Below are 115,343 nucleotides of genomic sequence, written 5' to 3'. Positions count from 1 at the left end.
GGGTAATCCATTAACAAACAAAGTTATATCTGGGCGAAATTCATCCTGCCCATTTTTACATGTAAACTCTGCAGTGCAGTGATAAACATTATTATTAGGATTATCATAATCCACAAGTCTCACAGGAGATACGCTCGTTAATCGGGAATAAAAACTACGACCAAGGTCGTCATTGTCCAACTCCCGATGAATTTCTTTTAACACCCAAGAAGCTTCTCCTGCACGATCGGGATTTAATTTTGCAAACTGCTGTTTGAATATATCAATTAAAATATTTGTATCAGGGTCATACACCTTTTTATCAGCCTGCTCTTCAGGTAATTTTCCATAGTATGTGTATCCAAGTTTAGTAAGATGCACAAGGGCGGGCATCTGAACACGAGTAGCCTCATTAAATAAACTTTTTTTACCGCTACCAATCGCCATAACCATTGCCTCCATTCTTTGACTCAGCATAAAATTCATATGAATTTGCGATGTTTAACATTTTTACAACACTATCATATCAAATAACTTATCCGATAAACTTAAATTATTCTTATTTGTTATTGTTGCATAGTTTCATCTTTTGATATCTTTATTACCGATGTCTAGCTGATAGCTGCTAAACCCCAACTCACAGAAATCCCTATATTTTCAAGCTATTTTTACACCCTACTTTTGTATCCTTTTCATCAATACTATGCACTCCAAATGATGGGTGTATGGGAATTGGTCAAAGAACGCACAATGCTCGATATAGTGGGTTTTCAGCAGTGTGTTGAGGTCTTGGGCGAGTGTGAGGGGGTTGCAAGAAATATAAATAATATGCCTAAATCCCCCGATAAACTGCAGCATACCAACATCACCAATCCCGCTCCTTGGGGGGTCTATCAATACATGCGAAAAGTCAAATGCACGCAAATCAATCCCCTTTAAGCGAAAAAATTCTCGCTCAAAATTTAAAGCTGCAATCGTTTCTGCCCCGCTGAGTCTTGCTGGGGTGATATGAGTGATTTGGTTGTGCATAGCGTTGCTACAAAGGGTCTGTATGGAGGATTTGACAATTTCTGTGGCAAAGACTTTGCGGAAGTGCTTGGCTAGCGGGATTGTGAAATTCCCACTACCACAATACATTTCTAAGAGGTCTTTGGTAGAGGTGGTTTCAAGATAAGAGAGGATAAATCCAATCATTTGGATATTGATATAGGGATTGGGCTGGGAAAATGCCCCCTCTTTTTGGATATAAAAATACTCTTTTTGATGGATTTTTAATGTTTCACAGATAAAATCTTGTGTGAGGGTGTATTTTTGCCCTTTGGAGCGCCCAATAATATGGCATGAAAGTTCTTGGGCTTGCTTGAAAGCGATCTCTGCCCATCTCTCATCAAGCCGATGGCGATAGATGAGTGTAATCAGAGACTCCCCAGAAAGAGAACCGAGTATCTTGATACCATAGAGTTTGTGTTTGAGTATGTCTTGTGCGTTGATGGATTCTAAGAGCAAGGAGAGTTTTTGCATGAGATGTGGGAGGATAATGGGGCAAGAAGTGATTTTGACACGATTGTTTTTGCCATAGGTATTCATCGATAGATAGACTCTGTCTGCTTGGGTGTGTAAGCGAAATTCTGCTCTGGCTCTAAAAGCCTCTGGAGGGGAAGAAAAAACAGAAATATCATCAACAAGCCCTGCAAAAAGCTGCTTGTATGTAGCGACCTTTTGTTCTAACTGCAAAGAATAGCTCGCATTGATTTGACAGCCCCCGCATTGACCAAAATGCTCACAGACCATTGACCCTCCAAGCATTGCCCCTTGTTTGGGGAGAGATAGCAAGGGGTGAGGAAATCGATAGAGTTTTGGTTGGTTTCATTTGTTTCATAGGCAAAATGATATAAAATAAAATCTTATAATAGAATTTTAAAGGCATATAATGGCTTTAGCTTTGGCATTGAAATATCGTCCCACGCATTTTGGCGATCTCATCGGACAAGAAAGTGTTTCACAGACTCTCTCTTTAGCCCTCGATCACGGCCGTATCTCTCACGCATATCTTTTCAGCGGTCTTAGAGGGAGTGGCAAGACAAGCTCTGCGCGGATATTTTCTCGCGCACTCCAATGCGATAATGGTCCTACAAGCACGCCCTGTGGGCAATGCAGTAATTGCAAATCTGCACTAGAGGGGCGCCATCTTGATATCATTGAAATGGACGCTGCTTCAAGCAGAAAGATCGATGACATCAGAGATTTGATCGAACAGACCAAATACTACCCCAGCTATGGGCGATATAAAATCTTTATTATCGATGAGGTGCATATGCTCACAAAAGAGGCTTTCAACGCACTTTTAAAGACGCTTGAAGAGCCCCCTAATTATGTGAAATTTATCCTAGCGACCACAGACCCCCTCAAACTCCCTGCTACGATTTTATCCCGCACACAACACTTTCGCTTCAAGAAAATCCCCCATAAAGCCATCGTTGCGCATATTGCTTCGATTTTAGATCAAGAAAATGTAGGCTATGAACCTCCTGCCCTAGAAGTCATTGCCAGAAGTGGCGCAGGGAGCTTGCGAGATGCTATCACAATCACCGATCAAGCCATCAGCTTTTGTAACCAACATATCACCACAACCAAAATCACTGAAATGCTAGGCGTTGTAGATCCCCATATCATTAGGGGATTTTTTGATGCGATTTTAAAGCACGATGAGAGCAAGCTCCAAGAGCTGTTAGGCTTGCTTGAAGAGTATGAATGCGAGATGATTATCGATGAGATGATGTTATTTTTAAAAGAAGTTTTGTGCCTTAAGGACAAGGATTTTCCTGTTGTCTTGATCGATAGATTTTTGCGTATCTTGAGTGAGAGCAAGCATTTGCTCAATATCAATTCTGATGGTAGTTTTGTGTTGTTATTATTGAGCTTGAAAATGCAAGAAGCCATGAAAGTAAAAGATATTGATGCAATGATTTATGAGCTAGAATCCCATCTTACTCCCTTGAATTCTACTCCCCCCTCCACTGCCACATCACATACCCCTATTTCTCACCCCGCCACCTCTTGCCCTCCCACATCTGTGCCCTCCCCTAGTGCTCCACTCGCTAGCACAAGCCCTGCTCCCATCAAAGAAGACCTATTCAGCACTTTGATTGCAAAAATCTATGATCGCAGTCAAGATTTGGGCGGGGTATTTGAGAAAAATATTATTTTTGTGTCCTTTAGCGATGGAGTCTTGAGCTGGAAAAATCTCGCCCAAGACAAAGAACGTACAATGCTTGTGCAAAACTATCCATACATCAAAATGATGGTCCAAGAAGTCTATGGGATTTATACAAAAATCAATCTGATCCCCACCCCAACCCACAACGACCCACAAACATCGCAAACCTCGCAAGCCCCAAATGCTGTCACTACTACAACTCATGATTCTGTGCCTTCTGAGCCCTCTATACCCTCTATGCCCTCTAGACCATCTGAGCCATCTATAGCAGGCACGCAAGCTTTTGAACCCGCTCTTGAATCCACCCCCAAACCTCTATCTACCCCATCTCAAACCCTAGAAAATCCAGAGTCTCACGAAATCCCTAAAGACTCTCAAGCTCCTCAAACACCCCAAGCCCCAGAGAGATCCCCTCAAGATATTTTTTTGCAAGAGCATTCTGAGCTTGTCCAAAATATCAAAACCCATTTGGGCGCTACACACATGAGCGTGCTAGCCAATCACGATACTAACGACACTAAAAAGAGGGATTTGTGAGAGAGTTTTGCACAAATCTGCAAAATATCGGTGGAGTCATCGAATATCTTAAAAAAATCGCTATGGATAAACACATGATTTTCTTGCTCCAAGGCGATCTTGCAAGCGGCAAAACAAGCCTTGTGCAAGCCTATGTTGCGTCATTTTATCCCTCAGAACTTGTCACCTCCCCAACCTTTAGCTTGATGCACCAATACAGAGATATTTATCATTATGACCTCTATAATCGCTCTTTAGAGGAATTGCTCGCATTGGGGTTTTTGGAGTGGCTAGAAAATGAGGGCACGCATTTTGTCGAGTGGGGCGATGGGCGCGCTATGGCTTTATTGCGCGAAAATGGCTACAATACTTGTGTGGTGACATTAAGCAAACATAGAGATGAACGAATTTATAGGATTTTTGATGAATAAGCTCCAAGCACAAAATCTCAGCAAACAAATCAAGAAAACAAAAATTGTCTATGATGTTTCCATCGAAGTATCAAGTGGTGAAGTTGTCGGGCTTTTAGGGCCTAATGGTGCGGGCAAAACGACAACATTTTATATGATATGTGGGCTTTTGCAGCCCAGTGGAGGCAAGGTCTTTTTAAACAATGTCGATCTCTCTGGCTATCCCTTGCATAAGCGCTCGAATATGGGGATTGGGTATTTGCCCCAAGAATCGAGTATTTTCAAAGATCTCAGCGTTGAAGACAATCTGTCTTTGGCTGCTGAAACTTCGTTCCATAATACCAAAGAAGCGCAAAACAAAATCGAGCAAATGCTTGAAGCCTTTAACATTGCTCCCATCAGACACCGCAAAGGCCTGTCTTTGAGCGGGGGCGAAAGGCGCAGGGTCGAGATTGCTAGGGCTTTGATCAAAGACCCTAAGTTTATCTTGCTGGATGAGCCTTTTGCCGGAGTAGATCCTATCGCTGTGATCGATATCCAAAAGATTATCCAACAACTTGTATCTTTAAATATCGGTGTCCTCATCACAGACCACAATGTCCGAGAAACGCTCTCTGTCTGCCATAGGGCATATGTCATCAAAAGCGGGGCATTGCTAGCGAGTGGGAATAGTGAGCAGATCTATCAAAACCCACTGGTGAGAAAATATTATTTGGGTGAAAATTTCAAGGTGTGATGATGGCGCAAGGGGCAAGGCTGCGGCAAAATGTAGGTGTCAAAAATAAGCTTTCTACCACACTCAAAAGTTGGCTCCCTATCTTGCAAAGCAATGTCTTTGAGATGGAAGAAACCATCAACGAATATGCTAAAGAAAATCCCTTTATCAGCCTACAAAGCTCGATTGTGCAAGATTTTAGCTCCAAACTCAAAAAGCCCTATCCCAACGCCCCACTCAAAAGCTCAATCAGCGATAAAATCGAATCTTTGAGTATTTATGAAAAAAGCCTTTATGAAGTTCTCACCGACCAAATCCTCCCCCCACTTTTCCCCACACAAATTTCTGTGCGTATTGCTTTGGATATTATCGATAATATCAACGAAGAGGGATATTTTGATGGGGATATTCATGAATGTGCGCAACAACTCTCTATCAGCCCAGAAGAATATGAAAAAATCAGACAAAGATTTGCTTATCTCGATCCACGGGGCGTGGGGGCAAAAGATGTGCGGGAGTCGTTTTTGTTCCAGCTTGAAGAATACACACAAATTTCAGATGCAGTTTATACTCTTTGTATCCAGATCATCAACAATCTATCCAACCACAAAAGCTACAGCACCCAAGAGGGATATTATGAGGCCATGAAAGTCATCAGAGGGTTCAAAAACCCCCCTGCATTGGCGTTCTCACAGCAAGAGGCTTTCATCATACCAGATATTTTAGTCATCGAAGAAGATGGACAGATACAAGTTTCACTCAATGATGCCTATTATCCAAGCGTTATCATCGAAGACCTCAAGGTCAAAACTTCTGAACAATACCTAAAAAACAAGCTCAAAGAAGCCAGAGATCTCATTGATGCACTCGATATGCGCAAACAAACAATCCAAAAAATCGGCCTGATGATCGTCGAATATCAATATGACTTTTTCAAAGGTGGAGAGATAAAGCCCATGCGCTTAAAAGATATTGCTGATGAGTTTGGTCACGCGCCCAGCACGATTTCGCGTGCGATTTCAAACAAATATCTTGAGTGCTCTAGGGGGATTTTACCTATCAAGAGCTTTTTTACCACAGCAATTGAGGGCGATATTTCTAATGCGTCTATCAAAGATTATATATTTGAACTCATCAAAGGCGAAAATCAGAAAAAACCCTTGAGTGATCTGAAAATCTTAGAGCTTATCGAGGAGAGATTCCAGCTCAAGATGGTGCGGCGCACGATTACAAAATATCGCAAACAGCTCAATATCGGGAGTTCTAGCGAACGAAAAAAGACCTATGAAATGCGCGTAGGATAGCTATCCTTGCTCCCTTGCCCTTGATACTTTCTTGATACCAAATGCGTATCACCATAGCCCATAGCTTTGGCTATTTTGCCCATTACCCATTTGGGTATGTTTTAGGCATATCTTTTGGGTAGTTGTGGGACTTTTGAGAGGCTAAGGCCAGTTATTTTCTGCTTTTACCAGCGATGATAAAACGCAAGGCATTGAGCTTGATGAATCCCGCAGCATCTTTTTGATTATAAACACTATCAGCTTCAAAAGTGCTATAAGCTTGGTTGAATAGGGAGTTTTTAGACTCTCTGCCTGTGATGATGACATTGCCTTTATAAAGCTTGAGATAGACTCTGCCTTCTACTTTTTCTTGTGTTTTGTCTATCAGGGCTTGGAGCGCTTCTCTCTCAGGAGAAAACCAATAGCCATTATAAATCATTGCAGCATATTTAGGCATTAGCTCATCTTTGAGATGGGCTTGTTCGCGGTCTAAACAGAGCGATTCGATAGCGCGATGGGCTTTAAGCAAGATACTCCCCCCAGGGGTTTCATAGCAACCTCGAGATTTCATACCCACATAGCGATTTTCTACCAAGTCCAAGCGACCAATGCCGTGCTTGCCCCCTAGCTTATTGAGCTCACTGAGGAGATTAGCAGGGCTTAAGGGGATCTGATTGATGCTAATGGGGTCGCCATTTTTGAATTCAATGCTAATAGATTCTGGTGTATTGGGGGCTAAAAGTGGTGAGGTGCTCCATCGCCACATATCTTCTTCAGGCTCAATCGCAGGATCTTCTAAAATTTGCCCCTCATAAGAGATATGCAGCAAATTAGCGTCCATAGAATAGGGAGATTTTTTGCCCTTTTTTTCGATAGGGATTCCTGACTTCTGCGCATAATCTAGCAATTTTTCCCTTGAATTCAGATCCCACTCACGCCAAGGAGCGATGACTTGAATATCAGGATTGAGTGCATAAGCCCCTAGCTCAAAGCGCACTTGATCGTTGCCTTTCCCTGTAGCACCATGAGAGATCGCATCGGCCTTGACTTTTTGGGCGATTTCTACAAGTCTTTTAGCGATCAATGGGCGTGCGATACTTGTGCCAAGCAAGTATTCACCCTCATAGATCGTATTAGCACGAAACATAGGGAACACATAATCGCGCACAAACTCTTCTTTGAGATCTTCAATAAAAATATTTTCAGGCTTGATACCAAGCTGCATAGCCTTTTTCCTCGCAGGCTCCACCTCCTCGCCTTGCCCAATATCAGCCGTAAAGGTCACAACCTCGCATTGATACTGGTCTTGGAGCCATTTGAGAATCACACTTGTATCAAGCCCACCTGAATAGGCTAAAACCACTTTTTTGATTTCTTTTTTTGCCATTTATGCCTCACTTGAAGTTTTGATTTTGCAAATTTTACCCTAAATTTGGTATGGCTTTTTGATTTTTTGTTTGCTCACTGATGGAGGTTTTGGGATTATCTAAAAAATGATACACTCCTAAAACTTGAACACAAAGGGGCTTGTATGCAAGCAATTGATTGGGTAGGCGTGGTATTAGCATTGGGTGTGGGGGCGTATGGTGTGTATAAAATCATTGGTATCAAAAACTCCTCTAAAGGCTGTGGTTGCGGGGGCGAGGGGAAATGCTCTAGACCTAAGCATTATCAAACCAAAGATAAAAAATAAGCCCATCAAGACCCTTTTATCGTTTCATCTTCAAATCAAAATGAAAAATCAATAAAAGCTTAGAAGTGCCTAGAAAGTATTGATTGAAGCGTATGGAAGAAAGCAAAGCTGGCAAAAAGTCCCAAATAGAAACAATATGCAAAAAACCTGTGTATTTTCCTTGCATAAAAATTATTTTTGTTGCTAAAATGTAAATTCTATTGAACCCAAATCCCATAAAAGGAATAAAAATGAAAAATCTTTTTGCTCGACTCCTCGGGCTTGTATTCTTAATGGCTTTGACCCAAGCACTCAACGCAGCTGCCTATCCACCCATCAAAGACACTTCAAGTGGGCTTGCGATGACAAGCAATGCGCTTGCAAACAAGGTTGGTAAAGAAGTCTTAGACAAAGGGGGCAATGCTATTGACGCAGCTGTCGCTGTAGGGTATGCCCTCGCTGTTGTCCATCCTGCAGCAGGCAACATAGGTGGTGGGGGCTTTGCTGTGATCCATCTGGCTAATGGTGAAAATATCACACTCGATTTTAGAGAAAAAGCTCCCCTCAAAGCCACAAGAAATATGTATCTGGATAAAAATGGCAATGTCATTGCTGATGCAAGCACAATTGGCTATCTAGCAGCTGGCGTGCCTGGGACGGTGGCTGGAATGAGTGCAATGCTTGAAAAATACGGCACCAAAAAGCTCTCTGAACTCATCACACCTGCTATCGCACTTGCCAAAAACGGCTTTGTCATCACACAAAGGCAAGCAGAAACAATGGCCCAAGCCAAAAAAGATTTTGCTAAATTTGCCTCTTCAAAAAAATATTTCCTCAAAAAAGATGGCAGCAGCTATGAAGAGGGGGATTTGTTTGTCCAAAAAGACTTAGCAAAAACACTAGAACTGATCCAAAAAGAAGGGGCAAAGGCTTTCTATCAAGGCAAAATAGCTGACCTCATCGCTAAAGATATGGAAAAAAATGGCGGGATCATCACTAAAGAAGACTTAGCCCATTATAATGTTGTTTGGAGAAAGCCTGTTATAGGCAATTATCGGGGCTATGAAATCGTATCGATGGCCCCTCCTAGCTCAGGAGGCACTCATATCATTGAAATCCTCAATGTGATGGAAAATGCCAATATTGGCCAACTCGGCTTTGGCTCTAGCAAAACAATCCACATTATGGCTGAAGCAATGCGACAAGCCTATGCTGATAGATCACTTTTGATGGGCGATCCTGACTTCATCAAAGTCCCTGTAGATAAGCTCATCGATAAAGCCTATGCCAAAAAAATATATCAAAATATCCAACCCAACAAGGCCACACCCAGCACACAAATCAAACCCGGGCTTGGGCAAATCCACGAGGGCGAAAACACCACACACTATTCTGTCGCCGATAAATGGGGGAACGCTGTGAGTGTGACTTATACCATCAATGCATCTTATGGTAGTGCAGCTGCTGTAGATGGTGCGGGCTTTTTGCTCAATGATGAAATGGACGATTTTTCTATCAAGCCAGGTGTGCCCAATCTCTATGGTCTAGTGGGTGGCGATGCCAATGCGATTGAACCCAACAAAAGACCTTTGAGCTCGATGTCGCCGACTATTGTCCTCAAAGATGGCAAACTCTTTATGGTCGTAGGCAGCCCTGGGGGAGCTAGGATTATCACAACGGTCTTACAAGTCATCAGCAATGTCATTGACCATCAGATGAATATTTCTGAAGCTATCCAAGCCCCAAGATTCCATATGCAGTGGCTTCCTGATGAAATCAGGATTGAAAAATATGGCATGCCCGAAGATGTCAAAGACAACCTCAAAAAAATGGGCTATAAAATCATTACTAAGCCTGTTATGGGCGATGTCAATGCAATCCTCATCGACCCAAATTCTAAAATTATGTATGGCTCTGGCGATCCTAGAAAAGAATTCTAAGCCCGCAATACCCCTCTCTCCAAAAAAAGGGGAGGGCTTGAAAAAAGAGGAAGAGGGCTTGAATCACCCAAAACCACCTCCCCACAAGACAACCCCTCCAAAGCTAGCAAACCACTATACTAGCAAACTGCTATGCCCCTCTTAAAAATTGCAATCAGCACACAAACAATGCACGCAATACTCACAAACGCATGGATTTAGTGGATTCAATCGACCCAATGGACTCAATAGATTCAATCGATTGCGAGCAAATCAAAAGGTATAAAAATATCCGATATAAAATGAAGAATTGTAGCTGATGTTGGTTTGAAGCTCTTTTGTGATATTTGCCTCAGAGCTTTTTGAAGTCTTATAATCCTCGCTCTGCCAAAAAGGCACTTTCGCTCCGACTTCAAAGCCGTGGTGCTGATAAATATTCGTGCGTAGTCCCACATCAATAGTGGTCTGGAAATGGTGATAAAAATCGCGCTCTTTCCAGCTATCAGCGCCTATGCCTATGCCGCAGAAAAATCCAAAGCTAAGATTAGGCAAATCAAACACTTGATACAACACATCAGATCCGATACCATAATCAAGCATATGTGCGTGGTAAGGCTTGCCTTGGAATCTCCCAAAATCAACATAGCCATAATTCAAAAACGCATAATAACGCAAGCCAAACCACCTCCCATCACCAAAAAACTGCTTATATCCGAGCTTGAGCCCCACGCCATCTTCTGGTCTGGTTGAGCTGATTTGATTGGAGGTTGATTGAGAGTTTTCTTGCAAAAGAGTTTTTTGAGTGAAGCTCGCTGACCCCATATGGTAGCTTGCTCCGATGAAATATCCACTTTTTTCTGCGCCCAAAGGCAAGGTCAAAGCGACCAAAGCCAGAGAATAAAAAGAGATTTTTCGCATCATTACCTCAAATTACAAAAATATTTGTATTGTAACAAATTTTGCCCTACTTTTTATTCTGACTCACCTATGGCAATAAGAGTCCTTGAGTCTAAAATGTATAAAGATAGCTTACATAGACAGAATAATCGCGTTTGATTCTAGTCTGATTATGCATTGTCATCATCGCAACTGGCTCAGGCTGGACATTATCATCTTTATCGCTAAAAATATTATCTTGTAAAAGCGGGACTTTCACACCGATTTCAAAGCCGTGGTGCTGATAAATATTCGTGCGCAACCCTGCATCGATAGTGGTCTGGAAATTCACCATACTCACTTTGCCATTAGGAAAAAACTGCTTTTGGAAATCCTTGCCACTAGCAATCCAAGTATCTGCTCCCACGCCCACGCCCACAAACACTCCAAAGCTCGCATTGTCTTTCTCGATCAAATTCAAAAGCGCATCCACGCCCACGCCATAGCTTAGCATATGTGTATAATAATCATCATAGGCCGTTGTGCCATCTTTGCCTTTTTTGGGGATAATCGCACCAAAATTTGCATAGCCATAGTCTAAAAACGCATAATAACGCAAGCCAAAATGTTTAGACTCCCCAAAAAACTGCTTGTATCCGAGCTTCAGCCCTGCGCCATTGATCATAGGATTTTTATTATAGTTTTCATCAAAATCACTATTGGGGATATGTGTCCCACGCATTGAGGCAAACCCACCATAATTCTCCCTGAGATGCACCTGCCCGCCTTGATAGCTCACGCCTGCAAACACGCCACTCTCTTCTGCTACTCCCACACTGATTGAAGCCAATGCACATAAAGTCCCAAATATAACCTTTTTCACTTGTTTCCTTTAAATGAGGATTAAAATTAGAACAAGCCAAGATTATATAACAATATATAGAAAATAAAACTAAAATAATTCTAAATTCTCAATCATTGCACAAATGATAAAAAATATTATCTTTTACAATGTTTGTATCGGAACTCTGTCTGCCCTGTGGCAACGATAGAATCTGTCGCACTGAGCGTCGTGTAATAACATAGCTCATCTTTTTTGTCTTTGACATACATTTCTTTGATAATATGCCCCCGCATTGCATCGTGGAGGTCGTTGATGAAAAACGGCTTGGGGAGTTTGAGAGAAGACACATCGAGCGCATAAACATTGACTTTATAGTAATGGTCTTTATCAGGGGGCATGGGCCCTACATATTTGCTGCAAGCAAGATTGTGTGCTTCTTTTTGCTTCAAATCGCCCTCTGCTCTCCAAAATCCCTGAGTCATGCTATTGACCCCTTGCAAAATATCTTTATTTTCTTGTGAGGCGTTTTCTTTGAGCTCACAAGAGTGGATATTAGCCACAACCCAATGCACAAATATCTTCCCACTCACTCTGCACGCATCATAATCAATGATTTCTAACGCATAGCTCCTCGCGCCCTCTATGGGATCCCACATAATCTTAGGGGAATAAAAGGGCAATCCATCTGCGTCCAAAAACTCTTTTGAAGCCCTCCCACCATATTTATCGTCTAAAAACTTATCTGCACCTAATTCCATTCCGACTACCATATCGTTATCCTTGTAATGATTTTCTTAAAATTTTTAAGGTAGGCTGATTGTAGCACATTTTAGCCCAAGCCCATTAGTTGATTTTTTCCCATACACAGCCAGAGGGTGTATCCATTAGGGCAATCCCTATATCCATCAGTTCCTCTCTGATCGCATCGCTTCGGGCAAAATCTTTGTTTTGCTTTGCTTGCGTTCGTTGGAGGATTTGTGATTCTATCCAAGCTTTTTGCTCCTGACTGACCCCTAGCTGGAAATATGCACTCGCTTCTTTGCCCCCGATACCCAAAAGCTGCTCGATGAAATCAAGATTCCCTTTTATGCTCTCTTTGATGGCTTTGAGTGCAGATTTGTCTTTGGTCTTATCAAGCCTTTCATTGCAATGGCTAATCATTTCTTCTAGCACACTCAAAGCCTTAGAAATATTCAGATCATCGCCCATCGCCTCAAGCATTGCTGCACAAAAGCTAGCTTCTGGTGTGCCTGTGCTGTCCCCAACTCGTTTTTTGAGTCGATAAAGCTTATCAAGGCGCTTTTTGCTCACAAGCAAATCTGCTTCATTGAAATGTAAAATCGCTCGATAATGTGTCCCTAAAAGATAATTACGCAAAATCTCTCCATCATAAGCCCTCAAAGCGTCTTTGACAAAAAAACTATTACCCAAGCTTTTACTCATCTTTTCACCATCGATATTGACAAAACCATTATGCATCCAATACTTAGCGATCTCTTGACCCATCGCGCAGCGCGTTTGGGAGGCTTCGTTTTCGTGGTGGGGGAAGATAAGGTCTGCCCCACCCCCGTGTATATCGATCTGATAGGGCTTGTCTGTATAGGCCAGATTTTTTTCTATCATGGCCGAACATTCGATATGCCACCCTGGGCGCCCTAGCCCTAATGGGCTTTCATAGCCAATATCTCCATCGCCTTTATAAGCTTTCCATAAAACAAAGTCTTTTTCGTTTCTTTTTTCTTCATTTTCTTGCACACGGCTGATACTGCCCTCATCATCGCTCCCTCGGTGGCTGATTGTGCCATAAGATTTATCTTTGGTGGTATCAAGATAAATATCTCCTTGAGAGGTTTTATAAGCAAAGCCCTTTTCTAAAAGCTTTGTGATGATTGCTACCATCGCAGGGATATTTTCTGTGGCCTTAGGCTCTGCGTGTGGCCTATGCACAAGCAAGGCTTGCATATCAGCAAGATAGGACTCGATATAATGCGCACTCAATGCTTGGATACTCATTTGAGTTTGGTGGGCTTTTTTAATGATTTTATCATCAATATCTGTGAAATTTTTGACACAAGTGACCTGATAGCCCAATAACTCTAGTGTGCGAGCGAGCAAGTCAAAGACTATCGAACTTCTAGCGTGCCCTAAATGGGCATCATCATAAACCGTGGGGCCGCAGACATAAATCCGCACAGCATTGGGCGTGATGGGGATAAAATCGACTTTTTGTTTTTCTCTGGTGTCATAGATTTTCATTACCAACCTTTTTGATATTCAAGCAACTTGTGACTCAAGCAATATGAAAAAAATGCAAAAACCCTCCCAACACCACCACTTCAGCCACGCCAAGAACAAGCAGTGCCAGCCAGCCTTTTGGAAAAGCCATTATACCCCAAAACTTCCTTAGCCCAAACTCCCGCACACTCAACACAAAAAGCATGACCCCGCTCAAACTCGAAGCAATCGCTAACCCCACAGCCCCAAAATCCCACATCAACGCCAAAGAACACACCACCCCAAAGACAAGAGAAATCGCTGAAATTTTAGCTGCCTTACCTTGGAGTTTGTGCGCATACAGCCATAGAGAAAAAATCCGTGATAGCCCAAAGGGGAGCAATCCAATCATATACATTGCAAAGACATTGGCTGTCATGAGCGTATCGCTCCGATGGAAACTCCCCCCTTCAAACAAAAGCCATATGATCTCATTTTTAAGCATTATCCCCCCAATCAAGCAACCCCAAAGCATGACAAACAAAAACCAGAAAGATTTTTTCATACTCTTGAGGGCTTGATGGGTCTGAGCGTTTTTGATAGCTTTAGCGACCATCGGAAATAACGCAGTTGCAATCGCAATCGCAAACAAAGCTAAGGGGAGCTGGAATATGCGATTGGCATAATACAAATATGAAATGCTCCCACTGGCTAAAAACGAAGCAAGCATTGTGTCGATAAATGAAGCAATCTGTGCTGTAGAGCTGCCTAAAACAGCGGGAAAAAACTGCTTGAAAAAAGATTTCAAATCATTTTGGGTCTGTTTGCGTAAATGTATGGGCGCGCTTGAGGGAGAAAGCAGTCTTTTGAGGTGCCCAAATCCCACGCAAAAAAGCTTAAAAAACCCCCAGCGATACAGAGGATAAATATGTATCAAAATCTGCGCAACCCCGCCGCACAAAACCCCATAACTCAAAAAATACACAATTTGTAACAAGTCCCTATCTCTGCCTATATACAACGCCCCTATCATACAGATATTCAGCAAGGCTGTGTTGTATGCCCCTACCCAAAAGCTATGCTTGTATTGCAAAAGTGTGCTCAAAAATGTCACGATAAACACGAGCTCTAAATACCAAAAATTAATCACTACAATTGGCTGGGCTAAAGCAATCAACTCTCTATCAAAACCAAAGGCCAAAAGTTGAGTGACCTCCTCTGAAAACGCCCATACCAAAAGCCCCAAAACAAGCAGCACACAAGCAAATATACCCAACACGCTCAAGGCAAAAGCCCCTTTTTTCTGGCTGGAAATAAAACTAGGCAAAAAACTCTGTGCAAAAGCCCCTTCACCAAATATACGCCTGAATAAATTAGGGAATTTAAAAGCGATAAAAAAAATATCACTATACATACCTGCCCCAAGTATATGGGCTGTATAAAGATCGCGCAAAAATCCAAAAACTCTCGAACACATGATCCCACTGCTATTAGTCAAAAACGCTTTTTTCAACAAACTGCTTCCTTTGGTGATAAATCAATGCAATACCCAATAAATATTATAAACATATTGTAAAATAATCATTACAGCATAATTATTGTAGAATCAAGCAAGTATTCTACCAAATAACTAGACACTAGGAAAATGTATGGAAGCCCCAAGCTTTATCCCGCAAGTCATCAGAAATTGTGAAGATGTCAATAAGGAACTCCAAAAGTTTTCACTTGCCTCTAAAATCCATCAAGACTACCTCTGGTTTGATGTGTTGAATTTCCAAACGCTCATTAAAACCAATGAAAAAGATGGCTATCAGCCCCTATCAGGGAACGCGCTCGCCCAATTTGAAAAAGATGATTTTTATATCAAAGATAATTTTAGCCTGCTGCAAACCTATGACATCAGAATCTACCCCAAAACCAAGGACTACAAACTCAAACTCGAGCTCACGCCCCAAGCGGACAAGCTTTATTTAGTCTTTGATGAACATTTTATCATCATCAATGACGATCAGTTTTTTGAAGAGATTTTTAGCGTGATCGATTCTTTGATGGCACAAAACAAAGTCATATTCAGACAGCAATATGAACAACGCGAAAATCTCAAAGCCGCACTCAAAAACTTCCAAGCCCAAGGCGCCCAACCCCAAAAACTGCTCCTCAAAACAGCCCCTGATTTTATCCCGCACACGCCATCAGAATTTCGCTTCCTCCTCAAAAATGCGTGGGAAAAAGACAAGGGGACAAAAGCCCCAAAAAACTCTCTTTTTGGCACAAGCCCTGATGTATCCATCGCTGAATATATCAAACCCATCAAAGGCAAAAATGGCCGCAATCTCAAAGGTCTTTATATCAAAATCGATATCAAAGACATCGATCAAATGCCCCCTTTGAGCTATAACAAAAACTTTATTCAAAGAGAAGAAACTAGCGAAAAAATCGTATTCAAATCCCTCATCAATGGCTATGTCAAAATCGAAAATGACACGATTATTTTCAACACCGATTATGAATTCACCTCAATGAAAACTACCAATGCTCCTATGCTCCTTGGCGGGGTAGAAAGCGGGATCACATTAGTGATCAAGTCTGAAGATGAATTCAGCGACGCTGTAGGCAGCAATATGATCTTAGAAGCAAGCAAAATCCAAATTATCGGGAGCGTGGGCGAAAATGTCACATTGAGCGCACAAGAAATCTCGATCCAAGGGCAAACCCATCAAAGCACCACCATCAAAGCCCAAGAAGCTAAGGTCACCACACACAAGGGGCGATTTTTAGGCGAGCATTTTTCTGTCAGAAATCTTGACACAGGCTTTATCCAAGCAAGTGATTGTTCTATCGAAGTTGCCAGTGGTGCGACTATCTATGCAAAAAAAATCGCTATCAAAACGCTCAAGTCCAACAACAAACTCCATTTCAGTCAAGAATGCGAACTCCAAGAAATCCAAGGGGGTGAGAATCGGTTTGTCATCTCATCAGGGGCAGATATCAAGACCAAGCAAGTGATGGAATTTATCCACAAAAAAATCGCTCTACTCAAATCCAAAATGCACACCATCGCCCAAGAATACCAGCTTTTTGTCACCAAAGCTAAAAAAAACAAGCCCATCATCGATAAAATCAAATCAGCTGATAAGACCACACAAATTGCAATGCTCGCTGAAAACGATATCAAAAGGACTTATGATCAGTTTATCGCACACATCAAAAAGCTAAAAGTCCTCAAAAGAGAATTGATAGGATTTCAAAACAATATCAAAGACCTCAACGCAAGTCTATTAGAGATAGAAAACGAAACATTAGGAGCTAGGATCTTAGCCAAATCAGAGTGGCGATTTGAAAATGAAGTCATCTACCATCAAGACTACCCCAAGCCCAATGATGAAATACTGATTTTAGCTGATGGAGAAAATATCGATATTCGTATCGATCCCTTGAAAAGAAAAATGATAAAAACCCACTAAGGAATTCAATGATTACAGGTATGATTGGCAATCTTTATCGATTAGAGCCCACTTTTGCAGAGCTTGAAATCGGTGGTATAATCTATGGTATCCATATCTCTACAAACACAAGCTATGCCCTCAATGAAAAAAAGGAACAAAAAGAGCAAAAAGTCAAGCTCTTTATCACACAAATCATCAGAGAAGACGCGCATTTGCTCTTTGGCTTTGCGCAAGAAATCGAAAAAATCACTTTTGAGCGCCTCATCAAAATCAATGGCGTAGGCCCTAAAGTCGCGCTTGCAATCCTCTCAACCTACACGCCCAAAACCTTTGGGCTCATTATTCAAGACAAAGACATCAAAGCCCTCCAAAGAGTCCCTGGTATCGGGGCTAAAGGCGCAGGCAAAATCATGGTCGATCTCGCAGGCTTCTTCTCAGAGCTCATCACCCCCAAAGAGCCACAAAAGCCCGATGAACGCAATGAAGCGTTCATGGCCTTAGAGAGCTTGGGATTTAAGAGCACAGAAATATCCAAAGTCCTCAAATCAATCCCCCACACCAACACACAAGAAATCATCAAAGAAGCACTCAAGCAACTCCGTTAGGCTATTGCTTAGGCTATCTTTCTAGCAGACCCATCTTTAAACCTTAGGCTATTTTTTAGCTTTGGTCTATTTTTATGCTATTCTTTGGCCTTGGCTTTTTCTGATAGAGCTATTTTCTGATAGCCCTAATCTTTTAGCCCCCCCCATTTATCCCTCTTTAGCCCCTCCCCCATTAGCTCCTTTTGCACTCCACACTCCATACTCCACACACGCAAAATCTCTAGCCACACTCTCTGATCTCTCCTAAAGCCCCCTACTTTTTGAGCCCTCTTTAATCCCTTTTGAGCCCCTTTTTTGAGCTTTTTTAAGCCCTCAAGTGTGGTCTAAAATCCAACCATAGCCATTGCTAAGACTTGGTTAAGCTTAGCTAAAATTTATATTTCAAGCCCAAAGCCCCATTATAATACTGCTCGTTGTTAGCGATTTTGACCCCCAAAGACCCAAAGCCATATGTATTTGTGCTGAATTTAAACTCTGCGCCTGCAAAGCCTGTGTAATAAAGCTTGGTCTTTTTCTCTAGATCATTGATAATCTCTACCCCTCCGATACTATAGCCGATACGATCTTGCGTGCTAAGCACCTGATATTCCACACCCGGTATTACATAAAAATACCCTCCATCTGTGAAATATTTCCTAAACTCTAAGCCCACATTGGCATTGAGATTGAAATAATCACTCCCTTTCTGACCGATATTGAGTCCTGTTTCTTCATACGCACCTTGTATGCTATAAAGCCCGCTCAAGCCCACTAATGGCTTGATATAAAAATGATTTTCAGGGGCAGTGATGGCAAATAAATAGCCATAATTCACACCGATTCTGCCTTGCTGGGAAGTGTAGTCTGCGCTTTGCTCTGAAGCAGTATCTAGGATACGCATTTGCCTGTTTTGATTGACAAAGCCGATATTATATGAAAGTGAGATATCGAGCTCATTTTGATAGGCAAAATACCTTGAATACGCCGCTGCTTGGATATTATGAGAGTGGTTAGAAATCCCACCATCGCTTTTATTTTTCGCATAAGCATAAGTCGCTTGAATCCCTGCGATGAAATGCTCGCCAACCATCGCATCATACCCCACAGAACCACCATAAATCACAGAATTCCCCCCTGCTTGCGCATAACCCCCTACGACACTCCCCCAGAGTGCCATTGTTTGCTCTTCTTTGAAAGCTTGAGGCTCTATGAGTGCGTTGAAGGCGTCTGATTGGATATTTTCATCAGCTGCAAAATGCTGCTTGGAGAGCTTTTGGATCACAGCGCTCAGTGTCGCTGGTGTTGCAAACGGATTACTCAGCATTGTCAAGCGATTTTGCACCAAAGATGACGCAATCAAATCCACGCTTTTACTCACAGAATTATGCTGGGTCTGCTTGGCAAGAGATTCGAGATTATCATCAACATCAGAAGCGAGCTTTTGGAGGACTTCAGGGTCAGAAGCGTGCGCGATGATAGAAACTGCATAGGCATCCGAGAGATTACGGATCCCCTCTAAAATTGAGCTTTGTCTTTGGGTGAGGGTCTTTTTTTCGACAAAATCATAGGTTTCGATTTTTTTCATCGCTGCTAGGAGGTCATTGATTGCTTGAAATGTCTGCAAATCCGATTCCTTGAGCTTTTCTTCAAGCTCAGCGCGCACTTTTGCATAAGCTGATGGGATATGCTTGTCATCATCGCCCTCAAATGCTAGCTTGGCTTCTACTAGCTTTTTTTGTGCTGCTTGGAGCTCAGGGGCATTGGCTAGCTCTGTTTTGGCTTGTTCATCGAGATATTTTTTTTGTGCTGTTTTGATGGCATAATCCAGATTTGATTTGAGATAGTCTAAATTGTTCTTTTTAGACACTGCATCATAATAGGCTTCTTCTGCAGCGTCATAGTCTGTATTCCACTGCTTTTTTTCTTCTTCTGTTTTTTTGTTGTATGCTTCTGTTCCATATTCATTATCTAATGTGTTATATTTCTCTTTAGCTGCTTGATACTTTTTAATCTCTTCATCATAAGTTTTGAGGTCTTTGTATGCTTCTTTTTCTTTTTCAGTGCTTTCAATGGTCTTATACCCCTCGCTTTCTTTGATCTTATCAGCCACGCCTGCTTCTAGGCGCGTTTGGACAGATTTGAGGTCTTCTTGGGCTTCTTTATAAAGCTTGTTGTAGGCATTGACCTTTTCTTGATAGAGCTCACTGCTTCCGGGCTTATAATGTGTCCTGTCATCGCGAAATTTTGTGATAACAGCTAGGGCATCTTCAGAGGTCTTTTTTGCAAAGCTTTCATATGCGCTTTTGAACTTGCTGAATTCTTCAGGGCTTAGCTCAGGGAAACTTTTTGCGTCCATATCTCTGTTTTTATACTCTCTAAATAGCGTATCAATGAGATCATAAGCCCTAGAATTATAATGTGCCATGATTCCATAACTATCATTATTCCCCATGGTAATGGAGCGTTGGGCAGTTTGATAAGTGGGCGTAGCCTTGATGTCTGCAACAAGTGTTTTGAGCTCTTGGAGGTTTTGTTCTAGCTTGGTTTTTTCCTCCTTAGTGCTAGCGTGTGCGATAGAAGCCTCATAAGCTTGGACTTTTTCATCAAGGATTTTTAGCTTTTGGATCTGTTCTAAGAGGACATATCGATTGGCTTGGAGATCGCTGATTTTTTCATAAAGATCTTTTCGAGCAGAGATGTCATCATTAGCTTGCTTGATGAGTGTATCGATACTTTTAGCCCTTGAGCTTTCAGAGGGCTTGATGATGACATAGAGATTTTGCTTGCTCGCGTCAGTTTGTGTTTCAAAAGTGAGATTATCTTGGAGATATTTTTCCTTCACTTCAGTGAGCGCTCCATCTTTTTTAGACGCTGTGAATAGATGGATATGGTCTTTGGGGATATTGATAGGAGCGCTTGGGGTTTGGGGCGGTGTTTGCTTGGGCGTTTCGTTTTTCTCTGAAGTTTCAGATGGACTCACTTCAGATGGGCTTGAGGGAGGGACAGCAGCCATTGTGAGCGCTGCTAAGGTATTGCCTTGGAGCTCACTTGTTTTGCTCGAATCCACCAAAGGAGTGCTCGCCGGAGGACTTGCGAGCTCAGAGGGATTTGAAGACTCAGAGGGATTTGAGGGTGCAGCCGGAGCAGTGGGCGCAGAGCTAGTGAGCTCAGCAGAGCTCAGAGGCGTAGAGGGATTATCAACACTCGCAGTCTTAGAGATTTCAGCAGGGCTAGGGGGTGTTGGAGGATTGTTTGTATCGCCCTCGAGTGTGATCCCTCCCTTTGCTTGGAGGAGGAGATAAGCGCGATTACCTAGCACAGGGCTATCAGGACGCGAAATGATCCCATAGTTTGCACTCGCAGCTAAAGTCGCCTTGCCACTAACTTCCATATAACCATATCGATTGGTGTCAATCGCCCCACTGAGTAGCCACCCAGAGTTTTTAAAATCTCCATTAACTTTCAAAAACCCGCCATCAACAAGCAAAATCGTGCCATTTGCGTGGTTAGTGAGATTACCCTGAATATCCACAGAACCCCAATCATACACAGAAATCCTGCCCTCTTGCCAACTAGGAGTGTCTGTGAAATGCGTATTACCTACCAATGGATTATTGAGCGCTTTTGTGATATTAGCTGCTGTGTGCTCCAGAGAGGGACTTGAAAGATTCTTTGAATCATTTAAAGGCTTTGAATCTGCTAAAGCGCTACTTAAGACCTTGTTTGTAGTTTCAGTAGTTTCAGTGGCTTCAGCAGCTTGATTTGTATCTGTATTCAAGGCCTCGTTTGAATCTTTAGGCTTGCTTGCAGTTTTTGAGGCTTGGATAGTGCTTGCTTGGATACCATTATGCAAGCCCTCGCCCTCTTTGCTGAGCGCAATGCTTGCTGCCATCGGAGAAGAAAAATATAACTCGCCTGTATTATAAAGCGAATGCCCGATAAAGCCCACAAAAAGATCTTGCGCTATGGGAGTGGTTATATCGCTAGGATTTTGCTGATAGGCTGTGGCACGAAAACTCCCTTTGTTGTATTGATCCCCTGCATAAAAATAGCTTTTTGGATAAGAGATCGTATGGCGCATTTTAGCACTATAGTGGATCTCTCCCTCATTGACAATCAAAAGAGATGAGCCATTACTCAAGTAAATATCGCCCTCTAGCGTGAGAGTTTTGGCACTAGCAGAGGTGATACGAGTGAGCTCGGCTTTTGTTCTTTGAGATTTTTCACCGATATTTGTGCTTTGTGTGAAACGGAATTCAGAATACTGCCCGTATTGGTTAGAAAGGTCAGTTGCGAGTGATTGCAATGTGGGCGCGCCAATACCCACTTGGATACCTGAGATCACACTGGGCGTTTCCCCTGTAGCTTGGAAAGTTAGGTCAGAATGGGGCGCAACGATAATTTGACTCCCCTTGCTCATGTGGTCGCCCATGAGCGTGATTTTTCTTGTATTGTCTAAATCAAGGAATCGATCCAAGACTTCAGAGCTTGTTTTTGTATCTGCTTGAAACTCCTCTTTGATCGGAGGGAGCGTGTAGTAATAAAATCCATCACTCAAATCAGAGCTTTTCAAATCAATCTTAGGCAATTTATCCTCTGTCAATGTAGCTTGTGATGATGTGTCTTTGGATGCATTGGTTACAGAGCTTTTGAGAATAGGTTTCATAAAAATAACTTCTCTGCCCCCTGCCTTTTTGTCCTCCTTGTCCCCTTGTTTGCTGCTTGGAATTAAATAGCTATAGCCATAGCTATTTAAACTCGCACAAACACTATCATCACTCACGCACGCAGGGAAGTCCCTCGTAAAATGGGGCTTTGCCTTTGAAGAGTCTTGAGAATTCTCAACACTATTTTTAGGATCTGCACCCTCTGGGCTATCAGCTAGCAACACACTCAACCCCACAAAAGAACCGATAACAAACAAATTTTTAATCATCGTTTAATCCTAATAATAATTTTCATTATTAAAACATAATATATATTAATACTAGTTTAAAGCTACAATATTTTTTCTTTTTCTATCGGTAAAGTTTTAATATTATTAAAATTTATTTTTATCAATAAAACGACCCAATTCATTTCCAAAAATGAATTTTTTGAATACATTTAAAAATTCATCAATATTTTCTACAACTTCTGCGTGCCCCTCCCCTGCGCAAGCCTTCCACTGCCGCAAGGTTTCTTGAGAGTCGCTCTTTTTGGCAATATTGATAAAAAATATCTCTGCTTCCACGCCTTTTGTGCGCATACCATCGCGTATCCTCTGACACAAGCCCATCGCATAAAGACGCTCTTCCATATCCACAAGTGGGTTTCTTGATGGATCGCCCACTGCAAGCCCCTCTGCATCGACACCATCTGTCACAACAATCATGGCTCTTTTTTTATGCCTACCTTGATTGAGCATTGCAGCGCCTCTGAGTAAAGCAGTACTTACAAGTGTCAGCCCCCCGCCTTCTGTCTTGGTATCAAAGGGCTTTTCATTGAGGATTTTTAAGCTCTCAGGGTGGGGGATAGGCTTGAAATTTTCTTCATAAAATTTAATACGCAGTCCATACATGGAGTGGTCAATGATGGATTCGATATTGCTAGAACGGCTATAATAATCATAGGCCACGCCATTGATTCTAGCGCCCTCGTTTAAGGGGTTGCTATCCATCGTGCTGTAAAATCGAAAGCTAAAGGCCTTTTGGGGGTCAAACATATTTTGCAATGTGGCTTCATAATCAATCACTTTAGGCAAGCCCTCTTTGAGATTATAAAAAATAATATTGCTTTGCTCTTGAGTAAAAGCTCTAAAAAATTTCAGTGCACGATCGCGTTCGGGGTGATCGGCATAAGGTGGGGCGTCAAAATTCATCTTACTAGAATCAATCCTTGCATAGCGATTGGTCACCACACCTGACCAAAAATCATAATCTGTAAGGATAAATTCGGGCTTAAAAGTCGCTTGCAAGACATAGTAGCTAGCTTGTTGGGTTTCTTTAGAGGCGCTGCTAGAAGTGTGGTTGCCCCTGATGAGTGCATAGGTGTGTTCTTTTTGGATCTGAGAGCCAGCATAAAAGGGCAAAAAGGCAAATTCGGAGCGATTATTTTGCGTGGCATTGATGGTTTTGATGATTTTTAAGATAATGGCTTGCATGACTTCAGCGCGATTGCCCCCGCTATTGAGTTTGGAGCAGATTTGAGGGTCATAATCGGGATTTTGGGGTTGGCAAAAGCTGATTTCAGAAGACTTGACAAGAAAATTCGCGCGCATTGATGAAGAAAAATCCAACACAAATAAATAATCCCTATCCCCTCCTTGGCTTGTTGGCTCTAATGACACCATGGCTTGGAGCTTGCCTTGTGAGATACCATCAAGCTGAGTCCTAAACCAAGCAGGCAAAAGCAAATCTGCTGAAGTTGTGAGGATTTCTTGCGTGTTAGCGCCTTGCTGAGTAGAGGTCGCGATGGTTTCAGTGATACTTTTGATGTTTGAGAATTTCAAGTTTTTATTATAAAAATAGCTTTTCAGATAGTTTTGGATCAATAATCTTTTTTCCCCCTCACTCTGCAGAGCATACGCCCCTAAAGTCGCTTCTCTGAGTGCGTCTTGGAGTCTTGCTTGATACACAAACATACTCGCCCCATCAAATGCAAGCGCTAAAAGCCCGATAATCAAAGGAGCTAAAATCGCTACAATAATCGCAATCGCCCCTCTTTGCTCTCTGAAAAATGCCGATACAAATATCCTTGCCATCTATCGCCCCATTGCAATGCTTGAAGATGAGAGCGGAATGAATCGCGTGATGAGATTTTGTAAAGAAAATTTGCTCGTTTGCTGCATGCATACCGACACTCTATAAAGTGGCGCATATCGCTGCTGTGCTGTCATCACACTCAAATTTGCATTGTCTTGGAGGTTGTTTGGAGTCTGGCAAGCAAAAGGGCCAAAATCATAGCTCTGCACACTCTGCGTGCTGCGAGAAATCCCATCAGAGCTGAAATGCAGCACTTCGATTTTCAAAGCAAGATCTGTATGCAAGGGCATCATATCTTTAGACAAAGTATTGAGTATCCTATAGAGCCCAGTGGCGTCATTACTGCTAAATGGGGCGTTAGCATACAAAGAGCTCTCGCGTGCTAAAGAAAGCAGAGAATAGCTCAAGCGATCGAGCCTGCTTTGATTGATGAGGGCTTGACCTGTTTGAGCAAGCAAGACAATGAGTAAAATCAAGAGTCCAAATATCAGCGAAGCTTCAATACTCACAGAACCTTGAGTGTGTGCCATCAATCGCTTAAAAAGTGGCTTGTTGGGTAGTTTGGGGGGTTGGGAAGAGTGAGTGAATAGGGGGTCTTGATGGTCTGCAAATGAGCGTTTGGAGGGGAGTGAGCGTTCAGAGGGGGTGGATAATGGGGTGAATCGTGGGCTTAAAAACAACATCAAGATCCTATAGTTGGGGGATTTTGGGTATTTGGCGTGGGGGTGTATGCATTGCGCTCGCTATAATAAATCGCCTTAGCTGCGATCTCTTCAAGACCAACTGCTATGCGAATCAGTCTAAAGATTGGGTGGAGCTTGTAGCGTGATGTATATACAATCAGCACATTTTCAAGATCATTGCCCGTGCAACTGCTATTTTCAAGCTCTTGGAGAGAGCGGCAAAACTGCAAGGTCGTTTGCAAAGAATTTTTAGTATCCATAAACAAAAGCAGCTTATTTTTGTGCGTATCGATATAGCGCTCAAATCGCGTTCTATAGCCATCTTTAGGCAAGCCTATAGAGGCATATTGGGCTGCAGCTGCGTTGATATAATCAATCGTGGCAATCTGAAAAATCAAAATCGCTGTTTCAAACAAAATCATCAATAGCAAGAAAAAAGGCAGAAACAATAAAGCAAATTCCAGAGTCGCTACAGCGCTTTTTTCAGTCATGAATTTTAAAGGCTTATGCAATCTGATAAAGCCCATAGAGCCCATTGCCTTGATTTTCAAAAGCCATCTTGAGCGTAAGTTGAGATATATCAGAGCTTTGAATAGAGCTTTGGTAGTTTGTATCAAGATTTTTAAGATTTTCAAGATTTTCATAAGGCATCGCGCTTGATTTTAGAAATATTACGGATAAAGTTCCGCGGGGAGTCTGAGAGATTTTCTTTTTGGACAATTTGGAGCGCCATCTCAGGTTTATTGGCCTTAATCAGAGCAAAAATGAGATTATTCAACAGCTTAGTGTCCTTGTATCCACGCATATAGAGTGGATAGAGATAATCGATCGCCTCAGGGTATTTTTGCTCTAAAATACTCACCATTGCAAGATTGTTATTGATGATTTCATCACTCAAAAACAGCCTTTTTGCCTCCAAAAAATTCTCTTTAGCTAAAGGAAAGTTTTTTTGCATGGCAAAAATAATCCCTTTGAGATTATAAGCTTGGGCGATATTTTTATCTTTTGCAATGAGCTTTTCTAAAATATCTAGGGCTTCTTGATACTTAGAAGTGGCTTCAAGCGACTTTGCCCATAACAGCATTGCTTGATTAGACTCTGTCTGCAACAATGGCGTGAGATAATAAAACACTGAATTATAATCTTTGGATTCAAAATAATATTGGGCCAATTTAAGCCTTATTGTCGGTGTGTCTTGCTTTTCAAGCTTTTCTTTATAGATACCAATGAGATCTTTATAATTCTCAGCTGCAAGCAACACCTTCTCTCGATGCACTTCATTGCCAAAAAGGTCATTTGTATCGCCCCTAGAAGCACAGCCTGCGATGATAAGTGCTAAAAGCCCCACTGCAATCATGTGTATATTTTTCATCAAAATCCCTCCAAAACTTTCATCACACCCGGTGCTGCGATGATAATAATCACTGGAAACATAAAAAACAAAATCAAAGGCACACTCATCTTTGCAGAGAGCTTGCCGATCGCTTCTTCTGTTTTCAAAAGTTCAAGCTCCCTAATCTCCATAGACAAATGCATCAAGGTTTCATAGATCGCACTCCCATACTTAAGGCTTTGGCGCAAGGTCGCACACATCATACCAATCTCTGTGCCAGGGAGCTCCTTTTGCAAATCAATAATCGCGCTCTCTAGCCCAGAGATTTCGCTTTTGAGCACGATACGATTCAAAAAGGGTGCAAAACCTTTATTGACCTGCTTCATATTTTCGTTCAAAAACTTGATTGCCCCCTCGATATTCATACCTGATTGCACGCATATTGCGAGCAAATCCACAAACATCGGTATATCTCGGCTGATCTTTTGGATACGCGTATCAACGATAAATTTCTGCAAATACTGCGGCAATAAAAATGCCACCAAAACAGCCATGATTCCAACAATCCCCAAAAGGGCTTGAGAAAGATGGAGATTCAAGGCCATATCTAGCATATACACAAACAAAAACACTCCAAAAGCACTCAAAATCTTCCAAGCAATATTTTCATCAAAAAGCCTGATATTCCGCAATAAAGTATCCGATTTTTCTAAAATATGCTGGGCTTTATGCGATTTTTCGCCCAAAGGATTCTTATCAATATCTTGCGTGTTTGCCTCGATAAAAATAGTGGCCTTTTTGACTTGGGCGTGGTGCTTGTAAGTCGCCCATAACACCACAAACCCAAAGACCAAACAAGCGCCATAAAAAATAGCCATTATATTTTCCTCATCAAAAACAAAATAATCCCCATACCAATCCCCTCACTGATTAAAAAATAATACAAAATATACCGACCATTGGGCTCATACATAATGTAATCAAAATTATCAGGGCTGATAAATTTCATCAAAATCAAAAACACAAAGGGGATAGCTGCAGTGATTTTTGAACTCATACGCACTTCTGAAGTCATCGCATTTTTCTTTTTTTCCATAGCCTTAGCTTTAGTCACAGCCCCAGAGAGTTTTGAGAGCACCTCTTTGATCCGCGCACCACTTTTAATACTCACTAAAAGCGAGGTCAAGAAAAAATAATAATGGTCAAATGGAAGACGCGCATAAGATTGGATAAAAATCTTTTCGGGATCTTCGCCCACATTTAAGCTACGCACGATAGTTTTAAACTCATCAGCCAAAACTCCACTCATTGTATCAGCACAGCTTTGGAGGGCTTGAGTGATATTATTCCCTGAAGAGATTGCCCCTGAGATGATGACTAAAGCTTCTGGAAAGCTATTTTCAAATTCATTTCTGAGTCTTTTTTCTTGCAAACTATTAGCGATATAGCCGCCAAAAAGCACAGCCACGCATAAAATCAGCAAAAAATTAAACTGCAAAAACAGCGCATTAGCACCCACAAACACCCCCACACTCACAAGCACAGCCAAAACGCCTGTAAGCTTCAATCCCTTTTCTTGGGTATATACATTTCTGAAATGCCATTGGAGCCTTTGGGAAAGGGAGGTCAAAAGAGGTTTTTTGCGCTGGTTTGAATCAAGACTGGGATAAGTCAAATCAATGTATTCAACGAGCTTTTGGATTTTTTGCATTTTTTTACCCAGATAAATAGCCCATAACAAGCCCATCACACCAAAAATCAACATCACAACAAAAAACCCCCACATCAAATCTCCTTTTTCCCATCTTGTTGCGCGTCTTGGGGCATATCTTGCCTTGCCCTCATATCTTGACTTTCCTGCATATCTTGACTTGCGTTTTGGAGCACGCGCTCTAAAACAGGATAAATATCAAAGAGCATTGTATTTTTTATCAAAACTGAATCTTGGGGTATCCCGCCAAAGACATAGCGACCTTGGATTTTGCCATTTACATCGCGATTGGGGTCGATTTTAAATGTAAAAATATCGTGGAGATGGATCTGCCCTTCATATATCCCTGTAATCTCTGAAATCGCTACGACCTTACGACTCCCATCATTGAGCCGCGCAATCTGCACGATGATATTGACTGCTGAGGCGATATTGCGGCGGATCGCTTCGATAGGGAGGTTAAACCCTGCCATCATCACAAGATTTTCTAACCTTGAAATCGCATCAAATGGGCTATTAGCGTGGATAGTAGTCATCGAGCCATCGTGCCCTGTATTCATTGCTTGGAGCATTTCAAAAGCCTCTCCACCCCGACACTCCCCGACAATAATCCGATCAGGCCGCATACGCAAGGCATTGATAACAAGCATACGCATTGTAACTTGACCGCTATTTTCTACCCCTGCCATACGCGTTTCAAGCCTCACGATATGGGGCTGCTGGAGCTTGAGCTCTGCGGCGTCTTCTAAGGTGATGATACGCTCATCATTAGAAATATGCTGAGAGAGGGCGTTTAAAAGCGTGGTTTTACCTGAGCCTGTGCCACCGGATACAATGATATTGCACCTTGATTTAGAAGCAAGTGCCAAAATCTCTGAGATTGCTAGGCTCATTGAGCCATATTGACGCAATTCATCGAGGCTTTTAGAATTTTTATTAAATTTTCTGATAGAAATAGAAGTCCCATCTAGGGCTATGGGGTTGATAACGACATTGAGCCTGCTGCCATCTGATAGCCTTGCATCCACCAAAGGCTGCGCGTCATCAATACGCCTCCCCATCTTAGCGACCAAACGTTTGGCAATATCAGTGAGTTGAGAATTATCGATAAAATATTGATCGGTTTTTTCAAGCTTGCCATTTCTTTCAATATAAATGCTATTGGGTCCATTGACTAAAATATCGCTCACAGATTCATCTTCCATCAATACGCGTATGGGCCCTAGCCCCATGATTTCATCAGCAATGACTTCACCGATTAAATGGAGTTCATATTTGGAGAGATATTTTTGATGGGAAAGCGCGACTTTTTGGATAGCTTTTAAAATCTCTTTTAAAAACACTTCACGATTGTCAATGAGCTGCTCGATTTGCTCGATATCTATTTCAGAAAAGACCCTTTCTCTGATGAATCGCACAGAGGCATTTTGCTTTTCTCTGAGTGTTTGATTCAAATCCATCTGCGTTTCCTTTTGGCAGGCACGCCTGTGAGTTTGTCGGCTAAAAGTTCTAGGGATTTTTTTGTATTGCCCTTTGTGACTAGCCCCACACAAGAGCGATCTAGCGACTGATTGGGGATACAAATATCGATTTTAGCCCCCATGATCTCTTCCATATCTGCAATATCCAAAGATGATTTAGCCCCTAGCCTTGCTTGATTGCAGCAAACAAATACCTTTTTAGCCCCTTGATGGACACTTCTCAAAAACTCATTGATACGCAAAATCTCTTTTGTCTTACGCAAAGAATCTAGCTCAGAATTCATCACAAGCACGATCGTGTCTGATTCGTTCAAAATCATCTCAATGGTGTCTTTGGAGTGGCTTTGGACAGAGTGGTCATAGAGGATAAAATTGAAACGTTTGTGCTTGGGGTGGTGGTAGTCATAGGCATCTTCTGCTTGCTCTTTAAACAAGCACACTCCATCAGGAATATCTAGCTCTTTTTCAAAGGATTTTCCTGCGATAAAATCCAAATTAAAAGAGCTATCAGCCCCTTGGACATTTAAGACCAAAGATAAAAATCTCTGCTTTATCACTTGTGCAAGCCCATAAGTTACAAATGAATTCCCCACGCCTCCTTTTGTCCCTAAACAAGTGATTTTGACAGATTTTTTATTTGGAATATTAACCTCAAAATTAAAAATCTTCTCATAAATCTGATCGATTTGGCTCTCCCAATCAAGATAAAAAATCCCTTGGGATAAAAACTGCTGACAAATCTTGATCGAATCATTGCGAGATAAGATAATACAAGGAATATCTTTAGGGAAAATCTTTGGGATCAAAGCACAATAATCATAAGAGTTTTCTATCTGCTGGATATCTAAAATCACAGCTTGGAGCTTAGAGGTCAAATCCTCTGGAGATACCTCTAGCGGATTTTTCTGCAGTCTTTTAAACACAGAAAGTCCTTGCAAAGAGAGCTGAGAGCAAATGCGTTCGATATTTTCTAAACTTTGTGAAACAATCAAGATAGCGCCCTCTAAATGGCTATTAGAACTAGGATTCAAAAAAGGTATTTTCATCACATCTCCTTAGTGCATGAAGCCGATATTCTGCACAAATGCACGCAACTCTAGCCCATCATCTCGTGTGTTCTTGTATGGCAAGTCAAAAAATGATTCCATCAAAGTCCGAGGCTGGTATGCGGGCGCAAAAACATCTTTAGTAACAGGCTTTGCTAAACTCACCGTAGCAATCACAATCAGCTCCATCTTAGAGCGAGTGATATTGGTCTTTCTAAATAATGCTCCCAAGATGGGAATATCACCCAAAAACGGGACAGAACGCACATTTTCATTATCGCGTTCATCTAAAAGCCCTCCAACCACAAAACTCTCCCCATCAGCAACTTGTATCACGCTCTCAGCACGTCTTTTCTTGAGATTGGCTGCACTCGCACCATTGCGTTCGATGATACTTTGGATATTGCTCACTTCTTGAGAAATCCGCACGGTAATTTTCCCACTACTCTCTACTTTAGGCTGGATTGTCAGAGATATTCCATAATCTTTTGCTGTCCCTGGAGAGCTCACTGCGCGACCTCCAAAGGTCACGGTGTTGGTGATGGGCGTGTATTGCCCTGTCACACTAAAATGCGCATCTTCTCCACTCAAAACCGAAAGATTAGGTTCGGCCAAGATTTTTGCAATCTGATTGTCTTTGAGCGCATCAATCACGGCTGCAAAATTGAATTGTGAAAGTCCAAAGCCGCCAGAATTTACCAAAGGCAAGGCGATAGAACCACCATTAAAATCAAATCCGAGCTTGCCAATGAGATTTTTCTCAACATCAACAACAAGCAGCTTGACATTAACTAATGATGATAACGCCACGTTCATTTTATCCACCAAAAAATCACTCTCATATCGGGTCAAAAAAAGCAATGGATTATCTTGCTGCTCGCCCTCTCCTCCGATTCTCTGAGAAGTCCTGTCTGCTGAAGCAGGATTTTTCTCTTTCTTTTCAAGCTCTGCTCCAAGGGCTAGGGCTGCCATACGATAAGCACTATCTCTACTGCCCTCATCAGGCACAATTCCACTGATAACATAGCCCTGCTCTCCGGGCAAGCCAAGTTTTGTGAGCTTGATTTTTGCCCCTGCAATCTGGCCCTCAATGAGCTCTTCGATTTTTTTAAGATTGGGCGCTAGGGGGTCGATGGTGATACTAGCAGAAAAGAGCAAAATATCTTTATTTGCCTTACTCCCAAAAATCCTAATATCTGCATAGCCATTATCATTAGCATAAACCACCACTTGATGGGAATCGATAATTTTATAATCGAGCGCTTTAGGGTCTGAAGCAAAGACTGCAGAAATCGGCATTGTGGTCTTAAACACTCTTGAATCGCCCTTTTTCATCAAAATCTCACCACCCCATAAAGCCACCCCGCACAAACAAAACAACAGACCACTAATTAATCTGTGCATTTTCACCCCCTCTGAATTCTTTGATAAATTCTTTGGTTAAGATGTTGTTTGTCCCAATCATCGAACGCGCACTCACAGATGTGGGGAATATATAAAAATACCCTAGATTTTCGATTGCATAGATTTTTTTGATTTCTTCAGAATCAAGCTCGATATTCAAAACACCTTGTGGAGGGCTTATGTCATTAGATTTTGTGTCTTGAGGGGGCGTGGGAGATTTTTGCAAGAAAAGCACGCGCTTATTGGCAAACACCAAGAAAAGATTAGAGCTATTGCCCGTATCTTCAGAGGCATATGGCTGTTTTTTGTCTTTTTTAGCCAAAATATTGACAGATTTTTTGTTTTTTGTTTCATATTTGAAATAAATATCGACATATTCGTTGGGCTTGAGCTTTGAGAGGATCTGATATTCCCTCTCTTCAAGCGCAAACCCAAAAGGAAACAACCCCTCTTTAGGATCTGCACGCATTTTATCATAAGCTTCACTGCCAGGGCGAGCGAGCTGAGAATAGGAGAGCTTCTGGCCTTTGGAGATATTTGAGAGCAAAATAGAATCTGTAATCAAATCTTTTGGCCCATCAACAACCACATCTCCCCACTCCTTGCCTTGTATATCTGTAAGTGTTTCTATCGCAATATCTGCCCCATCAAGCACCTCGCCTTGCTTTAAATCCCTTGCAGCGACCAAAAAACTATATGTTTGCTCTATGGGCTTGGACTCTGCTTGCTCTTTGGGAGCAGGGGCGCTTTGGGTCAAAAACAATCCAAATACAGCAACAATCAAAATCAAACTCGATAAAACAATCATTATTTTTCTATTCATAAAAAACCTTTGATATTTATGGTAAGTTTTATACTTTTATTTACTCTTTCAGCCTTTGTAGGGCGATTTGATAGCTGTTATTGAGGCAACTGGGGCAAGAAAAACAAAAAACTAGCACAAAAGCCCACCCCATAAGGGACTGATGGCTCTAACTTGCGATAAAAAGACAACCCCCAAATCACAATCCCAATCACTGCCCCCACCACAGAGGTCACAAACAAAAAAGACATAAGCAAATCAGTGTTGATAAAAAGACTCAATGCCCCCATCAACTTGACATCTCCTGCCCCTAAAAGCCCCCGATACCAGAGCACAAGCCCCACTAAAAACAAAAGAGCAGGGAAGAAAAAATGCACCCCAATTCCATAGATCCAACAACTGATTGCCCCCATAGATATTACTATGATGATTTGAGTATTACTGATGGTGCGATAAAAAATATCTGTCAGCGCAATCCATAAAAGGATCGCACCCCACCCGACAAATAAAATCATAAAAGCCATTGATTTTAGCGGCCACCTTGAGATTTAGAGATACTCAAGCCATCTTGGATTGAGCGAAAAGAATCCTTGATTCTAGAGATCAGCCCATCTTCACCCCCACTGCCTAAAACGATAAATAACATTGAAGAAATTGCCACAGCAATCAAAGCATATTCAATCGCTGTTACCCCTCTTTGGCATTTGAGAAAATCCATCGCCTTTAGCATCATGAATATTTGAAATCTTTTGAAGCCATCTCGCATTATTTTGCTCCTTAACTGAGTTATTTTCAAGCTCGCACATATTAACTATTTACTCTTAAGAAATAATAAAAATCATTATTAATAGTAAAATATACAAAAAATATTACCATCAAATACAATCTTAATATTTGGGTCAAGTTTTTGGAGATAAAATTACTCGATTCTCTCTATTAATTCAATTATTTTTATCTTAATAAATATAAACTTTAACTATACTCTGTTATATCTCGATAATTTTATTTGCTATAAGTTACCTTAAACAAGATAAAAATACTTTCTTGGTTTCATACCAAATCAAGAAAATTCAATGCCACAAACAAAAGGATACAAAGTGCTGTGCAACAAAAATTTAGAAAAGCTCGCTCGTTTGCGATATGGTGGGGTCGTGGTGGCGCATATTGCCATTTTTGTTATTTTTATCTGGATAGGGGGTTTGAAGTTTATTAACTATGAAGCAGAGGGGATCACGCCATTTGTAGCTAATTCGCCTTTGAGTAGCTTTTTATACAAAGACGCTAAAGACTACAAACTACACAAAATCCCTGAGGGCACTGCTAATGAACAAAACGCCCATTGGCAGCAAGAAAACAGAACCTACCTTGTTTCCTATGGTTTGGGTGTTCTCATCATTGCGTTTGGCACATTAGTGCTTTTGGGGATTTTTTATCCTTATTTAGGGCTCATCGGTGGAGGTCTTGTCTTTTTGATGACGCTCATCACTCTATCATTTTTGATCACCACTCCTGAAGTCTGGGTGCCTAATATGGGTGGGGCTGATTATGGTTTCCCTTATCTCTCAGGGGCTGGGCGGCTAGTGATTAAAGATTTAGCAATTTTAGCCTGTGCTTTGATCATCACAGGAAGCTGTGCACAGAGGATTTTACGCACTAAAACTCGCCTTTAGTCCAAAGCCTTTGACCCCCTTGAAATGGGGGTATCCAAACTCCCCCTCAAATCCCATCACGCAATCTTTTATTTTGATGTATAATTCCAAACTTGCAAGGAGTGCAATTTGTTAGATAAAATTCAAATTATTGGTGCAAAAGAAAATAATCTTAAAAATATCCATCTTGAGATTCCAAAAAATAAATTGATTGTCTTTACTGGGTTGAGTGGCTCAGGGAAATCAACTTTAGCCTTTGATACTCTCTATGCAGAGGGACAGCGGCGGTATATCGAGTCGCTATCAAGCTATGCACGGCAGTTTCTTGATAAAGTCGGCAAGCCCAATGTAGATAAAATCGAGGGGCTCACTCCAGCAATCGCTATCGATCAAAAAACAACGAGTAAAAATCCGCGCTCCACGGTGGGGACAATCACAGAAATTTATGATTATCTAAGACTGCTTTATGCACGAGTGGGCACGCAACACTGCCATTTATGCGGTAAGCCCATCTCTCAAATGAGTCAAACTGATATCATCGATCAAATCCTCTCCCTCCCTCAAGACAGCAAAATCATCTTACTTGCCCCTATCATCAAAGAAAAAAAGGGAAGTTTTCAAGACAAAATCCAGTCCTTGCGCCAAAAGGGCTATGTCCGCGCTTATATTGATGGGGTGATGGTGCGCTTAGATGAAGAGATCCAGTTGAGCAAAACCAAAAAACACACGATAAAAATTGTCATCGATCGTGTGAATATCCATCAAGACAATCACTCAAGAATCGCACAAGGCATAGAAAAAGCACTCAAAGAAACTTATGGTGAGATTGAAGTAGAAATCATCGACCCAACCCAAGAGCACAATCAGCTCATACACTACAGCGAGCATTTAGCGTGTTTTGATTGCAAAATCAGTTTTGAACCCCTAGAGCCTTTGAGCTTTTCGTTCAACTCACCTAAGGGAGCGTGCGAGGATTGCGGGGGCTTGGGGAGCAAATATAGCATTGACATCAAAAAAATCCTGAATAAATCCCTCCCGCTCAACAAAGGAGGGATCAAGGTCATCTTTGGCTTCAATCGCAATTATTATGCTGAGCTATTCAATGGCTTTTGCAAAAGCAATGGCATTGATATGGACAAATCCTTTGAAGACCTAGAGAGCCATAAACAAAATGCCCTGCTTTATGGCAATGGCTCTGAAATCGAATTTTTCTGGAAAAATTCAAGCTTGAAACGCCCTTGGAAAGGTATTATTCAGATTGCTTATGATATGTTTAAAGATGAACGCGATTTGGGTGATTATATGAGCGAAAAGCCCTGCAGTGTCTGCAATGGCCATCGACTCAAGGCCTCATCTTTGAGCGTGAAAGTCGCTGGATTGGGGATTGGTGAAGTGATTGACAAGCCCATTGAAGAGGCTTATGCGTTTTTTAATGAAGAAAAAAACTTTGCTTATCTCAACAAACAACAGCAATTCATCGCTAGCTCTATCCTCAAAGAAATCCGTGAAAGACTATTTTTTCTCTATGATGTGGGGCTAGGGTATCTGAGCTTGGGGCGGGATGCGCGGACTATCAGCGGGGGAGAGAGCCAGAGGATACGCATTGCAAGCCAAATTGGGAGTGGCCTTACAGGGGTGATGTATGTCCTTGATGAGCCCAGTATCGGGCTGCACGAACGCGATACACTCAAACTCATCAAAACACTACGTAGTCTTCAAGAAAAGGGCAATACCGTTATTGTCGTCGAACACGACAAAGAAACAATCAAGCACGCCGATTTTATCGTAGATATCGGTCCTGGTGCGGGCAAAAATGGTGGAGAGGTCGTATTTGCAGGCACTATTGGTGCAATGCTTGAGTCCAATACCCAAACTGCCCAATATATCAGTGGCGCTAAGACTATCACCTATCCCCATAACAGAGAGCAAAAAAAATGGCTGCAGATCAAAAATGTCACCATCAATAATATCAAAAATCTAAGCCTAAAAATCCCTCTTGCAAATTTTGTATGTATCACAGGGGTGAGTGGGAGCGGGAAAAGCTCTTTAATTCTCCAAACCCTCCTGCCCGTAGCCCAAGAGCTACTCAACAACGCCAAAAAAGTCAAAAAATGCGATGGTGTAGAAATCAATGGGCTAGAAATGCTCGATAAAGTGATTTATTTAGATCAAACGCCCATAGGCAGAACCCCCCGAAGCAATCCAGCTACCTATACAGGCGTGATGGACGATATTAGAGTGCTGTTTTCAGAGGTCAAAGAAGCTAAGATTCTAGGCTATGGCGTGGGGCGTTTTAGCTTCAATGTCAAAGGTGGGCGTTGCGAAAAATGCCAAGGTGAGGGCGAGATTAAGATTGAAATGCACTTTTTGCCTGATGTGATGGTCAAATGCGATGCGTGCAATGGGGCAAAATACAATCCCCAAACACTTGAAATCAAATACAAAGGCAAATCCATTGCTGATGTGCTGCATATGAGCGTCGATGATGCTTGTGAGTTTTTTGATAAAATCCCTAAAATCTTCTCTCGGCTCAAAACGCTCCAAGATGTGGGGCTAGGGTATATCACATTGGGTCAAAACGCCACAACGCTCTCTGGTGGGGAAGCCCAAAGAATCAAGCTCGCCAAAGAACTCAGCCGCAAAGACACAGGCAAGACACTTTATATCCTTGATGAGCCAACTACAGGCTTGCATTTTGCTGATGTGGATAGACTCACAAAAGTCCTCCACCATCTCGTGGAGCTGGGGAATTCAATGATTGTTATCGAACACAATCTGGATATGATTAAAAATGCTGATTATATCATCGATATTGGCCCTGAGGGCGGGGATAAAGGCGGGAAAATTGTCGATATAGGCACGCCTTCTCAAGTTGCCAAAAACCACACAAAAACAGGCAGCTACACAGGCAAATTTTTAAGCAAAGAATTGAAAGAATCAGGAGAAAAATAATCCCTCTCTGCACCGACTTGAACCCACAGCAATTGGGGCAATTTTTTACCCCGACTTTTATTGTCGATACAATGTTAGGATTGATGGAAAATTATGGGAGCATACTTGAGCCCAGTTGTGGCAATGGCTCTTTTTTGGATCATCTCCCAAATCACGCAATCGGTATTGAGATCGACCCTTCAGTCATCAAAAACAAAAATGTAAAAAATATTGACTTTTTTGCTTATGGGGCTGAAAACAAATTCGATACTATCATCGGAAATCCCCCTTATATCGCTCATAAAAATATCCCTCCAAACACTAAAAATCTTTTAATGCCTTATAAAAATATTTTCGATCACCGCAGCAACTTGTATTTATTTTTCATTTTTAAATCCATTTTGCATTTAAAGCAAAAGGGCGAATTGATTTTCATCACTCCAAGAGATTTTTTAAAGCTCACTGCAGCCACCAAACTGAATCATTTTTTGTATCAAAATGGAACAATCACAGATTTTATCGACTTAGGGGACAAAAAAATATTTGATAACGCACAGCCCAATTGCGCTATCTGGAGGTTTGAAAAAAATAATTTCACAAGAAAAACAAATATTTTAAAAAATTTCAACTGCCATCAAGGGCAAATAACCTTTACCAATGCGTCTTACCCGATTTTATTCAAGGATTTATTTTTTGTAAAAGTCGGTGCAGTCAGTGGCAATGACAAGCTCTTCACGCATTCTGTGTTTGGAAATGAGGATTTTGTTTGCTCCCATACTTGCAAAACAAACAAAACAAAAAAGATGATCTACAATCAATACCACCCATTTTTAGAAGCACACAAACAAGCCCTTATCAACAGAAAAATAAGAAAATTTACCCAATCAAACTGGTGGCAATGGGGGAGGGATTATTTCAAAAGCGACTGCCCAAGGATTTATGTCAATACAAAGACAAGAAACAAGCAGCCATTTTTTATCCACCCCACAAAGGCTTATGATGGCTCGATTCTTGCGATTTTTCCAAGATTTCAAACAGATAGCTCTTTACTCAAAGAAATTTGTGATTTATTCAACCACACAAACTGGGAAGAATTGGGCTTTGTCTGTGATGGGAGGTTTTTATTCTCACAAAAAAGTCTAGAAAATTGCTCGCTAGGAGAAAACTTTGCTCGGTTTTATTCTTTAAAAAAATTATAAATATGATCAAATGCCCTCAAGCTACTTCTGTGCTGCGATCAAAAACATCGGCGTTGAGGCAAACATCAGCTTTTCATCACAATCCCACACCTCTTGATAAAATTCCTTATCAAAGCCCAAAATCTCAAAACCAATCGATTCTAAAGCCTCAATATCCCAACCAGGGCGATGGATCTTACTCAATGGGAGGGATTTGGCGATTTCTTCCATCTTTTTAGCGTTAGGATAGCTCTGGGTCATATGATCTAAAATCCCTGCTTGAGCGACCTTTTCTCTGTCTTGCTCATAGCGCTCTTTATGTTTGGGATCAAAAAGATGTAAATACCAATTTGCATCAAAATTCAATAACCTACCACCCTTTTTTAGGACACGATACCACTCTTGATAAGCCCTGTAAGGGTCTTTGAGATTCCAAGTAAGATTTCTTGAAACAACCCAATCAAACACCCCATCTCCAAACTCTAAATTTTGCGCATCGCCTTGATAGAACGCAACCCGCGCACCTGCTTTTTGAGCATTTTCTTTAGCCCTTTCTAACATCTTAGGGGTATAATCCAGTGCGCTCACGCACGCACCGAGTTCAGAAAATATGATAGAAAATATCCCTGGCCCACAGCCAATATCAAGCAAATGGATATTTTCAAAGCCATTGGGTGCGTATTTCAAAAACACCTTTTGCCATTTTTGCTTTTTTTCACTCCCTAGCTCATCGAGATTGAGTTGTGCATAGCTCTGTGATCGATGGTTCCAATACCCTTGTATTTCTTCTAGCATTTCTGCTCCTTGTCATATCTTTTAAAATTTTGCACTTGCTTGGGCAAAAAATGACGCCCCTGCGACTTGATAATAGTCATAATACCGATTGTTGGTAAAGTTCAAGAAACTCACACTCACATCAAAGCCATTTTGGAGCACATAGCCCAACTTGGCGTTGAAATAAAGCTGATTGTCATAATAACCAAATGTGTGTTTGTAGATCTTGGTGTTGGTATCATCGCTATAAGAAGCTGATTGAAAATTCCCCGATAAAGAGCCATAAAATCCATACCTCGCCCCATAAAGCAAGGCTATATGTGCCATATGTTCAGGGGTATTGGGGATAAATTTCCCCTCTGTAGCAGGATTGGCAGTATTTTTAATGATTTTTGCACGCGTATAAGTGTAGCTTGTATTCAAGCTAAGATTAGAAGCCAAAGGCTGAATATACCCAAACTCAATACCATTGATCCGTCCGTGCCCTGCGTTTTTGTTTTGATAAGGATTTGCCTCTTTTCCCGCACCTGCACGATAGATCATATTATCAAGTTCTGTTTGGAAATAATACAACTTCAACAGCCCACCCCAAAAGGTATTGACATCACCACCCACATCAAAAGAAAAGCCCTGCTCTGGTTTTAAGTTGGGATTATTGAGCCATTTTTGCGTCGTTGTCGAAATCCTAAAAATCTCCCTAAGCGTAGGCACACGAAACGCACTCCCCATAGAAGCTTTAAATACAACAATATCTAAGAGATTATAATTGATAGAAGCCTTGGGCGAAAGACTATTTTGCGTGATATTTGCAACAGAATTTTTCTGAGAGCTTGATTGGGTATAGTTATCAAAATTCTGCCAATAATCATAACGCAATCCCAAAGTCGTGCTCAAACGACTTGTCCAATGGCTATCAAGCTGCACAAATCCTGCGGCCAAAAACGCCCTACCTCCAAAAGCCCCTTGCAAGCCCAAATCATATTTACGCACTTTCCAATCGCTCAAGCCATAATTGAGCTGGTCTAGCTGCATATATCGCCCTTGCAGCGCTGTAGTGAGGGTGTGGTTATCAAATGCTTTGGTATAGATAATATCCAGATAATTGCTCGAAGTATAAATATCTTGCGAATAGCCCTGCCCTCCTGCTAGGGTGGGTGCGGGATTGGCTGCATTTTGCGCATCCAACCAATAACTATAAAGATTCACACTCGATAAGCTCACTCTTAAATTTGATTCATCACTGAAAGTATGGGTATGATAGACTGAGGCGATATAATGTGTATAGCTCCCAATCCCCTCATAACCACTCCCGATAAATGGATTATAGCTGTCATTGCCATATACTGGGCGCCCTTGATTATCTCTGAGGTAAGTTTTAGGATCGACAAAATCATAATGATGGTTAGAGATCGAGCCCATCGCGCCTGTCGTGTCATTATCCCCCCAATCATATTCGACTTTTATCCTGCCATCATTTAAGACATATTCCCTCCGTCCTGTATCCCCTGCGATATAAGTGCCTGCTGGATCGATATGATAGCCTGTGATATTGGTGAGCTTATTAAAATCAGTCTGTGAGCCAAAAGCTGGGACACTCGGATACCCCCCTGAGCTTGTGAAGCCATAGCTAGCTTTCAAACGCAACCTTTTGTCAAAAAACGCATCTCCAAAGCTAGCATACCCACGCACCAAATTCATATCAGCTTGGCGCGACTTAAAAGCGTTTCCATAGCCCAAAAGCACCATACTTTCAAGCTTAGTAGGCATTTCTGTGATGAAATTCACCACCCCGCCAATCGCCCCTGTCCCATACAAACTCGAAAACGGCCCTCGCACGACCTCTACGCGTTTGATATCATACAAAGAGAGTTCATCAAGGATCCGATTCTCCCCCTCCAAATCACTCAATATCACCCCATCAAGCATAACAAGTGTCCCCCGACTGATACCTCGGATCGTGATTGCTGGGCGCGGATTGAGCCCTGCGTCATTGAGTATATGGATCCCCTCATAATTTTTGATAAAATCATTGACCTTTTGAGGACTGCGCTCTTTCATTTCTTTAGTAGTGATCACGCTGATATTGCCCGGGGCTTTATCTGTAGTCGTTTCCATGCGCGTTGCTGTTGTTACCTGTCTTTCGAGCATATAGTCTTTAGCCCCCTCGCCATAGCCCAGCCCCACCACTGCCCCCATCAAAACCACGCTCCAACTCCCCCATCTATGCAATGCCACCATATCAAACCCCCTTGTGTTATTTTTTATCAAAAAATATTATAGAACAACTCTGATTATACATAAGTGATTGACAAAACCATAACACTCCAAGCAGTTTTAAGATTATTTAACCATCACTTGCTTTTTGTGTATGCCCCACTCCAAAAATCCCAATGCCTAAAAGATACTATAAAGGGCAGCTGCGATTGTCAATAGACCAAAAATCAAGATAAAAAGATTTTCAAGGGGGTTTTTATATTTTTTGAGTGCATCAAAACGATAAATAGCATACAAAGGCATGATAAAAAGTATGAGCGCTAGCACAGGCCCTACGATTTGGTCGATAATATCTAAAATCTGTGGATTGGCATAAGCAACGAGCCAAGACACTAAAAATGTAAAAATAATCGTGATTTTCTTAGCCGTTTTCAGACTGATTTTATCTCTTGAGATTTTGAATAAAATCCGATTGAAGCCCTCTTGAGCGCCCAAATAATGCCCGAAAAATGACTTACCCATCGCCACAAATGCAATGAGTGGTGCTACATAGACCAAAATCGGTGCAATGGCCTTGACAATGGGGTTTTCAAACCTATCAGCAATATTAGCAAGCAAAGAAAGTATCGATATATTCTGCTCTTGTGCGTGGATAAAATCATCTTGATGTAAGCTCATCATAAAAGAAAAAACAAAAAACATCACGCTCACAATCATCAAAATATTGCTTGTAGCGATGATTTTAGAGCTTTTTTCATCGGCCTTTTTGCCATATTGACTTTTAGCATACACAGCCAAAGAAGAGATAATGGGCGAGTGATTGAAGGCAAAGACCATCACAGGGAGCATCAACCAAAGCTTTTTTGTATCTTCTTGCCACGAAAAGCTGATATTTTTAAACAACTCCAGATTCCACTCAGGGACTAAAGCAAGTGCAATCAACATCAAAACGATGATAAAAGGGAACACCAAAGTGCTCATCACCCGCACAATCATCTCTTGCCCAAAGCTCACAATCAAAACCAAAATCCCCACCAAAATAAACGCCAACAACAAACGATTTGGGGCTTGTAAGTGCATTTGATGGACAATAAAGCTATCAAGAGTGTTCGTAATCCCCACGCTATAAATAAGCAAAATAGGAAAAATCGCACAAAAATATAGCAAAGTGATCACAATCCCCCCTGCCTTGCCAAAAAACTCCTGCGCTACAATCGTAATATCATCAGAACGCATGGAAGAAGACAAAACAAAGCGACACAAAGCCCGATGTGCTAAAAAAGTAATCGGAAATGACAACACAATCATCATCACCAAAGGAACAAGCCCTCCCACACCCGTCTTAATAGGCAAGAACAAAACGCCCGCTCCAATTGCTGTCCCATACAAGCTCAGCACCCATAAAAAATCTCTTTTATTCATCAAAATCCTTCGTTGTTTGATTGTGTTACCTAAAGAATACTTATCTGCGAGATTATATACAAAATAATATTTTGAATCCGAAATATAAACTTAAAATATTTTAATGATGTAACAAAAAGAAACAAATAACCATTTTCTGAGGGAAGAAATAACACAATTAACATACTATTTTATTAAAAATTCATTATATAATTTACCCGATTGATTGAAAAGGAAGAAATATGAGCAATCTGAGTATTTTCAAAATTGGGGTTGGCCCCTCCTCCTCGCACACGATGGGACCTATGCTAGCAGGGAATTTATTCTGTCAAAAATTAATGCCCAAACTCGCAGAAATTACCAAAATAAAAATCTGTTTTTATGGGTCTTTGTCCCTCACAGGCAAGGGGCACTTAAGCGATAGGGCTATTATCTGGGGCTTGAGCGCTTTAGAAGCCAAAAATCTCGATACCTCCACACAAGAATCTGTCATCAACAAAGCCCTTAATGACAAAAAACTCTGCTTATGTGGCCAGAAAGATATTGACTTTGATTATGAAAATGACTTGATTTTTTCTAAGCAATTTTTGCTCCTACACGAAAATGGCTTGACACTCCAAGCACTCAATGCAAATGGAGAAGTGCTCGAGGAAGAAACTTATTATTCCATTGGCGGGGGATTTGTCAAGACCCAAAAAGAACTCCAAAAAATCAAAGAAACAGGGATTGAAGACCCCCAAGATACACATCTTGCTCTGAGTTTCAACCACGCTAAAGACATACTCGATTATTGCCACCAACAAGGCAAAAATCTGATCCAAGCCTCTCTTGCATATGAATTGCAATTCAATACATTAGAATATATCCAAAAATATTGCCTAGAAATCTGGGCAACAATGCAAGAAGCATACAACAATGGTATCCACCCCCAAGCTGATGTTTTGCCCGGCAAGCTCAAGCTCCATAGACGCGCCCCTGGGCTTGCAAGCAGATTACAGGCCACGACCGATCCATTGGGGATTATTGATTTTATCTCCCTTTATGCTATCGCAGTCGCTGAAGAAAATGCCAGTGGTGCGAAAGTCGTTACTGCACCTACAAACGGGGCTTGTGCGGTCAATCCTGCTGTCTTGTTGTATCTGAAAAATCACACCGTGGGCTTCAATGACCAAAAAGCAATCGATTATCTGTTAGTCGCAATGCTGATCGGCTCACTTTATAAGAAAAATGCAAGTATCTCTGGGGCTGAAGCAGGCTGTCAAGCTGAGATTGGTGTAGCGAGTTCGATGGCGGGGGCTGCTATGGCGTCTGTGCTGGGGGCTGATGCCTTTTGTGCGTCTAATGCAGCTGAAATCGCTATGGAACACCATTTGGGTCTGACTTGTGACCCTGTGGGGGGGCTTGTGCAGATACCGTGTATTGAGAGAAATGCCTTTGGCGCAATCAAAGCGATTATGGCAGCGCGTATGGCAATGAGTCGTAAAAGCACACCTAAGGTCACTTTAGATGAAGTGATTTTGACAATGTATAACACAGGCAAAGATATGAATCTCAAATACAAAGAAACTTCACTCGGAGGTCTAGCAACCACGCTCTCAAGTATCTGCTAGACCTTGCTTGAATCCGTGTCAGATTTTCTTTAATTTTAGAAAAAACGGGGGGGGGCTAGGGTCTTATTGGCGGCGTTGGTGTGTGATTGTATAGACTTGATTGCGGAATTCAAAAACAGGATCGATAGGGGCTTTGACCCCAAGAGGCAGCACTTTTGGCAAAAATACATCTCCCTCACACCCCTGCCCCTCAAACCGATCCAACACCAAAGTCCCCAAAAAGATTTTTCGATTATCACTCCCCCAAAACACGCTAATATCATCAATAACATCATCTGGTTTTGCTACGATTAGATACATATGATAACGCACACTGCCCTTTTTGAGATCTTCTTGGAATCGTTTTTCTAAAAAATTATCGCCACTTTTTTGGGCTTCTTGACTTGAACGCTCGATCACACCTGCTTGAGGAGCAAAGACTATTTTTGCATGCATCACACTGCCATCATTTTGTGTGATACCATAGACGTGCTGGGTATGAAATGCGACATTTGCTAAGCTCAAAGGCACGCCAAGACTGCGGCTATAATCCATAAAATGTTGCACACTTTTGTGCTGGTGTGCAAGCTCTTTTAGCTTATCTTTTTTGCTAGGATCAGCAGCCAAAGACAAAAACTCAAGAATCAACTCAGGCGTCTTCCCCGCATTGATTTGGGTATTTAACATCGCAAAATCCCACTCTTCTTTGCCATCAGTGATTTTAAGAGCTAGCCCATGGGGGTTTGTGCGATCGCTCACATATGGATTGCCCCCACCAATGGAATATCGAGCCAATACCTTGCTTTTAGCTTCAAGCAAAGGAATTTTGACAAACGATCGGATATCTTTTCTAGGTTCAAAATACCCACTAGCACAAAACCCTTTTGTGTGGTTGATCTTTTTGTGTGGTTGGTTCTTATCTCCAAATCTCTGGTAGAAAAAATCTGCTCCATCTGTGGGCGTGAGTGCCTCCTTTGCCCCAAGGCCTAAGGCCAAAACTCCTAGCAACGCCCATATATATGCGTATTTGATTCCCATCATATCCCTTCATGAGAGCAAGCCAATGCCCAAATCTGCTCTTCTATCATAACCAAAGAAAATAACAACGCACACAAATCCATCAAAAACACTACTCCAAAAGAGCGTGTTAGAAAAATTTGCTAGAAATTTGGACATAAAATGACGCCCCCATCGCCTTGTAATAATCATAATATTGCGCATTGGTGAAATTCAAAAAACTCAGTGAAAGCGAGGTTTTATTATGGAATTCATAGCCAACTTTAGCATCAAAAGTCACGCGCGGATCGATAGAACCAAAAGTATGGCTGGGAGCTTTGGTGTTTTTGATACTCGTATATGCCCCTGATTGCGTATTCATCTGCAATGAGCCAAAGACCCCCTCCCTATCATCGCCCCCATACAGCAAAGCCAAATGCCCCATATGCTTGGGAATATTAGCGATATAATGCCCATTGTAGCTAGGATTTGCCGTGCTATTGATGACTCTAGCATTGGTAAAGGTATAATTTGCCATCAAAGACAGCTGCCCATAAATTTTTTGATCCAACTCAAGCTCAACGCCATTGATCCGTTCATGCCCGCCATTGATATTCTGATAAGGATCGCTCTCCTGCCCTGCTCCTGTCTGATAGATAGCATTATACATTTCAGTCTGATAGTAATATGCCTTGAAAAGCCCTCCATACGGATTCCCCTGCTCAACACCAATATCAAACTCTAATCCATATTCTGGGGAGAGCAATGGATTACTGATCTGATAGCTCCCTGCCATTGAGTGTGCATACATCTCCCTTGTATTGGGCGCACGAAATGCCAAGCCTATAGAGCCCTTAAAAACCGTATATGTGAAAGGCTGATAATTGAGGGCAAACTTTGGTGATGGGAAAAATTTCTTAGTATCTGGCAAGGTCAGTTTATTGGGGTTTAGCGCGAGTGTATCTAAGGTTGTCATATCATAAGTCTGCCAATAATCAAGCCTCAAGCCAAGATTTGTGCTCAAAGTATCTGTCCATTTGCTTGTCAGCTGACTCCACGCTGCAATCGTCCAAGCATTGCTTTTATCCTGCCCATACATACCTGTATAAGTGTTCCAAAAATCACTCTGTGTCCAATTCCCAATATAATGCCGTTCATTAGACACACTCATCATTCTGCCTTGAAATCCCACCATCAAAGTCTGCTTATCAGAAAATTTATTTTGATAGACAATGTCTAAATAATTACTGCTCGCATTATTATCTAGCGACTTGCCCGGACCTCCAAAAATGCTCGCATTGCTCTTAGAACCATCTCCATCAGCAAAATGCGAGATCAAATCCACACTTGAAATTGTCGTAGTGAGGGAAGAATCATCATTGAAATAATGCTTATGCGAGATCGAGGCGATATAGTTTTGTTCAAAGCGAAACCCCGACCACCCAATCCCATAAAAAGGGCTATAAAACCCTGATGTTGAGCCATTTGTCTGCCCGCCATAAACAGGCTGGCCATTGCTTGTGCGTAAATTTGTCTTGACAGAATTTTGATTTTCATTGATAGTCGATAGATTGAAAGTCAAGCTCGTAGTATCTTTATCGCTCCAATCATATTCAGCCTTGATATGCGCATTGTTGGTTAAATACCCCGTTCTCCCCACATTACCCACAATATCGCCCTTCACAGGCGCCCTACCATCAAAAGTGATACCACTTGAAGAATTAAAGGTCTGTTTCATTGTCGCTGGCACGCGTGCATAGCCATCGCTTTTTGTAAAACCATAGCTTGCCTTGACCCGCAATCTTTTATCAAAAAACGCATCTCCAATGCTAAAATATCCGCGCGTCCTATTGGCCTCAGCACCCCCTCTTAAAATCTCATTGCCATACCCTAGCTCAGCATTGGATTCAAGCTGAGTAGGCATTGAGGTGATAAAATTAATCACCCCGCCAATCCCCCCTGTCCCATACAAACTCGAAAACGGCCCCCGCACCACCTCGATTTTTTCAATATCCATACTTGAAATAGACTGGATAATACGCATTTCCCCCTCTAAGTCATTTAAAATCACTCCATCAAGCATGACAAGTGTCCCATAAGGTATCCCGCGCATGAAAACATTAGGACGCCCATTATAGCCCGCATCTTTATCGACTTTCACCCCTGCCATCACACTCATCATATTGCTGAGTTGTTGGGAAGTCCTATCTTTGATTTCTTTATGATCCATCAGTGTAACATTTCCTGGTGCTTCTGAAATCATCGTAGGAGTTCTTGTAGAAGTTGTAACGATTTTATTGAGTTCATAATCCTTGCTCTCTTCTCCCATAGCCAACCCTCCACTCAAAACCACCAAAGCACCAAAAATAAAGCATTTTCTCCCTAAAACCATCACACTGCCTTCCTCAACATAAATTTATTACTATATATCATAAAGTAATATTGTAAGGTCATTTTATTCATAAAAACTTAATACTTTCTTAACACTAAATCTTAAGGGCAAGCACAATCCATCAAAGCTCCTCCCCCTAAAACCCATGACAAAATAAAGCCGATAATACAAATAAATCTAGGCTCAAGACCCTATAGTGAGTGTCTGCAGATATTGTTTGAAGCTATCTTTTCCCAAGCCATTACCCAAAATCGCCCATAAAAGAATCCTTGCTTTTCTCGCACTCAAATACCCTCCCATACACACCCCTCTAGCGATGAGATCTATCTCTGCGCCTTTGTAACCATAAGTATGATAGGCCGTAGGTCCATCTGTAGTGCGTGTGCATACAATAACAGGGATTTTTTGTATGACCTTATCAAGCAAATCACTAGCCCTCAAGCTGATATGCCCTGCTCCAAAACCACTGATCACTAAGCCATCACAATCCCTTTCTACCCACTCCAAAATACCCACATCGCCATCTAAAACCTGCTCCCATAAAAATACCTTTTTATTCAAATCATATGGAAAGGGCAAGACCATCTTAGGAGGTGGCGGGTAGAAATATACCACCTTACCCTCAGCAATCACCCCATAGCTTTTGCCATCAGAACAAAAGCTATCGACCATCAAGCTATGCGACTTCCGTGCCCATCTTGCTAAATGGATTGTATCGTTCATCACCACCATCACCCCTCTATGGGCGCTATGAGGACTCAAGGCGCAAAGAATCGCACTGCGTAAATTACGCAATCCATCTGCGCCAATCTCTTCAGGAGCTCGCATTGCACCTGTAATTATCAGGGGCTCTGGCAGATCCCAAAATAAATCACACAAAAAAGCACTTTCTTCCAAAGTATCTGTGCCTTGCGTGAATATCACGCCACTAGCACCTTGCTTGACTTGCTCTTTTGCCCATTGCAAGGCTTCTATCAACATCTCAAAGCTCAAATACCCACTAGGCAGGCTAAAAAGGCTCTTTGCTTCAATCTGTGCTAAGCCTTTTATATCGGGCAATACGTTGATTAAATCCTCTGCAGATAGCTTGGGAGTGATCCCTTGGGCTTTTTGGCTTGGGGTCATAGAAATCGTCCCACCCAAAGAAGCGATTGATATTTTTGGATCCATCTGTGTCCTTTTGTGTGTCTTTTGTGGTTGGGCTATGATTTTGCCATCATTTTTATCCATTTATCCATCAAACCACTAAAACCACCTCAACAAGCCCCACCTCTCATCACAACCCCTTTGGGGGCAAGGGAGTGAGGGGAGTGAGGGATCAGAGAGTTTTTAAAATTGTTTGGTTGAGTCTATGGGCAAAGTCTTTTGCATCTTCTATCGTGCCAGATTCTAAGAGCTTAGCAGAAGCATAGAGCAAATGTGCTGTATTGCTGATAAGCTCCTTGTCTTCTTTGTCTTTGAGTTGTTCTAAAATTGGGTGAGTCGAGTTGAGTTCCATGGTCTTTTTAGCAATTGGAGGCTCTTGTCCCATCTGGCGCATTAGATTTGCCATCATCGCATTTTGCTCATCACCCACAAGGGCTACAGGCGAATCCAAAGACGCCGACAATACCACATCTTTGACCTGATCGCCTAAAGCTTCTTTAAAAGTGGCTATGAGCTTTTCAAAGGATTTTTGCACCTCTTGGCTCACTGAATCTTCGCCTAGCTCTTTTAGTGTTTCTGCAGCGCTAGCGTCTTTAAGAGGTAGCTTGTCATACTCGCCCACACTAGGGATAACAAAGCCATCAACTTCATCGCTCATGAGCAAGACTTCATAGCCCTTTTTAGCGTATTTTTCTAGCACAGGAGAGGCTTTGAGAAGTTCTAAATTTTCCCCTATCATATAATAAATGCTTTTTTGGTCTGTAGGCATATTTTCTTTATAAGTTTTCAAAGAAATGCTTTGGCTGTGCTTGGAAGTAGGGAATCGCAAGAGGTTCAAAAGTCTTTCTTTGTTTTCATAATCGCCATAAAGCCCCTCTTTGAGCACTTTGCCAAATTGGGTATAAAACTTCTGATAAGCCCCATCATCTTGGGCGATACTCTCAATCTCAGAAAGTATCTTTTTGACAGAGGCTGCGCGGATATTTGCTAGCACTTTATTTTGCTGCAAAATCTCCCGACTCACATTTAAAGGCAAATCTTCACTATCAATCACCCCACGCACAAACCGCAAGTATTGGGGCAATAGCTCTTTGTCATCATCTGTGATAAACACCCGCTTGACATAGAGTTTTACCCCCGATTTGTAATCAACACGATAGAGATCAAAAGGCGCAACACTCGGGATAAAAAACAAAGTCGTATACTCCAAAGTCCCCTCGACTTTTGTATGCACCCATCGCATTGGCTCGGTATTATCGTGTGCAAAGCTTTTATAAAACTCTTTATAATCCTCATCCTTGAGTTCATTTTTACTCATTTTCCAAATCGCTTTGGCATTATTGATTTGTTCGACCTTATCCTCTTTGATCTCCTTTTTCTCCTCGCCCTCGCCCTCAAACTTGCTCTGGGTATAGCTCAGATAAATGGGAAATGGAATATGTTCAGAATATTTTTTGACAATATTTTCTATCTCCCAACGACTCGCAAAATTCGCGTCTTCATCTTTGAGATATAGTGTGATTTGTGTCCCTTGAGAGTCTTTGAGGCACTCAGAGATTTCATACTCCCCTTTCCCATCACTCACCCAAGTGTGCGCTTGTTTTTCTCCTGCCTTTTTGGTCTGGACAACAACCTTATCTGCAACCATAAAAGCTGAATAAAATCCCACACCAAACTGCCCGATGAGCGCAGAATCCTTTTTCTTATCCCCACTCAAAGAAGACAAAAAGCTCTTTGTCCCTGACTTCGCAATTGTCCCAAGATGAGAAATCAGCTCTTCTTGAGTCATACCAATACCATTGTCCTGGATTGTGAGAGTCTTTTTCTTTTCATCAAAGCTCAAATCAATGCGGGGCTGGAATTGCAAATCTTTGAGTTTGCTATCTGTCAAAGCAAGATAATTCAGCTTGTCAAGGGCATCAGAAGCATTAGAAATCAATTCACGCAAAAATATTTCTTTATTAGAATAAAGCGAGTGGATCATCAAATCAAGTAGTTGATTGATCTCAGTCTGGAAAGTATGCTTTTTACTCATAAATAACTCCTTTGATTTTAGTTTTGGCAATTATACCACACAAATGATAAATTATACAAATACTTATATGAAATATATAAATATTATTTAGTCTATATCTATAAATCTTTATGAGCTACTTGATGTATAACTCAGCGATGGATTGTATGTTACTTTTGCTCCCATCAGCACTCAATGCCCTCAAAAAAATATCAATATTCTGTCAAGTCTTTAACAACTATTAACGAAAGAGTTTTAAAATCAACACCGATCTAGCAAGAAAGCTACTTCAGAAAATTCACACAAGGAGAAAAAATGAAACTCAACCCAAAAGAGTTAGACAAGCTGATGCTCCATTACGCTGGAGAACTAGCTAAAAAGCGTAAGGCAAAAGGGATCAAACTCAACTATGTCGAAGCAATCGCTTTGATCAGTAGTGAGATTATGGAGCTCGCACGAGAAGGCAAAAAGAGCGTGGCTGACTTGATGCAAGAGGGCAAAAAGATCCTCAAAGCAGATGATGTGATGGATGGCGTCGCAGCGATGATCCATGAAGTGGGCGTAGAAGTGGGCTTCCCTGATGGCACAAAGCTTGTCACAATCCACACTCCCATCGAAGACAATGGCAAACTCACTCCAGGTGAATTGATCCTCAAAAATGAAGACATTGAAATCAATCAAGGCAAACAAGCCATTGAAATCAAAGTTACCAACAAAGGAGATAGAGCAATCCAAGTCGGATCCCATTTCCATTTCTTTGAAACCAACAAATTACTAGAATTTGACAGAGAAAAAGCTTATGGAAGACGATTGGATATCCCCTCTGGCACTTCAGTCAGATTCGAACCTGGCGAAACAAAGACAATCGCCCTCATCGAAATCGGTGGCAGCAAGCGAGTGTTTGGATTCAACAACTTAGCCGATGCTCAAGTCAATCAAGACAACAAGCATATAGCAATGCAAAACGCTAAAGCCAAGGGCTTTTCTAAATAAGGAGTTACAATGACAAAAATATCAAGAAAACAATATGCTTCAATGTTTGGTCCAACCGTAGGAGATAAGGTGCGTTTGGCCGATACTGAATTATTTGCAGAAATCGAAAAAGACTACACTATCTATGGTGAAGAACTGAAATTTGGTGGGGGGAAAACTCTCCGTGATGGTATGGCACAAAGTGTCAGCTCTGATACAAGGGAGCTTGATCTTGTTATCACAAATGCAATGATTATCGATTATAACGGCATTTACAAAGCCGATATTGGTATCAAAGATGGCAAAATCGCAGGGATTGGCAAAGCAGGCAACAAAGATATGCAAGATGGCGTGTGCGGCAATATGGCAGTAGGTGCAGGGACAGAAGCACTCGCTGGTGAGGGTATGATCGTGACTGCAGGTGGGATTGATACCCATATCCACTTCATCTCTCCCCAACAAATCCCTACAGCGCTATACAGCGGTATCACTACAATGATAGGTGGGGGAACAGGCCCTGCTGATGGGACAAACGCAACAACTTGCACCCCTGGTAGATGGAATCTCAAAGAAATGATCCGCGCTGCTGAAGAATACACTATGAATCTCGGATTTTTTGGCAAGGGCAATAGTTCTAATGAAAATGCTCTAGCTGAGCAAGTCAAAGCCGGTGCTTTAGGGCTTAAGATCCACGAAGATTGGGGCGCTACACCATCAGTCATCAACCACGCTTTAAATGTAGCAGAAGCTTATGATGTCCAAGTCGCTATCCATACAGATACACTCAATGAAGCAGGCTGTGTCGAAGACACAATCAAGGCAATTGCAGGGCGCACAATCCATACATTTCACACCGAAGGTGCTGGTGGGGGACACGCTCCTGATATTATCAAAATCGCTGGTGAGCCCAATATCCTCCCTGCTTCTACCAATCCTACGATTCCTTTTACCAAAAATACAGCCGATGAGCATTTAGATATGCTGATGGTTTGCCACCATTTGGATAAAAAAATCAAAGAAGATGTGGCTTTTGCTGATTCACGCATTCGACCTGAAACAATTGCTGCTGAAGACACACTCCACGATATGGGAATATTCTCTATCACAAGCTCAGACTCTCAAGCAATGGGGCGCGTAGGCGAGGTGATTACAAGGACTTGGCAAACTGCTGATAAAAACAAAAAAGAATTCGGACGCCTCAAAGAAGAAAAAGGCGATAATGACAACTTCAGAATCAAGCGCTATGTCGCTAAATACACTATCAATCCTGCTATCGCACACGGTATTTCAGAATATGTCGGGAGCGTTGAAGTAGGGAAATATGCTGATCTTGTACTTTGGAATCCTGCGTTTTTTGGTATCAAGCCAGAGATGATTATCAAATGCGGTATGATAGCAGGAGCAAGAATGGGCGATGCCAATGCCTCTATCCCTACTCCAGAGCCTGTTATCTATCGTGAAATGTTTGCCCACCACGGCAAGGCAAAGTTTGATACCAATATCACTTTTGTTTCTCAAGCAGCCTATGCAGATGGTATCAAAGAAAAATTAGGGCTCGATCGGATTGTTTTGCCAGTGAAAAACTGCCGCAATATCACCAAAAAAGATATGAAAAATAACGATGTTACTGCCCATATCGAGGTCAATCCAGAAACCTATGAAGTCAAGGTCGGAGGCAAAAAAATCTCCTCCAAACCAGCAGATAAGCTCAGCTTAGCGCAGCTTTATAATCTGTTCTGATACAAATCCCTCTTTGATTTAGAGGGGAGAATACAAATAAAAAGGATCAATAAATGTTGGGATTAGTATTAATGTATGTGGCCATTGTTTTGATGAATAATGGTCTTTGCCGTTTGATGAAAACTGATGGCAAAAGCACGGCTGTTATGAATGTATTTGCTGGTTTGCTCTCTGTAGTTGCCAATGTGATTGTGATTGTACACGGAGATTTTGAAAACAGTATCACTGACCTATATGCTGCTGCTACAGGCTTGCTATTTGGTTTCACCTATCTATTTGTCGCAGTCAATAATATCTGGAATCTCGATTGGCGACCTTATGGCTGGTATAGCCTATTTGTTGCTATCAATGCGATCCCTGCAGCCTATCTCAGCTACCAATCAGGCACTCAAGAGGGCTTTTGGTTTGCTGTGATTTGGATTTTGTGGGGTATTTTGTGGCTTACAGGTTGGATTGAAACAGTTTTGAAAAAAGAATTGCCTTGGGTGCCTTACCTTGCGATATTTGAGGGTATTTTCACTGCGTGGATACCTGCGTGGCTCATCATCACAAATATTTGGTATTGATGGAGAGTGTGTATGCCTATAGAGATACTCAAGGGGAATCTTAGCGATAGAGATGTATCCAAACTTTGGGTTGATTATATCGATCTGCAATGGTATGATACAAGAAAGAAAATCGCTAGATGGAAAACTCGCAGTGGCGAAGAAATCGCAATGCGACTTATCCAAGCTCCAAAAATGGGGCTCTCTCAAGGCGATATCCTCTTTGAAGAAGGCAACAAGGTCATTGCTATTAATATCTTGCCCACAGAAGTGTTATGCGCTTATGCGTGTAGCACTTCAGAAGTGGCAAAGATTTGCTATGAAATTGGCAATCGCCATATGGCACTTTTTTTTGGCTCTAATGAATTTGAATTTCAGACACCATTTGAAAAGCCCATCAAAGTCTTGCTAGATAAATTGGGTATCAAAAATGCTGTCTTAAGTTCAAGGCTGGATTCTTCTAAACGCATTTCAGTGAGTATGGCACACACAGAGCCAAATTTCAAAATCCAAGAAAGCCCCAATCTTAAAATTGCTATCCGTGGGGAAAGTGGGGAAAAATAAAGCGAAAATGGAGAAAAACTTGAAAACCAATAAAGATTTTTTGCTGCTACAAATCAATGACGCACTCTTCCCCATAGGCAGCTATACGCACTCCTTTGGATTAGAGAGCTATATCCAAATGCGCCGTGTCTATCATCAAGCAAGTGCTTTAGAATACCTCCGTGCCAATCTCCAAACGCAATTTCTCTATACAGAGCTTTTAAGCCTCAAACTCGCTTACTCCTATGCAAAAGAGCAGGATTTACAGAAAATACTTGAGCTCGAAGAGCTTGTCTGCATTGCAAGCTCGCCCATGGAACTGCGTCTTGCAAACCAAAAGCTAGGCAATCGATTTTTAAAAACCATCAAACTCCTCTCTTTAGCTCCCAAAGAAATGTTCCATCAATACCTCCAAAGCACCCTTGTCCCCACGCACGCAACTGCTTATGGGGTCTTTTGCGCGTGTATGGAACTAGATTTAAATGCAAGCATACAGCACTATCTGTATGCCCAAAGCTCTAATATGGTCACCAATTGTGTCAAAACAATCCCTCTCTCTCAAAACGATGGTCAAAAGATACTTTTAGCGCTCCAAGATACATTTGAAACAATCCTCCAAAAGCTCTCCACGCTCACTCTAGAACATCTGTGTGCCTCCAGTATCCATAATGACATCAAAGCAATGCAGCACGAAAGTCTGTATTCAAGACTCTATATGTCTTAATCTCAAACTAAAGGATCAAAATGGTAAAAATTGGTGTATGTGGCCCTGTAGGCAGTGGTAAAACAGCCCTGATTGAGGCTCTCACAAGACTCATGTCCCAAGACTATAGTATGGGTGTCATCACAAATGATATCTATACCAAAGAAGATGCAGAATTCATGAGTAAAAACTCGATCATGCCAAAAGAAAGGATTATAGGCGTAGAAACAGGCGGGTGTCCGCATACTGCTATCCGTGAAGATGCCTCGATGAACCTAGAAGCTGTTGAAGAAATGCACACAAGATTCCCCGATATTGAAATCATGCTCATTGAAAGTGGCGGGGATAATCTCGCAGCGACCTTTAGTCCGGAATTAGCTGATTTTACTATCTTTGTGATTGATGTTGCTGAGGGCGATAAAATCCCCCGAAAAGGCGGGCCTGGTATCACAAGATCTGATCTCTTATTGATCAACAAAATTGACCTTGCTCCTTATGTGGGCGCTGATTTGGGCGTGATGGAGCGGGACGCTAAAAAAATGCGCGGGGAAAAGCCCTTTATTTTTACAAATATCCGAACAAAAGAAGGACTCAAAGAAGTCATTGCTTGGATCAAAAGAAACGCCCTTTTAGAGGACTAAAATGACAAACTACGCCCAAGAGAGCAAATTAACCCTTAAGACCAAAATAGGGCAAAATGGCAAATGTATCATTGAAGATAGCTTTTTCACGCCCCCACTCAAGCTGATGGCACCCTTTTATGACACAGACAATAAAGCTGAGATTATGCTAATTTCTGTGAGTGCAGGAATGATGGAGGGCGATAGGCAAGAGCTAGACTTGCATATTGGCAAAGACTGCCAAGTCAGGCTCACCTCGCAGAGTTTTGAAAAAATCCACGACACGCAAAATGGCTTTGCCTCAAGAAACACGCAAATCACCCTTGATACAAATGCTTACTTTGATTTCTCTCCTCTGCCGATTATCCCTTTTAGAAATTCCCATTTCAAGGGAGCGACCACTATTTGTATGCATAAAACCTCTCAGTTACTCTATGGAGAGATTATCTGTGCGGGCAGGATCAGCAGAGAAGAGATTTTTGCGTTCGATCACTTCGCAACAACGCTCAAAATCTATCAAGACAATAAGCCCATATTTTTTGATAATACGATTTTAGACCCCAAAGAGAGCGATTTATCCAATATGTGTATGTTTGATGGCTATACCCATTACCTCAACCTCATCATCATCGCCCCACATATTTCTTTAGAATCACTCAAAGAAATGATAACATCTTTTGGGCTTAATGGCGGAGTCAGTGCGATCTCTGGAGGTGGATTGTGCTTAAAGGCTCTATCTAATGGCTCTGAAGCACTCATTAAATTGCGAGAAAAAATCTCAACCCTCCCAATACTCTCTGATTAAAAAGACAGATTTTAAAGGCACAAGTGCATACAGAGCAGATACAGACTTGATTGATGGGAGTAGATTATATTTTATTTTAAGAGTTACTTTTTGTATCATTTTTACTGAAATATCCTATTTATCGGTATTTTAGATAGTCAAGATAAGTTTTCTTTTTAGCCAAAAAAGAAATGATAGTCTGTATCTCTATAAAAATTTTCGATAATTTATCAAAACACAATATGTATATGATAATATTCCTAAATCAAAACCATACAAAGGAAAAATAATGAGCATTATTATAGGATTCCCAAGAATCGGCGAGCACAGAGAGCTCAAAAAGGCATTGGAGAGCTATTGGTCTAAGCAATCCACACAATCAGAGCTTCAAAACACAGCCCTTGAGCTACGCACCAAACATTGGGGCTATCAAAAAGACCTTGATTGTGTGAGTGTCAATGACTTCAGTCTTTATGACAATATGCTAGACCTTGCCTATGCCCTTGGTGCTATCCCTGAGAGATTCAGACAATACAAAGGCTTGGAACTATATTTTGGTATGGCAAGAGGTCTTAAAGATAGCGTGGCTTGTGAAATGACTAAATGGTTCAACACCAACTACCACTATGTAGTCCCTGAGCTAAGCAAAACAGATACCTATAAAATCGATGCGAGCAAAATCGAGAGCGAATATGCGCAAGCCAAGTCACTAGGATTCAAGCCCAAAATCAATCTGATTGGGCTTTTTACTTTCGCTGCCCTCTCAAAAATCACAGACAATGCGAGCTTTGAAGAAATCTTTGCAAAACTGCAAGTTGCCTACTTTGAACTACTTGACACACTCAAAAAGCTTGATACCCAGCCTCTAATCCAATTTGAAGAGCCGATTTTTTGCAAAGGCAAAGATGAACGATTCTATGGCAAAATCAAAGATGTCTATAACCAAATCGCTGCTAAGGGCTTCAAAACCATCGTGACTACCTACTTTGAACACAGCACTGAAGCCACTGAAATCCTATGCCAAACCAATATCGATGGGCTGGGGCTAGATTTTGTGTATGGAGAAAAAAACTTCTCTTCACTCAACACAATAGCCAAAAGTGGCAAAACTCTCTATGCAGGGCTGATTGATGGGCGCAATATCTGGGTGGCAGACTTGAGCAAAAAGCTAGAAACTTTAGAGAAAATCGCTCAGACACTACCCAAGGACAAAATCATACCAAGCACGAGCTGTTCGCTCTTACACACACCTTTTAGCAAGGATTCTGAAGTCAAAATGGATAAAGAAATCCTCTCTTGGCTGAGCTTTGCGAGAGAAAAAATCGATGAACTCAAGCTCTTAGAAGCTGCATTTAAAGGCAAATTGAACGCGGCCGAGCAGCAAAAATGGGAAGAAAATATCGCCACCAATGCCAACAGAAAAACCTCTGATAAAATCAATGACAAAGCCACTCAAGACCGCTTCAAGCAACCTCTCAAAACCCAAAGGGATAGCACATTTAAAGAGAGAATCAAGCTCCAACACAAAACCCTTGGCTATCCCATCTTGCCAACAACTACAATCGGCTCTTTCCCTCAAACGCCCGAACTTCGCGCACTCCGCTTGCGTTTCAAAAAGGGTGAAATCGATACCAACACTTATGAAAAAGGTATCCAAGACTATATCAAAGACTGCGTTGCCTTCCAAGAAGAAGTGGGGCTAGATGTGCTTGTGCACGGCGAACCTGAGCGCAATGATATGGTCGAGTATTTTGGCGAGCAACTCAAAGGCTTTGTTTTCAGTCAAAATGGCTGGGTCCAAAGCTATGGCAGCCGCTGCGTGAAGCCTCCTATTATCTTTGGTGATGTGAGCCGCCCTAAGCCCATGACACTCAAATGGATCACCTATGCCCAAAGCCTGACTTCAAAAATTCTCAAAGGTATGCTCACAGGCCCTGTGACTATCTTGAATTGGTCTTTTGTGCGCGATGATCTCCCTAGAAGTGAAGTATGCAAACAAATTGCTCTTGGTATCTCTGATGAAATCGATGACCTCCAAAAAGCAGGGATTCATGTGATCCAAGTCGATGAGGCTGCGTTCAAAGAGGGCTATCCCTTGCGTCAAGAAAATATCAAAGATTATGAAAAATGGGCTTTGTGCTGCTTTAAGATCTCTACAAGCCTAGCAGCCTCCACAACGCAAATCCATACCCATATGTGCTATAGTGAATTCAATGATATTATTAAAACTATCGAAGATATGGACGCTGATGTGATCAGTATCGAAACAGCCCGAAGCGGGAATGAACTACTCAAGATTTTTGCTAAAGTGGGCTATTCTAACGAAGTTGGGCCAGGCGTGTATGATATCCATAGCCCAAGAGTCCCTAGCAAAGAAGAAATCAAAGCACAAATCAAGCGATTACTCGAAGTCCTCCCTAAAGAGCAGCTTTGGATCAACCCTGATTGTGGTCTGAAAACCCGAAAATGGGAAGAGGTAAAACCTAGCTTGAAAAACCTCGTAGAAGCCACTAAAGAAATCAGAGGCTAGCAAGTTGCTTGCATAGGAAAAGAAACAGAAATGATTGAAAGATGTGTGCAGAAGCTTTTAAATGCTGATTTTCTAAGCTATGAAATCTCTCCCCCAAAAGCCCCATCTATCGGAGAGGGATTGCTTAAAGAATTGCAAGGGTGGGATCAGTTTGATGCGCTTGTATGCACAGATGCTCCATTAGCAAAATTCAAGCAATCTGCCATACTCACAAGCCTCAAACTCCAAAACGCACTCCAAAAGCCCGTTATTTGCACGCTCAATATGAGAGATCGCAACACAATCGCACTCCAAGGCGACATACTCGGGGCTAATGAACTAGATATCCGATTATTTTTGACCCTTACAGGCGATCCCATCAAGCTAGGCGATCGCCCTAGCGCTAAAGGCGTCTTTGAGGGCAATAGTCTATTGCTCGCTGAACTGATCCATAGTTTCAACCAAAACAAAGACCTCGATGGATACCCTATCAAAGGGCAAATAAAGCCCATCTATCCTTTTGGAGTTATCAATTCTTATTCCAACAATCCCTTGAGTCTTAAAAACAAAATGCGCCGCAAAATCGCCTCAGGAATGCTCGCGCTATTCACCCAACCTGTCTATGACACAGAAGTTGCTAAGCTGATTTTGCAATGGTGCGCAGAAATCAATCAAGAGCTTGGAAGCCACGCACAAGTCGTATTTGGATATTTCCCTATCCTCAGATACAAAACAGCGCATTTCCTCTACTCCAAACTCCCGGGCGTTTTTGTCCCTAAAATATGGCTTGATGAGCTAGAAAAAGCCCAAAAACTCGGCGAAAAAGAAGAAGAAAAAGTGGGCTTTGCCTTGAGTCAAAAACTCTTTGAAGACATTAAAAATATCCATAACAAAATCCATTTCATGAATTCTAATAAAATCGCACTTGCCAAACAAATCCTCCAATAACCCATAACAACCCATCTAGCAAGCAATCTATCCAAATACTATTTGAGGTTTCTTGATGGTAAATGGCAGATGGTAAATGCGTGCAAAATATCAAAATATCAGAATATCAAGCCATCTTTTAATTGAAAGCCTTATTGTCTGGGGATCCAAATGGTTTGTTCAGAAATCTTGCGGGCTTTTGCATAGCTTGAATCTTTTAAATCCAGCGCTGTTGTAGAATGTGTGCTCGCACACCCACTCAAGAAGTAGATACCTAAAACACTTGTTACTAAAGTTTTCATTGTTTATCCTTTATCTTTGATTGTTACAATGATAAAGGATAGTGATTAATAATTATTAAATGATAATTATTATCTCCTAGATTTCTCTCGCACCATCTGCACCAATGCCCTAGCGTGCTCTCTAGGCAAATCAGGGAGCATTCCATGCCCTAGATTGAAGATATGCCCTGCTTTTTTACCCATCACAGATAAAATCCTATCCACGCCCTCTTCCATGGCTTGCATATCATAAAGTCTTGCAGGCTCTAAATTGCCCTGTAAGACATACTTACTCCCCAAATGATATTGTGCACTCTCTATGGGCGTGCTCCAATCCACGCCAAAAACATCAAACTCCCCATCGATCCGATCCAAATAGCCCGCAATCCCTTTAGGAAAGAGCATTACAGGGGTATGGGGAAAATTCTTTTTGATATATGCAGCAATTTCCTTCATATATTTCCAGCTAAACTCTAAATACGCCTCTCTCTCTAATGCCCCTGCCCACGAGTCAAACACCATCACAGCATCTGCCCCTGCCTTGATTTGCAAAGACAAATACCCCTTGAGCTCTTCGGTGAGTTTTTGGAGCACACTCTTTAAAAGCTCGGGATTGCTATAGAGCATTTTTTTGCTATAGGTATAAGTCTTGCTCCCCGCACCTTCAATCATATAAGTCGCCAAAGTCCAAGGAGAACCACAAAATCCTATCAAAGCCTTATCTTGAGGGAGTTTAGAACGCGTCATAGAAAGCGTATCATAGACATATGTGAGATGTTTATACGCATCTTTTTTGAGTTCGAGGGCGTCTTTTGAAGTGCGAATTGTTCGCTTGAATTGTGGCCCCTCCCCGCTGATAAATTCCAAAGGAAGCCCCATCTCTAAAGGCACAACCAATATATCGCTAAAAATAATGGCCGCATCCACATCTAAAATATCCACAGGTTGGAGCGTTACCTCAGTAGCAAGCTTGGAGTCAAAACACAGATCCAAAAAGCTCCCTGCCTTTTTTCTCACTGCTTGATACTCGCTCAGATACCGCCCTGCCTGCCTCATCAACCAAATCGGAGTATAAGGGGTTTCTTCTCTCTTGCACGCATCGATAAAAATCATAACAATCCTTCAGATAAAAATAGGTCAAAAGTATATAGCCTTAGTGTAAATTCAAGCCCCCTTTGACTACACAACTCTAAACTCATCGGGGTGGTCTAGGGCATAGCGGAATTTATCCATATCGATTTTTTTATCCCAAATCGATACAATCATACACGCCACCGAATTCCCACACAAATTACCCACTGCACGCATTTCACTCATAAACTTATCCACTCCCAAAAGTGCAGCCACGCTCACAGCCGGTATTGTCCCTGGCCCTGTGCCCATTGCTTGGAGTGTGCCTGCTAGGACAATAAACCCCGATCCAGTAACTCCCACTGCGCCCTTAGAAGCTACCATCAAAATAACAATCACAGCAATGGTCTGCTCCAAACTCAAGGGGATATTGAACGCTTGGGAGAGAAAAATCACACTCAAAGACAAATAAATATTCGTGCAATCTAAATTAAAAGAATATCCCGTGGGGATCACAAGCCCCACAGAACCTCGATGGATCCCCGCACGCTCTAGCTTACGCATTAAAGGTGCGAGCGCTGTTTCAGAAGAGCTTGTAGCAAAGACTATCAACACCTCTCTGGCAATAAAACGCATGAATTTAAAAATATTGACCTTGGCTAAAGCACAAATAATGCCTAAAACAACAAAGATAAAAAACAAGCACGCTATGAGCATTACAAAAAGCAAATAAGCCATATTGAATAAAGCCCCAAATCCAAACTTCCCAATCAAAAACGCCATCGCGCCAAAAGTAGCAATCGGGCTATAATACATCAAGATAGTCAAAATCTTAAAAAAGAAATTCTGCGCTTTCTCAAGAGGGACAATGACTTTGCTTTTATGGTTTGACTTAAAAAATGAAAGCACAATAGCAATCACAATCGCCATGAACAAAACCTGCAAAGTATTTCCTGTCAAAAAAGGCGTGATAGGGTCATTAGGGATCGCACTCAAAAGGATTTCTTTAAAAGAACCTGTGCCCTCAGAAACATGCGAAGTATATTTAGCCACAGAATTACTATCGAGTGCATTGATATCAAGATCCATCCCATGTCCTGGTCTGAAAGCCTCTCCAAAAACCACGCCCACGACTAACGCCAATGTGCTAACCACTTCAAAATAAATAATCGTCTTCACTCCCAAGCTCCCTAGGGCTTTGAGATTTTCTAGCCCCACAATCCCACAAATAATCGTAGTAAAAATAATCGGGCCTATGAGCCATTTGAGGACTTTGATAAAAGGATCGATTGTCCATTGCTTTGTCGCAATCCCCATTTCAGGGGCAAAATACCCCAACACCACACCTCCAATAATCCCCACAATCACCCAAAAAGCCAGACTTTTAGCAAGTTTTCTTGCAATAGTAGGCTTCTTGTTTATCGATAAATCTTGCGGCATATATCCTCCTAGTTAAAAAGAATATCTTAGCACATCAATAATTTTTAGCCTTGAAAAATTCTATAAATTTTATTCTGAGTGTATCTATCGGTAACGCGTTATTTTTGAGGGAGGAGTGGCGAGGGGGCTTGATGTAAAAAGATACTTTTTTCTAAAATCTGTGGGCGAGATTCCAAGCTTTGATGGCAAGCAATGCACTGCTTGATGACTTGATGAGCGCTAGCTAGCTTAGGAGAATTGAGCTTTTGGACACTATGGCAAGCAAAGCAATCTTGCCCGCAAGTATCGCCCATATCAATCTGAGACATCTTCTTATCTGTATGGCAAGTCTTGCACTCTAACATTGGGGCGTGCCTAGTGTCGTGCTGATAATCAAGCCGATAATGACAACTCGCGCAATCCCCACTGCACGCAAAAGCCAAACTAAAAACTGCTCCGAGCCATAAAATAATTTTTATCATATTCAAATCCCAAAGTCATAAAAAGTAAAGCTTACCATCACAGCATACATATCAAATTTAGGCCCTCTGTAGATACTTGCATCGGCCTTTCTTGCCATGGTAAAAGGAAGCCCCCATCTGCCCTCAAGACTCACTCCAAAGCCTTGGGCAATATGGGCAAACACACCGATTGTTCCCACGCCTGATTGGATATTATGCTGTTGGGAGTCTTGGGGAAGTCCTAGGTGCTGGAGTTGATAGCCTATAGCAATCCTAGGGATAAGCCAGCCATCTAAAAGCCTAAGCGCAAAGACCCCGCCAGCTGAAAGATAATAAGTTTCTCCCGCCCCTGCATCAAGATACCCACCAAACATCAGCATTTTATAAGGTCCCCCGACCCACCCTCTCTCAAGTCCAAAATAAGCATTATTTGAAGCAAGACGATAAGTATTGGCTCCATTTTTGAGTGGGATATTCTTTGAGCTAAGATTTTGATACACATAGCCGATTTTAAACGCTCCATAAGAATGCCCCACAGGCGCTATGGGCTTAAAAATTGATGGCTTTGTGGGCTCTTGCTTTTCTTGGGGCTTTAAAGAGAGTTGCGTATTTTGCTGCGTATTTGGCGTGCTGATAGCCCCCTCTTGGCCCTTAGGGCTCTGATTCATGGGGCTTGCTTGATTGATTTGTTCTGAGTCTGTCGTATCTAAAGAGGGCGCAGGACTTGTTGTGGGAGTTAGAGGGCTTTGAGTGCTTGGGTCTTTTTGCACTGCTTGTGTCATTGGCATTTGCCCAATCACAGAGCTCTCCTCAACTCCATACAAACACCCCCCTACCAATAAAAACCACAAAACAACCCTTTTCATTATCTCACCCCTAATCAAAACTATATTTTATAATTTTCTACCAAATGCTCCAACACTCTAAAAAACTTTTTAAAATCCTCCAAATCCAAACGCTCACCCAAAGAATGTGGAGCAATAATCGTAGGACCAATGGAGAGTATTTTGAGATTTTTGACCCCCAAACACGCAAGCCTTTCTTGCAATATCCCGCACTCAAGCCCTGCGTGGATCTGACATATCTGCACAGCATAAGGCGCAAAAGATTTTTTGACCTGCTCTAACAATAAATCCCCCTCGCTGATACTGCACTCCCAAGGTGGATAAAAATCCTCGATAGAAATCTTCGCATTTGCTTGGAGGGATAAAGCTAACTTTTTTGTATCAGAAAGATTTGTATCTAGCAAGGCTTGAGTATTCGCACGCCCCATCAAAGAAACCTTGACTTGAGCGTTTGTTTGCTTGAGTAAAGAAATATTTATAGAATCAAGCACGCCTGTGCTATTCTGATAACGCACGCCATTGCCTAAGCCTAAAACAAATTTTACCAAAATATCTTTTTGATACACCTCCCCACAAACTGCCAACTCTTCTATCAAAAATTCTTCACAATCTAGCTTGCTATAAAGCGTTTGGAGCGTTTCGTGCGTATGCAAGACCACACTCGCCCCCACAGGGATAGCGTTCATCTTCTCTCCAGCACTCAAAGCGCAAATCCCCCCATCAATCCCTCTAATCCCCTCCATGAGTGCGACAATAGCATTTTTGATATTTTTATCGATATCAATGCCGCTATGCCCGCCTTTAAAGCCCTTTGTGCTGATAGCATAGCTATGTGGATAAGAGGTCATATCTTGGGGCAAATCAAAGACAATATGCATATCATAGCCCCCTGCGCAACCAAGCACAATCTGCCCAAAAGTTTCACTATCTAAATTGATAATCTGCTCACTTCTAATCGCTAGCTCCAAACCCCTAGCGCCCAAAAGTCCAACCTCTTCGTTGTTGGTAAATAAAAATTCTAGATCGTGATATTTTTGCATCATATAAAGCTGCAACGCAACCCCTATGCCATTATCTGCACCCAAAGAAGAGTTTTTAGCCCTCAAAAATCCATTTTCTTCATACAACTCCAAAGGCTTATGCGCTTGCCCCACCCCGACCATATCATAATGGGACTGGAAACAGAGCTTGGGCTTGTGCGCTGTGTATGCGTGGATATTTTTAGCCCCATCACTCTGGACTGCATAGCCACATTTTTTAGCAAACGCGCAAATATAATCAAACATCTCTTCTGTCTGGAAGCTTGAGTGGGGGATATGGGCGATTTGGGTAAAAATCTCTAAAGGTTCTGCAATCATCACAACTCCAATTTGAGTTTCTTTTTAGAAAATTCTACTATTTTGCCGTGAAATCGTGCATAAATTTGTGCCAAAGGCATTTTTTTGCCATAGAGCACAAAGACTTCTGAGAGATTTTGCTCAATGCCCCTTTGAAACCACATCTGCAATTCATCATAATCAGGGATCTCTATCCCCAACGCACAAAGAAATTTATAAGTATATTTATCCACTACCATCACTTCCCTAGCGCAAGCATAGTTCAAGATAGAATCTGCGCTTTCTTTTCCGATACCCTTTTGAGCAAGCAACCACTCCCTATCCACTCCCAAAACAAAAGATTCAAACCCCCCAAAATCCCGCAAAATATTCTGACACAACACAATAAGCCGCATACTTTTTTGGTTATAAAACCCACTAGATACGATATGAGAACCTAGCACCTCACAAGAAAGCCCTGCGATATGCTCCAAACTCTGATGGCCAGATAAAATCCCTGCTTGGCGCAAAGACTGCAAAGACTTTTCTACATTTTCCCATTTAGTATTTTGAGTCAGCACTGCCCCAACCACGACCTCAAAAGTCCCCGCACCTGGCCAATACCACTCGGGGTGATTTTTGAGTAAATCAAGCTTTTTTAAAGCCACTAAAATTTCATAACTCTCAAACATACCCATCACTCTCCAAAATTTTTACTCAAATTTTAGCATTTTCGCACCCACTCCTGACTTTGATAACAAATCAAAACCACAACTTTAAAAAATAAAAAAAATGGGGGGGCATAAAAAGAGGTATAAAATAAGGAGGGCAATATAAAAAATTAAATAATAGAGAATTAAATAATAGAAAATCAAAAGCTTGACTCCCTCGCCCCTTTTGGGCTTAGACTTTCTGAGCTAAGACCAAAGGGACAAAGAAGCCAAAAGAAGAAACTAGCCTAGCTTGAAACTAGCTAAGTAGTCTTAGAATATTTTGTTGCACAGCGTTTGCTTGCGACATTGCATAGCTTCCTGACTGCGCTAAGATACTATATTTATTGAAATCAGCAGACTCTTGAGCAAAATCCACTTCACGGATTTGAGATTCAGCAGCTTTGACATTGACTTGTGTGATCGTGATATTATTCACGGTGCTAATCATTTGCCCTTGGACAGAACCCAAATCAGCACGGATTTTATCAAGCATTTTTTGCGCTGATTCAGCAATATCCATAACCACCATCGCACCTTTGAGTGTTGTAACCCCTGCGCCAAGGCTTGTATTCCCGCTTGCAATGACTGCATTGTAGTTTGCGCCTGAAGCTGATTTGACATTAGCGTTGAAATTCCCTGTAACATCTCTTAGGTTAACTGTGGTCTGTGCGACTTGCGCGCTACCAAAGCCAATGGCTGAAAAGCCCCCTGCTGTGGATTCTGCAGATGAAAGCACCACAATATCCCTCGCGTCCAATCGGCTCAAAGACAAGCGACCGAAGTTAGTAGAGCCTGTATTGACATCTTGACCGCCATTGACAGAAGTGATAGCTGCTGGAGGAGTCGTGCCATTTGCACCTGCTGTAGGAGCAACTGTCTTGAAGTTGATCCCTCGCCCATCGACACTTCTTAGATTCAAACGACCATTAATATCTGTATAAGCTTCAACGCCTGTTTCTGAAGTGATCGCATTGAAAGCTGCGACCAACCTACCATCGCTGTCATTGCGCTTGATACCCACAATATCGCCCAAAGCAATCCCATTGATAACAACACCTGAAAGATTCCCTGACATGATAGCCTGATCAGAAGTTGTGATAACATTTGCTTGTGCTCTGATCCCTGTGGCATTGGTGTTTTTATTGATGACCTCAGCGAGGACTCCTAGACCTGTGCCTGCTGAAGTAGAGATTTTGACTGCCTCAAGCTTGACATTATTCACGCCATCTACTTGTTTGAAGGTAATACTCACATCGCCTGAAGCTGTAATCAATGCCCCTGTGCTGATTCTTACTTGACCGATTTTATCAGAAGTTGCCGACCCAATAGTGGCCTTGATACTTTGATTCGAATACGCCCCAACTTGGAATTCTTTATTTGTGAATTGACCTGAAAGCAGTGCTTGACCATTGTATGAAGTGGTATTACCGATATTATCAAGCCCTTGGATCAAGCGAATAATATCAGATTGGATTGCCTTTCTTGACTCAGTTGTCTGGCCATCTTGTGCAGCTTGCGTTGCTTTGACCTTGATAGTATCAAGGATTTTAAGCTGCTCATCCATCGCCTTATCAGCAATCTGAATAATCCCCATACCATCATTGGTATTTTGGATCGCTTGACCCAAAGCACTCGCTTGTGATCGCAAGCTATCAGCGATAATCATACCAGAAGCGTCATCTGCAGCCTTGTTAATACGAAGACCTGAGCTCAACTTTTCTAAAGAATTCTTGATGTTGATTTGTGTATTTACAGCCTGTGCGTGTGCGTTCAGTGCGTTGATGTTTGTATTGACTTGAAAAGCCATTGTGTAACTCCTTGTTATTTTATCCAAAGCTTCCTTGCTTGGTTGCATACCATATCGGCACTTTAAAAAATTGCTTTAGTGCTTTTTAAATTCTTCTGTGGCATAATTGAATCTTAATATATGCTTAAATTAACGAATAAGGACAGCAATTTCTATGAGCCAATTTCAAACAATCCTAGATAAAGTCAGCGCTATAGAAGCTAGTAATCGCACAAAGGGTGGTATATTTGAGAAAATATCAGTCCATTTATTGAAAGAAAAAAACACACAAGGTGAGTATAAAAGTATTAAGCTATGGGGCGAGTGGGAGCATAGAGATGGCAAAGACACGGGCATAGACATTGTTGCTGAAACAAAAGATGGCGAGTTTGTGGCTGTGCAGTGCAAATTTTATATGAAAAGTGAGCTCAAATTAAACGACCTCACTTCATATTTTACAAAACTTCAAAGTGGCGTAGGCGATATTAAATTTTCAAAAGGCATACTCATTGTCACCTGCGATTTGAACCAACACATACAAAACGAGATTTATCAAATCAATAAGCATATGCCCTTAGAACTCATCACGCTCCAAGATTTTTTATATTCTAGCATTGATTGGGATTTATTCGACCCAGAAAAAGACAAAGACATCAAACTCCACGCTAGAAAAACACCCCTAAACCACCAAAAAGAAGTCCTTAGTGCCCTAGATAGCTATTTTAAAGACCCAAAAAATACACGAGGTAAGCTCATTATGGCTTGTGGCACGGGCAAAACCTTTGTTTCACTCAAAAGCGTTGAAATGCTAACAAACCCTAAAGATTCTATCACGCTTTTTTTAGCCCCAAGTATCGCGCTAGTGGGTCAAACACTCAGAGAATACACAGCACAAAAGAGTCAAAACTTTACTGCCTGTGTCATCTGCTCAGACTCCACAGCAGCAAGAGGCGAAGACGACCTAGACCCAAGCGAACTCCCCCTTCCTCCCTCGACAAATCCAAGAGCAATTATAGAAGCCTATAAAAAGGCTCAGAGCAATCAAGAACGATTCATTATTTTCAGCACATATCAATCAGTCCAACGGATCCAAGAAGCCCAAAACCTAGACCCACAAAACAAGCTCCCACAAATCGATTTAATCATCTGCGATGAAGCCCATAGAAGCGTAGGCGCTCTTTATACAAGTATCATCAAAGGGCAAGAAGAAAATGACATAAAAACCCAAAATGCCTTTACCATTTGCCACGATAATAACAAGATCAATGCCAAACGCCGAATCTATATGACTGCAACACCCAAAATCTACAGCGATAAGCAAAAAACAAAGGCCGCTGAAAAAGACAATGAAGTTTTTTCAATGGACGATGAAGCTATTTTTGGCAAATCTATCTATGAAATACGATTTGACAGAGCTGTCAGAGAAAAGCTATTGACCGATTATAAAGTCATCATTTTAACCATCAAAAAAGAAACCTACACACAAATAGCAAACAACGCCATTGCAAAGCTCAAAGCAAGCGGCATGAGCAAGCTCAATGAAAAATTAGTCGATTTGGATTTTGTTTGCAAAATCATCGGCACACACAAAGGGCTAGTAAAAAGCGATCTAAAGATACTAGACTCTACCGATCAAAACGATAATGCCTATATCACAGACACAGACAAGACCCCAAGCCAAAGGGCTCTAAACTTCTGCCGCAATATCGCCACATCTAAAAATATCAAAGAAAGTTTTCAGACAATCATCGACTGCTATGACACAGAGATGAAAACAAAGACAAAAGACCACACAATCCACATAGACCACATAGATGGCACGATGAACGCCAATACACGATTTGAAAAATTAAGCGAACTCGAAAAGACAAAAGACAAAACTTGCGAACTCATCACAAACGCAAAATGCCTAAGCGAGGGCGTGGATATACCAGCACTTGATTCAGTCGTTTTCTTTGATGGCCGCTCAGCGATGGTAGATATTATCCAAGCCGTAGGGCGTGTCATGCGTAAAGCGCCCAATAAAGAAATCGGCTACATAATCCTCCCCATAGCCCTCAGCGAAGCTGAAATAAAAAACCTCGATAAAGCCGTGGATAATACAAATTTTAAAAACATTTGGAATATCTTAAAAGCCCTAAGAAGCCACGATGAAAGCCTAGTGAGCGAAGCGAGCTTTAAAGAAAAAATAAAAATTGCCACCATACTAGCCGACTCCACAAGCGATGAAACAAATCCAGACAAAAAGCCCACAAACGCACAAAAAGACAAAGAAAAAGCCCAAAAGCAAAAAGAAGCCAAAGAGCACATGCAAGGGCATTTAGATTTGATACAAACCTCCCTAAACGACATAGCCGATGCCGTTTATAATGTCTTGCCAACAAAGCTAGGCGACAAACACTATTGGGAGTCTTTTTCAGCCAAGACAGGCAAGATAGTCCAAGACCTGAACCTACGGCTCAATGCCTATTTCAAAGAAAATCCAAACATTTTGCGTGAATTTGTAAAATCCCTGCAAGAAGCCATACACCCAAACATCAAAGAAAGCGAATCCATCGATATGCTAGCTTCTCATATCGTTACAAAGCCTATTTTTGATACCATTTTTGGCGAAGCTATGAATCATAACCCCATAGGCAACGCCCTAGACTTAGCGTTCAATCGCCTAAAAGACCTAGGATTAGAAAACGAAGAACTCAAAGGCCTTGACACGCTCTATAAAAGTATCAAAGAAAATGTAGCGATCGCCCAAACCGAAAGCGACAAACAAAGACTCATCAAAGACCTATACGATACATTTTTCAAAACAGCTTTTAAAAAGCAAAGCGAACGACTCGGCATAGTCTATACACCCATTGAAGTCATCGACTTTATCCTACACTCCACAAACGCCCTCTTAAAGCGCCATTTCAGCACAGATTTTAACGACAAGCAAGTAAAAATCTTTGACGCCTTCACAGGCACAGGCGCTTTCATCGCTAGGCTCTTAAGCTCTGATAACGACCTCATCGCCACGCCAAACCTAAAAGACAGATTCAACAACGGAATCTACGCCCAAGACATCAATATCCTAGCCTACTACATCGCCCTCATCAATATCACCCAAACAGCCCAAAACAGAGATCCAAATCTCGCCCAATTCGCCCACATAGCCCTAGCAGACTCCCTCAACTACCTAGAAGACAAGCAAGATTATGGACTTTTCAGCGATTACTACAAAGACTTATTAGAAAACAAAAAGACTCAAGACTACATCAACACCGAATCTATACAAGTTTTCATCGGCAATCCCCCCTATTCAAGTGGACAAAAATCCCAAAATGATAATAATGCCAACTTCCCACACCCCAAGCTAGAAAGCCACATCAGAGAAACCTATGGTAAAGACTCCGCAGCACAATCAGCTAAAAATACACGCGATACATTGATCCAAGCAATTCGTATGGCTAGCGATCGCGTACTTAAAGAGGGCTGGGGAGTCATTGGCTTTGTTGTCAATGGAGGATTCATCGACGCTAAATCAGCAGATGGATTCAGAAAATGCCTATTTAACGAGTTTGAAGATATTTATATTGTCAATCTTCGGGGCAACGCAAGAACACAAGGCGAATTAAGAAAACAAGAGGGTGATGGAATTTTTGATTCTGGCTCGCGCGCAAGCGTGGCTTTATTATTCCTAGTCAAAAGCAAAGTCAAAAAAGACCATGCACTCCATTACTACGAAGTCGGCGATTATTGGGACAGAATCAAAAAGCTAGATTTTTTAAGCACAAACAAAAGCATAGAAAACATAGATTTTATACAAATCACACCAAACCAAAAAGGTGACTGGATCAATCAGCGCAACGAACATTTTTATACATTTTTACCTTTGAAGCTAAAAAAGAGCAAAAACAAAAATATAATTTTTAGTATCAATTCAAATGGCTTTTTAGGAGCTAGGGACTCTTGGGTATGGAATTTTGATCAAACGACTTTAAAAGAATCCATGGAAAAATGTATCCACACTTATAATGAAAATCTAGCTAACTTTGATAGCAACGCCTTTAGAGAAAAGCATAAGGGCGTAAAATCTAGCGATTTATACAAAATGCTAACAAGCGATGAAATATCCACAGATGAAAGCCAAATTTCTTGGACTGATGCTTTAAAAAATAAACTTATAAACAATAAAGAAATTGAAAATTTTTCAAAAGAAAAAATCAGAATTGCCACCTATCGCCCCTTTGTGAAATCTTATTTATACTACGATAAAACTTGGAACCACAGACACCATCAAATGAACAAGATTTTCCCAACAGCAGAATCTGAAAATCTAGTTATTTGCATAGCCGATTCAAATGCTTTGATTTTAAACTCAATGCCAGATTACAGCGTGTTAACCGACTATCAAGCCTATCCGCTCTATCAATATGGCAAATCTCCTGACTCTAATATTTTAAATGCTGCTACTAAGAGAGAGAGAGAGAGAGAGAGAGAGAGGAGCAAGCGCTTGAAAAGCAATACGCCATCAGCCATTGGGGCTTAGAGCAGTTCAGAAATCATTATCAAGATAAAAATATCAGCGAGGAAGATATTTTTTATTATATCTATGCGATTTTTAATCACAAAGGCTTTTTGAGAGAACACAAAGCCGAACTCAGCAAAGACGATCCAAGAGTGCCTTTCAGCAAAGACTTTAAAGAACTCTCCAAACTAGGGAAAACATTAGCCGACTTACATCTAAACTATGAAAATGGCGAGAAATTCACTCCAAGCAATGGCGATATATTGCTTGATTCAAGAGAAGATGCATATTTTTATGTCCATAAAATGACAAAAAGCAAAGATGGGAGCGAGATTTACTACAACAAAGACATAAAAATATGTGGTATCCCCAAAAGAGCCTATGACTATGTGCTAAATCAAAAATCTGCGATTGATTGGATCATCGAACGTTATGAAATCACACGTGCAGACAAAACAGGCAACAAAGCCAAAATCCCAAACAACCCAAACCTATTCAAAGGCTCTCGCTATATCTATGACCTACTTTTAAGAGTCATAGCACTATCGCTCAAAAGCGTAGATTTGATAGAATCTATCAGCAGATTAGACTACGAAAGCTAAGGGCAAGGCAAGATAAAATATTGCAAAATTGCCCTTGCAATGGTGTGCAAAGCACCTAGCAAGACTCAAATATCCCTTGGATAAAATTATAAGTAATCTCATAAGAGATTTTCTGAAAATCTACTTGATTATCTTGTTTGAACTTCTTGCTAATTTGCAATCTGCCAGATTGTCCTTTAAAAACCCCACTCCAATTTCTATAATCTTGCTTATGTCCTGCACTAAAATCAATCTCTTCTAAATAAAAAGTATCTATATTTTGGATAATCAAAGCCCTTTCTTGTTTGCGCCTTGAAAGACCATATTTGTAATAAACTTTAAATACCAAATATGCCTTTATCTGCTCCTTATCACTGCAATAGTCATTATGTAATATATTTATAGCTGATATTGCATTATTATTTGAACTATTTTTTTCTGTTTTAATATTGATCATAAACAATATATCTTTATATTTGCAATAGCAGTCATAGCTATGATTTATGGCTGTATTATCTATAGCTCTTTTGATACAAAAATCCTTATTGTCTTGAGTGAATACTTCGAGTTTTGAAATCAAAAATTCCTCGATGATAAAACCTAGCGCTGTGGAGCTTTCAAGGCAATTATTTTCATTACTCAATAAATTATAATCCTCTAGTTTTAGCACGAGTTCATTGCCATAAACTTTAAATATAGTCGTTGCAAATTCAGTGATTTTATCCTTGACCCATCTGCAATGGTGTGCGTATTGATTCATGTGCGTTCTTTGAGAGATTTGATGATGGCTAGGCCGATGGCTTTTCCCAATAATGGCGGGACAGCATTGCCGATTTGGACCAATTGCCATTTTTTAGAACCATAAAAGATAAAATCATCAGGGAAACTCTGCAAAGCTGCTAATTCTCTAGGGGTCATCACTCGATTGAGTAAAGGGTGGATATTCACCCCGCCGTGATTTTCTTTAACCGTGCAAGATGGCTTATCCCAAGCCACCTTTTTCCAAGCGTCGCTATAATTCCCATAAAGACTTTTGCCTATCTCTAATTTCTTGATCCGCTCTAGCATATCAGGGGCGTGCTTGGTCATGATATGGTTGATGGATTTATCCTCTGGCATATCGACAAATCTGCCCACAGCATCTGCTACGGTTTTATGGTTTTGAGGGGGCAAAAATGGCTTGGGGTGGTAGTTTGTCAAGCCCAATTTATTACCGATAAAAATAACGCGTTTGCGAGTCTGCGGGACACCATAATCAGCAGCATTGAGCGTGGTTATATTGATTGCATATCCGATTTTTTTATAATCTTCGATGATTTTTTTCTCAATCTCCCCGCCCAACATAGAGCGCAAACCCTCGACATTTTCCATCAGCACAAAATCAGGCAATATTTTACTCACGACATCTAACATCTCTAAATACAAAGAATTTCTCTGATCGCAAACGATCCGATGACCTGCCATCGAAAAGCCCTGACAAGGGAAGCCCCCTGCAATCAAATGTATATGATATGGTCGCACAGAATTGATTAAATCTTGCTTGACTCTATCTTGTGTGATGTCTTTGAAAACAAAATCCTTGTGCTGACCTCTAAAATGCTTAAAATTATTCTGATATGTTTCAATGGCCTCGGGCATGATTTCAGCACTAGCCAATGGCCCAAACCCAGCCATCATCAGACCACAAGAAAGCCCCCCTGCGCCTGAAAACAAATCAATGCAATTGAACCGATGATCAAGCTCTGTTTTCCAACCATCAATTTCCCTCATTTCTTGCTCGATTTCAATCCAATGCACCCTATCATTTTGCCTATTTTGCTTATTTTGTTTGCCCCAATCAGGGCGCCTTTTGGAGTTTGTATGCTCTCTTTGGAGATGGGATTGCTGATTTTGCCAAGCCATGAACGAATCTCTATCGACTAAAATCTTGCCATTTTTGCGTAGAGATAAAAATGAATTGCTTGCAACCTCACGCCGAATATTTTTAATGGATAAATTTGACAATGCCGCTGCTTGCTGAATACTTAAAGCTTCTTTTATCTGCGACTCCACCTAAACTCCTATCACTGATTCAAGGCTATCACTGATAGCTCTCAAAGCTGTCCTTGCTGCCCTTAGCCCTTAAGGGCAAAATTATAACACATCACACGACCCAGCTTTTAGAAAACTCTTTATCAGAAAAAAGCGAACTCAGCCCACTCACTTGCTTCAAGCGCAGCAATTCATCAGAATCCATACCGATATTTTTAATGATCCACTCATCGCTTTTCCCTCCCTCAATCAGCTCTGATACAATCTTTTGCATTAATTCCACAGAGTGGCTCCCTCTAGCGCGATTGTGCCGAATCGTAGAGGCCATGCGATGGGAAATATCTTTATCGATCACCACAACAGGCAAAAGCCCACCCTCACGCTCATAAATATCCCGATGTTCGCGCATGATTAAATATCGATGGAAACCATCAACAATTTCATATGTATCATCAGAGCTGATGTAATAGCACACAATAGGCATTGTATAGCCATCATTGAGTATGGACTGATAGAGCAAGACCATCTCAGGTGTAGCGATATGATTGGGATTATAAGCATTGGAGTGGATTTTTTCAAATGGCACGGCCATGACTCGATACACAGGGGATTTAAAGCCTTGGGGGAATTGGGGAGATAATGTTTCCATCGATTGTTTTCCTTGAATAAATTTTAAAGTTTTTGATATTTTTCCATAATCTTAGCGACCTTATAACGTTGCTCTTTAGTCTGACCAAAGCTCAGACCACGGCACAACACATCATTTTTGATGATACAAACAGCCATACGCTTCCAAGTCAGGGCTTCTTTGGCTGCTTCAATCTTTTTGGGCGCACAATCAAGGATTTTTGTAAAGACAAAAAGCTCCTTGCCCCTAGAATTGAGCCTATTTTTGGACTTGACCCCCTCTAGTTTCCTCCCCTCTTCGCTGATATAACAGCCCTTTTTGTGCCAATAACGGATAAACTTGATAAAACGTTCTGTGTAATGCTCTCTCAAGCCTCTAGGCAAGGTCGATAAAAGCATTTTAGTATAGCTCTTCCAAGTATGCCCACTCGGTAGCTTGACATCATAATAACCGACAATTTTATCCTTGCAATAAATATTGCCAAAATTCGCCCCACTCACGCGATTGACAACACCAATCCAAGTTTTGGGCTCGATAATACGGAAAAGATTCAAGCCATTTTTTTGGTCATCGCCATAAGGCTGACAGATTCGCATCATCGAAAGGGGAACACCCGCCCGATAAAACAAATCATACAATTCATTATAATCCCATTTGAAACGATAATTGCCTATCCATACATCTTCAGTTGTCCAGTCATAAATGGGATAGACATTATAAATATGCGTATCTTTGCCCACTTGTGTCGTGTATTGCTTGCCATAAAGAGTCCTTTTAGTCCTTGAGGCAATCGTCCTGAAACGATTGAAACTCTCATCAGCCCTGATCCCCACCAAGCAAGCTGTCATCTTCCCATCTCTACCGCAATATTTCAAGAACTCCGCAGTAAATTCTTCAAACTCCATTTTTGGGACAAAAAAATCAAAAGGGTGATTTGCTGCAGTCCAGACATAAAAATCCTTTTTAGGAGAGCCCTGCTTAGGGTATTCACGCACCCATTTATCAGTATTTTCACTATCCCAGCAAGTCCAAAAAGGATCAAACACACTTGTCGCATTACGCAAATTCAAAGGCAAGCAACACCAATGCACCTCCAAATACTCCCTATTAGCAGCTATCATACGCTGGATATATTGGATTGTGTAAGTGTATTGCGCTTCCAAATCGATAAAAAGTAAAATAATCTTTTTTTTAATCTTATGCTTTTTGAGATAATCCAAGACCAAATTCAACATCACACCACTATCTTTGCCCCCAGAAAAGCTCACAATAACGCGCTCAAAATGCGCAAAAATAAATTCGAGTCTTTCTTGTGTCGCCTCATAGACATTAATCTTGCGATATTTTTTCCCCAAACCCTGTGCCTTCAATGATTCCCCTATCTGTTTTGACCTCGCTATTAAAAGCTGCTCTGAAAATAAACTTTTGATTTATTATATTACTCCAATCGTTAATAAAATTAATTTTTAGATGAACAAAATACTGCATTGACAATCGTATCAAGCTGTGTCTGGAGAGTGTAGATTGTATCAGGAGAGGTATGATTGAGATAGTCGATATAAGGCTTGCTGATTGTCTGATAAGATACAAAATCTCGAATATTGAGCGCATAAGTAGTCGGGATACCCCTAGAGGTCAAAAATTCTCGATTCAAAAGCAAATCATTGATCATACCAAGCCTATCCCCACTCACTAGCAACAAATGCGTATCCAAATACTCTGCCAAGTCAATCATACAAGAATATGCATCTATAGGCACCATAATCCCCCCTGCCCCTTCGATAATGACAAAATCACAACGGGCAGCCATTGTATCAACTTTTTGCTTGATATAGGCAAAATCCACCCTCAAAGCTTCTGACTCTGCTGCTTGCGCGACAAAAGGCGAAGCAGGCAGGGTATAACGATAAAAATTCACATCTTCTAAGCACAAATCAGGCAGCACCCTCTTCCCTTGCTCCCAATGGATATGACAATCAAGCACCACGCCCTCTTGATTGCCCGTTTCAATAGGCTTTAGCACGATAGTTTTTATCCCCCTTTGATTGCAAAACTCGCTCAACAAGCAGCTAGCATAGGTCTTGCCAATATGTGTATTTGTGGCACTGACAAATAATTTCTTCATTTTTTGTCCTTCAAATCAGTTAATAAAATTTGGTAAAATTATAGACAATCAACAAGAGGATTCAAGAACTGATGGCACAAATCAATACACAAACTGAAGTCGAACTTTTTTTGCAAGAACCCAAAATGTCTAAAGTCATCTTACTCAATGATGATTATACGACAATGGAATTTGTTATCAAAATTTTAATGGATATCTTTGAAAAGTCCTACAACCAAGCCACTGAAATCATGCTCAATGTCCATCGGAGCGGGAGCGGGGTCTGTGGTATCTATCCTTATGATATCGCTGAATTCAAAGCCAAAAGTGCAAAAATGAGCGCACAAGCCCACCACTTCCCCCTAAAAATCATCACTCAAGACCTCAACTAGGAGCAACATTTGAACCATCTCATCAGTCCCAACTTGACTCAAACCATCAATGACGCTGTTGAAATCGCTAGAGAGATGAAACACGAACTTTTGACAATCGAACATCTTTTTTTAGCCCTATTGGCTAATAAAAAGGGCGAAAAATTACTCAAATCTTGTGGTGTCAATATACTCCAAATGGAAAAATTTATCCGTGTTTATCTATCCAACCATATCCCCATATCCACATCTGCTAAAGTTTCCCTGCCCTCCCAAACCCCTGCTTTAGACAGAGTCTTCACAGCCATGATCGAACACGCCACAAACTCCAATCAAAAAGTCCTAGAAGTCGGCGATTTGCTTGCTTTTATCTTTCAAGAACAAGACAGCTACACCACCAAGCTCCTCCTCTCCCAAGGGATCACGCGCCTAGATATTTTAGAGCAACTCAGCGATGAAAACAAATCACAAATCCTTTCAGACACAGAAAGCTATCTGAATAAATATGCCAAAAATCTCATCGATATGGCTAAAAATGGCAAGATTGACCCCGTGATCGGACGCAATGAAGAAATCAAACGCGTCAGTGAAATCTTATGCCGACGCAAAAAAAACAACCCAATCCTTATCGGCGAACCGGGCGTGGGCAAAACTGCCATTGCTGAGGGTATTGCCCTTGAAATCGCGCACAAAAGAGTCCCAAAAGCTCTGCAATCTTGCCAAATCTTTGCACTGGATTTAGGAGGTATGCTAGCTGGAAGCAAGTATCGGGGGGATTTTGAAAAGCGCCTCAAAGGTATCCTTTCAGAAATCGAACAAATCCCCCAAGCAGTGCTTTTTATCGATGAAATCCATACCATCATCGGTGCAGGAGCGACCTCTGGAAGCAGTTTAGACGCTTCTAATCTCCTCAAGCCCATGCTTGCTAGTGGCTCACTACGCTGCATTGGCGCAACAACTTTTAGCGAATACAAAAGCCATTTTGACAAAGACAAGGCACTTTCAAGGCGCTTTTGCAAAGTAGAAGTCAATGAACCTGATATACAATCTTGCTACCAAATCATACAAGGGCTAGCCCCCATCTATGAAAAATACCACAATATCTCCTACACTCAAGAAGCCCTGCACGCTTGCGTTGATCTCTCTAGCCGCTATATCAGTGGCAGATTCTTGCCCGATAAGGCTATCGATATTATGGACGAAGTGGGAGCAAACAGAAAAATATACACAGACAAAAAGAGCAAAACCATCACCAAACAAGACATTGAAGCTATCATCTCTAAAAGTGTCCATATCCCCAAATCCCAAGTGAGCGCCACAGAAAGAGATCTACTCAAAACCCTTAGCTCCAAACTCAAATCAAAGATTTTCGCTCAAGACCAAGCTATCGACGCCCTCACTCAAGCGATCAAAACAAACAAAGCTGGACTCGGAAGCCCCCATCGACCCATTGGGAGCTTTTTGTTTGTAGGGCCAAGTGGTGTAGGCAAAACAGAGCTAAGCAAAGAGCTCGCACACGCACTAGGACTGCATTTTGAAAAGTTTGATATGAGTGAATATATGGAAGCTCATAGTGTATCTAGACTCATTGGTGCGCCTGCGGGCTATGTTGGCTTTGAGCAAGGGGGCTTGATGGTCGATCTGATTAAAAAGCACCCACATTGTGTTCTGCTCCTTGATGAAATCGAAAAAGCCCACTCAGATATTTATAATATCCTCTTGCAGATTATGGATAGTGCGACCTTGACAGACAACATCGGAAACAAGGCTGATTTTAAAAATGTGATTTTAATCATGACCTCCAATGCCGGAAGCCAGACCAACAACCCCCTAGGTTTCATGAACACACAAAACAATAAGCATACAAACGCACTCAAAGATATATTCAGCCCTGAATTCCGCTCACGCCTTGATGCGAGTATCCCATTTATGCCCTTAGGTGAAAAGGAATTTGAAAAAATTGCTAAAAAATATATCCATACTCTCAATGAAGGGCTCAAAGAAAAAAATATTTCTCTCCAGATCAATACCAAAGCCTTGAAAAATATCGCCTCAAGAAGTATCGACACTGCCTTAGGCGCTAGAGAAATCCGCAAAATCATCGACAATGAAATCAAACACCAGCTCAGTGAAGCGATTTTATTTGGTGCGCTTAAAAATGGCGGCGAGGCTACAATCAGTGCTGATAAATCGGGATTAAAGATTGACTTTATGGCCGCAAAGCAAGCACATCTTGAATTCTCATCGGACTAAAACCTATATTTTCCCCACTCACATTTAAACAAAATGGATCTTTTGTATTCCGAGAGTGGGTATGTCCGTGTATATTGATCGAACAATCACAAAGCCTAAAAATATCATCAAGTATATCCCTTGTAGAAGCATAGTTGTCATTTTTCTTTCTATCGATCACAGGAAAATGACTAAACATCACACGCTCACTCCCCAAATCAGCCACGATAGTATTCAAAAGCTTATTTTTCCAAATCCCCTTTCCATATTTGGATTCAAGTTTGTGATAGATTTTATTTTTGCCTGCAATCTTTAGCTGGATCTTACGACAAATCTTCCAATCAGGATAATCTTTTAAGCGCGTGTATTTTTTCAAGTCATTATTCCCCACTAGCAGTCTTTTTTGACCTGCAAGCCCTGAGAGATACTGCCAACCATTTTTGAAATACAAATCCCCCAAATGCAAGATAAAATCCCCCTCTTTGACTTGAGTATTCCATAAATGCACGCTCAAAGTATTGAAATCTTCAAACCCCATCTGCTTAGCCAAAACACTGCGTGAAGGCTCCTTTTTCAAAATAGCCTTATGCCCAAAGTGACTATCAGAAATGACAAAAGTATCTAAACTCAAGTGGAATTTCATCAGCCCTTATCTCTGTATCAATTTTATTATTTTTCGTTATTTTAATGATTTTTTCTTAAACCCTACTTGGTATTTTGCTTGGATATCTTGCTTGTGTATCTCGCGCCCTCCCATCAAGCACAAAAGTATCAAAAAGCATAAAACTCTTAGAATCTCTCTTGGGAATCTCTTATGCTTAGGAGGTCAGAAGCGATATGTTGCCATTTTCAAAATGATAGACCTTATCAGCTAGCTCAATTGTGCTAGGGCGATGGGCGATGAGAATAATAATCTTGTCTTTTCTAATATCTGCAATCGTGCTTTTAATCGCTTCTTCTGTCTTAGCGTCCAAAGCTGAAGTCGCCTCATCAAGAATTAACACCTCAGGATTTTTATAAATCGCTCGCGCAATGGCGATCCTTTGGCGCTGCCCCCCACTTAAGTTTGCCCCAAATTCATCTAAAATCGTCCAAATCCCCTCTGGAAGCGAAGAGATAAAGTCCCATACTTGAGCCTTTTTCAGACTATAAATCACCTTATCTGTATCAATATCGCACCCATAGGCCACATTAGCAGCAATGCTATCATTGAATATAAAAATCCTTTGTGTCACAATAGCGACATTATCCCGAATACTTTTTTGCGTATAAGCACTCAAGGGCGTGCCATTGATGGAGATACAACCACTAGACACTTCATAAAGGCGAAGCAGCAAATTAACTAAAGAGCTTTTCCCACTCCCACTTTTACCCACAAAAGCAATGATTTCATTTTTATGCATTTCAAGATTCACATGACTCAAAACCTCTGTAGCAGCATACTGCAAAGACACATTATCCACACGAATACACTCAATAGGAGGGCATAGCTCTTTTTTGCCATCTTTAATCTGTGGCTCTCTGTCTAAAATCTCAAAAATCCTATCCCCTGCGACCAACGCCTCTTGCCAAGCTGATGCGATACTGACTAAGCGCTTGATGGGGGTATAGAGCATAAAAAGTGCTGTGATAAAAGAAAAAAATGCCCCCGCACTCATTTTCCCCTCAATCACCTCACTCCCACCCAAATAAATGACAAACGCAATCGCAATCGACCCCAAAAGCTCCATCAAAGGCGAGGAGAGCTGCCCTATGATTGTGACCTTTAGTCCCAATTTAAAAAACTTATGATTCTCGCTTGCAAAGTTCTTTTTCTCCAATTCCTCGCCATTGCTTGCCTTGATAATCTCAATATTATTGAATATCTCAGAAAGCTTGGCTGTGATATCGGAGTTTTTTTCTTGATTGAGTTTGGAAATATTTTTGATTCTTTTGATAATCCTAGAAAGAGGATAAACTGCCAAAGGCATGATCACAAGCCCCACCACAGCAAGCTTAGGACTTTGATAAATCACCACCCCAACCAGACCAATCACAGTGAGCGATTCGCGTAAGGATTCAGCCAAATAATTAGACACACTCGCCCTGATAAGTCCAATATCGTGGGTAATCCGCGCAATCAGCTCGCCACTGCGGATTTTGTTAAAAAATTCCATCTCCAAAGCCAAAAGACACTCAAGCATACGATCGCGCACTTTTCTGACTACATCTAAGCCAATATAGTCCATAAAATATGTCTGCACATACATACCCAAGCTCTTCCCCAGATACGCCAAAACGACCAAAAATGGGAGTATCACAAGCATATGTGTGTCTTTTTTGATAAAAATATCATCTAAGACAGGCTTGACTAGATAAGTCCCCCAAGCTGTGCAAGCAGCCGTTAAGATCGTAGCCAAAAAGGCGATAAAAAAATAGCCATAATAATTCCGGATATAAGGATAAAACCTCTTAAGAAATCGCTCCATCAACCCACTTCATATCCAGCATCTTCAATCGCTGCAATAATGCCCTTTTCATCTGCAGGGGCTTGAAATGTAACAGCAACAAGCTTTTTATCCACATCAACATCAATATGGCCCACACCATCAATCTCACCGACAAATTTCTCGATTTTATCGACACAATGCACGCAAGTGATACCTTGCACTTTGAATTCCTTTTGCATATTCAGTCCTTAAATTTGAATTTTCTCAATCTTTGGGCATTAGCGACAACACTCAAGCTACTCAAACTCATCGCCAAAGCAGCAATCATTGGGTTGAGTAAAATACCTGCTCCATAAGCCACCCCACACGCCAAAGGTATAAAAACCACATTATAGCAAAAAGCCCAAAATAGATTTTCTTTGATATTTTTAATCGTAGCCAAAGAAAGTGCAATCGCATTGATGACAGATTTAATATCATTGCTAAAGGCCACAATATCAGCAGCTTGCACGCTCACATCACTCCCTTTCCCCATCACCACAGACACATCAGCACTAGCCAGCGCAGGCGCATCGTTCATGCCATCACCTACCATCATCACAACGGCGTGGTCTTTTTTCAGGGATTGGATTTTTTCTACTTTATCCTTAGGTTTAGCATTTGCAATGGCTGTATCAATTTGTATTGCCTCAGCAATAGCTTGCACATTTGAAAGATTATCCCCACTCAAAAGAATCGTTTTTATCCCCATTGCCTTGAGTGTCGCAATATGCTCTTTGATGCGAGGTTTTAACATATCAGCAAGGACAATCGCCCCCCAAAGCACATCGCCCTCTTGCTTCTCTTCTCCCACCAACACCATAATGCCCTTTTGAGCCATTTCTAAAGGCTGGGCGAGTCTGAAACTTTCCATATTGCCGAGTTTGATGACCCTCTCTCCGACCTTAGCTGTGATCCCATATCCAGCTTTAGCCACAAAATCTCTGGCATCTTTGGGCGTTATATGCAAGTCTTTGGCATATTGAATAATCGATTGCGCGATGATATGCTCACTCCCTAGCTCCACACCACTAGCAAACGCGAGTATCTCTTCTTTACTTTTTGAAGTATCTAAAAGTATGACTTCTTGCACCACAGGCTTACCCACGCTCAAAGTCCCCGTTTTATCAAAAACAATCACACTCACTTTTTGTGCATTTTCTAAGGCCTTAGCATTTTTAAAAAATACCCCACCATACGCTGCCCTGCCCCCACCAATCATGATTGACATCGGTGTAGCAAGCCCCAATGCACACGGACAAGAAATCACAAGCACAGAAACAAAAATCTCCAAACCAAACCCGAAATCTTTTTGCACCCACCAAAAAATCCCTGCCAAAATAGCAATCCCAATGACAATAGGGACAAACACAGCAGAAACTCTATCAGCAATCCTAGCAATGGGGGCTTTGGATTCTTGTGCGTTTTGTATCAGTTGTATGATTTGATGGAGTGTGCTATTTTGAGAAGACTTGCTTGCGCGCATTAAAAATGTCCGATCGGTATTGATTGTGCCAGAATACACATCCTGCCCCACGCCCTTAAATACCGATAGCACCTCGCCTGAGAGCATTGATTCATCGATATTGGACTCTCCTTGTGTGATCACCCCATCAACAGGGATATGGCTTCCTGGCAGCACCTTGATAATATCAGCCACTTCAATCGCATTGATATCAATAGACACTTCTTGTCCATTTTCTATTTTGATAGCACTTTTACTAGTATGTGCTAGAAGTCTTTTGATCGCATCAGTAGCGTGGATTTTGGAGCGATTTTCAATCATTTTTCCCAACAAAACAAACACAATAATCACGCACACACTCTCAAAATAAAACCCCTCTACCTCCAACCCCATCAACACTTTAATAAGCAAATACAAGCTATAAGCAAACGCGCTGCCTGTGCCAATAGCAATCAATGTATCCATATTGGGCTGGGCGTGTAAAAGCGTCCCTATCCCTCTGAAATAAAAATCCCGCCCCATATGCATCACCACAAGCGTAAAAATCAGCTGCAATATTCCATTGACTTTAGGCTCTAGCAAACTCTCTGGCACCCAAGTATCAAAAAACATCGCAAACATTGAAAGATAGAGCACACCCAATGTGAAAACAATACTCAAAACAACCTTGATAGTTGGAGTGAGTAGGCTATTTTTTTGCTGCTCTTGCTTTTGGATACTCGGTGTATAGCCGAGCTTTTTTATCTGCGCAAAAACTTCTTCAAGACTGCCTTGATTTTCATCAAAAGTAACTTTTGCAGTCTTTGCAAGCAAATTGACTTCAATCTCTGCAACAAATTCCTTGCGCTTCAAAGAGCGTTCGATACCGCTTGAGCACGCTGTGCAAGTCATTCCCTCGATATAAAACCTCTTTGTTTTCACGACCTACTCCCTGTGCTTACAAACACATTGTGCCTGTTTTATCTGCGATGAGGTCTTTCATACTCAAATAGCTATTCAAAGCAGCGACATAAGCCTTAGCTGTAGCACTCATTGTATCAATATCTAGCCCATGGCCAATGATTGCAGGCTTGCCCTCTTCAAACTCAACCTTGACTACCACCTTTGCTAAGGCGTCCTTGCCACTGCTGATAGACTCGACACGATAGTCTTTGAGATTCCCCTTGATACCACTGATACGATCGATACTTTTTAAGATACTATCCACACTCCCATTACCCAACGCGCAATCGCTGTATTCAATCCCATCTCTTTTGATACTCAAAGCCGCGCAATACTTGCCCATAGAGCTCGCAGAAATCTGGGTGAGTTCTAAAGAAAATACTTGTGGGATATGCGTAGTTTCTTCATTTAAAATCGCACGGATATCATCATCAAAGACTTGTTTTTTGCTATCACAAAGACTCTTAAAACGTTCAAATGCTCCATTGAGCTCTTCTTCGCTCACGCTAAAGCCCAAAGACTTGATTTTATCCCTAAAAGCTGCTCTGCCTGAATGCTTGCCTAGCACCAATGTATTTGTTTCGATAATCCCCACATCTGCAGGCTTAATGATCTCATAAGTTTCAGGATTTTTAAGCATACCATCTTGATGGATACCACTTTCGTGTGCAAAGGCATTTTGCCCCACGATAGCCTTATTGGGCTGAGGTCTGATCCCTGTAATATCAGCCACTAGCTTGGAAGAAGAATAGATTTCTTGGGTCTTAATCTGTGTATCTAAGCTGGCAAAAAGCTCCTTTCTTGTCCTTAGAATCATCACGACCTCTTCAAGCGCTGTATTCCCTGCGCGCTCACCTAGCCCGTTGATAGTGCATTCAACTTGTCTAGCGCCATTTTGCACTCCATAGATAGAATTAGCCACAGCAAGCCCCAAGTCATTATGGCAATGCACCGATAGCACAGCCCTATCCCCCACAAACGCACTCAGTTCAGCAATCATTTTTGCCATCTCAAAAGGGAGCGCATACCCAACGGTATCAGGGAGATTGAGCGTCTTAGCCCCTGCTTGTATCACAGCTTCTAAAATCTCTTTTAAAAATCCTATATCACTCCTAGAAGCATCTTCGCAGCTAAACTGCACATCATCAACAAGGCTTTTCGCATAGGCCACGGCATTGACTGCTCTTTTGATCACTTCATCGGGTTTCATTTTGAGTTTGTATTCCATATGGATAGGTGAAGTAGCGATAAAAGTATGTATGCGCTTTTTTTGTGCGTGCTGCAAGGCTTGTGAAGCACTCAAAATATCCTTTTCTACTGCGCGAGATAAAGAGCAAATCGTGCTGACTCGCACAATTTGTGCGATACGATCGATCGCCTCAAAATCCCCAGGACTCGCAGCAGCAAAACCTGCTTCAATAATATCCACACCGAGCTTTTCAAGCTGCTTAGCTATTTTGATTTTTTCTTCAATATTCATCGAAGCACCCGGACTCTGCTCGCCATCTCTTAAAGTCGTATCAAAAATCTTAATCATTTCAGACATCATCAATCCTTTTGTTTTGTTTTAAAATTATTTGTATTCGTATGCAATCAGTTAGATTTAAGAGCTAGAGTATCAGGAGGAGGGTGGAATAGATTTTTTTGCTGCAATGATAAGTGATCATCATAAAATCGCTCATACAATCCACCTTTTTGAAAGTAATTTTGTTTTTAGGGTATCTTTTATATTCTTAAAAATAGCTTTATATCTGATCATCTGACTTGTCAGATCTTTTTGAGAAACATTTTCACCATCAAAACCACCCATCGCAAAATCCCATACACCACATAAAGTGTCATACAAATACTGAAAACCTCTCTGGGTTTGACAAACGCAATGGCTAAAAATATCAAAAGCACGATAAAAGTTTTGAGATTCCATTTGATTTTTTTGAAACTAGGATAACGGATATTGCTAACCATCAAAACACTCAAGACAAAAGCAGCCACAAGTATCCAATAGCCGTATTCAACTCCAAAAATACCATACTTAACATCTACAAGCACCCAAAGCACGATAAGCACAGCCGCAGAAGGTATCGGCAGACCGATAAAAGAATTGGGCTCACTCTCGCTTGTAGCGATATTAAATCGTGCCAATCGTATCGCACCAAATATCACAAACAACGCAGAAACAATGATCCCATACCGCCCATATTCCCCACCGATATAAAAATACAGCAGCATAGCAGGCGCTACCCCAAAAGAAACCACATCAGCAAGCGAATCAAACTCCACGCCAAATTTACTTGTAGTGCGCGTGATCCGTGCGACACGGCCATCAAGCCCATCTAAAACCATAGACGCGACAATCAACCAACAAGACCCCTCAAACATAGCATTTGAAGAGAGCATAATACTCATGACACCTAAAAAGATACTCCCTGCTGTGAAAAGATTAGGGAGTGCGTATAAGGGATTGATATTCATTTTATATATCCTATCAAGGTTTCTCCACCTTTAATTGTATCACCGACATTGACTTTGAGATCTAAAAAATTTGCAGGAAATTTGACACAAACACTCCCTAGTTTCATAAACCCCATACGCTCATTAGCGATGAAATCCTTTTTTGCATACAATCTTGCTGATGTAAAGAATTCAGGGAATAGTTCCATATCAAATAAATTCTGCTCATCAGAAGAAAAGACAATCTTTGTATTGAGTCTGTTTTTGAGCCCCTCTTGAGCAAAGTGCAAGAACAGACCATTGCGTTTTGTAATCTGATAAGACAAGCTATCTACAGGCGCCCTCAAAACACCCACATCAAACCAACCCACCTTGATACAAAGGCAAACTGACCCCTCTAGTGATGTGATTTGCGTGATTTTACCATCAATAGGAGCAAGCACAATAGAATTCAAGCGATCTTCAGGCAAGCGCTCAGGATTTCTAAAAGCATAAAACCACAAAACCAAGCACACAAAAGCCAAAAAGCCCAAAAACTCCCAGCCCAACCACCAACAAACAAGCACGCATATAAAAAGAACCACCACTCCCCTATAGCCCTCTTTTGCGATAAACTGCGTGCTAGTCATATCTGAGCTTTCTTCTTATCTTAGTTTTCTTCCCTGCTGACTAATCGTGTCTGCAACTGGTTTTGTGTTTCATATTCTGCGATAATCTCTCGCACCCTCGCCCCATCAATCACTTCTTTTTCAAAAAGCTCCTTGACCATCTTTTCAATCGCTTCTTTATAATCTTGCAAGGTTTGCTTGACATGGATATAGCGGTCATTGAGTGTCTTTTTGATAAAGCTATCCATACTTTCAGCTGTCTTTTCACTGAACTCGCGCGCACTCCCCATGCCACCACCCAAAAACGCATTTCTAGGCTTTTCTAAAACCATCAACCCACTCACATCTGTCATACCATAATAGCTCACCATCGATTTGATAATATCCGTAGCCCGCTCAAGGTCATTGCTAGCCCCTGTAGAGATTTCGCCCAAAAACACATCTTCAGCAGCACGCCCCCCTAGCAACACATCGACTTCTGCAATCAACTCGTGCTTTTGCATCAAATATTTATTTTCTTCAGGCGTATTGAGTGTATAGCCCAACGCAGCCATACCTCTTGGAATAATAGAAACTTTATTCACCCTAGCAGAGCCCTCAGTCATCTCAGAAATAACAGCGTGCCCACTTTCGTGATAAGCGACAATCTTTTTTTCTTTAGGCGAAATGCGCCGAGATTTTTTCTCTAGCCCTGCAATACCCCTCTCTACAGCCTCTTTGAGATGTTTTTGACTGACTTCTTTTTGGTTTGCTCTCCCAGCGAGCAAGGCTGCTTCATTGATAATATTTGCCAAATCAGCCCCTGCAAGCCCAGCTGTGAGCTTTGCAATCTCTTGCAAATCAACATCTCTACCCAATTTCACACTTTTAATATGCACTTTTAATATCTCTACCCTGCCATTAAAATCGGGTTTATCCACCAAAACTTGCCGATCAAATCTGCCCGGTCTGAGTAGCGCAGGATCTAAGACTTCAGGTCTGTTTGTAGCTGCTAGCACAATCACAGGGGCATTTTCTGAGCCAAAGCCGTCCATTTCAGCCAAAAGCTGGTTGAGTGTTTGCTCCCGTTCATCATTCCCACTAATCATACCCCCTGCAGCCCTAGACTTCCCAATCGCATCGATTTCATCAATAAAAATAATGCTAGGGGCTTCTTTTTTAGCCATTTCAAACAAATCCCGCACTCGGCTCGCACCAAGCCCTACAAACATCTCAATGAAACTACTCCCACTCATAGAAAAAAACGGGACATTTGCCTCACCAGCCACAGCCTTTGCCAAAAGAGTCTTTCCCGTCCCCGGAGGGCCTACAAGCAAGACGCCCTTAGGGATTTTTGCCCCCAAAGATGCATATCTATCAGGATATTTGAGAAAATCCACAATTTCAACAACCTCTTCTTTGGCCTCTTCGTTCCCTGCCATATCATCAAATTTGACTTTTGGTTTTTCGGCATTGACAAGCTTCTTTGAGCTCCCCATACCAAAAATCCCTCCACCCATATTTTTCTGCATACGATTTGCCATAAACATCCATAATCCCAAAATAATAAACACAGGGAGCAGCCAACCTAGCATTTCTGTGAAAAAATTCGATTCACTAAAACCACTATATTTAATTTTTTGCTCATCTAGCAGAGGGACTAAAGATGCATCTTGCACCTTTTTTGCTACATAGACTATCTTTTGTCCATTGAGAGTAGCGCGGGCTTTGATGATGGTCTGTCCGATACTGACAGATTCAACTTCTTTATTTTTGATGAGTTGTTTGAGGTCATAATAATCGATATTTTTTGTCGTCGTCGAGCCAAAGCGATCTGCCAATCCACCCTCTTGTGGACCCATAACGCGAAAAGCAATCAGAGCAATCACAACAAAAACAATAAACAACAACACGGGGTTTTGCGTGAAGGGTTTTTTATTATTTGGGTTGTTTGGATTTTGATTGTTGTTTTGTGCCATTTTTCCCTCGTTTCTAAAATTTTCGTATCAATTCTAAATTATATTATTTTTGAGTAAGTTTTATGCTTACCCACTCATCTTTGTCTGAAATCTCAAGCACTCTAAAATCCTTAAATGTATCCAAAACAGACTGCTTGTAATCCTCCAAAATCCCTGATAGAATCAAAATAGACTGCGGCTTGAGCGCAAAAAGAAAATCACCATAGAGCATTTTAATCACATCTGCAAGGATATTTGCAATGATAATATCATATTTTTGTGGGGCTTTGTCGATAGAGCCCTCCCAAATCCCATCAACACACAAACCATTGAGGGCAAAATTTTTATAGCTCTCATCAATAGCAAGTGGGTCTGTATCGCATAAATGCACCCTTGCGCCTAATTTTTTAGCCCCAATCGACAAAATACCACTCCCACAACCCACATCAAGGACATCTTTGCCCTCTAAAGACATAGAAGAAAGCATTTGTAAAACCATCGCTGTGCTGCTATGATGGCCTGATCCAAATGCTAAGGCTGGGTCGATGATCATATCGATCTTGCCCTCTATTTTTTGGTGCCAGCTCGGTCGGATATGGAACTGCCCGCAAGTGATGGGGGTAATGCTGTCTTGATAGCTTTGTATCCAATCTTGATTTTTGCACTGCTTGATTGCATAAGCTGCACCTACAGGATAGCCCAAACGCACAGATACAATCGAACAAAATTCATGCAAATCAGGGATTAGAGCAGTCTTGGGGTCTTTGTCTGTATAAATAACAAAGATTTTAGCTACTTGAGGGAGGGCTTGAGTATGGATATAATGGCATTTTTGGGATAATATCGCCATATCTGCCATTGGGTCTTTTGGGGGCTCTCTTTCTTCGATAGCCCCTCCTGTATGTTCGATCAAAAAATCTGCAAATACCTCAGGGCACTCACTGACCCATAAAACCATTTCAAAATAATATTCTTGCATCAATTTCAGTCATTGATCCCTAAAACAGCTTCTAGTTTTTCCTTCAATACCTGCGGTGTAAAGGGCTTAACGATATAATTATTCACACCAGCCTTCAAGGCTGTGATCACTTCTGCCTTGCCACCCTCTGTTGTCACCATAATGATGGGAATATCTCCATATCTGCTATCTGCACGCACCTTTTTGACAAGCTCTAGCCCGTTCATCTCAGGCATATTCCAATCTGTGATAAGAACTTGAATATTTTCAGTGGTATCAAGAAGTTGCCACGCTTCCACGCCGTGCTCAGCTTCTAAGATATCATCATAGCCCAAACGCTGCAGTGTGTTTTTTATGATTCTTCTCATTGTTGAACTATCATCTACGACTAAAAGCTTCAATTTTCACTCCTTAAGCATCAACCCAAAATTTAAAAGCAACCAACCCCACCACCCAAATTTACTATGCAGAATCATAGCACAAATTCATCAAATCACAAATATTGCCATCTGCTGCCACCAATCATCTCTGGCTAATTTCTCTTAAACAAAGCGTTGCAACACTGCCCCCAAATCAATCTTGCCCTCATAATAAGCCCTGCCAATAATCACACCACCTCTGATATGTGCCTCTTCAAAACGCTCCTTGAGCCTTGCTAAATCCCCCTCATCTCTAAAGCCCCCACTAGCGATACAAAAGCATTGACTTGCTTGTGCAATCTGGAGAGTGAAATCAATATTAATCCCACTCAAAGCCCCATCTCTGCTTATATCTGTGCAAATCAGTGCTTGGATTGCTGTATGGCTAAATTCCTCTGCTAAACTCACAGCGCTCACCTCCCCTGTATGCACCCACCCCTCTGTAGCGACCTTGCCATCTCTAGCATCGATACCTACAGCGATGGGATATTTTTGTGCCATAGCTTGGGTGAAATCAGGATCACGCATCGCCACAGACCCCAACACCAAGCGATCAATCCCCATCTCTACATAGGTTTGAATCGTTGCTTCATCGCGGATACCCCCACCAAGCTGGATTTTAATCTTGCAAGATTTTTTGATCTCTTCTATCACAGAAAGATTGCTAGGCTTACCGCAAAACGCTCCGTCCAAATCAACGATATGCACCCACTCTGCACCAAAATCTTCAAACTTCTTTGCAAAATCTTGCGCACTCCCATAGATTTTAGCACTCGCCATCTCGCCCTTGTATAACCGCACAGCCTTGCCATCTTTGAGATCAATTGCTGGAAATATCTGTAGCATTACCCACTCCTTGTGTCATCAAAAGCTTTCTTTGAGCGCATTTGGCTTGATTGCTCGCTTCATAGAGATTCTACCAAAAACAGCTTAGATTTTCTTTGATTGTGCATTTTTTAGAGATTATGATAAAATAGCCCCCAAATACTATGATTGCTAGATACTATATTGATTGTTCTATAAACAGCCACGCCCAAAAATAAAGGCGCGATAGATTGGAGATTGATGAAAAAATTGCTGGATTGCTTTGAATATTTGAAACGTTATCACATCGATATGCTCGATAGTATGAGTATTATTCTAGAGCTTTTTATCCTCAAAATCCAAAGACCCAAAGAACTCCAATCCCTTATCCACCAAGAAATGCGTAAAGACACACTCTATCAAAATCTAAAAACTCTTATCCAAAGCCTTATAAAGCCTGCTTTTTATGTCGGGATAAATCCCAATATCAATATCTTAAAAATCCTAAAAATTATCGATCAGACCCCACTAGACAACCAGATCATCGAACAATTCCTCCATACCATCACCCAAAAAAAAACCTCCAACAAACTCTATTACTACTCCACCCCCCTAGAGGTCAATCAACTCCTCATCTCCCTCCTAGACATCATGCCAAATGATGAAATCTACAACCCCTGCTATGGGATTGGAAGCGTGTTTTTGAGTATCGGTAGTGTGACTTTAGATATCAAACTCTATGGTGAAGAGCTCGATGAACGGCTCTCTAATATCGCCCATCTAGTCGCCCAAGTAGCCCAAATCAAAGACACAAAACTCTGCGTCAATGACATCTTAAAACAGCCAACTTTTAAGACAAAAAACGGATTTGAAAAGTTCGATAAAGTATTATGCAACCCCCCATTATACGCACATATGGGTATAGAATATCTCAAAGAAGATGAGCGCTTTGGCAAAATGGGCATATTAGTCAAAAACTACCCCGAACTCATTTTTCTAACCCACGCCCTCACCCATCTCAAAAAGCGAGGTGTCTTTATCATACGCAACCAAACACTCCAAAAATCATCTCTGGAAGAAAAATTGCGCGAAAAGCTCTGCAGAGAGCAGATGATTGAAGCAATCATCGAACTACCCAAAAACATATTCCCCCATCAAAATTATGAATTCTCAATCCTAGTCATCTCCCCTGAAAACAAAAATATCTTGCATATCAATGCCAATCATGAATATTTTTATCGCAAAGATGGGAAATACAATCGCTTGATCCATATCGATGAGCTAGCCAATATATTCAAACAAAAGCTCCAAACCACCTATTCCACGCTCACCCCCATTGAACATATCCAAACCCACGACTTGAGGGCACAAACCTATGTCAATCGGATATACACGCCCACGCACACCGATACGCTCCAATCACTGGGTGTTGAGATTTTCAGAGGACAAAGAGTCTATGGAAGTCCCAAAGATACGCCGATAGAATACTATGATGTGGGGATTGCTGATTTCAAACCTTATGGTATCACAGAGAATTTTGAAAACAAAAAATACTATGGAGATAAGACCAAAATCAAAAAATATGCCCTGCAGTCTTATGATATTTTGCTTTCTTTGCGAGGAGTTTCCCCTAAAATCACGCTCTTAGGCGAGCTCAAAAGCTGCTGTGTCGCTAATGCTGGGATCATCACACTCAGGGCAAAAAACAAGCAAATGGCCATTGCCTTGTATTGTTATTTTTTTGGCAAAGATGGGGAAAATGCCCTAAAAAAAATCTATGAACAAAGTGGTGAAAACACCGTAAATATCGAGAGTCTTTATCTCCTAGATATTCCTGAGGGCTATAAGAAAAATGCTCAAAAAACTTTCAATACACTCAAAAAATTAGGCGAAGAACTCGAAATGATAGAAGATAAAATCCAAAAACTCAAAGAAGCGCAATGAAAACCTCTCCCTCTCAAATCAAAGATGTCACTCATGGCAAAAATGTCCATATCATCACCCCTTGCAATCTCTATGGCTGCACACTGCTTGATAATGTATTTATCGGCCCCTTCACAGAAATCCAATCTGATGTCGTGATCGGGGAAAATACAAGAATCCAAAGCCATAGCTTTATCTGCTCTTTGGTGCGTATTGGCAAAAACTGCTTCATCGCCCATGGCGTGATGTTTGTCAATGATCTTTTTGAAAATGGAAAACCCGCAAAAGACAAGCAAGGCTGGAAGGGTGCTGTCATCGGAGATAATGTTTCTATCGGCACGCACGCTACCATACTCCCTGTGAATATCTGTGATGGTGTCGTGATTGGGGCAGGGAGTGTGGTCACTAAAGACATCACACAAAAAGGTATCTATGCAGGCAACCCCGCTAAAAAACTCCGTCCCCTCAAGGGGCTATGATTATGCAAGCAGCGATTATCGGTTATGGCTATTGGGGGATCAATATCGCCAAAAGCTTACTAACAAGCAACTATTTTACGATAAAAACTATCTTTGATACAGACACTCAAAGAGTCATTGAAGCCCAAAAAACCTATTGTTTTGAACTTTATGCTGATTTTGACTCTATCCTCAAAGACAAGACAATAGAAGCCATATTCATCATCACACCCCCACACACGCACTACAAGCTCGCAAGCCAATCTTTAAAGGCTAAAAAACACGTCTTTGTAGAAAAACCTCTAAGCACCAATATTCAAGAAGCCTACGCACTCTATGACCTCGCGCAAAAAGTGCAGCGCACACTCCACTGCGACCATACCTTTTTATACTCGCCTGCGCTCAAATGGCTCAAACAACATATTGCGACCTTTGGCGATATTGTCTATATCAACTCCCGACGCATTAATCTAGGGCTTTTCCAAAGCAGTGTCGATGTCATCTGGGATCTAGCTATCCACGATCTCTCCATCATCGATTACCTCATCGGACTTGATATCAAAAAATCTAAGACTTTTTCAAAAAAATATCGCAACTACCCCAATGACGCCCTTGCTAATATCAATTTAGAACTCCATAACGGAGTCATTATCACAATCAATGTTTCTTGGCTCTCGCCCATAAAGGTGCGCGAAATGATTATTGGAGGGGAGAAAAAAACAGCTATTTATGATGATACCAAAAGGGATAAAATCACCTTGTTTGATACAGGCGTGATCATCAAAGATGAATTTGACAAAAACAGCTTGTATCAAAAAATGATCGCTTACAAGCTAGGGCAGCAAGAAATCCCTATTTTAGAGAATTTTATGGCACTGGATTCCTCCATTGCTACATTTTATGAAACCATCTCAGACAAAACTTCCCATCAAACCCAAAAAGAACATGTCCTCAGAGTGATCCAAGCCCTAGAAATCATCTCAAAATCTTAGCGATTAAGGAAATTTATGCCACGCAATACACTTGCAATCACCCCAGAGTGGCAAGCACTGCTTGCAGAAGAATTTGATAAGCCCTATTTTAGCACCATCAAATCACACTATATCAAAGCAAAGAGCCAAGGAGCGATCATCTACCCACCCAGCAAGCTCACTTTCAATGCCCTCAATCTCACCCCACCCTCTAAAGTCCAAATCGTGATTTTAGGTCAAGACCCCTATCACGGGAGCTTTATCTCTGATGGCGTGCAAATCCCTCAAGCAACAGGTCTGTGCTTTTGTGTGCCGCCCAAAGCCCCTATTCCCCCAAGCCTTAAAAACATCTACAAAGAACTCCACAACTCCATTGGCTTTGAGATTCCCAACCACGGAGATATATCTGCTTGGTGTGCTCGAGGGGCTTTGCTACTCAATGCGATTTTTAGTGTTGAAAAAGGCAAACCCGGCTCACACGCCCACTTTGGTTGGGAAAACTTTAGCGATAGTATCATACGATGTGTTTCTAGGCATTGCCATCAGGTGGTTTTTATGCTTTGGGGGAATTATGCAAGGAAAAAGGCTTCTCTCATTGATACAAATAAACACACCATCATCACAGCCCCACACCCTAGCCCCCTTGCACAGGGCTTCTTAGGCAGTGGAGTCTTCTTGCAAGCGCAAATGACCTTTAAACTCCAAGGCAAAGCACCTTTTGATTGGAGTTTAAAAAATATCTAAATCCCTAGAAATTTCACTCCACTTCTAAGCACACATTACGCATTAAAGTATTGGCCACAGGCGACCATTTTTTAGCGTGTGCGATCAGGGCTTTTTGCACTTCTTCTGAAGCATTGCTCTCTAAAAGGACTTTGACTCTAATATCAGTAAAGCCCAAAGGCTTGCTTGTATCAAGATCCCCTACCCCCCAAACAGCTGTGATATTTAAATCCCCCTCTAGCTCAAGCTCTAGCTTAGAAATCACGATATTTTGGGCGATAGCATTAGCGTGGATCCCCACAGCAATACAGCTCCCCAATGCTGCTAAGAGCGCTTCACTAGGATTGGGCGCTGTATCATCGCCCAATAGAGTGGGTGGTTCATCAACGATATAAGGCTCAAGATTGCGGATATAATTAGCGTGTCTGAATCGCCCCTCTGCGATAGTTTTACACTTCAAGGTCTTGATAACTTTGGGGTTTTGTTTGCCACTTAAAGCAAGTTCTTCGAGCTTTTGCTTATCAATGGGGTCTAACCTCACGCAAGAGGGAGCGAGTGTGTCATGAGTTTTTGATGGTGGGTGCATTGAAAATCCTTTATTTAAAAATGATGGTGGGGTGTATCAAACAATTCCGTGCTCAAATACCTCTCTGCAGTATCACAGAGCATTGTAACAATATTTTTGCCCGGGAATTTTTGAGCCAACTGCGTAGCAGCCCATAGATTTGCCCCCGATGAAATACCAATCAAAATCCCCTCTTGTTTAGCTGCCATCGAAACAAATTCATAAGCATCTTGAGTTTGGACTTCCAGCACCCCATCATACAAAGAAGTATCGAGATTTTTAGGGACAAAGCCCGGTCCGATACCTTGTATTTTATGCGCCCCAGCCTTACCTCCAGAAAGGACAGGCGAGAGTGCGGGCTCAAGGGCAAAAATCTTGACACTAGGATTGTGCTCCCGAAGCACTCTACCAACACCTGTAAGCGTGCCCCCCGTGCCCACTCCAGCGACAAACACATCAATATCTCCTTTGAGCGCATCAACGATTTCTTTGGCTGTAGTTTGGCGATGGATCTGAGGGTTATTGGGGTTTTCAAACTGCTGGAGTATGTAAGAATCAGCGATTTCTTCAGAAAGCTCCAACGCCCTCTGCACAGCACCTGTCATTCCCTTTTCAGGGGCTGTGAGTTCGAGTTGTGCACCAAGCATAGTCATCAATTTACGCCGTTCAATACTCATCGAACTTGGCATTGTCAAAATCAGCTTGATCCCCAAAGACGCACACACTGAAGCAAGTCCAATACCTGTATTCCCGCTTGTTGGCTCAATGAGCGTTGTATTCAAAGTGATCTTTTTTTCTTCTAAAGCCTTCATCACCATATTCAAGGCAATTCTATCTTTGACAGAGCTATTGGGGTTCATGAATTCACATTTCCCAAAAATATTGGCACCATATTTTGCCGAAAACTTCTGCAATCGCAGCAGCGGGGTGTTTCCAATAATATCTAACAATGATTGTGCTACTTCCATATTCTTACCTTTTTACCTTGATCGTTTACTTGTAACTTGCCTCTGCAGACAAGTGTGTAACCCATCATATTTGAGGGAACTTTTAGATTCTAGCAAGACAATATTAACACGACTATAGTGGTGCAAAAAAGTAATATATTTATTCATTTCTTAAAATCAAACTTTTGGGCAAAGAAAATATTTGAATAATTTCCTCTTCTTTTTGCCGCTGCTCGCCTGTATCTTTTTCGTGGTCGTAGCCCAAAAGATGTAACACCCCATGAGCAAACAACAAAGCAATCTCAGCCTCTATAGAATGCCCCAACTCGCTAGCAACCCTCTGTGCCATATCGACATTAATCACCACGCTCCCCAAAGGCAAAGGCATACCAACAATACCCATATCCTCCAAAGGAAAGCTCAGCACATCTGTCGTTTCAGGTTTAGATCGGAACTCATGATTCCACGCAGCAACTTGTTTATCACCACTTAAAATAAGCTCTATATCCCTTGTGCTAAGGCTTTGGGCTATTTGGTGTAGCAAGGTATAATCAAAGGTCTTTTGCGTCTGATTACTGATTTCTAGCATAATAATCCTTACAATGAGTCATACATATGGCTTTGATTATACAAACCCTACATTAAAATCCCATATAAATGTTATAATTTACTCCAAAAGAGAGAAAATTTATCAAAGGATCATCTTATGGTCGATTATGGTATCAAATTCTGGTCAAATGAAGATTTTATCATTGATGATGGTGTCGTCAAAGTCAATCACAAAGGCAAGCCCGCTATTATCGATATTGTCAATGAAGTCAGAGAAAAGGGCTATAAAGGTCCTATGCTGATCCGTTTCCCCCATCTCATACAAAAACAGATTGAAAAGATTTTTGCCACCTTCAAAGCCTCAATCCAAGAATACAAATACAAAGGCAAATTCAAAGCCGTATTCCCGCTCAAAGTCAATCAAATGCCAAACTTTGTCCTCCCACTTGTAGCTTGCAGTCAAGATCAGTGCTATGGACTAGAAGCAGGGAGCAAATCAGAGCTCATCATCGCAATGGCCTATACCAACAAAAACTCCCCTATCACTGTCAATGGCTTCAAAGACAAAGAAATGATTAGCCTTGGCTTCATCGCAGCAAATATGGGACACGATATCACACTCACTATTGAAGGACTCAACGAGCTTGAAACCATTATCGAAGTCGCCAAAGAGATGGGCACCCCTTATCCTAAAATCGGGCTGCGTATCAGACTCCATAGCACAGGAACAGGTATCTGGGCAAAAAGCGGGGGTATCAACTCCAAATTTGGACTCACAAGCACAGAACTGCTTGAAGCCATCAAACTGCTCGAAGACTCCAAGCTTTTAGGGCAATTCACGATGATCCACTTCCATATCGGCAGCCAAATCAGTGATATTTCTCCACTCAAAAAAGCGATCCGTGAAGTGGGGAATATTTATGCTGAGCTCCGAAAAATGGGAGCAGGCAATCTCACTTGTGTCAATATCGGTGGGGGGTTAGCTGTCGAATACACCCAACACGAGGGCAACAACAATCGCAACTATACTTTGAGCGAATTCAGTGGAGATGTGGTGTTTTTACTCAAAGAAATTGTAAAAAACAAAAAAGAGCTCGAACCTGATATTTTCATCGAATCTGGTCGGTATATCTCTGCAAATCACGCTGTCTTGATTGCCCCTGTTTTGGAGCTTTTTTCCCAAGAATATGACGAAAAAGCCCTCAAACTCAAAGAAAAAAACCCACCCTTGATCGAAGAAATGCTCGATCTCTACCAAAGCATGAGTGAAAAAAATGCCATCGAATACCTGCACGATAGCTTTGATCATATGGAATCGCTACTCACGCTCTTTGATTTGGGCTATATCGACTTACAAGACAGAAGCAATACTGAAGTGTTGGTGCATCTCATCATCAAAAAGGTCATCAAGCTTTTGAAATACAAAAACCACAACGATATTATTCGTATCCAAGAGCAAGTCCAAGAAAGATACCTTTTGAACTGCTCATTTTTCCAAAGCCTGCCTGATTATTGGGGCTTAGGGCAGAACTTCCCTGTAATGCCACTCAACAGACTCAACAGACGCCCCACACGCAGCGCAAGCCTATGGGATATCACTTGTGATAGCGATGGCGAAATCGCTTTCAACTCAGGCAAGCCATTATTTTTGCACGATGTTGATGTGACTAAAGAAGAATATTTTTTGGGATTTTTCCTCGTGGGAGCTTATCAAGAAGTCCTTGGTATGCGGCACAATCTCTTCACCCACCCCACTGAATTTAGCGTTGTCTTTGATGATGAACTCAACAAAGGCTATGAAATCCAAAACCTCCTAGAAGCCCAGACTATCCTTGATGTGCTTGATGATCTTGATTATGATACAAAAGAAATCGAGCGCATACTCAAGCAAAGGATTGAAGACAATCAAGAGATTGATGAAGATACAAAAAAAGAGGTGCTGGGCCAACTTTATGTGATGTTGAGCGAAAATGGCTATCTGCGCACCATCATCAGCAGCGAAAAAAGCTAGACCAAACCAAACCAACTATGCAAGGGAGAGCAAATGGAAGAAAAACCCATCGGACTTTGGAAACTCATCAGAGAAGATTTCAGTGTCCCCCTTTGCAAAGACCCTGCCATCAGCTCAAAAATCGAGCTTTTTTTTAATTATCCAGGGTTGATTGCTCTTGTGCATTATCGTATCGCCCATCGCTTGCATTTAGCAGGATTCAAGGTGCTTGCACGCGTGCTGATGGGCTTCACGCAATTCCTCACAAATATCGATATCCACCCTGCTTGCAAAATCGGACGCAAAGTGTTTATCGACCACGGGATTGGCGTAGTCATCGGCGAAACAGCTGAGGTTGGCGATGGAGTCACGATCTATCAAGGCGTGAGCTTGGGGGGCGTGAGTTTAGAGAAAGTCAAGCGCCACCCCACATTGCAAAAAGATGTCGTTGTAGGCGCTGGGGCAAAGATACTAGGAAATATCACGATTGGAGAAAATGCCAAAATCGGAGCAAATTCTGTTGTCATCAGAGATGTCCCAGCAGGCGCTACAGCTGTGGGAATCCCTGCGCGCATCATCAACAAAGACAAAACCAAAGATGAAAACCAACCAATGCAACCTATCCAAAAACTCCCTGATATCGACAAAGAACTTTTCAGATATTTGATAAAAAAAATCAACCTCATCGAACAATCCATACAAGCCACCCCCAAAACCACCGAAGAAGAGAGCGAACTCACAGATTTGTATGAAAACTATATCCGCTGTATCAAAGATTAAATGCGATAGTGGTGGGGGGGGGATAAAAGTATTGAAGGAAAGACAAGCTAGAAAAACTCGTCCAAAAGCTTCTGCCCACAAAGCTTAGCCAACCAAATTTAATGATAAAAATTTACAAATTGAAAAGACCAAATAAGCAAAGCTTGGCTAAATCATAAAGAATTTATCCAATTCAAACCTAAAAAAATCATCTACCCTATCCCTATATATGGCAAATTCATCATTGTATCTCAGATTTCCATCTGCATCCAAATTAATATTCTCAAATTGTCCATCTTCTACTAGTTTATTGATAACATTAAGACTCAAGCCCAATCTCACCATATTTAACTTTGACTCATCGTTTGTGCCGTAAGTCAATATGTTATACTGATCCAAAGTTATCAAGCCATAATCAAGCATTAGTTGAAAAAATTTACTCAGCTTAAAGCTAATAAAATCTTCCTCCATCTTTACTTTGACAATTGATAAATTTGCAAGGTCGGCATCTGTTTTTCTTCCTAAGTCAACAAAATTGGTCTTTCCTGATGTGTTTCCTTGATGATTAACTTCACCAAAACTAGAACCGATATATTGCAAATGCGTGCTATTTTCTCTTTGGCTTTTTAGATAAGAAAATGTTAATGACACTTTTTCTTTTAACGATTTCTGCATGTAATCTGCTATAAAGCTATCATAATACTCAGTAGCTGCATTGTTTTGTAGCCGCAATATTTCAAAGTCTTCAATATAAGTCTTGAGTCCTTGTATAAATACGGTTTGGATCTTTTTTATAACAGATATATCTACAGAGTTAATTCTCTCTAATTCGATGCGTCTATAAATCTCCTGACACAAATCATCGCTTATCTTATAGACTATATCTAGTCCGAGTTTTAGCATATCCTTTTGAAGGATTTGAGCAGGATCTTGCGGATTTGAAAAAACAATGGTTTCATTGGTCAAAATGGTTTCACATTTTTGTTTTTTCTTCTGTTGTGCACTATTCTTACTAAACTTCTCCTTATCAAATTTTTCAAGCAATGGGTTGCAAACATCATCATCAAAATCATTAGTCCTTAGGCACTTAATTTTCTTAGTCATATCGCTACCAGCTCTACAAAACTCTTTGTTGTTTATAAAATGTATTTTGGGTGATAACTTATTTAAGTCTTTAATATCTTCTGTAAATATCATATTTAACCGATTGACTCTACCAATTAAATTAACAAGAGAGTTGCGTTTTAGATTATTTGGCTGCACGATAAATAATGAATCTATCGGGAGATTTATACCCTCCAAAATAACATGGTTTGCTACTAAATAAGATATTTCTGGAATGGTATTGAATTTATGCTCTAAATAATCCTTAACATTATCAGGAACCTTGCCATGGAGGTATATAATCCCTTTTTCTAGAAATTTTGAAATATAAAAATCATCATGTACATGTGTTTTGAGATTTCTTATTACTTCTTGGATTGCTGGCGAGTTGATATTTTCGCAAACCCCTATTCGTTCAAATAGTTTTGCAGCAAACTGCACTACTTTTTTGGGAGCATATAAATATATAAAGTTTTTACATTCCTTGTTGTTTAATATATATGCTATCCCATCTGTGTTATCTGTAGTCCTTGGTAAATCATAAAATTCATTAAAAAATCTATTATATAAACGATGATTACCATTTAATTGATATTCATATATTTTAGGTTCCTTGATATTAAATTCAATTTTATGCTGCATAATATTTTGATGTGTCAGTGCAAGATTTTTACTATCGCTTATCATTGGAGATAAATACAAAACCTTGTTATTTGCATTTCGTAAATTGTTTGTTTTTATAAACCTTGTCAATAAAACACTCTTGCTTTCCATTAACCAAATTTCACCATTTAGGGAATAAAGTCCATCAAATCCCTTTTTTATAGAATGCTCTTCAAGGTTAAAAAACAAGCACTCTTGTTTATAGTCATGTGATTTCATATAGAGGTGGATAAAAAATTCAGCAATTGCTCCCATTTTTAAGTTATCTGACCAACCATCTAATGTGCTCTTAATTCGCTGCTTTACAGCCCGTATATCACCTCCTTGTATTCCTTCGCAAATTGAAGATATGTGCTTATCCAAAACCACTTTCATATCATTATCAATAGCCTGCAAGTCAAAGACACTTATTTGCAAATTATTTTCTTGTTTGGTGGTATCTAAAAATGGCATATTTGGCATCACATTTCCTCATCAGCCCATATTTCGCATTGGGCTATAACGATAGTTGTGGCGTCTTCTATGCTTTCAGATGGGTATTTATATTTTTTAAGAAATCGTTTGACCAAACATCGCATACCAGCACGGGTGCTTTCTTTTTTCTGCCAGTCGATGGTGCGGTTTTTGCGTAGCTTTTCGGTAAGCTCTTTTGTCATTTTGCTCAGTTACCATTCTAAAAATGATACAATGTAAACGATGCCGTGTTCATTTGCACACGGCTGTAACGATTGGGTGCATAGGCTGCTGCCGCACTCATGGACATGATCTCCTTTAATTATTTCTATTGGTTAAATCAAATTTTTTCTATTTGCTCTGAATCAACTTCAAAAACTTTTTGTCATTAAATTGCTCATTCGTCAAAAACTCGCCATTGTAAAACATCGCATAAGAGGTGCAGGGGCTTGGTGCTGCCTGTGCCTGTTCTTTTGTTTCAATGTGGATTGCCTTGAATGGGATATTGTTTTCGATAGCTGTCCTCTCAACTATCGGAACATACTTTCCATTAAACGGGCACTGGCTTGTATAATACAAAACATAACCCTGTTCTTTAATATGCGGATGCTTGGCTGCTTGCGTAAATCTTGGAATAGCAGCATTTTCGTCAAACGGGAGACACATCAGATTGATTCCAGCTTCGGATGTATCTGCGACTTGGAATCCCTTATAAAGCAGATGTTTCGGATCAGAAAGATATGGTTTCTTCCTTGCTGAAGAAAGAATACAAAGTCCCGATTTTCCTTTTGCCTTACTGTCCTCGATGCACCTGTTTAGCAGATCATTTGAATAGCCGTGTCCTTTGAAGAAACCCGATACCCAAAAGCAGTCGATATACATATAGTTTTCTGCAAGGATAGGAACCCACGCATTTTCGGTAGGAACATACTCAATGAAGCATTTTCCTCTTTCAGCACTTTTCAGAAAAACAAGACCGTCATCAAAGCACTGCATCATCCAATCTTTTTTGGTGAATACTTGGACATCTTTGTTATTGGAAATCGCACAGCAAATGTGCTCTTTTTCGATATTTTCCTTTGTTACTTGTATATATTCCATTCCTTTTCCCTCCGTTAAATCCAAATTTACAGGTACTTCTTAAATCCTATTTTCATCTTCAACATCACATCCACCAGCCACTCAAATTGCTCACTCCATTTGGATTTATTGCTAAGTGCCACTGATTTTTGTACTACTATTCTGCTTGCCTTCTTTTCTGGCAGTTCCCGCCAATCAAAAGAGAAACCAGCGGCTGCTTCAATATCATCCTTATTCTGAAGCAATGAATTGAACAGTTCTTTATCTTCATTAATATACAGTTCCACCACCAGTTCATCACGCTTTTGTATCTGCGACACTGCAATATGGTAGGCAGAAGAACCCACACTAAAGTTCATCCATTGATCAGTGGATGGCTTGCGGCGATTAAAATTCTTCGCAAACTGTGGATTTTTAAAAGCGTAATCCTCAAAGGCTACCCAGTAGTCATACCTTTGCTGTTGGGTTTCATTGATGGATTCGTTTTTCTTAACCTCCTTTGTCCAGTCATTCGGTTTCTCAATTACCTCAAACTTTACAGCTGGCTCTGATGCTCCGATTTTATACAGTTTGATTTCACAGAGGAAAAATCCGATTTTATCATCTGTGTGGTTATTCAGCCATTCGATTGCTGCCTTATGTTCTTCACGAGCGTGTTTAACAACCCAAATAATCACATCTGCTGATTTCCCAGATGCATAGGTTATCAGCTTGCCAAGATGGTCATGGTTTGTATCCTCCAGCTGATTTTCTATGATGATTTTCCTATCAGCCCCAGTTTCGGAAGCATAAATATCCACATTGAAATCACCAACAGAGGACTCTGTTTCATCGACTGTAATCTCCAAGCCTACTGCATCTGCAAGCAGACTGATATTATCATCCTGTGACAACCACGGAGTGAAATCCAATGCTTCGTGTGGCCACACGGTACGTAGGTCTTTTATTTCTTCTAATATTCCTAATGGTTTCATTCCGTATTTCCTCCTTCGCTCTGCCTTTTCACATAGATCAGTTCTATATCATACCCCAATGCTTCCAGTATCTGCACAAAGGTTTTATTTACCACACTATCCTGCTTTTTTATGATGCGATTTACATACAGACTAGAAATTTCGACTTTTTCTGCCAACTGTGCCTGCGTGATGCTTCCCTCTATGCATTTGACCCTTACATCTATTCTGTATAGTTTCATATAAAATAGAAGTGCGTTAATATCTTTCACAAATAAGACAATTCATCATATCACACTTCCTGCCGTTTTACAATCTCCACAGAGCAATGTTTACAAAATAACCAAAAAGAAAATACCCTGCAATCTCTGCAAGATATCCGTGTGTATCTCTGTTTGGTTTTATTCCTGTATTTCCGAGCCGTCTTTGAATGTGACGGTTATATTTTTGTCCTTATCCACTATGATATATTCGACCATACTGCCCCACATTCTGACATCGAATTCTGTGATAGGTTTTCCATACTATCCGAGGGTTTCAATGAAATCCCTATATGTATAGAATTATTGGATAAAAAAGAATTTTCATTAGAAGAAATTTATTCGTTTGAAGCTTTTCTGAAAATTAAACACCCTACCAACAATAATATCCAAGCAAAAATCAGGCAACAATTACAAATATTAAGGGATAATCGTTATATCAAATTCACAGAGAGAGGACAATATAAACTATTATGAGGAAATATTTGTTTTATACGACTGATGGTTATACACAAGATGAAGATTCAAAGGATATTGAGAATTGTCAAATACTTGGTTTTTCAAACGGATTAGATGAGAAATCTGCATATAATAATTTAATAAAAGAAAATTCTTACTTGAAAGAATATAAATTCAGTTCAATCATTGCTCAAGAAATATTTGGGGAACCTTTGTATATTTGATTGATAACAAAATCATATCATTAGCAATTTGGTTGATTATGCAACGGGAGTGGAAACGGGGTTAGATTCAAATGCTCGTAAAAATCGTGGCGGTCATTTGATGGAAAACCTTGTTGAAGGCTATATTCAAAAAGCAGGATTCATCAAAGACAAAAACTATTTCAAAGAAATGTATATCAATCAAATGCAGAAAAAATGGAGTCTGGATTTGTCTGCGATTTCCAATCAAGGAAAAATGGAAAAACGATTTGATTTTGTTATCAAGACTGATGAGCAAATTTATGTTATAGAAACTAATTTTTATGCGAGCAATGGCTCAAAACTCAACGAAACTGCAAGAAGTTACAAGACATTAAGCCCAAGAAGTCAAAACAATCGATGGGGTAACATTTATTTGGTTTACTGATGGTTGCGGCTGGAATAGTGCCAAAAATAATTTAGAAGAAACTTTTGATGTGCTTGATACGATTTATAATATCAAAGATTTGGAAAATAATATCTTGAAAAAGATAAAGTAAAACAATGTTGCTAATGGAGTTCATAAGGCTTTAAATTTTGTTTGTATGAAAACTTGCAGATTGAAACTATGGCGGACAGGGAGGGATTCGAACCCTCGGTAATCTTGCGACTACGCGTCCTTAGCAGGGACGTGGTTTAAGCCAACTCACCCACCGGTCCAAAAGACTTCTGATTGAGGATATGCCAAAACAGAAAGTGTATTTTAGACTAAAAATCATAAATTACAACTTAACACCCCAAAAATTCCTAGCAAAATATGATAAAATCACGATTTGATAACGCACCAAAGGTTTGTGATGAAATATGCTTTTATTTTCCCCGGGCAAGGCTCTCAGAGTGTCGGTATGGGCAAGGATTTTTATGATAATTTTAGCCACGCTAAAGAGCTCTTTGAAAAAGCTAGCGATACCTTAAACATCGATATGAAAAAGCTGCTTTTTGAAGAAAATGACCAACTCAACAAGACCCAATACACCCAACCAGCGATATTTCTAGTTAGCTACATCGCCCATAGTATTTTCCAAGAAGAGTTTCCCTTATTGCCTCAAGTCGCACTGGGGCATTCTCTCGGTGAGATCAGCGCACTCTGTATCGCAGGGGGAGTGAGCTTTGAAAATGCCTTGCAGCTCACGCACAAAAGAGGTGCATTGATGCAAAAGGCTTGCGAGGGCAAAGAAGCAGGAATGATGGTCGTAGTGGGGCTTGAAGACTCAAAGCTCGAAGCATTTTGTCAAGAAAGCTCCAAACAAGGCAAAAACCTCTGGTGTGCCAACTACAATGCAGAGGGGCAGATAGTCATCGCTGGCAGCAAGCCCGATCTCATAGAAGCCACAGAGCCCATCAAGGCAATGGGGGCAAAACGCGCACTCCTGCTCCCTATGTCTGTAGCGAGCCATTGTCCAATGCTCGCAGAGATTTGCGCTCCGTTCAAACAGCTCCTAAGCACTTTGCTTGATGATCAATTTTCCATAGATGTGCTTTCTAATGCGACCCTACAGCCCTATCACACCCAAGCAGACGCCATCAAGCTCCTCACAGAACAGCTCATCTCCCCTGTGTTATATAAGCAGTCGATCCAATCCCTAGAGGGCAAGGTCGATGCCTTCATTGAATTTGGTCATGGCGGGGTGCTCAAAGGTCTGAATAAGCGCTTGAGTCCAAAGCCTACCTACAATATCGCAGATCTTGCTACGCTCAATGAAACCATCACACAAATCCAACAATAAAGGAAACAAATGAAAATCGGCATTATCGGTGCTATGCACGAAGAAATCACCCCGTTGCTAGAGATTTTTGGCGCGTATGAAGAAATCCTTTTGGGGGGCAATGCCTTTTATCACATCACCTACAAAGACGCTGATATTTATATTGCTTATAGCAAAATCGGCAAAGTGCACGCTGCACTGACTGCTTCAAGTATGATTTTGCACTTTCAATGCGAACAGATTATATTCAGTGGCGTAGCAGGGGGCTTGAGAGGGGATTTGAAAGTTGGAGATTTATTGATTGCCACTAAGCTCTGTCAGCACGATGTCGATATCACTGCCTTTGGGCACCCGTTAGGCTTTATCCCTGAAAGCAAGGTCTATATCTCAGCAGACCCCAAGCTCAATAGCATTGCTAAATCTGTCGCCAAGCAACACGCTATCAACCTCAAAGAGGGTATCATCGCCTCAGGCGACCAATTTATCCATAGCAGTGAAAAAAAGCAATGGTTGATAGAAAAATTCGGTGCTGATGCTGTCGAGATGGAGGGGGCTAGCGTGGCAGTGGTGTGCGATTTATTGCAAGTGCCCTTTTGCATATTCCGATCCATCAGTGATAGTGCTGATGGCACAGCAGATGTGAGCTTTGATACATTTTTAGACTCTGCTGCAAGGGTGTCAGCACATTTTGTCAAAAATATGATAGATACTTTACTCTAAGGAGCTAAGATGAGAAATGCGTTCAGTATGATTGAATTGGTTTTTGTGATTGTTATTATCGGTATTATTGCTGCGATTGCAATCCCTCGTCTTTCTGCTAGCCGCAGTGATGCGCAATATATCGCTATCAAAAATGACTTACAAACTATCATCAACTCTGTGCAGACCAAAAGCCTCACTGAAGACATCGACCCTGCTACAATCAATGGGGATTTTATTATGGATACAGCCCAATTGAGCCCCACGCGATGGATCCCCACGACAAATGGCGTGCGGCTTGCTAAAGATGGCACTATCGATACAGCAAATAACTGCGTGTTGGTAGAGTATTCTGCAAACACCCTACAAGTATCCATCGACCCCTCTATCACCTCGCCCTTATGCCAAAAGCTCGCCAAATCCTACCCCAAACAAATTTCTATCTCTCTTGATAATGCCTCCATCAAGCTCTAGGGCTTTCAGTCTTTTTGAGATTATCCTAGCCCTTGTGGTGCTTGGTATTATTCTTTCTATAGCAATGCCACATCTGAGTGCGAACAAAAAAACTTGCGAGCTCAAGCTCAACACTAAGCTCAGACTCACCCAAAGTCAAGTCGCAGATTTCTATACCCGAGTCCATCTTGATAGCAAGAGGGTTAATCCTAAAGAGGTGATAATGATTCTATCTGCACTCAATCAAGAGGGCACAAAAGACTGCTTCTTGAAGTTTGACCCCCAAAGCCTTACTATCTCAGCAAGAGCCTACACCCAAAGCACGATTTTTAACATCGCCCCTAAAGACCTTTTGAGCAATCCAAAGATATTCTGCCCATTAGATGACCCTTTATGCAAAAAACTCAACTACAAAACCAGACAAAAATAACCCCCCCCCCCACAATCAAAAGCCCCACAAAAAAAAAGGGGGGGGGGGGCAAGACCTCCACCGATCAGGCACTACCTGATTGGGAGAATTTTTGATTGATTGATTTGAAAAATCCTAGATGGTTTGCCTGCAAAAATCCCACGAGTATCCCACACCACAACATCACACATCTCCAAGGCTTCTTGATACACAAAGCCCTTGCCTGTCTTATTAGCAGAAGTCGAATACATCTGAGTGAATCGCTGCAAAAATCCTAAATGCATCACATCTTTGATGACACGAAATGCTTGATGGTTGGGGTAGATAAAAGTGCTTTGTGTAGCCCTGCGGACACGATTTTTAAACTTTGCTGGGACTCGGAGCGTATTTGTGAGTGTCAAAAGAGAATCCACTTCTTTTAAAACTGGCTGGTCTATGGCTCGCCCTTTGATGGCATTGAGCCTAGCAGAATCTGTGCTCAAAAGCCCTGCAGTCGTGTCAGTTTGAGCAAGATAGATAGCCCCATGGGTCAAAGGCACAAATAATCCTGCAAAGCAACTGCCTCATTGACATCTCCCCCACGCATTTCTTTGAGCGCTTCAATAGCGACCTCTGCCCCTGCTAGAGTGGTGAAATAAGAAATCTGATTTTTGAGCACCTGAATACGGATCAGCTTAGCGTCTTCTTTGTTGGATTTATTATCGCTTGTATTGATTGCCATTGCGATCTTGCCATTTGCCATCAAATCCTGTATATTAGGGCGCCCCTCAGAGATTTTAAGCACTTTAGTCGATGGAATTCCTTTGGATTCTAGGATATGATGTGTCCCCTCTGTAGCACAAATACTAAAGCCCAATGCGATAAACTCCCGCACCATATCGCAAGCTTGGGATTTATCTCGATCGCTCAATGAAACAAATATCTGCCCTGAATCTGGCAAGGTATTCTTGCAAGCAATCTGACTTTTTGCAAAGCTCAGACCAAACTTCTTGCTAATCCCCATCACCTCGCCTGTGCTTTTCATCTCTGGACCTAGCAATAAATCAGCCCCATAAAGTTTATTGAAAGGGAACACAGACTCTTTGAGCGCAACATATGGGAGTGCCTTGGGCTTATAAATCCCTCGCTCAAAACACACAAATTGAAAATGATCATAATATTCTAAGCACTCTTTGAGATTACCTTGCCACATCACTCTTGTAGCGACCTTTGCCAAAGGCACGCCTGTTGCTTTGCTTACAAACGGCACGGTGCGGCTTGCGCGTGGATTGACCTCGATGAGATAAAGCTCTTGTTTATAAATCGCATACTGCACATTCATGAGTCCCACCACGCCCAAATTCAAGGCTATTTTAGCTGTCGTGTCTTCGATTTCTTGGAGGATATTTTCTGGAACACTGATTGTTGGCAAGGAGCTAGCAGAATCCCCTGAGTGGATCCCTGCTTCTTCGATATGCTGCATGATTCCGCCAATATAAACATCTTTGCCATCACAGATAGCATCGACATCTAGCTCAATGGCCTGATCTAAAAATTTATCAATCAGTACTGGAGAATCTTCACTGACTTTCACGGCCTCTTCCATATAAAGCCGCAAATCTTCGTTGTTATACACAATACGCATTGCCCTCCCCCCCAACACATAGCTTGGGCGCACAAGCATAGGGAAGCCGATTTTATCAGCGATCTCATAAGCCTCTTCTTTGGTAAAGGCCACGCCATTTTCGGGCTGTCTGAGATGATTGTCTTTGACAAAGGCTGCAAACTTCTCTCGATCTTCGGCAATATCAATGACTTTCGCACTTGTCCCAATGATTTTAGCGCCGATTTTAGTGAGATTTTTTGAGAGTTTCAAGGGAGTCTGTCCCCCAAAATGCACGATAATGCCATCAGGCCGCTCTCTTTCTATCACCATACGCACATGTTCAAAGTCGATGGGTTCAAAATAGAGCACATCACTGGTGTCATAATCTGTGCTCACTGTTTCTGGGTTGCAGTTATACATAATGCTTTGTATACCCATATCTTCAAGCGCAAAACTCGCGTGCACACAGCAATAATCAAATTCAATGCCTTGACCGATACGATTGGGCCCTCCACCAATAATCATTACCTTAGGCTTTGTGCCATCAGAAACATTTGTCTGCAAATCTTGTGCGTTGAAACTCTCAAAATGCTCTTGCAAAAAGCCATCGGGCAAAGTTGTAGAATACAAATACGGCGTGAGTGAGGGGAATTCTGCTGCACAAGTATCAACTTCTTCATAGACTGCCTTGACACCAAGGGTATTTCTGACCTGATAGACTTCAGCCTCGCTCATATCCATTTTTTCATTTTTTTTGATCCACTTAGCAATCATCTTATCGCTAAAGCCCAAAGACTTGATTTGACGCATCAAAGAGGGCTTATGCAAAATATCGGCTGTGATCTGAGATTCTGCTTGGACAATGCGAGCGATTTGGTGCAAAAACCACGGATCGATACTGCTAAGTTCATGAATATCTTCAATACTCAAGCCCTGTCTGAAACCATCAGCAATATAAAGCAAGCGATTGGCATTAGGACGGCGGATTTCTTTACGGATTAGCTCCAAATCCCCGCTCAAGCTCTCAAACCCACAAATCCCTGTTTCTAGGCTGCAAAGAGCCTTTTGAATCGATTCACAAAAATTCCCTCCAATCGCCATAACCTCCCCGATACTCTTCATGGAAGTGCTGAGTGTAGAGTCTGCTTGAGGGAATTTCTCAAAAGTCCAGCGCGGGATTTTAGTCACGATATAATCAATGCTTGGCTCAAAGCTTGCGGGTGTTGTGGTGATGTCATTTTTGATTTCATCAAGCCGATAGCCCACAGCTAGCAAAGTAGCGACTTTAGCAATCGGATAGCCTGTCGCCTTGGAAGCTAAAGCCGAGCTGCGACTCACGCGGGGATTCATCTCAATGACTATCATGCGTCCTGTTTTGGGGTTGATAGCAAACTGCACATTACTCCCACCAGTATCCACGCCAATCTCACGCAAAATCGCAAAGCTCGCATCGCGCATTCTCTGGTATTCTTTATCTGTCAAGCTCAAAGCTGGAGCGATCGTGATACTATCGCCTGTATGCACCCCCATGGGGTCTAGGTTTTCGATAGAACATACAATAATGCAATTATCAGCTTGATCTCTGATAACCTCCATTTCATATTCCTTCCAACCTAGCAGCGATTCTTCGATCAAAATCTCCTTGATAGGCGAGGCTTCAAGCCCATTTTGTGCTAGAGTTTTGAATTCATCGATATTATAAGCAACCCCGCTCCCCCCGCCAGCTAGCGTATAACTCGCACGAATAATCAAAGGAAAGCCGATAGCCTTAGCGGCCTCTAGCGCTTCATTTTCATCATATGCATAGCGACTTTTAGGCAAATCCATACCGATTTTTAGCATTGCTTCTTTGAACGCTTGCCTGTCTTCGCCCTTTTTGATAGCGCTCGGTTTAGCGCCTAAAAATTCAATCCCCTCAAGCAGGCCTTTTTCATACATACTCATTGCGATATTTAAAGCTGTCTGACCACCCATCGTGGGCAAAATCGCGTCAATCTTTTCCTTGCGGATAATATCAGCTACAATCTCTTCAGTGATGGGCTCGATATAAGTGCGATGGGCAAATTCTGGATCTGTCATGATTGTAGCAGGATTGGAATTGATCAATACGACCCGATAGCCCAAAGATTTCAGCGTCTTGGCAGCTTGAGTGCCTGAATAATCAAACTCGCAAGCCTGTCCAATCACAATAGGCCCTGATCCAATCAAAAGTATGGTGTTTATATCTTCTCTTTTTGGCATATGTTTCCCCAAAATATTTTCTTAATTTTAGTGCAAGAAAGTCTAAAAGTAACTTAATATTGGTCGATACAAAGATGTATATATTTTTGACATCAGTCCTAAGTCATGGAATCATAATTTTAAAATCTCAAATTTAAAGAAATCCTTTTGGCATCTAAACGCAAAAATTTTGGCTTTGTTGTTTTGTTTGTCATTCCTGCCCTTTCTTTTGGGGTCACCGGAGAGTTCCACCCCCTAGACGCCCACTACAGCACTGATACTACCATCAATGAAAACTACACTTTTGAAAATTCTGATGCTGATCCTGCAAAATTCACAGGCATTTTATTCCAAGGCTTTAATACAATGCAAATCGATCCCAACGCCACTTTGACGATTAATATGCGGACAAAAGGCCATTATCTGGGCTATTCGGGGACTATATTTCGAGGTCAAAACGGCGATACTTATACCATCAATGGTGGCAATCTTGTCTTCAATATCCAAGAAGCCCAAAAAGCCCCTAGGACTAATGGGATTGAGGGAATGATCATGACCCAAGCAAAAAATTATTTTAAAAACGCAAATTTTGATTTCAATACTAATTTTTATCTCTATGCAAGCCCTGATGTCTATATCCAAAGAGGTGTATTCACTTCTAATGGCAACAATGGCGGGTATTTCAAATTTACCAAAAATGTATTCATTGATGTTTCTCAAATGCAGCCCTCACAAGGCTGGGGCGCGGGCAAAAATGGCAAGGGTTATCGCATGATTTTTAGCCTAGAGGGGAGTGGAGCAGTCTATCTCAACTATAATGAAGCCACGAAAACAACTCTGAATCCCAATAACATTATCCAACTCAAAGGCGACCTCTCTGCAGAAAGCACCTCAAGAGGGAATATCAATATCAATCTTGATAATCCCCAAAGCTTTTTTCAAGGCAGAATATCCATCGCTAGAGGCTCACGATCTGTAATTGAACTCTATCTCAATCACGGGGGCAAATGGATCTTAAATGCGAGCTCACAAATCACTACCTTAGACGCCAACAATGAAGCTTATGTGGTCGATAACCAATACGCCCATATCGATAAACTCGCTGTGATAGATTTCACACAAGTTGCTGATGATGGTATCTCCCACCGTCTCACCTCCACCACCTTTGCACCACGCACACTCAAAGTCGATACAATCAATGGCGCTAATGGAGTCTTTCGCTTGATGGCAGATATGCAAAATGGTCAAACAGACAAGATAGAAGCAGGG

100 protein-coding genes, 1 tRNA gene and 1 pseudogene (1 of these 102 running past the window's edge) are annotated in these 115,343 nt (G+C 41.3%); 38 read left to right on the top strand and 64 right to left on the bottom strand.

Annotation, left to right across the window (positions count from 1 at the left end; all coding sequences use genetic code 11):
• Positions 1-426, bottom strand: the beginning of a protein-coding gene (locus BKH46_RS05955) for an HsdR family type I site-specific deoxyribonuclease (RefSeq protein WP_095225930.1). The gene continues 2,769 nt to the left of window position 1, outside the view; only the first 426 of its 3,195 coding nucleotides appear in the window; its start codon is at positions 424-426; the stop codon falls past the left edge of the window.
• Positions 427-654: 228 nt separating this feature from the next.
• Positions 655-1,785 carry a tRNA (uridine(54)-C5)-methyltransferase TrmA gene (gene trmA, locus BKH46_RS05950; RefSeq protein ID WP_253248316.1) on the bottom strand — a complete coding sequence of 377 codons (1,131 nt, stop codon included), beginning with the start codon at positions 1,783-1,785 and terminating at the stop codon, positions 655-657.
• Between the two features lie 124 nt (positions 1,786-1,909).
• Between trmA and BKH46_RS05945 the strand changes: the two genes are divergently transcribed.
• Genes BKH46_RS05945 through BKH46_RS05930 form a run of 4 tightly spaced genes read left to right on the top strand, consistent with a single transcriptional unit; the run spans position 1,910 to position 6,141 of the window.
• Entirely contained in the window at positions 1,910-3,733 is a 1,824-nt protein-coding gene (locus BKH46_RS05945) for a DNA polymerase III subunit gamma/tau (protein ID WP_172402579.1), read from the top strand.
• Complete coding sequence (gene tsaE / locus BKH46_RS05940; protein WP_253248315.1) at positions 3,730-4,143, top strand: tRNA (adenosine(37)-N6)-threonylcarbamoyltransferase complex ATPase subunit type 1 TsaE; 414 nt, start codon at positions 3,730-3,732, stop codon at positions 4,141-4,143. The genes BKH46_RS05945 and tsaE overlap by 4 nt, the downstream gene beginning before the upstream one ends.
• The gene (gene lptB / locus BKH46_RS05935; protein WP_095225915.1) at positions 4,136-4,858 is read left to right on the top strand and encodes an LPS export ABC transporter ATP-binding protein; all 723 of its coding nucleotides are present in this window, start codon (positions 4,136-4,138) and stop codon (positions 4,856-4,858) included. The genes tsaE and lptB overlap by 8 nt, the downstream gene beginning before the upstream one ends.
• A 2-nt stretch (positions 4,859-4,860) precedes the next feature.
• Positions 4,861-6,141, top strand: a complete 1,281-nt coding sequence (locus BKH46_RS05930; RefSeq protein WP_095225914.1) for an RNA polymerase factor sigma-54 — start codon at positions 4,861-4,863, stop codon at positions 6,139-6,141.
• A 151-nt stretch (positions 6,142-6,292) separates the two neighbouring features.
• On the opposite strand, the gene BKH46_RS05925 is transcribed toward BKH46_RS05930, so the two are convergent.
• Entirely contained in the window at positions 6,293-7,507 is a 1,215-nt protein-coding gene (locus BKH46_RS05925) for an argininosuccinate synthase (RefSeq protein ID WP_095225913.1), read from the bottom strand.
• Positions 7,508-7,651: 144 nt separating this feature from the next.
• On the opposite strand from BKH46_RS05925, the gene BKH46_RS09495 reads away from it, so the two are divergent.
• Positions 7,652-7,813 carry a hypothetical protein gene (locus BKH46_RS09495; protein WP_172402578.1) on the top strand — a complete coding sequence of 54 codons (162 nt, stop codon included), beginning with the start codon at positions 7,652-7,654 and terminating at the stop codon, positions 7,811-7,813.
• Positions 7,814-8,043: 230 nt separating this feature from the next.
• A complete protein-coding gene (ggt, locus tag BKH46_RS05915) occupies positions 8,044-9,732 on the top strand; it encodes a gamma-glutamyltransferase (protein ID WP_095225911.1) in 1,689 nt (562 codons plus the stop codon).
• A gap of 252 nt (positions 9,733-9,984) precedes the next feature.
• On the opposite strand, the gene BKH46_RS05910 is transcribed toward ggt, so the two are convergent.
• From BKH46_RS05910 to murJ, 5 genes and pseudogenes are all read right to left on the bottom strand, one after another.
• Positions 9,985-10,629 carry an outer membrane protein gene (locus BKH46_RS05910; protein WP_172402577.1) on the bottom strand — a complete coding sequence of 215 codons (645 nt, stop codon included), beginning with the start codon at positions 10,627-10,629 and terminating at the stop codon, positions 9,985-9,987.
• 91 nt (positions 10,630-10,720) lie between these two features.
• Positions 10,721-11,470: an outer membrane protein gene (locus BKH46_RS05905; RefSeq protein WP_095225909.1), complete on the bottom strand. Its 750-nt coding sequence runs from the start codon at positions 11,468-11,470 to the stop codon at positions 10,721-10,723.
• A 236-nt stretch (positions 11,471-11,706) separates the two neighbouring features.
• A pseudogene (locus BKH46_RS05900) lies at positions 11,707-12,201 on the bottom strand (YbhB/YbcL family Raf kinase inhibitor-like protein); the annotation flags it as partial.
• A gap of 73 nt (positions 12,202-12,274) precedes the next feature.
• A complete protein-coding gene (gene cysS, locus BKH46_RS05895; RefSeq protein WP_095225907.1) occupies positions 12,275-13,687 on the bottom strand; it encodes a cysteine--tRNA ligase in 1,413 nt (470 codons plus the stop codon).
• Positions 13,688-13,721: 34 nt separating this feature from the next.
• On the bottom strand, positions 13,722-15,161 hold the full coding sequence (gene murJ / locus BKH46_RS05890) for a murein biosynthesis integral membrane protein MurJ (RefSeq protein WP_095225906.1): 1,440 nt from the start codon (positions 15,159-15,161) through the stop codon (positions 13,722-13,724).
• Positions 15,162-15,294: 133 nt separating this feature from the next.
• On the opposite strand from murJ, the gene BKH46_RS05885 reads away from it, so the two are divergent.
• Both BKH46_RS05885 and ruvA read left to right on the top strand, forming a co-directional pair.
• Positions 15,295-17,109 carry a FapA family protein gene (locus BKH46_RS05885; RefSeq protein ID WP_095225905.1) on the top strand — a complete coding sequence of 605 codons (1,815 nt, stop codon included), beginning with the start codon at positions 15,295-15,297 and terminating at the stop codon, positions 17,107-17,109.
• Positions 17,110-17,117: 8 nt separating this feature from the next.
• On the top strand, positions 17,118-17,696 hold the full coding sequence (ruvA, locus tag BKH46_RS05880) for a Holliday junction branch migration protein RuvA (RefSeq protein ID WP_095225904.1): 579 nt from the start codon (positions 17,118-17,120) through the stop codon (positions 17,694-17,696).
• A 367-nt stretch (positions 17,697-18,063) separates the two neighbouring features.
• Here the strand turns inward: ruvA and BKH46_RS05870 are convergent, their stop codons facing one another.
• From BKH46_RS05870 to BKH46_RS05810, 14 genes are all read right to left on the bottom strand, one after another.
• Entirely contained in the window at positions 18,064-22,611 is a 4,548-nt protein-coding gene (locus BKH46_RS05870) for an autotransporter domain-containing protein (protein ID WP_095225902.1), read from the bottom strand.
• Positions 22,612-22,716: 105 nt separating this feature from the next.
• Complete coding sequence (locus tag BKH46_RS05865; protein ID WP_095225901.1) at positions 22,717-24,417, bottom strand: hypothetical protein; 1,701 nt, start codon at positions 24,415-24,417, stop codon at positions 22,717-22,719.
• Positions 24,418-25,101, bottom strand: coding sequence for a tight adherence pilus pseudopilin TadF (gene tadF / locus BKH46_RS05860; RefSeq protein WP_095225900.1), 684 nt, complete (start codon positions 25,099-25,101; stop codon positions 24,418-24,420).
• Complete coding sequence (locus tag BKH46_RS05855) at positions 25,101-25,628, bottom strand: hypothetical protein (protein WP_095225899.1); 528 nt, start codon at positions 25,626-25,628, stop codon at positions 25,101-25,103. The genes tadF and BKH46_RS05855 overlap by 1 nt, the downstream gene beginning before the upstream one ends.
• Positions 25,606-25,752: a hypothetical protein gene (locus tag BKH46_RS09490; RefSeq protein ID WP_172402576.1), complete on the bottom strand. Its 147-nt coding sequence runs from the start codon at positions 25,750-25,752 to the stop codon at positions 25,606-25,608. Before BKH46_RS09490 ends, BKH46_RS05855 begins: the two co-directional genes overlap by 23 nt.
• Positions 25,742-26,473, bottom strand: coding sequence for a CDC27 family protein (locus tag BKH46_RS05850; protein WP_095225898.1), 732 nt, complete (start codon positions 26,471-26,473; stop codon positions 25,742-25,744). Before BKH46_RS05850 ends, BKH46_RS09490 begins: the two co-directional genes overlap by 11 nt.
• On the bottom strand, positions 26,473-27,312 hold the full coding sequence (locus BKH46_RS05845; protein ID WP_095225897.1) for a type II secretion system F family protein: 840 nt from the start codon (positions 27,310-27,312) through the stop codon (positions 26,473-26,475). Before BKH46_RS05845 ends, BKH46_RS05850 begins: the two co-directional genes overlap by 1 nt.
• Positions 27,312-28,220, bottom strand: coding sequence for a type II secretion system F family protein (locus BKH46_RS05840; protein WP_095225896.1), 909 nt, complete (start codon positions 28,218-28,220; stop codon positions 27,312-27,314). The genes BKH46_RS05845 and BKH46_RS05840 overlap by 1 nt, the downstream gene beginning before the upstream one ends.
• Positions 28,220-29,605, bottom strand: coding sequence for a CpaF family protein (locus tag BKH46_RS05835; protein WP_095225895.1), 1,386 nt, complete (start codon positions 29,603-29,605; stop codon positions 28,220-28,222). Before BKH46_RS05835 ends, BKH46_RS05840 begins: the two co-directional genes overlap by 1 nt.
• Complete coding sequence (locus tag BKH46_RS05830; RefSeq protein WP_095225894.1) at positions 29,596-30,672, bottom strand: hypothetical protein; 1,077 nt, start codon at positions 30,670-30,672, stop codon at positions 29,596-29,598. Before BKH46_RS05830 ends, BKH46_RS05835 begins: the two co-directional genes overlap by 10 nt.
• A 9-nt stretch (positions 30,673-30,681) precedes the next feature.
• Complete coding sequence (locus BKH46_RS05825) at positions 30,682-32,076, bottom strand: pilus assembly protein N-terminal domain-containing protein (RefSeq protein WP_095225893.1); 1,395 nt, start codon at positions 32,074-32,076, stop codon at positions 30,682-30,684.
• Positions 32,060-32,899 carry an SAF domain-containing protein gene (locus BKH46_RS05820; RefSeq protein WP_095225892.1) on the bottom strand — a complete coding sequence of 280 codons (840 nt, stop codon included), beginning with the start codon at positions 32,897-32,899 and terminating at the stop codon, positions 32,060-32,062. The genes BKH46_RS05825 and BKH46_RS05820 overlap by 17 nt, the downstream gene beginning before the upstream one ends.
• 77 nt (positions 32,900-32,976) lie before the next feature.
• Positions 32,977-33,402, bottom strand: coding sequence for a prepilin peptidase (locus BKH46_RS05815; protein WP_095225891.1), 426 nt, complete (start codon positions 33,400-33,402; stop codon positions 32,977-32,979).
• Positions 33,403-33,407: 5 nt separating this feature from the next.
• Positions 33,408-33,644 carry a Flp family type IVb pilin gene (locus tag BKH46_RS05810; RefSeq protein ID WP_095225890.1) on the bottom strand — a complete coding sequence of 79 codons (237 nt, stop codon included), beginning with the start codon at positions 33,642-33,644 and terminating at the stop codon, positions 33,408-33,410.
• A gap of 331 nt (positions 33,645-33,975) precedes the next feature.
• Between BKH46_RS05810 and BKH46_RS05805 the strand changes: the two genes are divergently transcribed.
• From BKH46_RS05805 to BKH46_RS05795, 3 genes are all read left to right on the top strand, one after another.
• Positions 33,976-34,548: a DUF417 family protein gene (locus BKH46_RS05805; RefSeq protein ID WP_253248314.1), complete on the top strand. Its 573-nt coding sequence runs from the start codon at positions 33,976-33,978 to the stop codon at positions 34,546-34,548.
• 108 nt (positions 34,549-34,656) lie between these two features.
• Positions 34,657-37,479, top strand: a complete 2,823-nt coding sequence (uvrA, locus tag BKH46_RS05800; protein ID WP_095225888.1) for an excinuclease ABC subunit UvrA — start codon at positions 34,657-34,659, stop codon at positions 37,477-37,479.
• A 71-nt stretch (positions 37,480-37,550) separates the two neighbouring features.
• Positions 37,551-38,657, top strand: coding sequence for a class I SAM-dependent methyltransferase (locus tag BKH46_RS05795; protein ID WP_095225928.1), 1,107 nt, complete (start codon positions 37,551-37,553; stop codon positions 38,655-38,657).
• 21 nt (positions 38,658-38,678) lie between these two features.
• Here the strand turns inward: BKH46_RS05795 and BKH46_RS05790 are convergent, their stop codons facing one another.
• The 3 genes from BKH46_RS05790 to BKH46_RS05780 all read right to left on the bottom strand — a co-directional run bounded on the left by BKH46_RS05790 (position 38,679) and on the right by BKH46_RS05780 (position 43,046).
• On the bottom strand, positions 38,679-39,431 hold the full coding sequence (locus BKH46_RS05790; protein ID WP_095225887.1) for a class I SAM-dependent methyltransferase: 753 nt from the start codon (positions 39,429-39,431) through the stop codon (positions 38,679-38,681).
• A gap of 21 nt (positions 39,432-39,452) precedes the next feature.
• A complete protein-coding gene (locus BKH46_RS05785; RefSeq protein ID WP_095225886.1) occupies positions 39,453-41,648 on the bottom strand; it encodes a TonB-dependent receptor in 2,196 nt (731 codons plus the stop codon).
• A 156-nt stretch (positions 41,649-41,804) separates the two neighbouring features.
• Positions 41,805-43,046, bottom strand: coding sequence for an aromatic amino acid transport family protein (locus BKH46_RS05780; protein ID WP_095225885.1), 1,242 nt, complete (start codon positions 43,044-43,046; stop codon positions 41,805-41,807).
• A 221-nt stretch (positions 43,047-43,267) separates the two neighbouring features.
• Between BKH46_RS05780 and BKH46_RS05775 the strand changes: the two genes are divergently transcribed.
• The gene (locus BKH46_RS05775) at positions 43,268-44,635 is read left to right on the top strand and encodes an L-serine ammonia-lyase (protein WP_095225884.1); all 1,368 of its coding nucleotides are present in this window, start codon (positions 43,268-43,270) and stop codon (positions 44,633-44,635) included.
• Between the two features lie 63 nt (positions 44,636-44,698).
• Here BKH46_RS05775 and BKH46_RS05770 read toward each other — a convergent pair whose 3' ends face one another.
• The 4 genes from BKH46_RS05770 to htpG form a co-directional block, all read right to left on the bottom strand.
• Entirely contained in the window at positions 44,699-45,652 is a 954-nt protein-coding gene (locus BKH46_RS05770; protein WP_172402575.1) for a catalase, read from the bottom strand.
• A 109-nt stretch (positions 45,653-45,761) separates the two neighbouring features.
• A complete protein-coding gene (locus BKH46_RS05765) occupies positions 45,762-48,002 on the bottom strand; it encodes a TonB-dependent receptor (RefSeq protein WP_095225882.1) in 2,241 nt (746 codons plus the stop codon).
• Between the two features lie 183 nt (positions 48,003-48,185).
• Positions 48,186-49,232, bottom strand: coding sequence for an asparaginase (locus BKH46_RS05760; protein WP_095225881.1), 1,047 nt, complete (start codon positions 49,230-49,232; stop codon positions 48,186-48,188).
• An 88-nt stretch (positions 49,233-49,320) separates the two neighbouring features.
• Complete coding sequence (gene htpG / locus BKH46_RS05755; protein ID WP_095225880.1) at positions 49,321-51,183, bottom strand: molecular chaperone HtpG; 1,863 nt, start codon at positions 51,181-51,183, stop codon at positions 49,321-49,323.
• A 294-nt stretch (positions 51,184-51,477) separates the two neighbouring features.
• Here htpG and ureA point away from each other — a divergent pair, with 294 nt between their 5' ends.
• The 9 genes from ureA to BKH46_RS05710 all read left to right on the top strand — a co-directional run bounded on the left by ureA (position 51,478) and on the right by BKH46_RS05710 (position 60,526).
• Positions 51,478-52,155, top strand: coding sequence for an urease subunit alpha (gene ureA, locus BKH46_RS05750; protein WP_095225879.1), 678 nt, complete (start codon positions 51,478-51,480; stop codon positions 52,153-52,155).
• A gap of 9 nt (positions 52,156-52,164) precedes the next feature.
• Complete coding sequence (gene ureB, locus BKH46_RS05745) at positions 52,165-53,874, top strand: urease subunit beta (RefSeq protein WP_095225878.1); 1,710 nt, start codon at positions 52,165-52,167, stop codon at positions 53,872-53,874.
• A 53-nt stretch (positions 53,875-53,927) separates the two neighbouring features.
• A complete protein-coding gene (locus tag BKH46_RS05740; protein WP_095225877.1) occupies positions 53,928-54,440 on the top strand; it encodes an AmiS/UreI family transporter in 513 nt (170 codons plus the stop codon).
• 12 nt (positions 54,441-54,452) lie between these two features.
• Positions 54,453-54,983 carry an urease accessory protein UreE gene (gene ureE, locus BKH46_RS05735; protein ID WP_095225876.1) on the top strand — a complete coding sequence of 177 codons (531 nt, stop codon included), beginning with the start codon at positions 54,453-54,455 and terminating at the stop codon, positions 54,981-54,983.
• Positions 54,984-55,002: 19 nt separating this feature from the next.
• Positions 55,003-55,686, top strand: a complete 684-nt coding sequence (locus tag BKH46_RS05730; RefSeq protein ID WP_253248313.1) for an urease accessory protein UreF — start codon at positions 55,003-55,005, stop codon at positions 55,684-55,686.
• A gap of 20 nt (positions 55,687-55,706) precedes the next feature.
• Entirely contained in the window at positions 55,707-56,306 is a 600-nt protein-coding gene (gene ureG, locus BKH46_RS05725) for an urease accessory protein UreG (protein WP_095225875.1), read from the top strand.
• 1 nt (position 56,307) lies between these two features.
• A complete protein-coding gene (locus tag BKH46_RS05720; protein WP_095225874.1) occupies positions 56,308-57,090 on the top strand; it encodes an urease accessory protein UreD in 783 nt (260 codons plus the stop codon).
• A 268-nt stretch (positions 57,091-57,358) separates the two neighbouring features.
• Positions 57,359-59,599: a 5-methyltetrahydropteroyltriglutamate--homocysteine S-methyltransferase gene (gene metE / locus BKH46_RS05715; protein ID WP_095225873.1), complete on the top strand. Its 2,241-nt coding sequence runs from the start codon at positions 57,359-57,361 to the stop codon at positions 59,597-59,599.
• Positions 59,600-59,629: 30 nt separating this feature from the next.
• On the top strand, positions 59,630-60,526 hold the full coding sequence (locus tag BKH46_RS05710; protein ID WP_095225872.1) for a methylenetetrahydrofolate reductase: 897 nt from the start codon (positions 59,630-59,632) through the stop codon (positions 60,524-60,526).
• Between the two features lie 131 nt (positions 60,527-60,657).
• Here BKH46_RS05710 and BKH46_RS09485 read toward each other — a convergent pair whose 3' ends face one another.
• The 8 genes from BKH46_RS09485 to BKH46_RS05675 form a co-directional block, all read right to left on the bottom strand.
• Positions 60,658-60,807 carry a hypothetical protein gene (locus tag BKH46_RS09485; RefSeq protein ID WP_172402574.1) on the bottom strand — a complete coding sequence of 50 codons (150 nt, stop codon included), beginning with the start codon at positions 60,805-60,807 and terminating at the stop codon, positions 60,658-60,660.
• Between the two features lie 69 nt (positions 60,808-60,876).
• Positions 60,877-61,899 (bottom strand): uroporphyrinogen decarboxylase, encoded by a 1,023-nt coding sequence (gene hemE, locus BKH46_RS05705; RefSeq protein WP_095225871.1) that lies wholly within the window; start codon positions 61,897-61,899, stop codon positions 60,877-60,879.
• A 66-nt stretch (positions 61,900-61,965) separates the two neighbouring features.
• On the bottom strand, positions 61,966-63,297 hold the full coding sequence (locus tag BKH46_RS05700; RefSeq protein WP_095225870.1) for a cation:dicarboxylase symporter family transporter: 1,332 nt from the start codon (positions 63,295-63,297) through the stop codon (positions 61,966-61,968).
• A gap of 98 nt (positions 63,298-63,395) precedes the next feature.
• Positions 63,396-63,758: a hypothetical protein gene (locus BKH46_RS05695; RefSeq protein ID WP_253248312.1), complete on the bottom strand. Its 363-nt coding sequence runs from the start codon at positions 63,756-63,758 to the stop codon at positions 63,396-63,398.
• A gap of 2 nt (positions 63,759-63,760) precedes the next feature.
• Positions 63,761-64,603, bottom strand: coding sequence for a hypothetical protein (locus BKH46_RS05690; protein WP_095225869.1), 843 nt, complete (start codon positions 64,601-64,603; stop codon positions 63,761-63,763).
• 20 nt (positions 64,604-64,623) lie between these two features.
• The gene (locus tag BKH46_RS05685; protein ID WP_095225868.1) at positions 64,624-65,940 is read right to left on the bottom strand and encodes a M20/M25/M40 family metallo-hydrolase; all 1,317 of its coding nucleotides are present in this window, start codon (positions 65,938-65,940) and stop codon (positions 64,624-64,626) included.
• The gene (locus BKH46_RS05680; protein WP_095225925.1) at positions 65,940-66,590 is read right to left on the bottom strand and encodes a 3-methyladenine DNA glycosylase; all 651 of its coding nucleotides are present in this window, start codon (positions 66,588-66,590) and stop codon (positions 65,940-65,942) included. The genes BKH46_RS05685 and BKH46_RS05680 overlap by 1 nt, the downstream gene beginning before the upstream one ends.
• A 277-nt stretch (positions 66,591-66,867) precedes the next feature.
• Positions 66,868-68,418 carry a flagellin A gene (locus BKH46_RS05675; protein ID WP_095225867.1) on the bottom strand — a complete coding sequence of 517 codons (1,551 nt, stop codon included), beginning with the start codon at positions 68,416-68,418 and terminating at the stop codon, positions 66,868-66,870.
• A 154-nt stretch (positions 68,419-68,572) separates the two neighbouring features.
• Here BKH46_RS05675 and BKH46_RS05670 point away from each other — a divergent pair, with 154 nt between their 5' ends.
• A complete protein-coding gene (locus BKH46_RS05670) occupies positions 68,573-72,925 on the top strand; it encodes a type ISP restriction/modification enzyme (protein ID WP_343286593.1) in 4,353 nt (1,450 codons plus the stop codon).
• Positions 72,907-73,506 carry a type ISP restriction/modification enzyme gene (locus BKH46_RS09820; RefSeq protein WP_343286595.1) on the top strand — a complete coding sequence of 200 codons (600 nt, stop codon included), beginning with the start codon at positions 72,907-72,909 and terminating at the stop codon, positions 73,504-73,506. The genes BKH46_RS05670 and BKH46_RS09820 overlap by 19 nt, the downstream gene beginning before the upstream one ends.
• Before the next feature lie 55 nt (positions 73,507-73,561).
• Here BKH46_RS09820 and BKH46_RS05665 read toward each other — a convergent pair whose 3' ends face one another.
• The 5 genes from BKH46_RS05665 to bioD all read right to left on the bottom strand — a co-directional run bounded on the left by BKH46_RS05665 (position 73,562) and on the right by bioD (position 78,269).
• Entirely contained in the window at positions 73,562-74,245 is a 684-nt protein-coding gene (locus BKH46_RS05665) for a hypothetical protein (protein WP_216358703.1), read from the bottom strand.
• Complete coding sequence (locus tag BKH46_RS05660) at positions 74,242-75,537, bottom strand: DNA cytosine methyltransferase (RefSeq protein WP_216358702.1); 1,296 nt, start codon at positions 75,535-75,537, stop codon at positions 74,242-74,244. Before BKH46_RS05660 ends, BKH46_RS05665 begins: the two co-directional genes overlap by 4 nt.
• 91 nt (positions 75,538-75,628) lie before the next feature.
• Positions 75,629-76,165, bottom strand: coding sequence for a ParB/RepB/Spo0J family partition protein (locus BKH46_RS05655; RefSeq protein WP_095225866.1), 537 nt, complete (start codon positions 76,163-76,165; stop codon positions 75,629-75,631).
• A 23-nt stretch (positions 76,166-76,188) separates the two neighbouring features.
• On the bottom strand, positions 76,189-77,514 hold the full coding sequence (locus BKH46_RS05650; RefSeq protein WP_095225865.1) for a DUF3440 domain-containing protein: 1,326 nt from the start codon (positions 77,512-77,514) through the stop codon (positions 76,189-76,191).
• An 89-nt stretch (positions 77,515-77,603) separates the two neighbouring features.
• Positions 77,604-78,269: a dethiobiotin synthase gene (gene bioD / locus BKH46_RS05645; RefSeq protein ID WP_095225864.1), complete on the bottom strand. Its 666-nt coding sequence runs from the start codon at positions 78,267-78,269 to the stop codon at positions 77,604-77,606.
• Between the two features lie 71 nt (positions 78,270-78,340).
• Here bioD and BKH46_RS05640 point away from each other — a divergent pair, with 71 nt between their 5' ends.
• Both BKH46_RS05640 and BKH46_RS05635 read left to right on the top strand, forming a co-directional pair.
• A complete protein-coding gene (locus BKH46_RS05640) occupies positions 78,341-78,640 on the top strand; it encodes an ATP-dependent Clp protease adaptor ClpS (RefSeq protein ID WP_095225863.1) in 300 nt (99 codons plus the stop codon).
• 9 nt (positions 78,641-78,649) lie between these two features.
• A complete protein-coding gene (locus BKH46_RS05635) occupies positions 78,650-80,872 on the top strand; it encodes an AAA family ATPase (RefSeq protein ID WP_275542179.1) in 2,223 nt (740 codons plus the stop codon).
• On the opposite strand, the gene BKH46_RS05630 is transcribed toward BKH46_RS05635, so the two are convergent.
• From BKH46_RS05630 to hisA, 11 genes are all read right to left on the bottom strand, one after another.
• Positions 80,829-81,494 carry a metallophosphoesterase gene (locus BKH46_RS05630; protein WP_095225862.1) on the bottom strand — a complete coding sequence of 222 codons (666 nt, stop codon included), beginning with the start codon at positions 81,492-81,494 and terminating at the stop codon, positions 80,829-80,831. The two genes, BKH46_RS05635 and BKH46_RS05630, sit on opposite strands and share 44 nt — an antisense overlap.
• A gap of 175 nt (positions 81,495-81,669) precedes the next feature.
• Entirely contained in the window at positions 81,670-83,319 is a 1,650-nt protein-coding gene (locus BKH46_RS05625; protein ID WP_095225861.1) for an ABC transporter ATP-binding protein, read from the bottom strand.
• The gene (locus BKH46_RS05620) at positions 83,319-83,519 is read right to left on the bottom strand and encodes a copper ion binding protein (protein ID WP_095225860.1); all 201 of its coding nucleotides are present in this window, start codon (positions 83,517-83,519) and stop codon (positions 83,319-83,321) included. Before BKH46_RS05620 ends, BKH46_RS05625 begins: the two co-directional genes overlap by 1 nt.
• A 2-nt stretch (positions 83,520-83,521) precedes the next feature.
• Positions 83,522-85,705: a heavy metal translocating P-type ATPase gene (locus BKH46_RS05615; RefSeq protein WP_275542178.1), complete on the bottom strand. Its 2,184-nt coding sequence runs from the start codon at positions 85,703-85,705 to the stop codon at positions 83,522-83,524.
• A gap of 16 nt (positions 85,706-85,721) precedes the next feature.
• Complete coding sequence (locus BKH46_RS05610) at positions 85,722-87,275, bottom strand: 2-isopropylmalate synthase (RefSeq protein WP_095225859.1); 1,554 nt, start codon at positions 87,273-87,275, stop codon at positions 85,722-85,724.
• A 218-nt stretch (positions 87,276-87,493) separates the two neighbouring features.
• Entirely contained in the window at positions 87,494-88,198 is a 705-nt protein-coding gene (gene pssA, locus BKH46_RS05605) for a CDP-diacylglycerol--serine O-phosphatidyltransferase (RefSeq protein ID WP_095225858.1), read from the bottom strand.
• Positions 88,195-88,806 (bottom strand): phosphatidylserine decarboxylase, encoded by a 612-nt coding sequence (locus BKH46_RS05600; protein WP_095225857.1) that lies wholly within the window; start codon positions 88,804-88,806, stop codon positions 88,195-88,197. Before BKH46_RS05600 ends, pssA begins: the two co-directional genes overlap by 4 nt.
• A gap of 20 nt (positions 88,807-88,826) precedes the next feature.
• A complete protein-coding gene (gene ftsH / locus BKH46_RS05595; protein WP_095225856.1) occupies positions 88,827-90,743 on the bottom strand; it encodes an ATP-dependent zinc metalloprotease FtsH in 1,917 nt (638 codons plus the stop codon).
• Between the two features lie 43 nt (positions 90,744-90,786).
• Positions 90,787-91,701, bottom strand: coding sequence for a 50S ribosomal protein L11 methyltransferase (locus tag BKH46_RS05590; RefSeq protein WP_095225855.1), 915 nt, complete (start codon positions 91,699-91,701; stop codon positions 90,787-90,789).
• A 5-nt stretch (positions 91,702-91,706) separates the two neighbouring features.
• The gene (locus BKH46_RS05585) at positions 91,707-92,081 is read right to left on the bottom strand and encodes a chemotaxis response regulator CheY (RefSeq protein WP_095225854.1); all 375 of its coding nucleotides are present in this window, start codon (positions 92,079-92,081) and stop codon (positions 91,707-91,709) included.
• A 141-nt stretch (positions 92,082-92,222) separates the two neighbouring features.
• Positions 92,223-92,945, bottom strand: a complete 723-nt coding sequence (gene hisA, locus BKH46_RS05580) for a 1-(5-phosphoribosyl)-5-[(5-phosphoribosylamino)methylideneamino]imidazole-4-carboxamide isomerase (protein WP_095225853.1) — start codon at positions 92,943-92,945, stop codon at positions 92,223-92,225.
• Positions 92,946-93,164: 219 nt separating this feature from the next.
• Here hisA and BKH46_RS05575 point away from each other — a divergent pair, with 219 nt between their 5' ends.
• From BKH46_RS05575 to ung, 4 genes are read left to right on the top strand one after another with little or no spacing between them, the layout of a single operon-like run.
• Positions 93,165-94,847, top strand: coding sequence for an N-6 DNA methylase (locus BKH46_RS05575; protein WP_095225852.1), 1,683 nt, complete (start codon positions 93,165-93,167; stop codon positions 94,845-94,847).
• Positions 94,844-95,305, top strand: coding sequence for an acyltransferase (locus tag BKH46_RS05570; protein ID WP_095225851.1), 462 nt, complete (start codon positions 94,844-94,846; stop codon positions 95,303-95,305). The genes BKH46_RS05575 and BKH46_RS05570 overlap by 4 nt, the downstream gene beginning before the upstream one ends.
• A gap of 2 nt (positions 95,306-95,307) precedes the next feature.
• Positions 95,308-96,276 carry a Gfo/Idh/MocA family oxidoreductase gene (locus tag BKH46_RS05565; protein ID WP_253248311.1) on the top strand — a complete coding sequence of 323 codons (969 nt, stop codon included), beginning with the start codon at positions 95,308-95,310 and terminating at the stop codon, positions 96,274-96,276.
• A 15-nt stretch (positions 96,277-96,291) separates the two neighbouring features.
• Entirely contained in the window at positions 96,292-96,999 is a 708-nt protein-coding gene (ung, locus tag BKH46_RS05560; RefSeq protein WP_095225849.1) for a uracil-DNA glycosylase, read from the top strand.
• A 13-nt stretch (positions 97,000-97,012) separates the two neighbouring features.
• On the opposite strand, the gene BKH46_RS05555 is transcribed toward ung, so the two are convergent.
• The 3 genes from BKH46_RS05555 to ybeY form a co-directional block, all read right to left on the bottom strand.
• On the bottom strand, positions 97,013-97,564 hold the full coding sequence (locus BKH46_RS05555; RefSeq protein WP_095225848.1) for an OsmC family protein: 552 nt from the start codon (positions 97,562-97,564) through the stop codon (positions 97,013-97,015).
• A gap of 14 nt (positions 97,565-97,578) precedes the next feature.
• Complete coding sequence (cysK, locus tag BKH46_RS05550; protein WP_095225847.1) at positions 97,579-98,511, bottom strand: cysteine synthase A; 933 nt, start codon at positions 98,509-98,511, stop codon at positions 97,579-97,581.
• A 139-nt stretch (positions 98,512-98,650) separates the two neighbouring features.
• Positions 98,651-99,079: an rRNA maturation RNase YbeY gene (gene ybeY / locus BKH46_RS05545; protein WP_095225846.1), complete on the bottom strand. Its 429-nt coding sequence runs from the start codon at positions 99,077-99,079 to the stop codon at positions 98,651-98,653.
• A gap of 57 nt (positions 99,080-99,136) precedes the next feature.
• Here ybeY and speA point away from each other — a divergent pair, with 57 nt between their 5' ends.
• Positions 99,137-101,050 carry an arginine decarboxylase gene (gene speA, locus BKH46_RS05540; protein ID WP_275542181.1) on the top strand — a complete coding sequence of 638 codons (1,914 nt, stop codon included), beginning with the start codon at positions 99,137-99,139 and terminating at the stop codon, positions 101,048-101,050.
• Between the two features lie 33 nt (positions 101,051-101,083).
• Positions 101,084-101,809: a serine O-acetyltransferase gene (cysE, locus tag BKH46_RS05535; protein WP_095225844.1), complete on the top strand. Its 726-nt coding sequence runs from the start codon at positions 101,084-101,086 to the stop codon at positions 101,807-101,809.
• A gap of 147 nt (positions 101,810-101,956) precedes the next feature.
• On the opposite strand, the gene BKH46_RS05530 is transcribed toward cysE, so the two are convergent.
• The 5 genes from BKH46_RS05530 to BKH46_RS09815 all read right to left on the bottom strand — a co-directional run bounded on the left by BKH46_RS05530 (position 101,957) and on the right by BKH46_RS09815 (position 106,283).
• Positions 101,957-104,017, bottom strand: a complete 2,061-nt coding sequence (locus BKH46_RS05530; protein WP_095225843.1) for a DNA helicase — start codon at positions 104,015-104,017, stop codon at positions 101,957-101,959.
• Positions 104,017-104,211, bottom strand: coding sequence for a type I restriction enzyme endonuclease domain-containing protein (locus tag BKH46_RS05525; RefSeq protein WP_095225842.1), 195 nt, complete (start codon positions 104,209-104,211; stop codon positions 104,017-104,019). The genes BKH46_RS05530 and BKH46_RS05525 overlap by 1 nt, the downstream gene beginning before the upstream one ends.
• 148 nt (positions 104,212-104,359) lie before the next feature.
• Positions 104,360-105,109, bottom strand: a complete 750-nt coding sequence (locus tag BKH46_RS05520; protein WP_095225841.1) for a YoaP domain-containing protein — start codon at positions 105,107-105,109, stop codon at positions 104,360-104,362.
• 26 nt (positions 105,110-105,135) lie between these two features.
• Positions 105,136-106,062, bottom strand: coding sequence for a DUF4268 domain-containing protein (locus BKH46_RS05515; protein WP_095225840.1), 927 nt, complete (start codon positions 106,060-106,062; stop codon positions 105,136-105,138).
• Positions 106,059-106,283 carry a helix-turn-helix transcriptional regulator gene (locus BKH46_RS09815; protein WP_095225920.1) on the bottom strand — a complete coding sequence of 75 codons (225 nt, stop codon included), beginning with the start codon at positions 106,281-106,283 and terminating at the stop codon, positions 106,059-106,061. Before BKH46_RS09815 ends, BKH46_RS05515 begins: the two co-directional genes overlap by 4 nt.
• A gap of 503 nt (positions 106,284-106,786) precedes the next feature.
• Between BKH46_RS09815 and BKH46_RS05500 the strand changes: the two genes are divergently transcribed.
• Positions 106,787-106,984 carry a hypothetical protein gene (locus tag BKH46_RS05500; protein ID WP_143428917.1) on the top strand — a complete coding sequence of 66 codons (198 nt, stop codon included), beginning with the start codon at positions 106,787-106,789 and terminating at the stop codon, positions 106,982-106,984.
• A 16-nt stretch (positions 106,985-107,000) separates the two neighbouring features.
• A complete protein-coding gene (locus tag BKH46_RS09675; protein WP_343286594.1) occupies positions 107,001-107,390 on the top strand; it encodes a DpnII family type II restriction endonuclease in 390 nt (129 codons plus the stop codon).
• A gap of 181 nt (positions 107,391-107,571) precedes the next feature.
• Here the strand turns inward: BKH46_RS09675 and BKH46_RS05490 are convergent.
• A tRNA-Ser gene (locus BKH46_RS05490) sits at positions 107,572-107,662 on the bottom strand.
• Positions 107,663-107,799: 137 nt separating this feature from the next.
• Between BKH46_RS05490 and fabD the strand changes: the two genes are divergently transcribed.
• From fabD to BKH46_RS05470, 4 genes are read left to right on the top strand one after another with little or no spacing between them, the layout of a single operon-like run.
• Positions 107,800-108,729 (top strand): ACP S-malonyltransferase, encoded by a 930-nt coding sequence (gene fabD / locus BKH46_RS05485; protein WP_095225837.1) that lies wholly within the window; start codon positions 107,800-107,802, stop codon positions 108,727-108,729.
• A gap of 9 nt (positions 108,730-108,738) precedes the next feature.
• Positions 108,739-109,428, top strand: coding sequence for a 5'-methylthioadenosine/adenosylhomocysteine nucleosidase (locus BKH46_RS05480; RefSeq protein ID WP_095225836.1), 690 nt, complete (start codon positions 108,739-108,741; stop codon positions 109,426-109,428).
• Positions 109,429-109,437: 9 nt separating this feature from the next.
• Entirely contained in the window at positions 109,438-109,881 is a 444-nt protein-coding gene (locus tag BKH46_RS05475) for a prepilin-type N-terminal cleavage/methylation domain-containing protein (protein WP_095225835.1), read from the top strand.
• Positions 109,862-110,290: a type II secretion system protein gene (locus tag BKH46_RS05470; RefSeq protein ID WP_143428916.1), complete on the top strand. Its 429-nt coding sequence runs from the start codon at positions 109,862-109,864 to the stop codon at positions 110,288-110,290. Before BKH46_RS05475 ends, BKH46_RS05470 begins: the two co-directional genes overlap by 20 nt.
• A gap of 71 nt (positions 110,291-110,361) precedes the next feature.
• On the opposite strand, the gene BKH46_RS05465 is transcribed toward BKH46_RS05470, so the two are convergent.
• Positions 110,362-110,808: a Sua5 YciO YrdC YwlC family protein gene (locus BKH46_RS05465; protein ID WP_216358700.1), complete on the bottom strand. Its 447-nt coding sequence runs from the start codon at positions 110,806-110,808 to the stop codon at positions 110,362-110,364.
• On the bottom strand, positions 110,799-114,095 hold the full coding sequence (carB, locus tag BKH46_RS05460) for a carbamoyl-phosphate synthase large subunit (RefSeq protein WP_095225833.1): 3,297 nt from the start codon (positions 114,093-114,095) through the stop codon (positions 110,799-110,801). The genes BKH46_RS05465 and carB overlap by 10 nt, the downstream gene beginning before the upstream one ends.
• A 147-nt stretch (positions 114,096-114,242) precedes the next feature.
• Here carB and BKH46_RS05455 point away from each other — a divergent pair.
• The coding region (locus tag BKH46_RS05455) for a hypothetical protein (protein WP_143428915.1) at positions 114,243-115,343 on the top strand (1,101 nt) is incomplete at its 3' end.

It is taken from the genome of Helicobacter sp. 12S02634-8 (assembly GCF_002272865.1).
Classification (GTDB): domain Bacteria; phylum Campylobacterota; class Campylobacteria; order Campylobacterales; family Helicobacteraceae; genus Helicobacter_J.
The sequence above is the reverse complement of the archived record's forward strand: the minus strand, read 5'-3'. Positions and strand labels throughout refer to the sequence as shown.

Excerpts from the sequence above, each read along its gene's own strand:
- trmA (WP_253248316.1), bottom strand. The coding sequence starts at position 1,785 with ATGCTTGGAGGGTCAATGGTCTGTGAGCATTTTGGTCAATGCGGGGGC.
- BKH46_RS05945 (WP_172402579.1), top strand. The coding sequence starts at position 1,910 with ATGGCTTTAGCTTTGGCATTGAAATATCGTCCCACGCATTTTGGCGAT.
- lptB (WP_095225915.1), top strand. The coding sequence starts at position 4,136 with ATGAATAAGCTCCAAGCACAAAATCTCAGCAAACAAATCAAGAAAACA.
- BKH46_RS05930 (WP_095225914.1), top strand. The coding sequence starts at position 4,861 with ATGGCGCAAGGGGCAAGGCTGCGGCAAAATGTAGGTGTCAAAAATAAG.
- BKH46_RS05925 (WP_095225913.1), bottom strand. The coding sequence starts at position 7,507 with ATGGCAAAAAAAGAAATCAAAAAAGTGGTTTTAGCCTATTCAGGTGGG.
- BKH46_RS09495 (WP_172402578.1), top strand. The coding sequence starts at position 7,652 with ATGCAAGCAATTGATTGGGTAGGCGTGGTATTAGCATTGGGTGTGGGG.
- ggt (WP_095225911.1), top strand. The coding sequence starts at position 8,044 with ATGAAAAATCTTTTTGCTCGACTCCTCGGGCTTGTATTCTTAATGGCT.
- BKH46_RS05910 (WP_172402577.1), bottom strand. The coding sequence starts at position 10,629 with ATGCGAAAAATCTCTTTTTATTCTCTGGCTTTGGTCGCTTTGACCTTG.
- cysS (WP_095225907.1), bottom strand. The coding sequence starts at position 13,687 with ATGAAAATCTATGACACCAGAGAAAAACAAAAAGTCGATTTTATCCCC.
- BKH46_RS05885 (WP_095225905.1), top strand. The coding sequence starts at position 15,295 with ATGGAAGCCCCAAGCTTTATCCCGCAAGTCATCAGAAATTGTGAAGAT.
- ruvA (WP_095225904.1), top strand. The coding sequence starts at position 17,118 with ATGATTACAGGTATGATTGGCAATCTTTATCGATTAGAGCCCACTTTT.
- BKH46_RS05870 (WP_095225902.1), bottom strand. The coding sequence starts at position 22,611 with ATGATTAAAAATTTGTTTGTTATCGGTTCTTTTGTGGGGTTGAGTGTG.
- BKH46_RS05865 (WP_095225901.1), bottom strand. The coding sequence starts at position 24,417 with ATGGCAAGGATATTTGTATCGGCATTTTTCAGAGAGCAAAGAGGGGCG.
- tadF (WP_095225900.1), bottom strand. The coding sequence starts at position 25,101 with ATGTTGTTTTTAAGCCCACGATTCACCCCATTATCCACCCCCTCTGAA.
- BKH46_RS05855 (WP_095225899.1), bottom strand. The coding sequence starts at position 25,628 with ATGGGCTTTATCAGATTGCATAAGCCTTTAAAATTCATGACTGAAAAA.
- BKH46_RS09490 (WP_172402576.1), bottom strand. The coding sequence starts at position 25,752 with ATGCCTTATGAAAATCTTGAAAATCTTAAAAATCTTGATACAAACTAC.
- BKH46_RS05850 (WP_095225898.1), bottom strand. The coding sequence starts at position 26,473 with ATGAAAAATATACACATGATTGCAGTGGGGCTTTTAGCACTTATCATC.
- BKH46_RS05845 (WP_095225897.1), bottom strand. The coding sequence starts at position 27,312 with ATGGCTATTTTTTATGGCGCTTGTTTGGTCTTTGGGTTTGTGGTGTTA.
- BKH46_RS05840 (WP_095225896.1), bottom strand. The coding sequence starts at position 28,220 with ATGTGGGGGTTTTTTGTTGTGATGTTGATTTTTGGTGTGATGGGCTTG.
- BKH46_RS05835 (WP_095225895.1), bottom strand. The coding sequence starts at position 29,605 with ATGGATTTGAATCAAACACTCAGAGAAAAGCAAAATGCCTCTGTGCGA.
- BKH46_RS05830 (WP_095225894.1), bottom strand. The coding sequence starts at position 30,672 with ATGAAAATACCTTTTTTGAATCCTAGTTCTAATAGCCATTTAGAGGGC.
- BKH46_RS05825 (WP_095225893.1), bottom strand. The coding sequence starts at position 32,076 with ATGCACAGATTAATTAGTGGTCTGTTGTTTTGTTTGTGCGGGGTGGCT.
- BKH46_RS05820 (WP_095225892.1), bottom strand. The coding sequence starts at position 32,899 with ATGAATAGAAAAATAATGATTGTTTTATCGAGTTTGATTTTGATTGTT.
- BKH46_RS05815 (WP_095225891.1), bottom strand. The coding sequence starts at position 33,402 with ATGGCTTTTATGATTTTATTTGTCGGGTGGGGTGCGATCCTTTTATGG.
- BKH46_RS05810 (WP_095225890.1), bottom strand. The coding sequence starts at position 33,644 with ATGCGAGATGGCTTCAAAAGATTTCAAATATTCATGATGCTAAAGGCG.
- BKH46_RS05795 (WP_095225928.1), top strand. The coding sequence starts at position 37,551 with ATGTTAGGATTGATGGAAAATTATGGGAGCATACTTGAGCCCAGTTGT.
- BKH46_RS05790 (WP_095225887.1), bottom strand. The coding sequence starts at position 39,431 with ATGCTAGAAGAAATACAAGGGTATTGGAACCATCGATCACAGAGCTAT.
- BKH46_RS05785 (WP_095225886.1), bottom strand. The coding sequence starts at position 41,648 with ATGGTGGCATTGCATAGATGGGGGAGTTGGAGCGTGGTTTTGATGGGG.
- BKH46_RS05780 (WP_095225885.1), bottom strand. The coding sequence starts at position 43,046 with ATGAATAAAAGAGATTTTTTATGGGTGCTGAGCTTGTATGGGACAGCA.
- BKH46_RS05775 (WP_095225884.1), top strand. The coding sequence starts at position 43,268 with ATGAGCAATCTGAGTATTTTCAAAATTGGGGTTGGCCCCTCCTCCTCG.
- BKH46_RS05770 (WP_172402575.1), bottom strand. The coding sequence starts at position 45,652 with ATGGGAATCAAATACGCATATATATGGGCGTTGCTAGGAGTTTTGGCC.
- BKH46_RS05765 (WP_095225882.1), bottom strand. The coding sequence starts at position 48,002 with ATGGTTTTAGGGAGAAAATGCTTTATTTTTGGTGCTTTGGTGGTTTTG.
- BKH46_RS05760 (WP_095225881.1), bottom strand. The coding sequence starts at position 49,232 with ATGGATAAAAATGATGGCAAAATCATAGCCCAACCACAAAAGACACAC.
- htpG (WP_095225880.1), bottom strand. The coding sequence starts at position 51,183 with ATGAGTAAAAAGCATACTTTCCAGACTGAGATCAATCAACTACTTGAT.
- ureA (WP_095225879.1), top strand. The coding sequence starts at position 51,478 with ATGAAACTCAACCCAAAAGAGTTAGACAAGCTGATGCTCCATTACGCT.
- ureB (WP_095225878.1), top strand. The coding sequence starts at position 52,165 with ATGACAAAAATATCAAGAAAACAATATGCTTCAATGTTTGGTCCAACC.
- BKH46_RS05740 (WP_095225877.1), top strand. The coding sequence starts at position 53,928 with ATGTTGGGATTAGTATTAATGTATGTGGCCATTGTTTTGATGAATAAT.
- ureE (WP_095225876.1), top strand. The coding sequence starts at position 54,453 with ATGCCTATAGAGATACTCAAGGGGAATCTTAGCGATAGAGATGTATCC.
- ureG (WP_095225875.1), top strand. The coding sequence starts at position 55,707 with ATGGTAAAAATTGGTGTATGTGGCCCTGTAGGCAGTGGTAAAACAGCC.
- BKH46_RS05720 (WP_095225874.1), top strand. The coding sequence starts at position 56,308 with ATGACAAACTACGCCCAAGAGAGCAAATTAACCCTTAAGACCAAAATA.
- metE (WP_095225873.1), top strand. The coding sequence starts at position 57,359 with ATGAGCATTATTATAGGATTCCCAAGAATCGGCGAGCACAGAGAGCTC.
- BKH46_RS05710 (WP_095225872.1), top strand. The coding sequence starts at position 59,630 with ATGATTGAAAGATGTGTGCAGAAGCTTTTAAATGCTGATTTTCTAAGC.
- BKH46_RS09485 (WP_172402574.1), bottom strand. The coding sequence starts at position 60,807 with ATGAAAACTTTAGTAACAAGTGTTTTAGGTATCTACTTCTTGAGTGGG.
- hemE (WP_095225871.1), bottom strand. The coding sequence starts at position 61,899 with ATGATTTTTATCGATGCGTGCAAGAGAGAAGAAACCCCTTATACTCCG.
- BKH46_RS05700 (WP_095225870.1), bottom strand. The coding sequence starts at position 63,297 with ATGCCGCAAGATTTATCGATAAACAAGAAGCCTACTATTGCAAGAAAA.
- BKH46_RS05695 (WP_253248312.1), bottom strand. The coding sequence starts at position 63,758 with ATGATAAAAATTATTTTATGGCTCGGAGCAGTTTTTAGTTTGGCTTTT.
- BKH46_RS05690 (WP_095225869.1), bottom strand. The coding sequence starts at position 64,603 with ATGAAAAGGGTTGTTTTGTGGTTTTTATTGGTAGGGGGGTGTTTGTAT.
- BKH46_RS05685 (WP_095225868.1), bottom strand. The coding sequence starts at position 65,940 with ATGATTGCAGAACCTTTAGAGATTTTTACCCAAATCGCCCATATCCCC.
- BKH46_RS05680 (WP_095225925.1), bottom strand. The coding sequence starts at position 66,590 with ATGTTTGAGAGTTATGAAATTTTAGTGGCTTTAAAAAAGCTTGATTTA.
- BKH46_RS05675 (WP_095225867.1), bottom strand. The coding sequence starts at position 68,418 with ATGGCTTTTCAAGTCAATACAAACATCAACGCACTGAACGCACACGCA.
- BKH46_RS05670 (WP_343286593.1), top strand. The coding sequence starts at position 68,573 with ATGAGCCAATTTCAAACAATCCTAGATAAAGTCAGCGCTATAGAAGCT.
- BKH46_RS05665 (WP_216358703.1), bottom strand. The coding sequence starts at position 74,245 with ATGAATCAATACGCACACCATTGCAGATGGGTCAAGGATAAAATCACT.
- BKH46_RS05655 (WP_095225866.1), bottom strand. The coding sequence starts at position 76,165 with ATGGAAACATTATCTCCCCAATTCCCCCAAGGCTTTAAATCCCCTGTG.
- bioD (WP_095225864.1), bottom strand. The coding sequence starts at position 78,269 with ATGAAGAAATTATTTGTCAGTGCCACAAATACACATATTGGCAAGACC.
- BKH46_RS05640 (WP_095225863.1), top strand. The coding sequence starts at position 78,341 with ATGGCACAAATCAATACACAAACTGAAGTCGAACTTTTTTTGCAAGAA.
- BKH46_RS05630 (WP_095225862.1), bottom strand. The coding sequence starts at position 81,494 with ATGAAATTCCACTTGAGTTTAGATACTTTTGTCATTTCTGATAGTCAC.
- BKH46_RS05625 (WP_095225861.1), bottom strand. The coding sequence starts at position 83,319 with ATGGAGCGATTTCTTAAGAGGTTTTATCCTTATATCCGGAATTATTAT.
- BKH46_RS05620 (WP_095225860.1), bottom strand. The coding sequence starts at position 83,519 with ATGCAAAAGGAATTCAAAGTGCAAGGTATCACTTGCGTGCATTGTGTC.
- BKH46_RS05610 (WP_095225859.1), bottom strand. The coding sequence starts at position 87,275 with ATGATGTCTGAAATGATTAAGATTTTTGATACGACTTTAAGAGATGGC.
- pssA (WP_095225858.1), bottom strand. The coding sequence starts at position 88,198 with ATGAATATCAATCCCTTATACGCACTCCCTAATCTTTTCACAGCAGGG.
- BKH46_RS05600 (WP_095225857.1), bottom strand. The coding sequence starts at position 88,806 with ATGACTAGCACGCAGTTTATCGCAAAAGAGGGCTATAGGGGAGTGGTG.
- ftsH (WP_095225856.1), bottom strand. The coding sequence starts at position 90,743 with ATGGCACAAAACAACAATCAAAATCCAAACAACCCAAATAATAAAAAA.
- BKH46_RS05590 (WP_095225855.1), bottom strand. The coding sequence starts at position 91,701 with ATGCAAGAATATTATTTTGAAATGGTTTTATGGGTCAGTGAGTGCCCT.
- hisA (WP_095225853.1), bottom strand. The coding sequence starts at position 92,945 with ATGCTACAGATATTTCCAGCAATTGATCTCAAAGATGGCAAGGCTGTG.
- BKH46_RS05575 (WP_095225852.1), top strand. The coding sequence starts at position 93,165 with ATGAAAAAATTGCTGGATTGCTTTGAATATTTGAAACGTTATCACATC.
- BKH46_RS05570 (WP_095225851.1), top strand. The coding sequence starts at position 94,844 with ATGAAAACCTCTCCCTCTCAAATCAAAGATGTCACTCATGGCAAAAAT.
- BKH46_RS05565 (WP_253248311.1), top strand. The coding sequence starts at position 95,308 with ATGCAAGCAGCGATTATCGGTTATGGCTATTGGGGGATCAATATCGCC.
- ung (WP_095225849.1), top strand. The coding sequence starts at position 96,292 with ATGCCACGCAATACACTTGCAATCACCCCAGAGTGGCAAGCACTGCTT.
- BKH46_RS05555 (WP_095225848.1), bottom strand. The coding sequence starts at position 97,564 with ATGCACCCACCATCAAAAACTCATGACACACTCGCTCCCTCTTGCGTG.
- cysK (WP_095225847.1), bottom strand. The coding sequence starts at position 98,511 with ATGGAAGTAGCACAATCATTGTTAGATATTATTGGAAACACCCCGCTG.
- ybeY (WP_095225846.1), bottom strand. The coding sequence starts at position 99,079 with ATGCTAGAAATCAGTAATCAGACGCAAAAGACCTTTGATTATACCTTG.
- cysE (WP_095225844.1), top strand. The coding sequence starts at position 101,084 with ATGGAAGAAAAACCCATCGGACTTTGGAAACTCATCAGAGAAGATTTC.
- BKH46_RS05530 (WP_095225843.1), bottom strand. The coding sequence starts at position 104,017 with ATGCCAAATATGCCATTTTTAGATACCACCAAACAAGAAAATAATTTG.
- BKH46_RS05525 (WP_095225842.1), bottom strand. The coding sequence starts at position 104,211 with ATGACAAAAGAGCTTACCGAAAAGCTACGCAAAAACCGCACCATCGAC.
- BKH46_RS05520 (WP_095225841.1), bottom strand. The coding sequence starts at position 105,109 with ATGGAATATATACAAGTAACAAAGGAAAATATCGAAAAAGAGCACATT.
- BKH46_RS05515 (WP_095225840.1), bottom strand. The coding sequence starts at position 106,062 with ATGAAACCATTAGGAATATTAGAAGAAATAAAAGACCTACGTACCGTG.
- BKH46_RS09815 (WP_095225920.1), bottom strand. The coding sequence starts at position 106,283 with ATGAAACTATACAGAATAGATGTAAGGGTCAAATGCATAGAGGGAAGC.
- fabD (WP_095225837.1), top strand. The coding sequence starts at position 107,800 with ATGAAATATGCTTTTATTTTCCCCGGGCAAGGCTCTCAGAGTGTCGGT.
- BKH46_RS05480 (WP_095225836.1), top strand. The coding sequence starts at position 108,739 with ATGAAAATCGGCATTATCGGTGCTATGCACGAAGAAATCACCCCGTTG.
- BKH46_RS05475 (WP_095225835.1), top strand. The coding sequence starts at position 109,438 with ATGAGAAATGCGTTCAGTATGATTGAATTGGTTTTTGTGATTGTTATT.
- BKH46_RS05470 (WP_143428916.1), top strand. The coding sequence starts at position 109,862 with ATGCCTCCATCAAGCTCTAGGGCTTTCAGTCTTTTTGAGATTATCCTA.
- carB (WP_095225833.1), bottom strand. The coding sequence starts at position 114,095 with ATGCCAAAAAGAGAAGATATAAACACCATACTTTTGATTGGATCAGGG.